The organism is Paenibacillus spongiae, assembly GCF_024734895.1.
In the GTDB taxonomy this organism is placed as follows: Bacteria; Bacillota; Bacilli; order Paenibacillales; family Paenibacillaceae; genus Paenibacillus_Z; species Paenibacillus_Z spongiae.
This window is the reverse complement of record NZ_CP091430.1, coordinates 2,348,109-2,461,774: the sequence shown is the minus strand read 5'-3', so window position 1 is coordinate 2,461,774 and position 113,666 is coordinate 2,348,109. Positions and strand designations below refer to the sequence as shown.

Genomic DNA, 113,666 nt, shown 5'->3' with positions numbered 1-113,666 from the left:
TGACGCGATGCTAACCTCCATGCTCGACACCTTGGATAAGCATAAGGCAAAGGCGATCTTCTTCGTGAATGGGTACCGCGTCAAGAAGAATCCGGAGCTGCTCACTAAAATTGCCGATCGCGGGCAAACGATCGGCAATCACTCGTGGGACCATATTGATTTGAAGAAAGAAACATCCGCATCCGTTATGAAGCAAGTCGGCGACGTTCAGAAGATCGTCAAGGACACGGTCGGAAAAGCGCCGGTCTTCTTCCGGCCTCCATTCGGCTCAGGCGGCGATGAGGTCAAGAAAATCGTGAAGAATCACGGCATGCTGTTCATGACCTGGTCCAACGGGTCGCTGGATTGGGATAAAAGCACGAAAGACAAGCCGGACAAGGTGATCGAGAATGTGCTGGAGCAGCTTCATCCAGGCGCTAATATTCTGATGCATGAATTGCCTTGGACAGCCGAAGCGCTCGATTCGCTGCTTACGAAGCTCGAGCAGAAGGGATACGGATTCATCGACCCCGCTGCTATTGACCTTGAGCTGCAGCCGGGCGGCGCAAAGTAAAAAGATGGTATTCGGCCGGAGCCCCTAAGCGAAGAGGCATTCTGGAGGTGCCGAAGCCGCAGCTAACGAACAACCGGGAGGCCAGGGCCGACCCGGTTGTCGCATGATGGTCCACCGTATACCAGCCTCTGCAGTATGGCGACCGCAAGACCGCTCCGACGATAGGCAGCGAAATCTGCCCGCCGTGCGTATGACCTGAGAAGACCAGGTCGATACGGTCCGACGGCTGCAGCTTATCTACAATGATCGGATCATGCGCAAGCAGTATCGTGAAGTCAGCTTCAGCTTCTCCCTCCATATCTTGAACGGCCATCTTCAGCCGGTCTCTGCCTGTTCGGGGATCATCAACGCCGATCAAGCGTATCAGGCTGCCATCCCCCTGCTCGAGTACAACGGACTCGTTCACGAGAACCCGTACTCCTTCATCTCTTAACATCACATCGAAGGCCCGAATATCCTCATCGTAATCATGATTGCCGTACACCATATAAACCGGGGCGATGGCTCGAAGCTTACGGACATTGTCCCGGCTGCGCTCGAGCGGCACGCCCTTCTCGCGAAGATCCCCGCCTATTAATACAAGGTCAACGCCGCCAGTATCCTGGCACCGCTTCATGATCGCATCGGGTATGGCGCGGCGATGGACATCCGACAGGAAGAGGATCCGAGTCCCGTCGAATGAAGCCGGAAGCCGGCCGACATGGATGCTTTGCCGGTCCAGCCGGTACCGGTAGGATATGCCGATCATGAACAAGACAGCAGCAGCGGCGAGGACGGCGACTCCCGTCAAGCCGATCCCGATTTCATAGCCCATACATTCTCTTCCCCCACATCAGAAGTCCGATAACGAGCAATAAATAGATAAAGATCTGCACCCGATATAACCATTGCGTCATCTGTTTCTTATTTGAAGGATGTATTATACGCCTGGACGGCAGCCCGCCTTCGGCCAAGCCATCGCGGACATCTGATTGTCTGCTATTTTTCGCCGCCGATGCGTCTGCTTGACGGCGTCGTCCGAATTTCTCGATCCTGCTCATGTTTCCCTCCGGTAACGAATAACAAAGCCCATTATCATATCGACCAGAAAATGCGCGATGATCGGCGCCCAGAGCGTACCGGTATGCTCATATATCCATCCTAAGCCGTAACTGATCGAGAATACGAGGCCTGTTGGTATCCAATGCTTAAGGTAACGGACATGAATGACTGCAAAAATGATACTCGTCCAATAAGGGCCGAAGGAATGCTGAATGCCGCCCCGAAATAATGTTTCTTCACATACGGAGACGATGAACGATAACAGAATGATGTGCCACCAGGGCCTGTTTTTGAAAATACGGTCATTAATGCCTCCGTCGTCTCCTACTTCCTCCGGCACGAACCGCGAAATAAGCAAATCAACCGCGATGACAAGGATCCCAAGACCTATTCCCCATAGGAGAAATGTCGAATTTTGCGGTAAGGCAAATAATAAAAATGGATTCCTGTGCTGAAATAATATCCATACGAAACCGATAATAAGTGTAATGGCTTGTGTCGCATACAAATTAATAAGCAGCATGCGGTCATCCAGCTCATCAATCGTAACTTTGCGAAGCTTGAATTTGCTCATGTCGAATTTTTTCATACTTTACCGCCATTCGAGAAGGTTAATATTTTCTTTTATGCTAATATAACCTATACTTATAGGACAATTGGTTCAGTTTTTGACGATATTTGGAATGAAGGAGATCATTATGGAGAAACGACTGTCACGTACCGAAATGCTCTTTACTCTTGGCTTCCTCTTTATGCTCGTATTGGCAGTGGGCGCATTCTTCTACGGAGTCAAGATCGGCTCGGACAAGACCGAAGCCAAATTTATTGAGCAGACCAAACATCTGAGCAGTGGCAATGTAAAGAACGCAACTGCTTACCAGCAGCAAGATCTCGTCTCTTTCTATCATACCGTATTTTTACCTTATCGTGAATTTCAAGCTGAATGGTTTCAAACCATGAACAAAATGTCGACGGGCCAGTTGTCCGATTCCGCTTCTGCGCTAAAGGAATTAACCAGCCTGGCCGACCAGAAATATTCCGAGGCAGGCCGCAGCAGCTTTCCTGCGTCGTCCCCGCTTCTCGAGCAATCCCAGATCCAGTATATGAAGAGCCTGAAGTTGTTCAGCAAAGCCGCCTCCCGCGGTGCCGGATCTACCAAGAGCATGAAGACGGAAGAGCTGATTGAAGCGCTCATGCAGGACGCTTATTATGTTGAAGGGGTCAAACAGGCGATGGCCGGCCAGCTTAACTATTACACCGCAATGTTAAAGTGGAGCAGTTCCATCGATCCGAATATACCGTATCAATACGATTCGCCGCCAGTCCTGCAAATTAATACGTGGAAGTCGCTCTCGCTTACCGTAAAAAACAAGCTGATGGCCGATCAATTGAACGTCCGCAAGCAGTTCGCCGCTTATTACCCGCAGGATTTGTCGGCTCGCGTGGATGAATTTATCCATTCCGGACAAGCTTCCAAAATGAAAATGAAAACCGTCGACTCCATCGTTGATCTGCTGATCAGCACGGAAGCCATCCGCTCAGGCGATTTTACAAGCAGCAAGGCGCGACTTTACGCCAATGAAATTCTGCCGCAGCTGCCATTCTTCTATACGGAGCAATAATAACCGTCATACATAATGGATTTCAATCGTATTGAAATCCATAAATCGAGGCTATGGCAGCCATACCGCCGGATACATTGCGGAGGTTTCCATAGCCTTTGTCATTGAGATAGCGGCAAACGGCAACGCTGCGGACCCCATGGGCGCATAGGACATAGACCGTCTTGTCTGCCGGCAGCTCTCCAGCCCGGTTTGGAATGGTTTGCATCGGTATAAGTGTTGATTGTTCCAAGTGGTAATAGTCCCATTCTTCCTGTTCGCGCACATCGATAATCTGAGAAGCCTCCAGCTCGCCGTTATCCAGCATGCGGACGAATGATCCCGGATCGATATCGCTCCATCGCTCCATTGAAAACACCCCGGTTTTTGCGTATTCTTGCCCTTGATCATAACGAAATTTTCACATTTGGGCAAGTTTTAAGCATTGCATTCCTCCGCAATCTTGCTATAAAATAGGATAGATTAACATCGGTCGCCTCATCGGCTTCGGATCAGAACCGTTTTGATTAAGAATCGACTCTCGTCCCGCTGCTTTTAAAAACTGAGCGGTAGGCGAGGGTTTTTCGCTTCTACATAAACGATATCCATTTTCGTTCATGATCTATGCTTCCAAAGCGTATTTTGATGCGACGATACTCCAGGTAGCATGGCTGCCCATAACAGCCTATGCTTCGCAGCGAGTTTTGTTTCGACGATGCTTCAGGAAGCATAGCTACACAAAACTCGGCTTATGCTTACGATGCAAGTTTTGTTTCGACGATACTTCAGGAAGCATAGCTACACAAAACTCGGCTTATGCTTACGATGCAAGTTTTGTTTCGACGATACTTCAGGAAGCATAGCTACACAAAACTTTTAGGAGGCACTACCATCATGTTTAAAGTATTGGTCTCAGACCCGATCAGTGATCTCGGTATCCAACAGCTGGTTGACGCAGCAGACGTTACCGTTGACAAAAAGCCAGGTCTCAGCGAGGACGAGCTTGTTGCCATCATCGGCGAGTATGACGCTCTTCTCGTGCGCAGCCAAACGCGTGTAACGGCTCGCATCATGGATGCCGGAAAGCAGCTTAAAGTCGTCGGACGCGCAGGCGTCGGCGTAGATAATATCGATCTGGAAGCCGCAACACAACGAGGTATTATCGTTATCAATGCACCAGACGGCAACACGATCACGACCTGTGAGCACACCTTCGCGATGATGATGGCGCTCGCCCGCCACATTCCGCAAGCCTACCAAAAAACCGTCAGCGGCGAATGGGACCGCAAGTCGTTTCTTGGCGTTGAGCTGCGCAACAAAATTCTCGGCGTTCTCGGAACCGGCCGCATTGGCAGCGAGGTAGCCAAGCGTGCCAAAGCTTTCGGTATGGAAGTGTGGGGCTATGACCCGTTCCTGACCGAAGAGCGGGCAGAGAAAAGCGGCATCCGCTTCTCTACGATCGACGAGATCGTGCGCAATGCGGATTTCATGACCGTTCATACGCCATTGAATCCGGAGACGCGCCATATGATTTCGCGTCCGCAATTCGAAGTGATGAAGAAGGGTATGCGGATCGTCAACTGCGCGCGCGGCGGTCTGATCGACGAGCAGGCTCTCGTTGAAGCGATCGATCAAGGCATCGTCGCAGGAGCCGCATTTGACGTATTCGAGGTTGAACCTCCAGCTGCGGATCATCCGTTCCTGACGCACCCGAAAATTATCGTCACCCCTCACCTCGGCGCTTCCACCGTAGAAGCGCAGGAGAACGTTGCCATAGACGTATCGGAGCAAGTATTGAACATTCTGCGCGACAAGCCGTTCTCGAACGCGATGAATATGCCGCCGATTCCGCCAAACGTGTTGAACAAGCTGCAGCCATACTTCCGCCTGGGCGAGAAGCTCGGCAGCTTCGCGGCACAGCTTACCGATTCCGCTGTCGAGGAAATTACCGTCAGCTATTCCGGCGAGCTGGCAGAAGTCGACACACAGCCGCTCACACGCTATATCGTTCGCGGCGTTCTAGCTCATCATCTCGGTCTTGAGCAGGTCAATGTCGTCAACTCGATGCACCTGGCCAAAGAACGGAGCGTCAAGATCGTCAGCCAGACATCTCACGAGTCGAAAGACTTTACGAACCTTGTAACGGTTACGCTTCGTACGAAGAAAGAGCAGCGTCAAGTCGCAGGTACGCTGCTGACAGGCTACGGCCCAAGAATCGTACAGATCGATAAGTTCCCTGTCGATGTGACGCCTGAAGGCAATATCATCCTGATCTCGCATAACGATAAGCCTGGCATTATCGGCCGCGTCGGCACCTTGCTCGGCAGCAACGATGTCAACATCGCTACGATGCAGGTTGGACGTCATCTTGTTGGCGGATCAGCTATTATGGTGCTTACGGTCGACAAAGTCGTTCCAAAAGAAACGTTGGCCGAAATTGTGAAGGTCGCGGATCTGAACAGCGCCAAAGAGATTATCCTCCTGTAACTTTTTAGCACCGTCCGAATCGGACGGTGCTTATTTATTTCACGCGCGCACTGCGCTGAGCAGCTCAATTGTTTCACGAACAACAAGATTTGTCGGCTTCCTTCAACAAAAACAGCGTCCCCATGGGGAACGCTGTTTCAGAATCTATTGTGCTTCGACAGGAAGCAGCATCGTGAATGTTGTACCTTTGCCAACGACGCTCATCACATCAATCCGGCCGCGATGGGCCTCGATAATATTCTTGACGATAGCAAGTCCAAGACCGGTTCCGCCCGAAGAGGCCCCTCGCGTGCGCGCCTTATCGGCCTTGTAGAAGCGTTCGAAGATGTACGGCAGATCTTCCTGGGGAATCCCCTGGCCTTCGTCTTGAATTTTGAGCTCGGCGAAGGTCTTGCCCCCTACGCTGCCATATTGGGCTGCAATCTTGATTGCGGCTCCGCTCCGCGTGTGGCGAAGCGCGTTATCCAGCAGATTGGTCAGCACTTGCTCCAGACGATCCTCGTCTCCGGCTTGTAAATACAAGTCCGACTCCGGCAGGTTAATGATTAGTTCAATGCCGCGCTCCTTGGCGTAAACCAAAAATTTGCGGTGCACCCGCTTCATTAGCGCTGTCAGGTTGACCTGGTCATACCTAAGCTCAATATGGCCTGCTTCCATCCGGGCCAAATCCAGCAAATCCTTCACGAGGCGCCCCATCCGGAGCGACTCATCATGAATGACTTGGACCAGTTCCTTGCGTTCCTCCGGCGATGCTGCAATATCGTCCAGCAGCGCTTCGCTGTAGCCCTGCAGCATCGAGAGCGGCGTCCGAATCTCATGGGACACATTCGCGACAAAGTCGCTCCTCAGCTTCTCCAGCTTCGATTCTTCCGTTACATTGCGCATAACCGCAACGGCGCCCCGAATAGTATCATCCGATTTGAGCGGAGCCATGACGACCGACCAGACGGCGCTTTGCACATGCACCTTGTCGGTCATATCGCGGCCATCCTGCAGAATCGTGCGATAGAGCTCGTACAGCGGCTCAGGCACCTGCGAAGCATCCCGGGACGGCTGCTCCATACTATCCTCCGTCCACTCCAGCTCGTTCCAGCGCTTGAGCAGCTGCTGCCCGGGCGGATTGGCCAGGATGACTTGACCGTTCGCGTCCAAGGTTATTACGGCATCCGCCATACTCCGCAATACGCTGGACAGATGATCCTTCTCATGATTCAAATCCTTGATCAGCGTATCGAGCTCGGATGCCATATGGTTGAAGGTGTTCGCCAAGTCTCCGATTTCGTCCGTGGACCGAATCGGAACACGTGTCCGGTACTCTCCTTGAGCGATCAGATCGGCCGCCGTCTTCATCTGAATAAGCGGCTGCGTTATTTTCGTAGATAGGAAGAACGCAAAGAAAGTTGAGAGCAGAAATCCGATGATCCCGGTATAGACGAACAGCACTTTCACTTGATGGGAGTTGGTAAACGCGATATCAATATATTGCAGCAGGAACATCCCCAGCATGATTAGCACAACGGCTACGAGCAAAATAATGGTAATCCACAGCTTGCCGACTACACTGCGCCATATCATTGGTTATTTCTGCACTTCGAGTTTATACCCGACGCCCCAAACGGTTGTGATCATCGCTGCCGCATCCGGCGAAACTTTGTTCAGCTTCTCGCGAAGCCGCTTCACATGCGTGTCGACCGTTCGCAAATCGCCGAAAAATTCATAGTTCCATACATCCTTCAGCAGTTCCTCGCGAGAGAACACTTTATCCGGCGATATTGCCAGATAGTGAAGAAGCTCATACTCCTTGGGCGTCAGGCTGACCTCTTGACCCCCGGCCATAACCCGGTGAGCGTCATGCTCGATAATGAGATGCGGGAACACGATATTGTTGCTCGTCAACGCTTCCTTCGTCAGGAATGCCGTTGCCGAAGAACGGCGCAGAATCGCCTTGACGCGGTAGATGACTTCGCGCGGGCTGAACGGCTTCACGACATAATCGTCGGCGCCCACCTCGAAGCCCTGCACCCGGTTCATCTCTTCGCCCTTTGCCGTCAGCATGATGACCGGTGTCGCTTTGACCTGTCTAAGCCGTGAGCAGACCTCGATGCCGTCAATGCCCGGAAGCATGACGTCAAGCAGAATAAGATCGAAATCGCTGTTAGAGGCCAATCGCAGGGCGGATTCCCCGTCCTCGGCTTCCTCGATCATATAGCCCTCTTTTTCCAAATACATCTTAAGCAACCTGCGAATCCGTTCTTCATCGTCAACGATGAGTATGCGGTGTATCTGTTCGGTCATACGAGAGACGCTCCTTTCAATGGCGGATCATAAATCTATTATACACCTGCGTAAGAATGCAGACCAACGAGTACGAGGTTAACCCCGATCAGCGTAAACATCACGACGACGAACCCGATCACCGCAATCCATGCCGATTTCTTGCCGTGCCAGCCGCGTGACAAACGCAAATGCAGGTATGCCGTATAATACAGCCATGTAATAAGGGCCCATACTTCCTTCGGATCCCAGCCCCAGAAGCGCGACCAAGCAATGTAAGCCCATATCATGGCGAAGATCAACGCGCCGAGCGTGAAGATCGGATAGCCGATCGCGATCGCACGGTAGCTGATTTCATCCAAGTCTTCCGGGTCTACGCCATCCATGACGGAATGGATAGCCGCTCCGATCCGTCTGCGAAGGACGAGGCGGATCAGGCCGTACAAGATCGTCCCGTTAATGATCGACCAGACGATGGTGTTCAGCTTCCGTGCCGCATCGACGCCCTTCATCCATGAAGGCGTTTCGAACAGCGGCTCTTTCATGCCTAGGAAACTATCCATGGACTGGACTTGGCTGTTGTAAGGCTTCACAATAGGCGGCATGGAATATTTCACGTCATCCGTCGTCGTCGATTCCACCCCTTGACTGGAGATTTCGACGGTTTCCTGTATAAAGTGCGCTTCATATCCCATTCCCCGGAAAGCGAACACGGAACCGATGAAGGCGATGATGATCACGACCACGTAGAGCGTAAACTCAACCCAGCGCTGCTGGATTCGCATCGATTTCTCCTTGGAGTTAAAATCGACGACACGCAGCAGGTACATGAGACCCGCCGCGAATCCGACCGCGAAGAACGCTTCGCCGAGCGCCGCCGTCGTAACGTGAACCTTCAGCCAGATCGATTGCAGCGGCGGAATGAGCGGCTGCACCTCCTGCGGAAACACGGCCGCGAACGCCACGATAATGACGGTAAGCGGCAGTGTGAAGAAGCCAAGCATCGGCTTCCGGTAGATCGCATAGACAACGATGAAGGCCAGCATGACCATCATCGCCAGAAATGTCATAAATTCATACATGTTGCTGGTCGGAATATGCCCCCCGCCCGCCCATCTCGTGAAGAAGAAGGTCAGGTGGGCGATGAAGCCCAGGACGGACGTAATGAATGCGATCCGCCCCCATTTGTGCATATGCTCATCCGGGTTGCGGTTGCTGAACTTGCGGCCGATGATCGCAACGCCGTAGAAGAGAAATCCAAAGCAATATAGAAAGAATGCGACGATAAACGCGTCGCTGCTGAAATCAACTAAACTCACGATTTGTTCCCCCCGTTATCGAGCGACTTCGGCTCTACATCGATGCCTGTCTTGCCCAGTACGGCAGCGACCTCGGCACGCATGCCGTAATTGTTTTTATTCGTATGTGCCCCAAGCGCAACCCGGCCATTATCCACCCGAAGCCAAATTCTGCGATGCTGCCAGTAGGAACCGAGCAGCAGGCCAAGCATGGAAATACCCGCTCCGACCCAGATGTATGGCATCGCTTTATCGACACGCACGTTCAATGTCGTAACGACAGGCGCGAAGGTTATGTCTTCCATCTTCGGGACTTTAATTTCGAATCGCTTGCCGATGTCGCCGTTAATGGCATCCTGACTGAAGCGGATCTTGTCGTTCTGTTTCGGGAAGTACATGTACGGCACGCCTTCCTTGGGCAGGTCCGGCCCCGTGAGCAGAAAGACGAAGGCTGGGGCGTTAGGCTCCCTCGATTGCGTCGCAGGCTCCCCGGCGGAGTTAATGACGAAATCCATATACTTTTTCTTCAATTCGAGCGTGTACGGTCCTAGCTTGTAGGTAAGCTCCGGATCGAGCATCGGCAAATCGAACGGCCCGTAGGTTTGTCCGGTTTCCTTGTCGATCAGCACCGGCTTGACCGCTTTTAGCTTCGGTCTGTCGTCGTAGCCGAATTGATAGATCTTCAATCCTTTGTAAGATAGCGGATGATTGACCTTAATGTCGTGCTGAGTGACCTCCGTAAGCTTCGGTTCAAGCAAAGGGTCGTCACAATTCTCGCTGCACGTATACAAGACTGCCTTCGTCTCGTAGAGCTTCGCTCGGCTTGTTCCCTTCAACTCCTCAGGCAATTCTTCATCCTTATAGTAATCGACCGTAAAATCCTCGTTCTTAATGAAATAATTCGTGTGCGGAATCGAGACCGTATCTCCTTCGGGAATGGATACGTAGTTATCCATGGACCAGCTTGGGATCGTTCTCAGAAGAACGGCAAGCAGGAATACAATCAGGCCGATATGGTTGATATACGGTCCCCAACGGCTGAAGCGCGCCTTCTCCGCGAGCAGCGCCGACCCATCCCGGTGAACGCGGTAGCGCTTCCGCTTAAGCTGCTCCTCCATCTGATCGACCCATGCTTCCGAATCGCTGCCCAGATCGGCGGAGTATACCGTTTTTTGGCGGTTGATGAACTGCGGATGCTTGCGGATTTGCTGCTTGCTGAGCGCCCGGTAAAGCGGCAGCACACGGTCAAGGCTGCAGATGACGAGCGAGGTGCCGATCATGACCAGGAGACCGATAAACCACCATGATTCATACGTGTTGGATAGGCCGAGCTTATAATACCACTTGCCAATCCATCCGTACTTATCTTCGTAGTAGGTCGAAGGATCGAAGGAGACGAATGCGTTCTCTTGGGTGAAGATGGTGCCGACGATAGCAGCGAGGAGCGTGATGATAATAATCCGAACCGCAATTTTGACCGATGAGAAAAAGTTCCATACCCGATCGATAATCGAAGGATTGCTCTTCTGCGAGCGTCTTGCGACCCCGTCATATCTCATCTCAAGAGGAGCGTCGGAAGCCGCCTCGTTTGCATCCAGCGGCTTCCCGCAGCTCTCGCAGAGTACGGTTCCGACCGGGTTCTGATGGCCGCACTCGCATTTCGTATTTTCAAATGACAACAAAGGATTGACCTCCCTGGCTTAGGACTGAAGCAGTTTCTTGACGCGCTCATCAATGTCCTTCTCCGTCATCCCGCCCACGTAGATGTCCATGATCGTTCCGTCGGGCTTGATGAAGAAGGTCGTCGGATAGGATCTCACTCCGTACAGCGTCTCGACTTTATTGCGCTGGTCGCGCAAGATATCGTACGTCAAGCCGTACTCCTTCACGAAGCTTGAGACCGTCAAGTCGTCCTCGCTCAGATTAATGCCGACAATTTCGAAGGGCTTGCCTTGGCCATTCCACTTCTCGTATTGCCGTTGAAATTCCGGTGTTTCAATGACGCAGGGCGGACAGAATGTACCCCAAAAGTTAATGACAAGCGCTTTGCCTTTATAGTCGGCAAGCCGATGGACTTGTCCGTCCGTCCCAAGCAGCGCGAAGTCAGGCGGCGCTTCACCCGCTTTCGGCAGACCTTCATCGCTCACAAAAAGTGTCTTGCCGATCGCATAACCTCCGAGCAGCAAGACGCCGAGCAAAATGACAATTTGTATCGTTCTGCGGTTTTTTCCCAACTGTACATGTCACCGCCCAACATTGTTTATTAAACTCACAATTGTCATTATAACGAAAATCGAACGGCAATTAGATTGCCGCCGTTCGTTATTTTTGAATTTTATGTGTCTTATGAGCCATGTCGCGCAGCTCCTGAACTTCCTTCTCCGTTAAATGCCGGTATGTACCCCGTGCCAGATTCTGCAGCAGCAGATCGCCGAATTTGATCCGTTTCAAGCGGGTTACGGGATGCGAGATCGCATCGAACATCCGGCGCACCTGCCTGTTCCGCCCCTCATAGATCGTGATCGTGATCGTCGCTTGCTTCTTATCGGTGTCGACATCATGGTATTCTACCTCGGCCGGAGCCGTCATGCCGTCCTCCAGCTGAATCCCGTTCTGGAGCTTCTCCAGCGAGGTGCCGTGAGGAACCCCCTTCACCGTAGCCATATACGTCTTCGGCACGTGATGGCTCGGATGTGTCAGAAGGTTGGCGAATTCGCCGTCATTCGTCAGCAGCAGCAAGCCTTCCGTATCGTAATCCAGACGCCCGACCGGATATACCCGTTCCTTAATACCGGGAAGATAATCCGATACGATCTTGCGTCCCTGCGGATCTTTGGCGCTCGTGATAACCCCTTTAGGTTTGTTTAGCATGAGATACAGCTTTTTCTCGTTTCGAATCGCCCTGCCGTTAACCGTTATGACGTCTACCGCAGGGTCGGCCTTGACCCCCAGCGTCGTCACCGGTTCTCCGTTCACCTGGACTTGTCCGGCAAGGATGAGCTCCTCGCACTTGCGCCGCGAAGCGACACCGGCCTGAGCTAATATTTTTTGTAATCGTTCCAATGATTTCACCTCACTCTTCATCATACCCCAAAATCGGAAAATAAGGAAACTTGTCAAAAAATAAGTCTACCGGGCTTCAGCGTCTCGACGTAATCGACACTGAAATCCGATAGACTTAAAAGCGGTGAATAGATGAGTTCATCCGAATACAAACAAACAAATGATAATGGCGGCGACAAATCCGACGAGATCGGAGAATAAACCGACCTTCAGGGCGTAGCGGCTGCGGCGGATGCCGACCGCTCCGAAGTAAACCGTCAATACGTACAGCGTGGTATCCGTACTTCCCTGTATAGTAGAAGCGATGCGTCCTATCATAGAATCGGGCCCGTAGGTCTTGATGAGCTCCGTTGTGAACGCAAGCGAACCCGCTCCGGTTAACGGACGCAGCATTCCAAGCGGAAGCACCTCGCTGGGCACGCCGAAATAATCGAACAAAGGCCGGATAAGCCCCGAGAGCATGTCCATCGCGCCGGAAGCGCGGAACATGCTGATCGCCACCATCATCCCGACTAAATGCGGAATGATGTTTATGGCGGTATCGAAGCCGCCTTTCGCGCCCTCCAGAAATGTTTCATAAACCGGAACCTTCCTAAACGCCGCGTATAGCGGGATAAAGACAATCATGAACGGAATGGTCCACGCGGATATTAAGGTTATCCATTCATACAACAGCCTCACCCTTTCCGCCGCCTGCAGTCAGTCCTCCATCAACGCTTGCCGCAGGACCGGCCCTGCCGCCGGTCAAGGTCAGAGATGTTTCCGGACGTTCCGTCGTCGAACGGTTCCCTTTGCCGCTATGATCCTTCCAGTTCGGCGGACCCGACCGTGACCGGTACCAGCGGTCCGCCAGAATGGCCGCCGCCGTCGCAATCAGCGTCGCTGCCAGCGTCGTCCCAACAATCTCCGCAGGATGAGCGGAGCTGTACGTCATCCGTATCGCAATGAGCGTAGTCGGAACCAGCGTTATGCTGGACGTGTTAAGCGCAAGCAGCGTGCACATGGCAGGCGTTGCGGTCGATTTGTCGGGGTTTAAACTCTGCAGCTCCTGCATCGCCTTGATTCCCATCGGCGTAGCCGCATTGCCCAGACCCAGTATATTCGCGCTCATGTTGCTCATGATATAGCCCAGAGCCGGATGTCCCTTGGGCACATCCGGGAACAGAAACCGGACGACCGGCTGAAGCAGGGATGCCAGCTTGCTGAGAAGACCGCCATCCTCCGCGATGCGCATGAGGCCGAGCCAGAAGACCATGACGCTGATCAGTCCCAGACTGACCGTGACTCCGCTCTTCGCCCCTTCGAAGGCCGCTTCGGTGAGCGCCTCCATTCTTCCCGTCAGAGCCGCTGCGATAAAGCTGGCCACGATAAAAAACAACCAGATCCAGTTGACCATTACGCCCCCTCCATCCCTCCGAATAATGCCGACAGCACCCGTTTCAACGCGCCGCCAAACGTATGGGCCCATGGTTGAAACGAGTCCGCGGCGGACGCGTCCGACCATGTTGCCGTGTCGCGTTCCGGCACCGACATACGGACACCTGCCGGCTCGTACACCATTGTCGAACCGATCTTGTTATCTCCGACATACCATTCGATCGTTCCGCGTTCTCCCAGTGTATAATAGGCCGAGTTTTGCGGGATTAAGATCAGCTTGGAACGAAGCTCCTCCTTCTCGCCGGCCGCGAACGGATAGCGAACCGTCCGCCCTACGGCAAGCGGATAACCGTTGATGGGCTGGCCTTTATGGGCAATTTCCACAAGCGGATAGTTCGCGAAGCCCCAATCCAGCATTTTGGAGTGATCCACCCAATCGTTGCGGTCGTTGATCGTGACGGCTGCCAGCTGCTGGCCGTTGCGGGTTGCGGAGCTGACCAGACAGCGCAGCGCCATTTTGGTATACCCCGTCTTGACTCCGTCCGCCCCTTCGTACATATGCAGCATTTTATTTTTATTGTTCCACTTGTACTCCCATTCGTCGTTCGGATTCGGCGCTGTTTTCACCGGTGTTTTCACGATGGCTTTGAACGTCGGATTATGTAAGGCATAGGCCGTCAGCTTCGCAAGGTCGTTGGCGGATGAGTAATGCCCCTCTTGGTCAAGCCCGTGGGGATTCATGAACTGGCTGTTCGTCAAGCCCAGCATGCGCGCCTTCTCATTCATCAGATGAACGAACCCTTCCTCCGATCCGCCGACATGCTCGGCGATTGCCGTTGCCGCATCGTTGCCCGATCTCAGCATCAAGCCGTACAGCATATTTTGCAGGCTCATCTCCTCGCCCAGCTTCAAATAGATGGAGGACCCTTCTTTGGCGAAAGCCCGCTTGCTCGTCTTCACCTTGTCGGACAGCTTGCCATGTTCGATGGCAACGATCGCCGTCATTATTTTTGTCAAGCTGGCGATCCGCATAGGGGTATCGCCCGCTTTGCTGTACAGCAGACGGCCGGATTCCACGTCAATCAATGCAGCTGCCTTGGCATCGGTGCCGATCCGTGGAGTACCCTTGTCGACAACCGCCTCGGCACCAAGGGGAATAGCCCAAGCAATCCATCCCATGATGAGCGCTCCTAAGAGCCGCATCCATTTACGATCGAGCCTCATTTCGCACGTTTCCTCCTCGTAATCGGGGCGCAACAATGGCCCGGGTCTTGTACCATTATATGAACGGAGCCCGCGGATATGTCCGAGCCCTGACGAGCGGGCATGCAAAAAAAAGAAAACTGCCCTCTGATGAGCAGTTTTCCCTCTTGCTTGGCCGGTTATCATAACCCGGCTTATTTTTGTGCAGCATTTTTTTTAGATCAAATGGCCATCGGGCGTTTCAATGAGCACTTCGTCGACGGACCGTCCGCCGCGGTTGAACATTTCCTGAATCTTATCGAACACCTGGGGCGCCGAGTCGATGACCCGCTCCATCAGATGTGTCTGGTTGTCAAGCGGCACGACGCGAACGCCATGAGTGCCTACGACCAGGAAGGCGATCGGTGTAATCGATACGCCGCCGCCGCTGCCGCCGCCGAACGGAAGGGAGACCGCTGCATTGTGCGCGTCGTTCGACGATATGGAGCTCTGATTGCCGCTTCCGTCAAACCGGATGTCGCTGCCCCCGGCAACAAATCCGAAACCAACCTTTGAAATGGGCATAATGACACTGCCATCCGGCGTTTGCACCGGATCGCCCACGATGGTGTTCACATCAACCATGCCCTTGATGTTTTCCATTGCGGTTTGCATAAGACCTTGTATCGGATGTTCTGCCATTGTTTATTCCTCCTGAACCGTGTTGTGAAGCGACGCTCATACTACCGTCATCGCAGCAAAATTGAACTTCGCAAGGCATATGCCCGGGTAGCGATATAGATAAGGACTTACCTACGCTTTCTGTATTGTGCTCACAATGAGGGTTGAGTATGTATCGATCCTTGCGGTACGGCTGGTCTTAGCTCTTCAGTAAAATCCGCCCCCAGAGGAATAAATCTTTTTTCAATCCTTTTAAATTCGAGCTGCTCCGCAGCAGGAAAAATCCGGCGATTATCGCATAGCCCAGCCTGATCTTCGCCTTTACCCGCCATTCCGTATTGAAGCATGGCTGCTGGTACACCGGTACGACCGACAGTTTCGGATTCGCCTGCAAGCGCACCAGCTGGGACAAGACGCCGATTGCGGTTGTTTTGACAGACCAAGCCGTACCGGTCAGCATCGCCGTCCACATCGCATCGCCGGCGCCTATTGCGGTATGCCAGCTCCATTCCGTCAGACGCACATGGCCAAGCGTTGTTTTAACCCATCCGAGCAGCCCTTTCGTTTCCTTGAGCAGCTTCTGGGATTGCTCCAGCGCCTTGAGGATCGTATCCTTATTCACATTCTTCTTGGAGGAATCGGTATTGCGGTCGCCGATGTTCTCTTCCGTCGTTTCGCTCTTCATTTCCATCATGAAGCCCTTCAAGCGGATATCGGGCAGTTCCCGATGATATTGAAGAAGACCAAACAAGCCGCGCACGCGAAGCTCGGCATGATCGTTGTCCCCGATTCGTTTCACATGGGCGCTAAATACAAGTGAAGACAGGAGTGCGGTAACAACGAGCAAAAAAAAGAGACCTGTCCCGATCAACCACCCGTACGGATAACCAAGCATGGGCCTCATTCCCCCATTTCCCTGTTTATGGTCGGATATAGTATGACCTTAGGTACAGATCTCATGCATTGACGCATGCATTCGCGCTTACCGGCTTTCGCTGCCAGGCGCCTCTTCAATGACACGTTCATCGATGATTACGTCGCCGTCGTCCTCCGCCTCGACGGGCATCTCGTCCATCGTAATTTGACGGTTCTCCAGCTTCTCGAACAGCATCTGCGTCTGTTCATCGAGCGAATCGTCGTCTACCGCCGTCGGCTCCGGCAGCGCGTCAAGCCCGGCAAGGCCGAAATAATCCAGAAACGACTTCGTCGTGCCGTATAGAATCGGCCTGCCGATCGCTTCCGCGCGGCCCACCTCTTCGATTAGATCTTTAATCACAAGCGAATGAATGGCGCGGTCGCTCTTGACTCCGCGAATTTCTTCGATATCGACTCGCGTAATGGGCTGCCGGTATGCTACGATGGACAGCGTCTCTAATGCCGCCTGGGATAAGCTCGACCGGGTTGGCGTATAGGCCATCCGTTCGAAATAAGGCGAATGCTCCGGGTTCGTCGTCAATCGGAATGAGCCTGCCACCAGCGCCACCTGAATGCCGCGATTCTTCCGTTTCAGCTCCCGCATCAAATCTTTGGCGATATCCGCGGCGACAGCGGCATCCAGCTGTAGAATATCGGCCAGCTGCTTGGCGTTCAAGCCTTCATCACCTGCCATGAACAGCAAGCCTTCAATAACTGTCTTCAACTTCGAGAATTCCACTTTCCGCCGCTTCCCCTCTCCAATGAATTACGATATCGTCGAATAATTGATGCTGAAAACAGCGAATATGCTTCATCTTCATCAGCTCCAGCAGCGCGAGGAACGTGACCACGACCTCATGCCGGCTCATCTCGGTGCGGATTAGCTTCGAGAAGCGGACCGTTTCAAACTCGCGCAGCACCCCGACGATATCCCGAATCCGATCCTTCACCGATATTTCGTCTCGATGCACGGTCGCCACGATATTACGACGCGAAGCTTTGCGCATCGCTTTCTGAAACGCCCGGATGAGATCGTCCACATGCAGCCCCTTGACCGGATTTTCTTGAATGACGCCCATGTAAGGGGTCAGATCCTCCGCTTCCTTCGTAAACACGAGGCTGCGCTCGAATTCTTTATCCCGAAGCTGCTCGGCGATCTGCTTGTACTTCCGGTATTCGATCAGCTTGGCGATCAGCTCGTCGCGCGGGTCGAGACCGTCGTCTTCCCACATATCGTCGTATTCGTCCTCGATGACCGGCATCTTCGGCAGCAGCTGCTTGCTCTTTATGGACAGCAGTGTGGCCGCCATGACGAGAAACTCGCTGGTCACTTCGAGCTCCAGCTCCTGCATCGCATTCAAGTAGTCCATGTACTGGTCGGTAATCTCGCTGATGGACACTTCGTGAATGTCAATCTCCGCCTTATCGATCAGGTGAAGAAGCAGGTCAAGCGGACCTTCGAACGATTCCAGTTTGTACGTCACCGTCATGGTGCGGTCCTCCTATGCTTGTTTAATCATAACTTGCCAAGGCTGCGATCTATTCTTGCAGCGCCTTGGTCAAGTTAACCATTTCAATTGCCGTTACAGCCGCTTCCCAGCCCTTATTGCCCGCTTTCGTACCGGCGCGTTCAACAGCCTGCTCGATCGAATCGGTCGTCAGCACGCCGAAGATGGTTGGAATGCCCGTCTTCAGATTAACCGCCGCAACCCCCTTGGCTGCTTCGCTGCAGACGTAATCGAAATGAGGCGTTGATCCGCGAATGACGGCTCCGAGCGTAATGACTGCGTCGTATTTGCCGCTCTCCGCCATCTTTTGCGCGATTAGCGGAATTTCGAAAGCGCCCGGAACCCAGGCAACGTGAACATCGGAGTCGGCGGCGCCGTGACGCTTCAGGGCGTCCAGCGCACCGCCGAGCAGCTTGCTCGAAATAAACTCATTGAAACGTCCGACTACGATTCCGTAACGCTGCCCTTGCGAAATTAAGTGTCCTTCATATACATGCGGCATATTTATATTCCTCCATAAGTTGTTTTTATAGGTCAAGCATATTGTACATGATTATGGAATGAACGAAAGAAAGGTACAACGAGCGGACAGGGAGAATGATTCTGGAGCGATCGAAAGTACATTCTGCCTGCGAAGTGTTATGTGCTCTATTCCTTCGTTCACTAGTCTTAGTTACTGCCGAGTTTCATTAATAACATAATTAAATCTCGAATTCAAGCATATGGCCGAGTTTTGCCTTCTTCGTGCGCAAATAATTGGTATTACTCTCATTCGCTTCCATCTGAATCGGCACGCGTTCGACAACCTCGATGCCGTACCCTTCCAGCCCGCGGATTTTGCGCGGATTGTTGGTCATTAGCTTCATCTTGCGTACGCCAAGGTCCTTCAAGATTTGGGCGCCGATGCCGTAATCGCGCAAATCGGGCGCAAAGCCTAATTTAATATTCGCGTCGACCGTGTCGAATCCCTGCTCCTGCAGCTCATATGCCTTCAGCTTGTTGATCAGTCCGATCCCCCGTCCTTCCTGCCTCATATACAGCAGTACCCCGCTGCCCGCCTCTTCGATCTGCTTGAGAGCCGCAGCCAGCTGCGGTCCGCAGTCGCAGCGGTTGGAATGAAACACGTCGCCTGTCAGACATTCAGAGTGAACGCGGACGAGAACGGGCTGATCGGGATTGATCTCTCCCTTGACAAGGGCGACATGCTCCTTGTTGTCCACCTCGTTCGTATAGGCGACGGCCCGGAACATGCCGAAGTCGGTCGGCATCTTCACATCCACCGCGCGTTCGACGAGCTGTTCCTTCTCATTGCGGTAATGGATCATATCGCGGATGGAGATCAGCTTCAGCCCATGACGCTTCTTGAATTGGATCAGATCCGGCAGACGCGCCATCGAGCCGTCCTCTTTAATAATTTCGCAGATGACCGCAGCCGGCTTGGAGCCGCACATGCGCGCCAGGTCAATAGCAGCCTCCGTATGGCCCGCCCGACGGAGCACGCCGCCTTTCTTCGCGACCAGCGGGAAGATATGTCCGGGACGGCGGAAGTCTTCCGCCTTGGTCGTCGGATCGATCAGCGCCTTCACCGTCTGGGAGCGCTCGTATGCGCTGATGCCGGTCGTCGTCGAGATATGGTCCACCGAGATGGTAAAGGCTGTTCCATGATAGTCCGTATTGCGCGCGACCATCTGCGGCAGATCGAGCTCCTCCGCTCTCTCCTTCGTAATCGGAACGCACACCAGACCTCTGGCTTCCGTAATCATGAAATTGATGACATCCGGTGTTGCTTTATCGGCTAATGCGATCAAATCGCCTTCATTTTCTCGATCTTCATCATCGACCACGATAACCGGCTTGCCAAGCATCAGATCGTAGATGGCGTCCTCGATCGCGTCGAATTCGCGTCCAAGCTGGTTAACTGATTCGTCTTCCTGTCCTTGGTGGTTCATGATATCCCCTCCTTATCGTACAACCTGGTTGACTTGCTTATAGAAAACCGTTCTCTGCCAAGAATTCGGCTGTCAGCCCTTTGCCCGTGCTGCTGACGCCGCCTGCACCCGCGGCGCCGGCGGAATCTCCGCCGCTGCTGCGCGGACCTGCACCCTTATAATGCAGCAGATGGTCAACATACTTGCCGAGCAGGTCGCACTCGATATTAACGACGCTCCCCGTCTGCTTCTCTTGCAGCACAGTCTCGCGCAGCGTATGCGGAATGATCGAGATCGAGAAGCCCGTTTCATGGCATTCCGTAACGGTCAAGCTAATTCCATCAATCGTAACGGAGCCCTGTGAAATGATATATCGCATGAGCCCCGAATCTTGCGGGCGAATGGTGAATACGACCGCATTGGCATCCGCCGTCCGCGATTCGACAATTCCCGTTCCGTCGACATGCCCCTGCACGATATGGCCGCCAAACCTTCCGCCCGCCTTCATCGCCCGCTCCAGATTGACCTTCTCGCCGGATCGGATATCTTTCAAATTCGTATGCCGGAACGTCTGCGGCATAACGTCGACGGTGAATGAGGCCGCATTATATTCCGTGACGGTTAGGCAGACCCCGTTAACCGAGATGCTGTCCCCGATCATCACATCGGACAGAATGCGGGATGCCCCGATTGTCAGCATCATCGCCTCGCCTTGTTTATAAACGCGCTTCAACGTTCCGATTTCCTCGATTAAACCTGTGAACAACGATGATTCCCTCCTTACTGCCTGTATCTTGCCGCAGGACTAGCCGCCGGTTTGCTCCGTCTGCACGGTCGCATAAACGGGATAGCCGCTTACGCATAGGTCATCGCCGATTTGCTCGGTCGTCATATGCCTAAGCGGCACCGCATCAGCCATCCGATCGAATCCGCCGAATGTGAACGCTTCGGGAGATTGACCGCCAATGAGCTTCGGCGCAATGAACAGCACAATCTTGTCGACCAACCCGAGCTCCAGCATGGACCCGTTAAGCCTTCCGCCGCCTTCAAGCAATACCGAGCCGAGTTCGCGCTCGCCGAGCTTCTTCATTCCGTAGGCCAAGTCTACCCGTGGACCCGGCCCGCATGCAATGACGCTTGCGCCCTTGGCTTCCAGAGCGGCGCGCTTGTCTTGGGAAGCTCCTTCTGTCGTCAGCAGTATAACCGGCGCGGATGCGTCCAGCAGCAAGCGCGAATCCGGAGGAAGACGAAGCTGGGAGTCGACGACAATGCGTACGGGATGCAGGCCGGGCACCGATAATCTTGTCGTCAGCTCCGGGTTATCCGCGAGCGCCGTTTCGACGCCGATCATAATGCCGCTATGCTGGTGACGCATCGTATGGACCCGCTCCCTTGCTTCAGAACCGCTGACATAGCGGCTGTCTCCGGTCTTGGCGGCGATCTTCCCGTCCAGCGTCATGGCCGTCTTCAGCGTTATGAACGGCAGGCCTGTCGTAATATATTTGTTGAACGCTTCATTCATCGCCAGCGATTCCTTCTCCAGGAGCCCTACGCCAACCTCAATGCCGGACTCCCGCAGACGCGCAACCCCGCGGCCGGCGACCTTCGGATTCGGATCGAGACAGGCCACCACGACACGCGAAGCCTTGGCCTCGATGATTCGCTCGCAGCACGGGGGCGTGCGCCCGTAATGGCTGCAGGGCTCAAGCGTGACATAAACCGTCGCGCCCTCCGCTTCGCGTCCGGCCATCTGCAGCGCATGGACCTCCGCATGCCCTTCACCGCGCTTCAGATGGGCGCCCAGCCCGACGATTCGCCCTTCCTTGACGACTACGCATCCGACAACCGGATTAATCTCGGTCTGTCCCTTTGCTTTGGATGCCATATCTAAGGCTAAACGCATATAATAAGCGTCGTTCATCACTTCCAAGGAAATAAAAAATCACCCCTTGCCGCAAAATGCCGACGGGGTGATGATGTCAGGGAATGACTAAAGACGCATTCAAACAAACCGCCCAAGCTTTGTGAAAAAATGAACAAAGCGAGCAGAACGTAAAAATGATGTACAATAGCCGTCTCCTTCTCCCATCCAGACTATACTGTCGGTCCCGGATTTTCACCAGGTCCACCGTTCCGCACGAACCAATGCCTTTATGGCGAATGGCTGATGCGGCCCGGGTCACGGACTGACAAATGCGAAGGCTGCGCATGTCTGTCGACATGCAGCGGACCGTCGCCCTTGATCACCGCCGGTTGGGAATTTCACCCGACCCCGAAGGAAAGCTGCTGATACTTTGAAAAAATGTTACCACTCTGCCATGAAAATTGCAACTTATTTTCAAAACCATCGAAATAAGAAGCATGCCCGGCTCGCCAGACATGCATTACAACGAACCCATTCCGGTTAAAACACAAATAGCCCGCGCCGGATCTTCGCCAGCGCGGGCTATCTCTATGAGCGGTTAACCTTCTACGGTCTAAACCTCGACAACTTCGACTTTCTCCATCTTGTCGCGTCCTTGTACCGCATCAATATGCTCCATGCCTTTGGTCACTTTGCCGAACACCGTATGCTGTCCGTCAAGATGCGGCTGCGGCTGGTAGCAGATATAGAACTGGCTGCCCCCGGTGTTGCGGCCGGCGTGCGCCATGGCCAAGGTGCCGCGCTCATGCTTGTTCGGGTTGATCTCGCAATTGATCGTGTAGCCTGGACCGCCCGTGCCTGTACCTTGCGGGCAGCCTCCTTGTGCGACAAAGCCCGGAATAACGCGGTGGAAAGTCAAACCGTTATAGAAGCCTTCATTCGCCAGCTTCTCGAAATTCGCTACCGTGTTTGGCGCATCTTTCTCGAACAGCTCGATCGTCACTTCGGCTCCGTTCGCCAATTTAATATTCGCTTGTTTTGCCATTGTAATCCATCCTCTCAGCTCTTGATTAACGTTCCGCCCTGCATTTCTTCAAGCCCCTTAAGGCAAACACGGTCATTATACCATGAACGTTTCCCATAATAAAAGCTTGTCCCCTGGATAACCGCGACCTGCCGTCGCGATCCAGGGGACCTCATGACTGGGGACGTGCGTCCTCCAATTGGATATTCGTATTTTTTATTTTGCCGTCGAGGCTTGCTTCATGCGGGCGGGGATCACATCATTGCCGACAATGTCGTCCAGCGATTCGCGCTTGACAGCCACATCGGACTGTCCGTCCTTCACGAAGACGACGGCCGGGCGGCGGATCCGGTTGTAGTTGCTCGCCATTGCATAGTTATACGCGCCCGTGCAGAATACAGCCAACAGATCGCCGATCTCGGCTTTCGGCAGCTCGCAGTCGATGATGAGCTTGTCGCCGCTCTCGCAGCATTTGCCCGCAACCGTAACCGTTTCTTCGATTGGCGCATTCGCGCGGTTTGCAATGACCGCCTCGTATTTGGACTCATATAGCGCCGGACGCGGGTTGTCCGTCATACCGCCATCGACGGCGATGTACTTGCGGACGCCCGGAATATCTTTGCTTGTGCCGATCGTGTACAAGGTCGTACCGGCATCGCCGACCATACTGCGGCCCGGCTCAACCCAAATTTCCGGAAGCGGATAATTGGCTTCGGAGAAGTTGGTTTTGATCGCATCCGTGATCGCTTTAATATATTGCGCAACCGGAAGCGGCTTATCTTCCGCCGTGTAACGGATGCCGAAACCTCCGCCCAAGTTGATGACGCGGAACGTCACATCCAGCTCGCTGCGAATTTGTACGGCGAACTCCGCCACTTTGGCCGCGGCCATCTGGAATCCTTCCACCTCGAAAATTTGCGAACCGATGTGGGAATGAACGCCCAGCAGCTCCAGGTTCGTAAGCGCGTCCGTCTCCTGGATCGCGCGATAGGCCGAGCCGTTCGCCAGGTCGAAGCCAAACTTCGAATCCTGCTGGCCTGTCGAGATATAGTCGTGCGTATGCGCTTCGACGCCCGGCGTCACGCGCAGCAGCACGTTCGCCTTCTTGCCCTTATCGCCGGCCAGCGCGTTCAGCAGCTGCAGCTCGACGAAATTATCCACGACGAAGCAGCCAATGTTGGCATCGAGCGCCATATTGATTTCGTCCGGCGTCTTGTTATTGCCGTGGAAGTGAATGCGCTGCACCGGAAAACCGGCTTTGAGCGCCGTGTACAGCTCGCCGTCGGACACGACGTCCAGCGACAGATCTTCTTGCTCGGCAATGGCGCACATAGCCATGACGCTGAATGCCTTGCTTGCATAAGCAACCTGGAATTTCAGGCCGGATGCCCGGAACGACTCTACATATTCGCGCGCGCGCTGGCGGACGAGCGCCTCGTCCACAATATATAGCGGCGTTCCGTATTGTTTAGCCAAATCGGTCGTATCGCAGCCGCCGATTTCCAGATGCCCTTGCGCGTTAATTTTGCTGGTACCGTGTAAATACATCGTATTCCCTCCGTCGTTCTCCATGTTATCCACTGATTAGTTTGCACCATTGAACATCAGTATACAACAGGATGACCGCCCGGATAAATGGATAAATTCGCATTTCATTTGCATTATTTGTGTCAGGCGATCAGCGCCCCTTGGTCTTCGGCATCTTATCCCGCTGCTGCGGCTTCAGCAGGTTCGGGCGCGTTCTGTTATACAGCACCGGCATGCGGATCATGACGCCCATCATCCCCTTTAGGTCGAAAGGGATAAAGGGCCACATATACGGACGATTAAAGGAACGCCCCGTCGCAAGCCTAATCATAATCAGCGTCGTGACCAGCATAAAGCCAGGAACCTTGAACAGGGCGACGGCCACGATAAGACTAAGCCTAACGATCCGATTGGCTAGTCCCAGCTCATAGCTTGGCGTTGCGAACATGCCGATGGCCGCAATCGCCATATACAGGATGACCTCGTTGATGAACAGACCTGTCTTGACTGCGATATCCCCGATCAGGATTGCCGCGATGAGCGACATTGCGGTTGAAAGCGGCGCAGGCGTGTGCACGGCCGCCATGCGCATCAGATCGACTCCGACCTCGGCAAGCAGAAACTGCGCAACCATCGGTATCTTTCCCGCTTTCTCCGCGCCTATGAAAGACAGCATAGGCGGCTTGAGCTCCGGTTGAAGCGTAAACAGAAACCAGAGCGGCAGCAGGAACAGCGACGACAATATCCCAAAATACCTGACCCACCGCAAATAGGTGCCGATGAACGGCGTTTGCCTGTTTTCTTCCGCATGCTGGACATGATCGAAGTACGTCGTCGGCAAAATCATGACGCTGGGCGACGTATCGACGAAGACGGCCACATTCCCTTCCAACAGCTGGACGGCCACCACATCCGGCCGCTCGGAATAACGCACGAGCGGGAATGCGCTCCACCCCCGTTGTACCGTCGCCTCTTCAAGCTGTTTGTCCGCAAGCGGCAAGCCGTCCAGCTTCACTTGCGAGATCTTGTCGCGAATCGACTCCACCAGCTGTTTATCCACGATATCATCGATATAAGCGATGCAGACGTCGGTCTGCGTTCGTTCGCCGACTCGCATGATTTCATATCGAAGCTGCTTGTCCCGCAGTCTGCGTCTGACGAGCGTTACGTTGATCATGAGCGTCTCGACGAAACCGTCGCGGCTGCCGCGCACGACGCGTTCCAGCGACGGTTCTTCCGGCCCCCGGCTCGGGAATATCTTGGCATCGATAATAAGAACGGCCGGCTCCCCGTCAATATAGAGCGCGGATGAACCGGCCATCACTTCCGTCATCATTTCGTTCCAATCATGCTCCTGCATCACCTGTACGGCAGGCACGTACAGTTCCAGGAACGAGCGGAAGGCGTCCCCCGACAAGTCGTCCGGCTGCAAATAAGTGAGGCGCGTCAAGACTTCGGTTAGAACCACATCCTTGGCGAAGCCGTTCATGAAGAACAGCGCCGTCCGCTTCTCGCCGAATGTCATCTCGCGAACGATGACGTCGAAGCTCACTTTATACCCGGCTTCTTTTTCCAGCTTCTCGATATAATCTTCGATCCGGTCAGGGATCGGCACCGGCTCCGGCTTGTCCGTTCTCTGATCTTTGCCCTTCCTGCCGTCTTTCTTGACATGAGCGATAATCGGGATCTCCTCAATTTCGATGAACGTGCCATGCTTCTCCGCTTCTTCGCCGAATTCATGCTGCGCCTGGCTTTCTTCGGCGGTTTCGGCCTCCACCTTATCCTTGCCGGTCTCTTCGTTTGCAGCTTCTACCGGATCCGCCTCTTGCGCCTCATGAGTGAAGATCTGAATCGGCTTCTTGAATTTCGTTCCTTCCCTCTCGCCCGTTTCGTTGTCGCTACCGCCCATGTTCTACCCTCTCCTTTCGATATGCATCCCTTCCGAATACCCGGTCTACCATTGAAACACCAGCCAGTCGAATAAAGAGCCGACGACCTTGCCGAGCACCATCGCCATGACGAACGAGGTGAGAAAAGCCTGCAGCCTCAGCCGTTTAGCCATGATCGGAAGCACATTCATCACCTCGGTCAGCGCGGCAGCCAGCATACCGACGAATATGCCGTCAAGCAAACCGATGATGAGAAGCGTCGCGATCCGCGGCAGCGTAATGTTCCAGTCCATAAAATCAGCCAGCGACCAATAAACCGCGCCCAAGACGACCGCCGTTTCGAACCAGGCCGACTTCCGGAAGGCTTGCCCCAGCTGTGCCAGCCGGGGAATCAAGTCCAGGACGATCAGAAGCGATACCAGGCCGCTCCCAACCGCGATGCCGCCGGCTAATCCGAGCACGATAATAAACAGGTAACCCGCCCAGCTTATCATTGGTTCTTCCTTTCGCCGCGCGCATTCTTCATGCGCATTTCCTCCGCAATGACGTAAGCGTTCAGGTTCTCTTCATACATGAAGAGCTCCACCTCCAGCGGGTTCGGCTCTTCGTTCAGCCGCTTGCGGAACAGATGATTGAAGAACACCAGCATGCCGATCCCGATGCCCAGCGAATACGGAATTTGGAACCATAACGGGTGCTCTGCCTTCTTTCCCGTCACGAGCTCCGTTATCCGCTGATGCACCTCCTTCATGCTGACGTCCGTATGGAAGTTCATAATGGCTAGGCCAGCCCCGAAGAACAGCAGCAGCCATGATGCAATGAGCACGGCAATGCGGGGCTTGGGCGGCGTATCCGCGACAATGACGAGCATCTGCGGATCGCCGAACGTCTCCACCTCAACATCGGGTGCAGCGTCGTGTATGGCCTTGACGATTTGCAGCATGTCGATCACGACGCGATTGCCGTCCTCCGGGCGGTGCCGGTGAAGCACGAGCGAATGAAGCCGCTGCTCCAGCTCCGGATCGGCTGCAAACAGCCTCGCAGCCGCTCCTAACGTGACTATTTGATTAGGCTTGATGCCGATCCGTTTGCGCAAACGCAAATAGAGGGTCGAAGACTTCGCTTCCGTCAACGCGAATCCCTCCTTCGATGAATTTATTTCTCCTGCTGTATCCTCCGTTAGTATGAGATAAGAAGGGCTAGGATAATCATGCAAAAAGACCAAATCGCCCTATTGGGCAATTTGGTCTCGGATCAACTGCAATATTTTCTTCTCCAGCCTTGACACCTGCACTTGGGAAATGCCGAGCCTGGCCGCCACTTCCGACTGTGTCTGGTCGCGGTAATAACGGAGAAACACGATCAGCCGCTCCCGTTCCGACAAGCCGCCGATCGCCTCGTTAAGCGCCAGCTTATCGAACCAGCGCTCCTGGGAATCGTCGGAGATCTGGTCCATCAGCGTAATCGGATCGCCGTCATTCTCGAACACCGTCTCGTGAATCGAGGTCGGCGGTTTATTCGCTTCCTGTGCGAATACGACGTCCTCCGGGCTGATGCCAAGCTGCTCCGCCACTTCTTTAATGGTGGGCAGCCGGCCCAGCACCTTCGACAGCTCATCCTTCGTCTTGCGCACCTTATTGGCTGTTTCCTTCAGTGACCGGCTTACCTTTAACGTTCCGTCATCCCGGAGAAACCGTTGAATTTCGCCGATAATCATCGGCACCGCATAGGTGGAGAATTTCACGTCATACGACAGATCGAACTTGTCCACCGACTTCAGCAGACCAATGCATCCGATCTGGAATAAATCTTCCGGCTCGTAACCGCGGCCCATAAACCGCTGCACGACCGACCAGACCAATCGTATGTTGCAGTGCACGAGCGTATCGCGGGCTACGGAATCGCCGGATTGACTGAGCGCAATGAGCCGTTTCACTTCGGAATCGTCCAAAAAAGGCTGCGCCGTTTTTTTCATATCGACTTCCATGAGGTCCAACCCCTACGCGCTTAATTAAACAGCGCTTTTTTCGATTCGATACGCTTGGTCATTGCAATGGATGTTCCTTTACCCGGTTCGCTCGACACGTCGAATCCGTCCATGAAATTTTCCATGATCGTAAAACCCATGCCGGAGCGTTCCATCTCCGGCTTGGAGGTGAACAGCGGCTGCCGCGCCAACTCCAAATCCTCGATCCCGCTGCCGTTGTCTTTAACGATAAGGGTGATCGTGTCGCCCTCAATCATCGCTTCGATCGTGACCATGCCGCCCGGATCACTTTCATAGCCATGAATGATGGCATTGGTCACCGCTTCGGAGACGACCGTCTTCAAATCGTTCAGCTCCTCCATTGTCGGATCGAGCTGGGAGACGAAAGCGGCGACTGCGACGCGTGCGAACGCCTCATTCTCCGAACGTGCGGAGAACGTAAGCCTCATCTCATTCGTTCCGTTCATGAAACGACCTCCAGACTAGTGAGCGCGAGCCGCTCATTCTCGTGAATCGGCAATATTTTGAACAGCCCGGAAAGCTCGAACAGCCGGTAGACGCCGGGATTGACGTCGCAGACGACCATCTTGCCATCCTTCGCCTTCAGCTGCTTGTACCGGCCGAGAATGACGCCCAGACCCGAGCTGTCCATAAACAGGAGCTCCTTCAAACTAAGAATGACATGATCGCTGCCTCCGCGCAGTATAGCCTCTTCCATCTTGAAGCGGACAGCGTCAGCCGTATGGTGGTCCAGTTCCCCGCGCAGCCTTACGATAAGCACATTGCGGTAATGCTCCAGTTCTACCTGCAAACTCATAGCTTGTTCACTCCTAAACGTTTTTGCGTAGCTCTGCAACCACTGGCTTCGAAAACGTCGGCCGTTTTAAGCGGCTCTGAACAAGCATTTCTACGAGCCTTGAACCATTTCCTGCCTCCCGACAAAACTAGAAGCAGGACGCTAAGAGCTGACAAAAAAGCGCAAACGACGCGGTTTTTACCGTTTCACCCTACGTCCCTACTGCCTAATTAAGAGAAGAGACTGCTGCAGGAGCGCTTAAATAGCGTCCACCAGCCGGCCTTGTCCACCGATGCCGGGGCGTCGACGGCGAATTCCGTGAGCACCTGGTCGCCTTGATAGACGATGAGCTTCCCGATCGGCTCGTTGACTTTAACCGGCGCTTTGAGCGGCGCCAGCTGAAGCTCGTGCCGGATGTCCTTCACCGTGCTTCCCTTCTTCAGCAGCACGCTGTAATTATGCTTCGCCGTCAAGGAAACCTCCGGCACATTCCCCTTCTCCACCTTCACGGTTCCCATGAGGTCGCCTTTCTTGAAGATGGAATGGTTCATGTACTGCGCGAACGTATAATCAAGCATCTGGGACACTTCCGCATTGCGCGTCTTCGTATTCGGTTCGCCCATGACGACGGCAATGACGCGCAGTCCGTCACGGTTCGCGGTAGCTGTCAAGCAAAATTTCGCTTCGCTCGTAAAGCCCGTCTTCAAGCCGTCGGCGCCGGAATAGAAACGGACCAGCTTATTCGTATTTACCAGCCAAAAGGGCTTCTCCGACGACTTCCGGAGATAATCCTGATAGAGTCCGGTGTACTTCGTAATTTCCGCATGCTTCAGAAGCTCCTTGGACATGACGGCGATATCATGCGCGGATGTGTAATGGTTCTCCGCAGGAAGCCCGTTGCAATTGGCAAAATGAGTGTTCTTCAGCCCAAGCTCCTTGGCGCGCTTGTTCATCATGTTGACGAACTCGGCTTCTGTCCCGGCAATTTTCTCGGCCATCGCCACGGAAGCATCGTTGCCCGAGGCCAGCGCGATTCCCTTCAGCATTTCCTCGACGGACATTTCCTCGCCGGGCTCCAGAAAGATCTGCGAGCCGCCCATCGATGCCGCGTATTCGCTTGTCGTCACTTTGTCGGTCATCTTAATGACGCCTTCATCGAGAGCTTCCATAATAAGGAGCATCGTCATCACCTTGGTAATGCTGGCAGGCGGCAGCCGGTCATGGCTGTTCTTCTCATAGATGATCGTCCCGCTTCCCTGGTCCATCAAGATGGCGGAACGCGCAGACGGGGCCAATTCCGCCTGGCTGACCGGGGCCTTCTTGGACGGCGATTCCTCCAAAGCTCCTGCAGCGGCGGGAGCAAGTGTTACCATTAGAGCGGCACACATGAACACAATTAGTCGTTTACAGTGTCGATTCATTGTCATCGGTAAAGTTCCCCTCCTGAATCCGGCCCGCATTATAGCAAGTCCGAAGTACGGCTAAAATCTCCTTCCTAGTGTCGACCGACACGCGTTAAATTATTCCACTTTAGACAAAGACTGCCCGTGAAATTATAGATGGCGGGAAAAAAGCACAAAAACAGGCCACCCGGAAACATCCGTATGACCTGTCGTACGCAAAAAAAAACCTCAGGCGGCTCATACCCAGCCGCATCTGAGGTTATCGATGACGTTAACTTCCGCTCAAGCGCTGCACTCCTGCCGCGGTAACGACCGACAGCAGAAGCGGCTGCATAGCCGGGGCTTCCTCCCCAATGACGAAGGCGTCCCGCGTCCGCTCTGCGACCTGGCGGGCGGTCCCGTCATCCGCGCGCGCATGCAGCAAGGCGACGGGATCTCCCGCTTCTACCCGCTCTCCGACCTTACGGCTTATCGTCAGTCCTACGGCATAATCGATCACCGCATCCTTCGTTTCGCGGCCGGCCCCCAGCAGCATCGCCGCCAGTCCAAGCTCTTCGGCGTCGATTCGCTGGACATACCCGCTGCGCCTTGCCGTCACTTCGATGATCGCAGCCGCCTGCGGGAGCCGGTCCGGATCGTCGGCGACGGAAGAATCTCCGCCCTGAGCGGCTACGAAAGCCCGAAACTTATCCAGCGCCGCCCCCGACGCGAGCCGCTCGCGAAGCATCGCTTCCGCCGCCGCGAGGTCCGGCGCCTGTCCGCCGAGCACGACCATGTGCGCGCTGAGCGCAAGACACAGCTCGGTCAGATCAGACGGCCCTTCGCCCCGCAATGTCGCGATCGCTTCCCGCACTTCAAGGGCATTGCCGATGGCAAAGCCGAGCGGCTGATCCATATCGCTAATGATAGCCGAGGTTTGTCGGCCCACCTCCGTGCCGATATCGACCATCGCTTTGGCCAGCGCTTCGGCATCGGCGGCGGTTTTCATGAATGCACCGCCGCCGGTCTTCACATCCAGCACGATCGCATCGGCGCCGGCCGCGATTTTCTTGCTCATGACCGAGCTTGCAATCAGCGGGATCGACTCCACGGTTGCGGTTACGTCCCGCAGCCCGTACAGCTTCTTATCCGCCGGCGTAATATTGCCGCTCTGGCCGATCACGGCAAGTCCGATCCCGTTCACCTGTGCGAAGAACTGCTCCTGCGACAGCTCGGTGCGGAACCCGGGGATCGATTCAAGCTTATCGATCGTCCCGCCGGTATGCCCGAGTCCCCGGCCGGACATCTTCGCGACCGGTATTCCCAGGGAAGCGACGAGCGGCCCGATAATGAGCGTTGTCTTATCCCCGACGCCGCCGGTGCTGTGCTTGTCCACTTTGATCCCATGAATGGGGGATAAATCGACCTGATCGCCCGAGCGCGCCATCGCCAGCGTCAGCTCGGCCGTTTCCCGGGCGCTCATGCCCTGAAAGTAAACCGCCATCGCCCATGCGGACATCTGGTAATCCGGGATGTCTCCACGGCTGTATCCATCCACGAGGAACGAGAGCTCGCGGGAAGTCAGCTCGCCACCATTTCGCTTCTTCTGTATCAGATCGACCGTACGCATCGATGGAACCTCCTCAAGCTGCCGGCGCAAACGGGCGCACAGGTCACTTTACACGTTCAAGCGATCTGCGTTTCTCCGTCTGCACCTCTACTATTAATCGGTCGAGCGACTGGCTTAATACAAGCACGTCATGATGCAGCAAATCATCTTTGCGAATCGCTTCGTTTACGAGCTCGCCGCGCAGCCACTCCAACCGGCGATTGGTTTGGTTGTCCATGTAAATCCCCTTTTTCCGTCATTTATCACGGACATTATACGACGACCGCCGAACAAAGAATGTCACAATCGGTCGAGCTAATTGTTACAATTTTGTTACAACGAAGGAGTAAAACGTTTTTAGAGCAGCGGAACGACACCGTTTATAAGCCCAAGGAACCGGGACTTAACTCGTTCCGTCGTTTCCATTACCTCGGCATGGGACAATGGTTGGTCCAGAATACCCGATGCCATGTTGCTGATGCAGGAAATGCCAAGCACTTCGAGGCCGGAATGGCGCGCCGCAATGACCTCCGCTACCGTCGACATGCCGACGGCATCCGCTCCCATCGTGCGCATCATGCGGATTTCTGCGGGTGTTTCATACGAAGGTCCCAGAACGCCGATGTATACCCCTTCACGAAGGGAAAATCCTTGCTTCTCCGCCGTTTGGCGGGCGATCCCGCGCAGCCGGCGGCTGTACGCCTCTGACATGTCGGGGAAGCGGGGGCCAAGCTCGTCGTCATTGGGCCCGATCAGCGGGTTGCGCGACGTCAAGTTAATATGGTCGCTGATGAGCATTAAATCGCCAGGCTCGTAGCCGGTATTAATACCGCCGGCCGCATTCGTCACAACAAGCGTCTTGACGCCGATCGCCTTCATGACGCGCACCGGGAAGGAGGTCAGCTCGGGACCGTAGCCCTCGTACATGTGAAATCTTCCGCGCATCAGCACGACGGGCCGGCCGGACAGCAGTCCGATCATGAGCTCGCCCGCATGGCCTTCTACCGTGGATATCGGAAAATGCGGGATATCCTGATACGGGATCGTCACAGGATTCTCGATATAATCGCCCAAGATGCCAAGCCCCGACCCCATAATAAGCCCGATCTCCGGCTGGATGGCAGCCTTGACCATGATGTGGTCAGCCGCCTCTTTAATTTGCGCCGCCGTTAATGTATTCATCGTCCAATTCCTCCTCCAGCGGCCGGTTCCGGCAGGTTCCAGCCGCTTACTTCGATATAATGAACTTCTTAAATCAATTCGTTCAGAAACGACGTTCCGTTCCTCGGAAGCAAGACGCCGAAATTATCGGCAATCGTCGCAGCAATGTCCGCAAACGTCGCCCGGGTGCCCAGAGACCCGTGTGACCGAAGCGAAGGCCCGTACACGAGCAGAGGCACATATTCCCGCGTATGATCCGTTCCCGTGTAGGTCGGGTCATTGCCGTGGTCGGCCGTCAGGATGAGCAGATCGCTTGGGCCAAGCCGCCCTGCCAGCTCCGGAACCGCAAGGTCGAAGGCTTCCAGCGCTTCCCCGTAGCCGAGCGGATCGCGCCTATGTCCGTAGAGCGCGTCGAAATCGACCAGATTCGTAAACAGAAGCCCTTGGAACGGGCGCTCCAGCATCGCTAACGTCTGGCGGACGCCATCATCGTTGCTCTTGGTCGACACGGCTTCCGTAATGCCTTCCCCGCTAAAAATATCGTTAATTTTGCCGATGGCGATAACATCGCGTCCGGCTTCCTTCAGCGCGTTCAGCACGGTAGGCTCGGGCGGCTTAACCGCGTAATCATGGCGATTCGGCGTACGCCGAAAATCTCCCGGCGTTCCGACGTAAGGCCTGGCAATCACCCTGCCGACGGCATACGGGTCCTTCAGCGTCAGCTCCCGCGCAATTTTGCAGCCTTCGTAAAGCTCTTCGAGCGGAATGATATCTTCGTGCGCGGCAATCTGAAACACGCTGTCCGCGGACGTATATACGATCCACTTGCCCGTTCTCATCTGTTCTTCGCCCAGTTCATCTAGGATTTCCGTCCCGCTGGCCGGCTTGTTGCCGAGCACGCCGCGGCCGGTCCGCGCTTCGAATTCATCTAACAGCTCGCGCGGGAATCCATCCGGAAACGTGCGGAATGGAACGGTGACCCGAAGCCCCGCAAGCTCCCAATGGCCGGTCATCGTATCCTTGCCGACAGAGACCTCCGCCATCTTCCCGTGATAGGCCTTCGCATCTCCCTCCGGCTTCCAGTCTCCCAGCGGCGCGATCCGGTCGAGCCCCCAGCTGCGCATATGGGGCAAAGCCAGCGCAGGCATCCGTTCCAGAATATGTCCGATCGTATGAGAGCCCGTATCTCCGAAGGAAGCGGCATCCGGCAGTTCGCCTATGCCGACACTATCGAGTACAATCAACGTTATTCGTTCGAATCGCATCCTCCATCACTCCTGTCTGCATGCGGCCGAGAACCCCCGCTACTTCACCTTGGCTCTCGGATGCGCCTGGTTGTATACGTCCTTGATGCGCGCTTTGGTCACCTGCATGTAAATTTGCGTCGTGGAAATGTCGGCATGGCCGAGCATTTCCTGCACCGAGCGCAAATCCGCCCCGTTCTCCAGCAAGTGCGCGGCGAAGGAATGCCGAAGCGTATGCGGCGTAATGTCATGAACGACGCCGGCTTCCTGCGCATACTTTTTCAAGATTTTCCAAAAACCTTGACGCGACATTCCCGTTCCCAGCTGGTTCAGAAACAAGGCCTGCTCATCCGCTCTGTCCTTCAGCAGCTTGTCCCGCATTCCGCCCAAGTAAGCCGCGATCGCATCGCAAGCGATCCGGCCAAGCGGAATGATGCGTTCCTTCTCTCCGGAGCCTACGCAGCGGATAAATCCAAGCGGCAGATTCAGATGGCGGGCCTCCAGCGAAATCAATTCCGTTACGCGGATGCCTGTCGCATACAGCACCTCAAGCATCGCTTTATCGCGTGCGCCCGCGGCAGTGGACGTATCCGGCGCCTCCATCAGCCGCTCCACCTGGTCAATCGTCAGCACAAGCGGCAGCCGCTTCTCCTGCTTCAGCGTCTCCAGCTCCGCGGATGGATCCCCGGGAATGTGGCGCTCTCTCGTCAAATATTGAAAGAAGGAGCGGATCGATACGGTATGGCGGGACACGGTCGCAACCGCCCGTCCCTGCTGCTTCAGCTCCAGCAAATAGCGCGCGATATGGTGCTTATGCACGTCCTGGGGCGCAGTCAAGCCCTGCTGCCCGCCATAATCGAGAAAAGCCGTCAAATCCCGTTCGTATGATTCCAATGTATTCCGGGAGAGTCTCCTGACGGTAGACAAGTATTGGATAAAAGGTTGAAGATAAGATTTCATGGAATTTTCCCTCCCGGTAATGGTGCCAAGATGCCTATATTCCACAACGCCCCCCTTTTTTCCTGCCAAACCGTCCGAATTGCTGTCGAATCCTCCGACATTATTGCCAGAAACGCATCGCAAGTCTCATTCCCCGTACCAGTAGAATAGCCGCAGCCGCTCGGCGAACGTAGCGTCATCCGCCGTTCCTTCCGCCATGCCGGACACCTTGAGCGCCTGTCCTTGCGGTACCCGGTACGGGTCCGCCGGTGTCAGCCATGCCGCAAGCCATTGACAACCGTCATAAACGATCGTCGTGCAGAGCACTACCAGTATGATGAATAACGTCCTTCGAAGCCATTTGCGAGCCGATAGCACCACAGCCACCGCCCTCCTCCATGTGCAGCTTGAAGAAACCGCCGCAGGCGGTTTGTCCTTACAACACCTTATGAGAACGGCGGCTGATTCATGTCAGTCCAGTACATGCCCCTGCTCATCGATCGGCAAGCGCTCCAGAAGCTGCTGAAGCGGTCTGTACGGCTTCGCCAGCGCCGCGGCTACCTGCGGATGCGTAATATGCCCGTTGTACGTATTCACGCCCTTGCCGAGCGGCTCGTTACGTCTCACAGCCTCCTCCAGCCCTCTGTCCGCCAGCTCGAGCGCGTAAGGCAGCGTTACGTTCGTCAGCGCATAGGTCGAGGTCCTCGGCACGGCGCCCGGCATGTTGGCGACGGCGTAATGCAGCACGCCGTGCTTCTCATAGACCGGATTGCTGTGCGTTGTGACGCGGTCGATTGTCGCGATCGTCCCGCCCTGATCGACGGCAACATCCACGATGACCGAGCCCTTCTTCATCGTCTGCACCATCTCTTCGGTGACCAAATGGGGAGCACGGGCACCTGGAATAAGCACGGCTCCGATGAGCAGATCCGCCTTCCGGACCGCGTTCGCGATATTATAAGGATTGGACATCAGCGTACGGATCCGCCCGCCATACACCTCGTCGATGTAACGCATCCGTTCTGCGCTCCGTTCAAGAATGACGACGCTTGCCCCCATTCCGAGTGCAAGCTTCGCGGCATTCAGCCCGACGATGCCGCCGCCGAGTATAATGACTTCCGCCGGCGGAACGCCTGGAACGCCGCCAAGCAGAATACCCTTCCCGCCGTAGAAAGCCTCCAGAAACTGAGCGCCAACCTGAACGGCCATGCGGCCGGCCACCTCGCTCATCGGAGTCAGCAGGGGGAGACTGCCGCCCGGAAGCTGTATCGTCTCGTACGCGACGCCGGTTACCCCTTTGTCCATCAGCGCCTGCGTCAGCTCAGGCGCCGCTGCGAGATGCAAATAGGTGAACAGCAGCAGCCCTTCGCGGAAGAAGCCGAACTCCTCCGGCAGCGGCTCCTTCACCTTCATAATCATATCTGCCCTCGCCCATACATCGCCTGCCTCCGGAGCGATCTTGGCCCCTTCGGCTTCATATAAGTCGTCGGTAAACCCGCTTCCTTCGCCTGCACCCGATTGGACGATCACCTCGTGACCTGCCGCAGCAAGCTGGCTTGCACCCGCCGGCGTGAGCGCGACACGGTATTCGCTTGATTTGATTTCTTTCGGCACGCCGATTATCATACGCAATTACCTCCTCGTACCTACATATGCAATGAAGGACGAACTTGACAGTCCTTACGCGATACGGTTTCCTCCAGAACCGTAAAATATGTGTAGGAACGGCACTTACCCATGCCTGATCAAGTTCGCGCTCATACACTGAATTACACGCATGAACAGCCTTTGAGACGCCCATAAGGAGGACATGGAATTGCAGAAGGTGGAACAACTGGTTCGGCGCTGTCAGGTCAGCGGCATATCCAGCCGTACAATCCGGCAAATGATCAGGTTCAAATACCGCCGCCATTATACGCGCTGTTTGAGGGAGCTTCGGAAGCACGGCATACGGCCGCTCAAGAGCATTAAAGGGGAACGGATCATCTGCTTCAATATCGACAGCCGGCAATTGCGGCGGTTCCGCTCGCTTATGGCACATCCGCATGTGAAATATGTAGAACCGGATTTCATTATCAATGCGCATATGCTTCCGGCTCCGCGCCCCGTCCTCTATCCCGGCAATAAAGCAGGCGCAGCTAGACGGAATATCCCCCTTCGCGGGAAGCCGTCGGTAAGCGGTACGCGCTCAAGCCCGGGGAAATCCAGACCATGGGTCTTCAAGAAGCTTACACGCTGTCCGGCGAAGGGGAAAGCGATTGCCGCCGCATCCTGCCCCGACGGCGTCACCTGGAACGTCTGCCGTGTGCAGGCTCCGGAAGCGTGGTCCAGAACGCGCGGGGAGAGCATTCCCGTCGCCATCATCGATACCGGCATCGCGAATCATCCGGACTTGAAGATCGCGGGCGGAGTGAACACGATTAACGGGTCCTCATATCGCGACGATAACGGGCATGGCACCCATGTAGCGGGTATCGCCGCCGCCCTCGGGACCCGCGGCCGCATACCCGGCGTCGCTCCGCGTGTCAAATTGTATGCCGTGAAGGCGCTCAACGCCCGCGGAGAAGGATTTATATCGGATATTGTGGAAGGCATCGACTGGTGCATCAGAAAAGGCGTCCGTATTATTAATCTAAGCATGGGCCTGCAGGGCGCATCCAGCTCCGCGCTTCGCGATGCGGTGAAGCGGGCGCGCAGCAAAGGAATCCTCGTCGTTTCCTCCGCGGGGAACGGCGGACCGGGCAGCGGCGGGATCGACGAGCCGGCCAGCTACCCGGAGACGATTGCCGTCGCAGCCTCCACGCGGGATAACCGTATCGCCTCGTTCAGCAGCCGGGGCTCGGGCATCGATGTGACCGCGCCCGGTGCCGGCATACGATCAACCGCGCCCGGCGGCGGTTATCAGACGATGGACGGAACGAGCATGGCCTGTCCGCATGTAAGCGGCGGAGCCGCGCTGCTGCTGAGCCAGGATCCGGACCTGTCGCCTTCGCAAGTTTTGCGCAGGCTCCGTTCCTCTGCGCTCAGGCTGTCCGGCTATTCCTCTTCCGCGCAAGGATCGGGTCTGCTGCAGGTGGCGGATGCGCTCTACCTAAGCAGAAGCAGAGCCAAGGCGCGCAGGAGCTCCCGAATCAGCTGCCGCTGCCCGCAGCCCAAGCGCCGCGGGAAGCGCATGCGCATCTAGCGCTTCCTTTCGGGCACACGAAAAAACTCCCACCGTGCGGGCGCAGTCATCACAAGGATGACTCACGCTGCACGCGGGAGTTATTGTTGATCGTTCTTTTGGCGGCATCGTCTGCAGATGCCTTGAAAATCGAGACGATGGTCGATGACCGTAAAGCCATATTCCTTCTCAAGCCGCTCTTCCAGCGGTCCGAGCCAATCTTCCAAAATCTCATCCATCGTTCCGCATTGTACGCAGATCAAGTGATGATGGTGGTGCTTATTATTGTCCGTACGCAGATCGTACCGGGCCACGCCGTCACCGAAATTCAACTTCTCCACGACATGAAGCTCACTGAGTAGCTCAAGGGTCCGATATACGGTAGCCAGGCCGATCTCCGGCGCTTTATCCTTCACGAGCATAAACACATCTTCGGCGCTCAGATGGTCTTCCTCGTTCTCCAGTAACACCCGTACCGTCGCCTCGCGCTGCGGGGTGAGCTTGTACCCTTGCGACTGCAGCTGCTGCTTAATTTTATCAATCCGCGATTCCATGGTTTCCCCCCTCGCACGTGGCTCATGCCCATCGCCGGAAACACTTGTTTTTATTATAGAGTCACATTGCGAGGAAAGTCAAACTTTTTAGAATGATTACAATCCGCCGGCAGCCCCGTCCAGCAGCGGCGCCGCCCACTTCAACAGGCCTGGGGAAACGAACGCTTCTAGTAAAGCGGCACCAGCGATCACGAGAAGCAACGTAACGAGCGTTGAGGTGTGGGACAGGAACGGCGCTCCCAGCGTGCCGTACCTTCCCATAATCCGGTTCCGCACCATGTAGAGAGAGAACGATACGGCGGAGACGCTTGCGATCAGCAGAGCGGGAACGACAATCAGGTTAGGCGGCGCCACCGAAACCAGCGAGAACAGCAGCCCGTTCCATTCATGCTGGCTGACCAGCGTGCCGACGGCAAACCCGACAAGCACCCCTTTCAGGAAATCAAGCGCAAGCACGAGCGGCATCCCGACCACCGTCAGCCCGAGCACATAGATGAGTACGAGCCATTTGCCATGAAAAAAAACGCGGTCCCAGAACGACTCCGCCCCATCCGCACCGATTCCGGCCTGGATGCGGGCAACGAGCTGCTGCACGTCCCCTGCCAAATTCTGCTGCTGATCAAGCGTCAGAGCGCTGACGAGCAGCGCCCCGAAGACAACGCCTACGACAAACAAAACCGAGACGAACACATAAAGCGTCAGCTGATCCTTCATCAGCGATTGATGCAGCGGCGACGAACGCATGGCATACCTCCACTATTGCGTTTGCGAAAGCAAAAGCCCCATCGATGAGAAGCTGCTTCCATGGTAGAGTGTATGTCCAAGCCTGCACCGCTATGACGATCATGCTCGTCCGCACTTTATTCCATCCGCGCTACGGTGCCATATCGCCCGCCGCCGCCGGCTTGCAGCGGCAGCTCCCCCTTCCGGGCTGCCGCAATGGCCTCCGCCGCCGCTTCGCCGGCGGTCTCGGCTATCGCTTCCCGCGAGGCGGCATGCAGCACCGCCATCTCGGTTCCGAACCGGGCAAGCAGCTTATTGAGCGTCACTTTCCCGATGCCCGGCACGAACTCCAGCGGCACCTGATAAATATATGGGGGCCGATTGTCCTGCGCCGGCGGCCGGATCCGCCCGAACTTTGCGCCCAGCTCCTCGATGCGGTCCATCACGCCCTTCACAAGCTTCGTGCTGCCGCATGACGGGCACCGTTCGGCAGCGGCTTCGGCGCCCGCAAGCGACGCGCAGCTCAAGCAATATGTGCGGTGATACTTGCCCAGCAGCGGGTTCAGGCCATAATTGGCTGCAATGGCCCGACCGTCCACACCCTTGAGCGCAAGAGCGAGCTCGGTGAACGACGGCTCCTTCAGCAGGATCGCATTGTACTCCCTGCCAATCTTGGCCAGCGAATGTGCATCGGAATTCGTCAGAAACGGCAGCTCGTCAAGTTCCGGAATCCATCCCGCCATCGCCGTGTCCGAGCTGAGTCCCAGCTCAACCGCATCGACGCTTGCGGGATCCAGCGTATCACCGATCCGGTCCGAGCAGCTGCCGAATAAGCTCTTATGCGGGGTGAAAATATGCGCCGGTATGAACAATCCGCCCCTGCCCTTCGCTTCCTCCTGAAGCACGCGCGAGGGCACGTAGATGCGCTGTGAGCTGAGATTCACATTGCGCATATGGCGCGACATCCAGATGGTAAAATCACGCATCGCCGCAAAGGTCGGCAAGTAGACGAGATGATGCGCAGGGCCGAAGCCCGCGTCCCTCACTTCGATTTCGGCTCCGAGCACGATCGTCGTCTCCCGGTAACGGATACCGCCGCCTTCGATTTCCTCCATCTCGCCGGTATCGAGCAGGCGCGCGATATCCGTTTGAACGCCCGGCGAATGACAGTCAATGACGCCCAGAAGGCCGATTCCCTTCCGATGCGCCGCTTCATGCGCGATGCTGCGGAACGTCAGGCTTCGGCTGGCGCTGATCTTGACCGGGTCGCCGCTCTCCGTGCTGCCGATATGCAGATGCAGATCGGCGAAAACCCGGTCAAGCTCCCTGCTTCCCATCGTTAAATTTCTCCCGTCAGTCTGTAGATCTGCCACGCGTATACGGCCAATATCGTTTTGGCGTCGCTAATCCGCTCTTCCCGGATGTACTGCTGCGCCTGCTCGAGGGTGATCGCTTCCACATTCAGAAACTCATCCTCGTCGGGACGGCTTTCTCCCTTCACCAGATCCTCCGCCAAATATAGGAACAGCTTCTCGTCGGCAAATCCCGGTGAAGTATAGAATGCGGTGAGCGGTTTCAGCCGCCCTGCTTTATAGCCTGTTTCTTCTTCCAGCTCGCGGCCTGCCGCTATGCCGGGATCCTCCCCCGCATCCAGCTTCCCTGCGGGGATTTCCACTTGAAACTTCTCCATCGGCTTGCGGTACTGCTCCACGACCAGCATCTTGCCGTCGATGATCGCCAGCACTGCAGCCGCGCCGGGATGTCTGACGATTTCGCGCGTCGCCGTTCCCCCGTGCGGAAGCTCAACCGTATCCACCTGCAGCGAAATAATTTTCCCTTGAAAGACCGGTTCCGTGTGGACGGTCCGTTCCCGGTATTCATCCGTTTTCTTCAACATAAGGCGCCTCTCCTCGTCATATATCGTTCTGTAACAGCTCCCTGGAAGACGCGGCATAACTTGTCCGGCTTCCGCATATGCTTCATTATATCAAACCGGCGCTTTCAAAAAATGAATTTACGATGAATACCAACTAAAGGGGGAATATGCCATGAAGCAGTACTCCGTTTCCACCCGGCTCACGCTTGTCGGCAAAGCGTGGGAAATCCGCCACCAGCTCCGGCTCATGGCCAGAGAGGCTTCGTCCCGCAAGAAGAATGCAAGCCGAACGCTGGGCGAATATCTCGAGCATCGACGCCCTTTAAACCGTTAGCAGTCCACTCATCCGCCAGGCTGATCGCGCCTGTAAGGCCGAAAAAGGGATTTACAGACCGGCCACGCACTAGAATGCGGCTGTAAGACCGAATAACAGACTTACAGCAAGTGGCGGGTGCACATAGATCAAGAAGAACCGGCCGTCTTCAAGCAGCGTAATGATAAGACCGTCATATCCCCTGAGGAATCATCCTCTCCTGAAGAAAACCGTCATTGCATGCTAAAACCGTATGGATTCGATCGAACCATGGATACGAGGAAACCCGCCAGGCTTGACGCCTGACGGGTTTCTTTGTGCCGGGTCCGATTCGCAGGTCCGCTGCCGGCTATGCCTGCTTATTCGCCGCATGCTTGATCAGCTCGACGACAAGCTCGCATGTTTTGACGAGATCTTTCACCTTGATCTGTTCCTTCGTCGTATGAATATGCTCGTAGCCGATCGCCAGATTAACCGTCGGAACGCCCAGACCGTTAAAAATGTTGGCGTCGCTGCCGCCGCCGGAATGGAATGTCCTTGGCGTGCAGCCAATGCTTGCAATGGCGGCCTTCGCGAGCTCTACGACCGGGTCTTCGTCTTCGTACGCGTACGCCGGATAAACAATCTGGCTCTCGAAATCCGCCTCAGCGCCATATTCCGCCGCAACGGCCTCCACCGCTTGGCGCATCGCCGCAATTTGGCGGTCCAGCTTATCCCCTGCGATGCTGCGCGCTTCCGCGTCCAATTTGACGAAATCGCATACGATATTCGTTGCGCCGCCGCCCTCGAACCTGCCGATATTGGCGGTCGTCTCGTGATCAATGCGGCCGAGCGGCATCCGCGCGATCGCTTTGGCGGCTACCTGGATGGCGCTTATGCCCTTCTCCGGATTGACGCCGGCATGTGCCGATTTGCCATGGATCTTGATCGTTATCTTCGCTTGGGACGGCGCCGCGACGGCAATATCGCCGACCTCGCCGTTGGAGTCGAGCGCATACCCGAACTTGGCCTCCAGCCTTGCCGGATCGAGCGCCCTTGCGCCGACTAGCCCCGATTCCTCGCCTGCGGTAATGACGAACTGCACGGGGCCGTGCGGAATGCCCTGCTCCTTAAGGATCCGGATCGCTTCCAGCATCGCGGCGAGCCCGGCTTTGTCGTCGCTGCCGAGAATTGTCGTCCCGTCGCTCCGGATATAGCCGTCCTCATCCAGCTGCGGCTTAATGCCGTTGCCCGGCGTCACCGTATCCATATGGGACGTGAAGAAGATCGTCTCCGCCTCTTCCGCGCCGTTAGCATTCAGCTTCACAATCAGATTGCCGGCACCATGTCCGGTTATCCGGGCCGAATCGTCCTCTTCGACGGACAACCCCAGCGCCGTAAACTCTTTTGTCAGCACATCGCACATTTGCCGTTCATTCTTCGTCTCGCTGTCCACCCGGACAAGCGACATAAATTGCTCGATCAACCGCTGCTGTTGAACCATGGACTTTCCTCCGTCCCTCTCTATCGTTTACAATAGTCTAGTATATCCATTAAATATTATCCGGAAGGAGCCTGTTTCCATGCGCATGAACCGCATCATGAGAATTGTCGTTTGGCTGCTTATCATATCCCTGCTTCTGTCCACCCTGCTCATCGGTATCGGCTGGGTGTTCGAATAGATTCGTCTGATCAAGTCAGATCGGCATTCTCGAATCCGAAGCTTCTGCAGAAGAACGGGACCAGCTCTTCGGCTGCCTGCCGGACGCTCAGGTGTATGCCCGTCAAATCCGCGAAGGAGGTGACGTCATACTCCTGAATGCCGCAAGGCACAATGCCCCGGAAGCCTTCCTCGCCAATCCCGGCCTTCAGGTTGAGCGCAAAGCCATGACTCGTCACGAATCCCCGGCGGGTCCGGCATTTGTTAAACTTCACTCCGATTGCCGCTATCTTCGCATTGCCTACCCATACTCCCGTATACTCCGCCTTGCGTCCGCCTTCGATGCCATAGCCCTCCAGCCAGTCGATAATAACCTGCTCCAGCTGTCTCAAGTAGCCATGTAAATCCAAGCCTGCCGCATCGAGATACAGGAGCGGATAGCCGACCAGCTGTCCGGGACCGTGGTATGTAATATCCCCGCCCCGGTCAATATTGAACACCTGAATTCCCTGCTCGGCCAGCTGCTCCTCCGAATACAGCAGATGCTCCGGATGACGCTGGGAGCCGACCGTATAGGTTGGCGGATGCTGAAGCAGGAGCAGCGTCTCGCGCCGCTCCTCCTTGTCAATTTCCTTCACGTAGGCTTTCTGCAAATCCCAGGCTTCGGCATAGCCGATCATTGGCGTGTAACTTGCATCAAGCTGCTTTAAATGGTTCTTCGTCATCGCAAGTCATGCCCCGTTTCAATACAGTTTCATGTCCTGATCGAAGCCTTCGAGCGTATCCTTGACGCGCTGCAGGAACCGGCCGCAGATGACGCCGTCGAGAATACGATGGTCGAGCGACAAGCATACATTGGCCATCGAGCGTACCGCCAGCATATCGTTAATGACGACAGGGCGCTTCACGATGGATTCGAATGTCACGATCGCCGCCTGCGGGTAGTTGATGATCGGCTGAGTCAGAATCGAGCCGAACGATCCGGTATTGTTCACGGTGAAGGTTCCGCCTTGAATGTCGTCCAGCTTCAGCTTGCCTTCGCGCGTCTTGCGCGCCAATACGTCGATTTCACGCGCGATGCCTGCAATATTCTTCTGGTCGGCATTCTTGATTACCGGCGTGATAACCGAGTCTTCGGTACCGACCGACAATGAAATATTAATGTCCCGCTTCACGATGATTTTATCCACGGCCCATACCGAGTTAATGATCGGATATTCCTTGATCGCATTGACGACTGCCTTAATGAAGAAGGCAAGATAGGTGAGATTGACGCCTTCGCGCGCTCTAAACTCATCCTTCAGCTTGTTGCGCAGAATGACGAGATTCGTGACGTCCACCTCGATCATCATCCAGCCATGCGGAATTTCGGTCACGCTCTGGCGCATCTTCTGGGCTATCGTGTTGCGGATCGGCGTAATGTCCACGAACGTCTCGCCGCTGCCCGGAATCGACTGGCCTTCGACCTCAACCTGCGGAATCCGCGGCGTCTCCGACAGATGGATTCCGGTTGAGCGAACCGGCATCCTCGAATCCATGTTAAGCTGATCGGACGAAGCAGCCGACGGAACAGGCGCCGTCTTAGGCGCAGCCTGCTTCGGAGCTCCGGAAGCGACATAAGCCAGCACATCTTTGCGCGTAATCCGGCCGCCCAATCCCGTACCCGGCACCAGAGTCAGGTTGACGCCGTGCTCGGCGGCAATTTGCTGTACGGCGGGCGAGTAGCGGTGGCGCATGCTCGTGTCGCTCTCGCCGGCTGCTGCGGAACCGGCCGCCTCGGCGGAGACCGCCGAGGCACCTTGGCCGGCGCCGCCTTGCTGATGGCCGCCGGCCTGAACCGGATCGCCGGAGGCGGCATCCTCCTCCGTCTCCACCAGGCAGATCGGCGTTCCGACGGGAATCGTCTCGCCGGCGCGGACCAATATTTTGACCAGCGTTCCCTTCAACGTAGAAGGCAGCTCGGCATTGACTTTGTCGGTAATGATTTCCGCGATTGGCTCATAGACGTCGACCGGGTCGCCGGGCTGCTTCAGCCATTTCTCGATCGTAGCCGATACGAGCGATTCCGCTAACTGCGGCATGATGACTTCCACTACGGTTTTCATGATTATCAACTCCATTTTTCCAGGCAGAAAATGCCGCTTGGATATTAGTAGAGCGCGAGATGGCGCATCGATTCTTTCACTTTGTCTTTATTAAGCATAAAAAATTTCTCGCCGGGCGGGTTGATCGGCATGGCCGGAACGTCCGGGCCGCACAGCCGCATAATCGGGGCGTCCAGCTCATAAAGCATCTCTTCCGCGATAATAGCGGATACTTCGCCGCCTACGCCGCCAAATTTATTATCCTCGTGGATAATCAGTACCTTGCCGGTACGGCGCGCCGCTTCGAGAATCGCTTCCGTGTCCAGCGGCTGCAGCGTACGCAGATCGAGGATATGCGCGGAGATTCCTTCTTGCGCCAGCTCCTCGGCCGCTTCCATTGCAAAGTGGAGCGGCAGGCTGTAGCTGATAACCGTTATGTCGTCGCCTTGACGCAGCACGTTTGCTTTACCGATCGGTACGGTATAATCGGTTTCCGGCACGTCGCCGGTCACGAGCTTGTAGCATTTTTTATTCTCGAAAAAGAGAACCGGGTCCGGGTCGCGGACAGCCGCCTTCAGCAGCCCCTTCGCATCGTATGCCGTATACGGCGCGATGATCTTCAGCCCCGGCGTTCCGAAGAAAACCGACTCCGGGCATTGCGAATGATACAATCCGCCGAATATGCCGCCGCCGATCGGCGCGCGAATGACAAGCGGACAGTTCCAGTCGTTGTTCGAGCGGTAACGGATTTTGGCGGCCTCGCTAATAATCTGATTCGTCGCCGGAAACATGAAGTCCGAATACTGCATCTCCGCGATCGGCTTCATGCCGTACATCGCCGCTCCGATCGCAACGCCGGCAATCGCCGATTCCGCCAGCGGCGCATCGAGCGCGCGCTGTTCGCCGAATTGCTCCTGCAGCCCTCTGGTCGTCGTGAATACGCCGCCCTTAAGGCCGACATCCTCGCCGAGAACGAAGACATCCTCGTCGCGCTCCATCTCTTCCTTCATCGCCAGACGTATAGCGTCGATATATTCCATAATGGCCATCTTAACGTCCTCCTTCCGCAGTATCGTCGCCCGCGTAAACGTGAAGGAGAATGTCCTCCGGTGCAGGAAAAGGCGCTTTATCGCCATATTCCGTCGCATCGTCGATTATCGCCCGAATCTCTTTGTTCAGCCCCGCATCCCGCTCTTCATCCCAAATGCCGCAGTCGACCAAATATTGCTTGAATCTCGGTACGCCGTCCTTGCCGCGGTGCTCCTCCACTTCTTCCTTCGTCCGGTAAACGAGATCGTTATCGGAGGTGGAGTGCTGCGACAGGCGGTACATCATGGCTTCAATCAGCGTCGGGCCTTCTCCGGCAGCGGCGCGCTCGCGCGCTTCCTTCACGACGCGGTATACTTCCAGCGGATCGTTCCCGTCGACCCGGACACCCGGAAACCCGTAGCCGATCGCACGCTCGTACACATTGCCGCCCAGCTGCTTGTGTACCGGCGTCGAAATGGCGTATTGATTGTTCTCGCACATGAAGATGACGGGCAGCTTATGTACGCCCGCGAAGTTCAAGCCCTCATGAAAATCGCCTTGATTGCTGGAGCCTTCTCCGAAGGTGACGAACGATACGAAGTCCTTCTTCTTCATCTTCGCCGCCAGCGCAAACCCGACGGCATGCGGAACCTGGGTCGTAACCGGGCTTGAGCCCGTTACGATGCGAAGCCGCTTGCTGCCGAAGTGGCCCGGCATCTGGCGGCCGCCGCTGTTGGGGTCCTCCGCCTTGGCGAATACGGACAGCATCAGCTCGCGAGGCGTCATGCCGACGGTCAAGACGAACGCATAATCCCGATAATAGGGAAGAAAATAATCGATTTCCCGGTTCATTGCATAGGCAGCCGCTACCTGAGCCGGCTCCTGGCCGATACCGGACACATGAAAGATGATTTTACCCGCCCGCTGCAGAAGAAGATTTCTTTCGTCGAAACGCCTTGCCGTCAGCATCTTGGCATACATATCGATAACCTGTTCATCGGTCAGCCCGAGCTCCTCGTGTCTGGACAATTGCCGAACAGATCCGGATTGCTTCATAGGGTTTCCCTCCTTGTTTAGCTGCTCTTATAACCTGGTACTAAGACTTGATTCTATTATAACTGAGATTTCTTTAAAAAGAAATGAGAAGAAAGCGCAGCGACCGCAATCTCCCCATTCCTTCGCATGAATTAATAAACGATCGCTTTGCCGTCAACCGCCAGCATCGCCTCTCCCATGGCCTCGGATAAGGTCGGATGCGGGTGAATCACGTGGCCGACCTCCCATGGAGCGGCTTCCATCAGCAGCGCCAGCGCAGCTTCCGATATTAGATCGGTCGCATGCGCGCCGATCAGATGAACGCCAAGCACATCGTTCGTTGCGGCGTCCGCAACAACCTTCGCAAACCCTTCGGGCTCGCCCAGCACCAAAGCCTTGCCGATGGCCTGGAAGGGGATCTTGCCGATCTTCACGTCATGGCCGCGCTCGCGGGCCGCGGCTTCGGTCAGCCCGACGGAAGCGACCTCCGGCCGGGAATAGATGCACCGCGGCACGCGCGATTCGTCTGCAGCCTGCTCCTTGCCGCCCAGAATATGGGCGACAGCCGTCAGTCCCTCATGCGCCGCAGCATGGGCAAGCTGAAGCCCGCCGTTCACATCGCCGATGGCATAAATATGAGGCTCGGTCGTCTGATAATAACCGTTGACGCGGATGGCGCCATTGTGGAGACGGATATCCGTATTCTCGATCCCTATTCCTTCGACGTTCGCCTGACGGCCCACGGACACAAGCAGCTTCTCCGCCGTCAGAACGACACTGCCTTCCGCCGTTTCCGCCGTAATCGCCGCAGCTTGTCCATCCGTATGCGCATACGTGTCCGTCAGCAGCGTAGCGCCCGTCAGGATGCGTACTTTGCGCCGGCGCAGCTCTTTGGCCAGCTCCTCCGATATCTCGGCATCCTCGCCCGGAAGAAGCCGCTTGGCCGTCTCCACGATCGTGACCTCCACACCGAAGTCGGCCAGCATGGACGCCCATTCAACGCCGATGACGCCGCCGCCGACAATCAGCACTGAGCTTGGCAGCCGCTCCATCAAGAGCGCATCGTCGCTTGTCATAATCGTCGTTCCATCCGCCTCCAGCCCGGGCAGCATCCGCGGACGGGAGCCGGTGGCGATCAGAAGATTCGTCGGGACTACCGTCTCCATCTCCCCGTCGGCCAGCTCAACGGCCACACTACCGCTGCGCGGCGAGAAGATGGATGGTCCTATGACCCGGCCGCTCCCATTGATAATCGTAATTCCGTTCTTCCGCATCAAATGCTGCAGCCCGCGATGGAGCTGTTCGACGGTTTGCTCCTTGCGCCGCTGCACGCCGTCAAAATCGACCGACACCGCACCGTCCACTTGGATGCCGTAGGACCCGGCTTTAAGCAGCGTGGCATAGACCTCCGCACTGCGCAGAAGCGCCTTGCTCGGAATACAGCCCCGGTGCAGGCAGGTTCCCCCCAGCTTATCCCGTTCAATGATAACAACGCTCTTGCCCGCTTGCGCCGCCCGAATGGCGGCCGTATAACCAGCTATTCCGCCCCCGAGAACGGCAATATCGCATGGAATCGTCATAATTTCTAGTCGCTCCTCAACGGCCGATTTTACCTTCACCCTCCTATTGTACCTGTTTTCGCCTCCCGGGAAAACCGCGCAAGTCCGCAAATGGACAGGTCCTCCGGAAAAGAGTATGATTATGAGCGTATCCGTGCTTTTTCTTACAGGAGGATTTCGCGTTCATGAAACTGATTATCGCCCGCTTCATCGCCATCATGCTGCTTGTTATTCCCGGGCTCGGCGCCACCTACGGGTTCTTGCTCATGAAGGATGCTGTTTTTCACTATTTCGCTTCGTTCGGTAACGATAACCTTACACCTAATTTCGAATGGCTGCCATTCCTTCTGGGACTTCTGCTCTTCGCGGTCGGGATCGCCTTTATCGCCGGCTGGATTTTTTTTCGGGACCGCAAGAAGAATTATTTGTCTCCGCGCTTTCGCGGCAAGCGCCCCAGCTCGCCGGGTCCCGAATCGTCCTCCAAATCCTGATGCCGCGTGCGCATCAAGGGGCTGCGAGCCTTCGTTCCAATCGGGAATAACAAAAGAAGGAAGACCCCCCAAACGGGTCTTCCTTCTTTGCTGCCTGCTTCATTCATACATGCTCGATAATCGCATCCACCAAGCCGTAAGCCTTGGCATCGGCCGCGCTCATGAAGTAATCGCGATCCGAGTCGCGTTCAATCGTTTCCGGAGACTGGCCGGTATGATGGGCCAGCACGCTGTTGACCTTCTCGCGCGTCTTCAGAATCCACTTCGCATGAATCTGAATATCAGCCGCTTGACCGCGTGCCCCTCCGAGCGGCTGGTGAATCATCACCTCGCTGTTGGGCAGCGAAAACCGTTTGCCCTTCGCTCCCCCGGCCAGCAGCACCGCCCCGAAGCTTGCCGCCATCCCCATGCAGATCGTCGAGACGTCGGCCTTAATATACTGCATCGTGTCGTAGATGGAGAATCCAGCCGTGACCGAGCCTCCCGGGCTGTTAATGAACATTTGGATCTCCTTATCCGGATCGTCCGCCGTCAAGTACAGCAGCTGCGCAACGATGGCGTTCGCCATCCCGTCTTCAATTTCGCCGTTGACCATGACGATCCGGTCCTTGAGCAGCCGCGAATAAATATCGTAGCTGCGCTCCCCGCGGTTCGTCTGCTCCACGACATAAGGGACAAGAGTCATGCACCTTCACATCCTAAAAGTTTTGTGGAGCATTGCTCCCTTGAATTGGCTTCGCAACAAAACTTGCTTCGGAAGCGTTACCTCGTTTTGTGGAGCATTGCTCCCTTGATTTGGCTTCGCAACAAAACTTGCTTCGCTCCGCTAAGCGGCGTACATCGCAATCGGCGAGGTGAAGGCGGACGTGCTTGATTTGGCGGATTGAACGGCTCCCGTCAATTGTCCGACCGCTTGAACCGGCTCGATCAAGCGATCCTGAACGAGCGCCAAGTAAATCAGAGCTTCCGGATCCGAACATTGGAATGCCGATAAATACGCCTGGAACCATTCGCTGTCCACGCAGCCGGCGGGGGCCGTGCCCGCCTCGGGATCGAGGTGCTGCCTCAGTGAGGCAATGCTCTTTCTTGCACGGTGCAGGGCGGCCTTGACCGCTCCTTCCGTCATCTGTAATCGCGCGGCTGCCTCGGCAGCTTTATATTGGAATACATCCCGCAGCAGAAAAACGGTTAACTGAAGCGGCGAGAGCCTGTGAACCAGCGCGCTCAAAATATGCTCGACCTCGAAGCTGTGTTCATCCACATAAGCCTCGCGGCCTGCCAGCTGCTGCATCAACCGGTCGCCGAGCTGCTGGCGGCGCACCTGATCGATCCATATGTTCTTGGCTGTCCGCTTCAGCAGGGCGGCGGGATTGGCATGCGGATGCTTTCCCTTAAGAAGCGGCAGCGCTCTTAGACACGCTTCCTGAACAATATCCTCCGCTTCCCACGCCGAATGGGTGAGCGTCAGGCAATAACGATACAGAACCGTCATATTCTGCTCGATTTCCACGAGCTGGTCGCTTTTCGACATCGTCCTGAACCTCCTTCCTCGCTTCATATATGGTAAACGAATGAACGCGCTCCAAGGATACGGGGCACTTCCACGAAACTTCGCCTGCGCTTTCGCGCACGGGCGGTTTGAACCTGCGTCATTATTTATTTTTGGAATAATACTGCTATATATTTTGTAATTCGAACGCTCGCTTCCGCCCGAATAATATCCCGGATCATCGTGAACTGGTCTTCATAGCCGCGGCAGCTGAACCGGAACTGGATCGTATTGTCGATCCGCTCCTCTTCGTACACTTTAATATTCCGCTGCTTCAAGGTCTTCCGTACGCGTGCGAGGTCCGCATGAATGAGATCGAGCAGCGCATTCGCCGCGCAGACATACAGCTTACGCAGCGTGTAGGTGGAGTCCTCGATGGACCGGCGGTTACTCTCGACGATCGACAGAATGATCGGAAGAATCGCATAATCGCGAACGAGGTTGATTTCCTCCGGCGTAGGCACGTTTTTCCTGATGATGGGCTGCGGCGTCTCCGCGGTTTCCCTCCGGTGCTTCAGCAATTGCTCGCGGTGCTCGGGCAGCATCATACGACTCGATTCCCATAGTCCGTTTCCTTCGAGTTTCTTGCTCATTTGTAATGACCCCCGATTTTGGCGGCGCGGTCATGCGCCTGCCCCGCTTCTTTCAACGACGCAGCCCGCAATATCGAAGATACACCATATCTCCGCTTGATGCCATCGACCGTCCGGTCCAGGTCGCGCTGCCGTTCGCGGTTTCCAATTGTCAGCTGATACTCGCTGTCGTCGGTTAACGACGATAGCGTAACCCCCAGCTTGCGGACCGGCAGGCCATCCCAATGCCGATAAAACAATACTTTAGCCGCTTCGTACACTTCGCTTCCGATATTCGTCGGATCGGCAAGCTTCATCTGGCGGAAAAATCCGGTTGGGCGGTCAAAATCCGCCCCCTGCGCACCTGTCGCGATCACGCTGCCCATATACCGCTTCGCACGGCAGCGGCGGCACACCTCGTCGCTCAATTCCAGCAGCACCGTATCGATCTCATCGGGCCGGCTGTAATCGCGCGGCAGCGTCATGCCATGACCGATTGATTTCTGCAGATTGTGCGTGCTTGGCGTAACCGGGGAAGGATCGATTCCGTTAGCGGTACGCCAGAACACTTCCGCATTGATGTCGCTATTCTTGCCGAAGCGTGCACGCATCTTATTCTTCAATTGGGGCAGCGGCGTTCGCGCCACATCCCCGATCGTCTGCATCCCCATGCGGTTAAAATGCGCCGTCATCCGGCCGCCTACGCCGAACATCTCGCTAACCCCCAGCGGCCACAGCACGTTCTCGAGCTGGTCCGTCGGCAGCGTGAAGATACCGGATGCATTCTTCTTCGCGAACAGATCGCAGGCCATCTTGGCGAGAATCTTGTTGGAGCTTATGCCCACCCGCGCCCAGACGCCGGTCTGCAGAAGAATTCGCGTTTGAATCTGAAATGCGATTTCGTCAGGAGAGCCGAACAGCTCCGACGATGCCGTTACATCCAGAAACTGCTCGTCGATGCTGAACGGTTCGACTAAATCGGTAAACTGCTCGAATGTTTTGGTAATTAACAAGGATATGTCAATATACGTTTGCATCCGCGGGCGGATGACGACGAGTTCGGGGCATTTGGCAAGCGCTTGGCCCAACGTTTCCGCTGTCCGGACGCCTTGCTTCTTGGCAATCGGGCATGCGGCGAGAATGATTCCGCTGCGCCGCTCCGGATCGCCGGCGACGACGACGGGCTGGTCGTGATATTCCGGATGTGCCGCTTTCTCCACACTGGCATAGAAAGACTGGCAATCGGCCAGCATAATAACCCGGTCAGACGGCATAATGACGCACCACTTCATAAGCCAGCACGTTATGGACATGAAATACGCGCGGGCCTCCGGTCGTCATGCAATACGCCTTGATCTGGCCGTCGCGCACCGCTTTTATTTGAATGATCCGCTCACTGATTCGGCTATGGCGGTCCATGTACACGATTCTAACGATACGGCCGACATACTTCTCGACTGACATAAGCAACCCCTCCGATACGAACGTATGATCCTATTATATACCGAATGTATGTTCGCTATGCAAGAGGAAATAATTGTATCGCCGCAAATTAGGCGCTCGCCCATCCATACAATCGCTAAGGATAGGCCTTGCCCGTCACCTTGATAATCGTGTATGGCCCTTCCAACGACCGGAATCGGAAGCCACCTTCCAATCAACTCCACCGCAGCGGTTTTACGTCAGCCCGCGACTGGTTATTTGCCTGAATGAGTTTTTGAAAACCAGCGAGTAAATGAAAGCGATCATGGTCATATTTGATTCACTTAACAGACATATGCTGCCGCCGTATGGCTGCGAATGGGTAAAGGCTGATAATTTCAAGCGGTTGGCAGCAAAATGCGTCACTTTAGAAATGACCGTATAACCAAAGCGATGCCATTTGTACGATAAGAGCAACCGAATTAGCTACAGCCTATCAGGTCAAGGCATACTCCTTAACCAATAGGCTGTTAGCGGCAGCCGTCGTATTACCTATCGAACTCGCAATGAACAGAGCCATACTTAAACTAGAAGCAGCCGCAATTTTAATTTCAAGCTCGTTCTCCTTTGCCTAATGATGTAACCTCTATTATACTAAATAGTATAATAAAGGTTACGAAACGGTGCTTTTCGTTAACAAGACTTAGCCATTCTATCCGAGGTGAATAACGACGGAAGCCTTCCCAATCAATAAAAGCTTAGAAAGCGAGCGCCTGCTATTACGAAAATTAGCGGTAGGCGATGCGGCTGATATTTTCAATTATGCGATGGACGAACAGGTTTCTCGGTTCACCACTTGGGAAAATCACAAGCGCATTGAAGATACAATGACCTTCTTGAACATGGTTACGCAGAAATATGAAAACAATCAGCCTAGCGATTGGGGCATTGTTTATAAAGAAACGAATATGCTGATCGGTACATGTGGATGGGTCTACCTCAATGAAACTCACCGCCGGGCGGAGATCGGGTATGCTCTTGCCCGAAAGCATTGGAATCGAGGGATCATAACCGAAGCGGTGAAGCAAGTTCTCCATTTGGGGTTCCATGAGTTGAATTTAAATCGGATTGAAGCGAGATGCATAGCTGAAAATATTGGCTCGGAGCGTGTCATGGAGAAGGTCGGGATGCAATACGAAGGACTTTTGCGGGAGCAAATGTTTGTTAAAGGAAGATACGTGAATGTTAAGCTGTACTCCATTCTAAAGAATGAATGGAATCATTGAGCGGTTCCCGGCTCTTGATTGAATCCGTTCAAAAACCAGCGATACAACTCGCCAATGGCAATGTCTTTTTGGAGAAGTTGCCGAGATACATGGACGGGCAGCGAAGAATGTTAGCTAAACCTGGATGAATATAATGCTGAACACAGCGCAAAGCGCACTCCCGGAGTGCGCTTTTCATTTCCGCATTTGAAGGAAAACCATCGATCTACCCTTTCAGCCGTTCCTGCCGCTCCAGATGCTTGCGGAGCCGGATCAAATAATCCGGGGCATCCAGCGGGTCGGTAACGATCAGCTCAATGATGCAAAGCCGGCTCGTTTGCGCTTGCTCTGCCGCGGCAATTGCCTCATCCAACTCCCGGTTGGTGCGTGCCTGAGCCGTGAACGCCTGTCCGCCAAAGACTTCAGCCAGCTGCGTATAATGCCAGGCGGGAATCTGGTTGTACGGCTGATTGGACGTCTTGACGTTCAAATATTTCTCGATGGTGTAGCCGCTATTGTTCAGAATAAACAGAATCGGACGGCAGCCGCCCGTGAGCATGGTGCTGATTTCTTGAACCGTCAGCTGCAGCGACCCATCCCCCGTAAACAGCAGCACACGCCTGTCCGGCGCCGCCATGCAAGCCCCGAACGCAGCGGGCGTTGCATAGCCGATGCTCTGCCAGCCCTGCTGGCCAATATAATCGGCTCCCGCCGGAAGCCGTACCTGCGACATGCCGTAAGCAAAGGTTCCTGTCTCAACGACAACAATATCTTTATCCTTCAGCATCCGCTGGAAGCGCGGATAGTACGATGCCGCGCGGATCGGCTCATCCGGCTCGCCGGATATCATATCGTAAGGAAAGGTAACCGGAGGCACAGCTCCGCTTCGGGTCCAACCGGTTCCGATCAAGGCTGCGATGAGATCCGCCGCCATCACCTGCTCGTACTTCGCTTCCCCGACTCGTACAAATTCCGGCTGAATGTCGACGAGGCGAAGACGGTCGAGCTTCGCGGTATCTTTCGCCGAATTGATGTCGGTCCAGATCATACCGACCGCAATGACGCACTCTGCGCTTTCGACGATGTTCCTGACCTGATCGCTGCCGAACGCTCCGCCGTATACGCCGATATAATTCGGATGCCGTTCGTCGAAGCTGCTCTTGCCAAGCATGAGCGAAGCGGCCGGCATGTTGAAGCGCAGCGCCAGCTGCTGAACGGCATCTCGAAGTCCAAAGCGGAGCGTTAGCACATCCGACAGCAGCACTACATTGCTTGTTCCATTCAACAGTCCGCTTATATGCTGAACCGCCGCTTCAAGGGCAGGCTTGCTTGTCGCGCCTTGCTTCTTCTCCGGAACAGCGCGTCTGACGATAGGCTTGGCGACCAGGTCGATGGCGACCATCAGATAGACCGGCTTGCGCGTTTGCTTCGCTATGCGTATAGCTGCCGGAATCTCCTGTTCGGCGTTCTCTGGCGTCAATATCACCGCATAGGCGCACAGGTGTCCATACATCTGCCGGAATACATCGAAATCGCCGTTCAGCAGCGTATGGTGCACCAGCTTATGCGCCTGCTGATCCATCGATTTCGGGGCTCCGACGATATGCACAATCGGCACATGTTCGCTGCTTGCTCCCGCGATCGCATTGCAAGCGCTCATCTCTCCGACGCCGAAAGTCGTTATTAGCGCCGACAAGCCCCGTAATCGGCCGTAACCGTCAGAAGCGTAACCCGCTCCCAGCTCGTTGCGTCCATTAATGAAACGGATTCCATCATATCGCTCCAACGTATCCAGCAGACTGAAATTGTAATCGCCGGGAATGCCGAAAATTTCGGTAATGCCTTCCGCTTTCAGACAGTCGAACAGATACTGCCCGAGTGTGGGCGAAGATTCCGGCATGGGCGGCTGTTTATCATCCATTTTTGCAAGCAAAGTCAATGTATATATTCCTCCTCAGAGCTTTCCGCAGGAATACTGATTTCGTAAAGCATGATTGGTTCGGCAGCTCCCGCTCTAAATTGCCCCATTCGCCCCTGAAGCATCCTCAATTCCTCAGCAAAAAAACACCAAAGCAAGCGCTCTAGTGTTTCTTTGTATGAAAATATGCAAAATTGCTTCTCGTCACGTTATGTCAAACCTTGCTGCATCTCATTCCTTCTAGCTCACCTTATGCTCGATCCGCAGCTTGTCCGCAACCATCGCGATGAATTCCGAGTTCGTCGGTTTCGACTTGCTGATGTTGATCGTGTAGCCGAACAGGTGCGAAATGCTGTCGATGTTGCCGCGCGTCCAGGCGACCTCGATCGCGTGGCGGATCGCACGTTCGACGCGGGACGGCGTCGTTTTGAACTTTTCGGCAATTGCCGGATAAAGCGTTTTCGTGATGGCACCCAATATTTCGATATTGTTGTAGACCATCGTGATGGCCTCGCGCAAGTATTGATAACCCTTGATATGCGCAGGAACGCCGATTTCATGAATGATGCTTGTAATGTTGGCATCCAGATTTTTACCTTTGCCCATTGGCACCACGTTTGATTTGGAAATGGCGGAGCTGCTCGTAAAATTAGCGGATGCGGAGCTGGAAACGACCGTCGTATTGCCCACCAGTTGGCGGATCCGATTAGCCAGAATCTCCATATCGAATGGTTTAAGTATGTAGTATGAAGCTCCCAGCTGAACCGCTTTCTGCGTAATATTCTCTTGCCCGAAGGCAGTGAGCATAATAATCTTCGGCATAGGAGTTATGTTCAATTCGCGCAGACGTTCCAACACGCCAAGACCGTCTAAATGCGGCATAATAATGTCCAGAATTAACACATCTGGCGGTTTCCTTGTTTCTTCAAGCAATCGGAGAACTTCTTCACCGTTATAGGCAATTCCCGTGATCGTCATATCGCTTTGTTCCGAGATATACTCCGATAACAGATTCGTAAACTCACGGTTGTCGTCAGCTAACAATACTTCAATTCTTTGCAAAGTAATATCCTCCTTAGACTCATCCGAGAATGAATGCATCATTTATATCGCCGAGCGTCTGCCCTTCTTGTCTAAGTTAACATTTTCGACACAAGAAAGGAAATTCCTTCTGTCGAATAATCTTTTTCTTTATTTTTTTAATCGGTTGATTTATAATTAAAAATTTACTACAACAACCATCACCGTTCGAACATTTTCGACAAAGCGTAAAAAAGAAAATCCTAAGGGGGCGTTAAGCCGCCTTAAGATTTGAGCTTGCTGTTTTGAGAAGGATACCGGCATCCTGCAGCATCCATTCGATGAAGCATCCATAACCGGATGTCGGATCATTGACGAATACATGCGTCACGGCTCCAATTAGTTTTCCGTCCTGAATGATCGGACTCCCGGACATGCCTTGAACGATGCCGCCTGTTCGTTCCACTAATCGGGGGTCTGTAATCTTAATGACCATCCCTTTCGTGGCAGGGGATGACTGATTGGTTACATGCACAATCTCCACATTGAAACGCTCGACCTTCTGTCCGTTGACAACAGTAAGAATTTGTGCGGGTCCTTCCTTTACTTCTTCAGCGAAAGCAACAGGCAATGCCTCTTGGTTATAGCTATGCGACGGCAATTCCGTCATCTTCCCGAATATTCCAAACGGTGTATTACGTTCGATATTGCCGAGTACTTTGCTTTCCTTAACGAATTGGGCTCGTTTCTCGCCCGGTTCCCCATTCTGGCTCTTATTGATGGACGTGACGTGGGATTGAAGAATTTGCCCTTCACCGACTTCGATTGGCGTTTGGGTATCCATGTCGGTAATAACATGTCCCAGTGCGCCATAGACGCCTTGGTCAGGAGCATAGAATGTTAATGTGCCCACACCTGCAGCAGAATCGCGGATGTACAACCCAAGCCGCCAAGCATGATCTTCTTGATCGTACACCGGGGCCAGCTTCGTTTGAAACAACCGTTCGCCCCGTTTTACCGTTAGCTGTAGCGGTCGTTTATCCGTTCCCGCTTGTTCTGCAAGCTGGGCGACTTTCTGGACCTCGTTAATATGCTTCCCGTTAATTTGGACAATTAGATCGCCTAACTGCAGGTTAGCGGCTTCCCCAGGGGAAACCTTCGTTCCCTTCGATGTGACAACCTGATGATGGCCTACAACCATAATGCCGGCGGATTTCACTTTAACGCCAATTGTCTGTCCGCCTGGAATGACCTTAAGATCAGGGACAACATTTACTTTAACGGTTTTGAACGGGATCTTGCCGAAGAGCTTCAATTTCATGGTCGTCTCGCCGCTCTGCTGCGATTGAATCGAAAGCGGCTTGTTCAAATCGACGGACAACGACCGGTCGCTCGAGCCGTTAACTTGAATCATAGTTGGATCAACGGTTACTTGTGCATGAACAGGCATGCCATAGTCTAACTGCTTCAACTGGCCGGTGAACAAACGAAGTTCGTTCGGAAATGCGGCGTAATGTTGAATAGGGGAGGAAAGACCAAGCACGCAAACGAAGAAAACGAGAACAAGACCGAGCCAACGCTTACGCCGATTGGCATTCAATGACTTCACGCTCCCTGAGCTTACTCCGCTTGACGAGAAAGGTGTTCGCCATTTGCGTACCTATAAGGTATCCCTGCCCCTTATGTTTTATGTCGCCAAAAACATTCCCTGACTGCCTTACATTACGCCCCCTTTTGGCGATACGCCAAGTCAAGCATTTCTTGTGCATGATGCCTTGTTTTTTCCGTAACTTCAACGCCGCCAAGCATGCGAGCAAGCTCTTCGATACGCGTTCCCAGCTCCAATTCCGCGACATTCGTGGAGGTGCGTTCTGCTATAACCGCTTTTCGGATTTCATAATGATGGTCCGCCATGCAGGCAACCTGCGGTAAATGAGTAATGGAGAATACCTGGCATTGATTAGACAAACGGGACATCTTCTCCGCAATCGCCTGGGCCGCTCTTCCGCTGACGCCCGTATCGACCTCGTCGAATACGAGTGTAGGGACTTGATCGATCGACGCGAATATCGTCTTGAGCGCAAGCATAATCCGCGACATCTCGCCGCCGGAAGCGATCTTGCTAATCGGCTTGAGCGGCTCACCGGGATTCGGGGCAATAAGGAACACGGCCTCATCGATCCCGTTAGCAAGCAGACGGTATGACTCACCCTCCTGATGCTGCCTCAGCTCGACACGGAAGGTGGTACGCTCCATCTGAAGCTGCCTCAGCTCCGCCTCGATAGCGGATGCGAGCCGGTCTGCAGCAGCGCGCCGCATATCGGATAACGACTTGCCGATAAGAAGCGCTTCCGAGTATAGATGTTGTTGTTCTCTGCGCAGCTTCTCCAGATGCTCGTCGCGGTTCTCGATCTTGTCCGCTTCCGACTGAATATTGTCCAAATAGGCTAAAATATCAGGAATGGTCTCCCCGTACTTACGTTTTAAGCTATTAATCAGATCAATGCGGTCATCGATATACGCCAATCGTTCCGGGTCGGATTCGACACCGTCGCGATAGTCGCGAATTTGAAATGAAGCATCCTCCAATTGATAAAAAGCCGATTGCAGCTGCTCCAGCAAAGGCCCAAGGACCGCCGGATCGTAATCGCGGATGTCTTCCAGCCGGGAGATGGACCTGCTGAAGGCATCAAGGCCTTTGCTGCTGCTCATCCACGCATAGGCCTCTGCCGCCGAATCGCGTCTTTTGACCGCATGCATTAGTTTTTGCTTCTCTTCCTGCAATGATTCATCTTCACCCGGGATAAGCTTGGCTGCAGCAATCTCTTCGATCTGGAAGCGGTATAAATCAAGCAGCTGTATATTCTGTCTGGAGGAGTCTTCCAGCTCCTTCTGCTGCTGCCGTACCTGCTCGAAATTGCGGTACGTAAATTTATACCGTTCCAGAAGCTTCGTGACACGCTCGCCGGCATACAAATCGAGCCAATCGATATGCTTCTCGGTTTTGAACAAGGATTGATGCTCATGCTGGCCATGAATGTTGACGAGGTACTCGCCTGCTTCACGAAGCATAGTCATATTGACGATGTGCCCGTTAATACGGCTGACGCTCTTCCCCTGGGAGGACAGCTCGCGCCGAACAATAAGCGCTTCTTCCGGCGAGGCGTCGATTCCGAAGGAAGACAGCGTCTTCCATACCGGATGTCCCTGCGGAAGCTCGAACATCGCTTCGATTTCCGCTTTGTCGCAGCCGTAACGGACCATATCCGAAGAACCGCGTCCACCTACGATCAGACTGAGCGCATCAATCAAAATGGACTTCCCAGCACCGGTCTCGCCTGTAAGCACCAGAAATCCGTCGTGGAAACGTACCGTAACCGATTCAATGACAGCCAAGTTGCGTATGGACAGTTCGCGAAGCATAGCTTGTTCTCCTCCTTATAACTGGGGCGCAGTCAGCGCAAGTCGCCTTAATTCATGTAACCGAGCAGCCGGTCGATAATTTCGCTGCTCTGTACTTTCGTGCGGCATATAATAAGAATCGTATCGTCGCCGCAAATCGTTCCCATTACTTCATTCCACTCCATGTTATCGATCAAAGAGCCGATGGCATTAGCTGTTCCCGGCAGGCATTTCATCACGACCAGGTTATCCGTATGATCGATATGGACGAAATTGTCGGCCAGCGCCCGCTTTAATTTATGGATCGGATTCATTCGCTGCTCCAGCGGCAGCGAGTATTTATACCGGCCGTCTTCCGCCGGCACTTTAATGAGCTGAAGCTCCTTAATATCTCTGGAGACCGTTGCTTGCGTGACCTGCATGCCTCCATTGCTTAATGCCTCGACCAGCTCTTCCTGAGTCTCTATAATCTGGCCGGTTATTAATTCCCTGATTTTCATATGCCTGACGCTCTTCATTCCATCAGCCTCCTAGGCAGCCTTGGCCTTATTGGTTAGTATCTGAAAAGTGAAACGTAATCGTCTTTATGATCCGTTCCCTCTGGTCGACGAACAAGACGCCTTCGCATTCCGGAAACAGCAGCGCATAGACCAGCAGCCTGTCTCTCACCCCGCTGCCCGTCCAATCGATCGGCATCCGGTCCCGCGCGGTCTTGACGACATAATGTTTGCCATCTCTCTCGGCAATCATATCGATGAACAGCCTGCTGTACAATTCCTCTCCGTCCAGGTCGATCGTGATCGGCACCCTGTACTTGCCGTGCGTAACATCATACCCGTTTGCTTCCAGGTAACGCACATTATCATCTTCATCATTGACATCTTCGGCTTCGCTTAGAAGCAGCTTGGAATTGACTCCGGGCGGTTCGTGCAGCCAGCGGTAAAACACGCGGTACAGCCAGTAGATAATAATACTGCCGGCAATCAGCATGATAAGCCAGTCCCCGTATTTCCCCATCCCGATCCCTCCACTAACGCAGACGTTATCCATATCATTCGCGGTAGAGAAGAAATTTCCTTGTTCGGCAGCTATATTTATAAGCGAACGCTTGTTTGGTTTTTCTAGTTTAACAAATATTTCTGAATCTGAAAAGGGGGACAAGCATCTTTCCGGCAAAAAAAGCCTTTCATTCCGGTCATAACCGCAATGAAAGGCTTCTTCGTTCTGGACGCATCCATCTCATTATAACAGTCGCTTTAGTCCGTTCTCAAGCCTGCGCAAAGGTCTGGCCCGCCTCCTCGACAAGCTTGGCGAGGAAGTCGTCTCCCGGCGCCGCGGCCGCCGCTTCGGGCTCCAGCACCCAATACGCAAGGAATTCGATATTCCCTTCCCCTCCTGTAATCGGGGAGAATGTAACCTGCCGCAGAGACAAGCCCTGCTCGGCCGCGAAGGCCAGGATCGTCCGGAGGACTGCTCTGTGAACAGCCGGGTCGCGCACGACGCCGGATTTGCCCACCTTATCGCGCCCCGCTTCGAATTGCGGTTTAATCAGCGCTACGACACCGGATCCTTCGTGCAGCAGCTGCACCAGCGTCGCCAAAATAATTTTTAGCGAAATGAAGGAAACATCGATCGTCGCAAATGTAGGCTGCGGTCCTTGAAGGTCGGCCGGCTGCATATACCTGAAGTTCGTGCGTTCCATGACATTTACCCGCTCATCCTGACGGAGCGACCAATCCAGCTGATTGTAACCGACATCGATGGCATAAACGTAGGAGGCGCCGTTCTGAAGCGCGCAATCCGTAAAGCCGCCGGTTGAAGCGCCGATATCCAGCATAACGGCTCCGGTCAGATCCAGCTCGAAGGCGCGGATCGCTTTCTCCAGCTTCAAGCCGCCGCGGCTGACATAAGGATGAAGCGCTCCTTTTACCGTGATGGATGCGGATCGCGGCACTTTCGTGCCGCTCTTCTCGATCCGTTCCCCGTCGACGATAATGAGACCCGCCATCAGAGCGGCTTTCGCCTTTTCTCTGCTCTCGTAATACCCTTGCTCCACTAACAAAATATCGATTCGTTCTTTCTCGATCTTCATCGTTTCTCCCGTTTCTTAAGCAGGACCGTTAACACGCTTGCGGGCTCGCGGCATCATCGCTTTTAATTCGCCGGCTACGCGATCGGCAGTCAAGCCCGCTTCCTGGCGTTGTTCTTCGATCGACCCATGCTCCACAAATACATCGGGCACGCCGATAATGCGAAGGGATACATTCTTCACATTCTGAAGCGAATAGAATTCAAGCATGGCGCTTCCCAATCCGCCTAGCTCCGAACTCTCTTCCAGAACGATCATGTTCATTCCTTCCTGAGCCAGCTGAAGCAGCATCGATTCGTCCAATGGTTTGATGAACCGCGCATTGATCACCCTGACATTCAGTCCTTCGCGCTTCAACTGCTCGGCTGCCTCTTTGGCGACCTGCAGCATCGGGCCAATCGCCAGAATGGCGGCCGAATCGCCCTCCCGGACCGTTTCCCACGTTCCGATCGGGATCGGCAGCGGTTCCTGGTCGATCTCTACCCCAAGCCCGTTAATGCGCGGATAGCGAATCGCTATCGGTCCGTCATTGTATTCAAAAGCCGTTCTCATCATCCGGCGCATCTCGTTCTCATCCTTCGGCATCATCAGCACCATATTCGGAATATGGCGGAGGAACGGAATATCGTATACGCCTTGGTGGGTTTCTCCGTCCGGTCCGACAAAGCCGGCCCGGTCGATCGCGAACACGACGTTCAAATTCTGACGGCATATATCATGAACAACTTGATCGTAAGCCCGCTGCAGGAAGGTAGAATACACGGCAAATACCGGTTTCATTCCTTCCATGGCGAGTGCCGCGCACATCGTGGCCGCATGCTGCTCCGCAATGCCGACGTCGATCATCCGATTCGGAAACCGGGCAGCGAAATCAAGCAGTCCGGAGCCGCCCGGCATGGCCGGCGTGACGGCAACTATACGGTCGTTCTTCGCAGCGAATTCGATAAGCGTATCGCCGAATACTTGCGTATACATCGGGGGCCCGACCGCTTTAAGAACCTGCCCGGACTCGATCTTGTACGGCGAGATGCCGTGCCACTTGAAGGAGTCCGCCTCTGCAGGCGAATAACCTTTGCCCTTGACCGTTATGACATGCACAAGCACGGGACCGTTAACGTTCCGTGCCTGCTCCATAACATCAAGCAGCTGTTCCATATCATGGCCGTCCACAGGACCGAAATAAGTCAGCCCGAACTGCTCGAACAGAATGCCGCTGACGAGCAAGTATTTCACGCTGTCCTTGAAGCGCTCCGCCGTTTTGGCAAGCTTCCCGCCAATGGCCGGAATTTTATTTAAAAGCTGATTAAGCTCTTCTTTAGCTTTTTGATAATGGCGATCCGTCCGAATCTTGCCCAAGTAATGGTGCAGCGCACCGACATTCGGCGCGATGGACATCTCATTGTCATTCAGAATGACCATCAGCTTCTTCTTCTCGTGGCCGATATGGTTCAACGCTTCGAGCGCCATGCCCCCCGTAAGCGCACCGTCCCCGATCACGGCGACGACTTCGTTATTCTCGCCCTTGAGATCCCTTGCGAGCGCCATGCCCATGGCAGCGGACAACGACGTGCTGCTGTGCCCGGCTTCCCAAACATCATGCTCGCTTTCGGAGCGCTTCACGAAGCCGCAGAGACCCTTATACTGGCGAAGCGTATCGAATTGTCCCATACGTCCTGTCAATATCTTATGAACGTAGGATTGATGTCCCACGTCGAATATAAACTTGTCAGTCGGGCTGTCGAACAAATAATGCATCGCCAGCGTCAATTCCACAACGCCGAGATTTGGAGCCAGATGTCCGCCCGTAGCAGAAAGTTTCTCAATTAGAAATCTGCGGATTTCCTCAGCAAGCTCTTCAAGTTGGGGAATCGATAATGCTTTCAATTCCTTCGGCCCGTTAATTTGTTCGAGCAACACGTGATTTCCTCGCTTTCACGGACGAACGGATAGCCGTTGTCCAATAAACGTATAACGTTTTGAACAATTATAACATAGAACCTATACGTTGCCCAAAACAGTTGTCCGATTAGTGATCCCTGCTTACCAAATAGTCAGCGATGGCCAGCAGCCGTTCAGGGCGTGTCAAGTCAGCCTTCTCCAGCGCCTGTTTGGCTTCAGCCGTAAGCCTCTGCACCAGCGCCCGGCTTTCTTCGAGCCCTAGCAGATAAGGGTACGTCACCTTGCTTTGCTGCACATCGCTCTGTACCGGCTTGCCCAGCTTAACCTCGTCCCCGGTCAAATCCAGAATGTCGTCCTGCACCTGGAAAGCAAGCCCCAGCTTGCGCGCGAACTCGCCCAATGCTTCCAGTTGAGCGGGATTAGCGCCTCCGACCCTGGCCCCTGCCGTCACGGAAAAGACGATAAGATCGCTCGTCTTGCGCAAATGAATGTATTCAAGCTGCTCGATCGTCGTCAGCCCCTGCTCTCCGAGCAGATCGGCCGCCTGGCCGCCAACCATGCCGGAAATACCGGCAAGAAGCGCCAAATCGGACGTAATGGCAAGCGCCGTCTCGGGAGGCACGCCGAGCCGGGCCGTTTGCGTAATGGCATAGAACGCATGCGTCAGCAAGCCGTCACCCGCAAGAATAGCCATCCCTTCGCCGAACACTTTATGGTTCGTCGGTTTGCCGCGGCGAAAATCGTCATTGTCCATGGCCGGCAAATCGTCATGAATAAGCGAATACGTGTGGATCATTTCGACTGCGCAGGCTACGGGCATAGCGGCGTTCCAAGCGCGGCGGTCATCCCTTACGGCTTCCGCTGCCGTCAGCACGAGTGTCGGCCGAAGCCGTTTCCCGCCCGCTTCAAGCGAATACATCATCGCTTCGCGTAAGTTGCCCGGTATATTCCAGCCGGCCGGCAGCGACTCGCGCAGGGCGGCTTCGACTTCCGCCGCCGAACTGGAAATAAATTCTTTTATGGATGTTGAAGCGTTCAAAGGTCTTATTCTCCTCTATCTTCGTTTGACGGCGCAAACGGTTTTTTCTGAAAGCCATTCTCCGTTTCGATGAGCACTTCTATCTTACGCTCTACCTGTTCCAGCTTGGTTCCGCAAAGCTGCGACAGTTTCATGCCTTCTTGAAATAGCTCAATCGCGGTTTCAAGCGGAACATCGCCGTTCTCAAGCCGGCTGACGATCGCTTCCAGACGCTCCATGGCCTCTTCGAAGCTCAACTGCTGCTCTTCCATCTGTTACGTCTCCCCTTTCATCGCCCACACCTGACAGTCAAGCTGGCCGTCTGTCAGTTTGACTGTCACCAAATCGCCGGGTTGCACGTCCTCGATCGATTTAATGAGCCGGTTTTCCTTCTCATCGTATACAAGACTATAGCCGCGCGACATGACCTTCAGCGGACTCAATGCATCCAGCTGCCGGATGGCGGAAGCCACCCGCATGCGGTGTTCCTTCATCAGGCCACCCATTGCGGATTCAAGACGGCCGGTCGCGCCCTGCAGCTGTTTCGCCGCGAATGCAGCCTTCTCGCCCGGATGAGCCGCTGCCAAAGCGCCTTGGAGCCGAAGCAGCTTATCCCGGCTGCGTTCTGCCTGGCGTACAGTCCGCTGCTCCAGCCGATCCTTCAACCGGTCCAGCCGTTCAGCCTGCTGCAGCATGTATTTTCTTGGATTCATAAAGATGGGCGAACGACTGACGCGATGGAGCCGTTCCTTCCGTCTTGTCACCGATGTCCGGAGGGATTGATACAGCCTCGTCCGCAGCTGGGACAATCTGCCCTTAAGCTCCTCGATATTAGGAACGGCGAGCTCGGCAGCCGCCGTTGGCGTTGCGGCACGGAGGTCGGCGACGAAATCCGCTATGGTGAAATCCGTCTCATGGCCGACCGCAGAGATAACGGGTATAGCCGATGCGACGATGCTGCGGGCAACCGCTTCTTCGTTAAAGGCCCACAGCTCTTCCAGCGATCCGCCCCCGCGCCCTACAATTAATACGTCGACTTCAGCCATTCGGTTCATATTTTCAATCGCTTTCACGATTGCCGGAGCGGCTCCCTTGCCCTGTACAAGAACAGGAAAAAGCAGCACCGGCACGGAAGGATGGCGGCGCTGCAGCGTAATGATGATATCTCGAACGGCCGCGCCCGTCGGGGAAGTAATCACCCCGATCGCCTTAGGGAAGCGGGGAATGGGTCGTTTGCGGCCTTCTGCAAACAACCCCTCGCTATCGAGCTTCCGTTTGAGCTGCTCGAAGGCCATGTACAGGCTGCCGATGCCGTCCGGCTGCATCTGCGTCACATAGAACTGATAATTCCCGTCGCGTTCATAGACGGAAAAATTGCCTCTTGCCAGCACCTTCGTGCCTTCCTTCGGCATAAAGGGCAGCCTCTGGTTATGCGAAGCGAACATAATGCATTTCAAGCGGCTGTCGGCATCCTTCAGCGTAAAATACATATGCCCGCTCGAATGATGCGTGAAATTCGAAATCTCGCCGCGAAGCCAGACATCTCCCAGAAGATTGTCGGACTCCAGCTTCATTCGTATATAACGGTTAATTTCCTTGATCGAATATATACGTGACTCTAACGCCATCTTCGAGTCACTCCCCGATACGGTTTACTTGTTTGGCAGCCTTCAGCGTATTCAGCATCAGCATCGTGATCGTCATCGGTCCTACCCCGCCCGGTACGGGAGTTATGTATCCTGCTGTGTCCAGCACATCGTCATAATCCACATCTCCGGCTAGCTTGCCGCTTGGCAGACGGTTAATGCCGACGTCAATTACAACGGCGCCAGGCTTCACGAAGCTCGCTCCGATCGCTTTGGGCTTGCCGATTGCGACAACGAGAATGTCGGCCGTCTTAGCGATTTCTTCCATGTTCGCCGTTTTGGAATGGCAGATCGTAACGGTGGCATGCTCGCGCAGCAGCAGCATGGCAACCGGTTTGCCGACAATATTGCTGCGGCCGATCACGACGGCGTGCTTGCCGGCGATTTCGATTCCAGTGCGCTTGATCATTTCGATGACGCCGGCCGGCGTGCATGGAAGCAGGCTGTCGTCGCCGATTACGAGATTACCCACGCTCACGGGATGGAAGCCATCGACATCCTTATGCACGCTAATGGCATCGATAACCGCCTTTTCCTCAATATGCTTCGGCAGCGGAAGCTGAACCAGAATGCCATGAATATTCGATTGTTTGTTCAGCTGATCGATAAGCGACAATAAGTCTTCCTGCGAGGATTGTTCTTCTAGCCGGTGAACCTCAGAGTAGAAGCCGAGCTGTTCGCACGCTTTGGCCTTGCTGCCTACATAGACGCTCGATGCCGGATCATTCCCTACGAGCACGACCGCCAATCCGGGAATAATGCCCTGTTCGGCCAGCTTCGCCGTCTCGATCGCGATCTCCGCGCGAATCGCGTCTGAAATTTGTTTGCCTTCAATTCGTTGTGCGCTCACGTGCAAGCCTCCTAAAAGTTTTGTTGAGGGTAACTTACAGAATCTGCTTCGAAACAAAACTCGCTTCGGAAGCATCGGCTAATTATGTTCACCCGGCGTTATGCCTTTAGGCTTAATCTCATCCAATGCTTGGAGCAGCTTGCCCAAGACACCGTTAACGAATTTCCCTGATTCTTCGGTGCCAAAATGCTTGGCGATTTCGATCGCTTCGTTAATGGCCGCTTTAGGCGGGACGTCATCGCGAAAAACCAGCTCATAACAGGATAGCCGCAGAATCTGCCGGTCAACGCGCGACAGCCTGTCCACCTGCCAACCGGTCAAATACTGCTGCAGCATATCGTCTATGGCTGCTTTGTGCTCGGTTACCCCGTATACAAGATCGCGGACATGCTGGTCTACACGGTTAACATCCGACGCGCTGGCGCCCATTTCGTTCTCCTCGTTGCGGGCCTCATCCATCAGCATGTCTACGGCATCCGAGGCCGTAACCTCGTTCATTTCCATTTGGTACAAGCTCTGTACCGCTATTTCACGTGCTAGCCTTCGTTTCATGGGTCCTCCTATAGATGTAAATCGAATCGTGCCGGAGCAAATCAGCAAACCCGGCTGTTAAACAGTTGGTATCGTGGCAAAAATATGATCTCCTCCCTGCCCCGAAAGAAACGCATTCGTCCGGGGTACGGAGGAGATCACAGTGCTATTTGAAGGGCCGCCAGCGCTGCATCAGCCATTCCGTCAGGCGATTCCACGGAATGATCGGTCCGCTGCCGCTGTCCTTGAAGCCGCCTATGGTATAGCCGATCCACAATAAAAGTCCGAAAAACAGCATGTCCCAAAATCCTACGATAAAATAGAGAATTCCGAGCACGATGCCTGTCGTTACACCGGCGATCCGTCCTCCATAGGTTACCCAAATTTCTCTCCACATCGGCAACGCCCCTATTCCACGCGACTTTTATAGTTTGCCGTCTGGATAATATTCGCCACAAAAACCGTTACGACCGAGACCGGTATCCCTGTAATTTCTTCCACATGAGATTTGACCGACTTCTGAATGTCTTCCGTAATGACCGGAATGGATGTCTCGCCGTCCACGATGGCGCGAATCGTGATATCGATTCCCGCTTCGCCCAGATGAATTCTCGCCCGCAAATCCTTGACGCCCCGTTGGCGTCCGGCCGCTTTCAAGGCCAGGTTCTCAACTGTTTCCAGAGAGATGCGAATGTCCCCAAACTCTGTCCGTTGATCGATGGATGGCGCGGATGCATGACTCCGGCGCAGCGAGACATAGAAGAAACGCACGCTTAGCAGGAACAGCGCCGCCGAAACGGCAATGACCGTCACCTGGAGCCACTTGACATTGCCATATAAATCACGGGTCATATCGTTAATCCATTTCTCGGGCAGCCAATGAAAAGCCGCGCTAAAGGCAAGAACGGATACGACCCCGATTGCCAGGCTATATATAAACAACAGAAGCTTGTCCAACACTCTGATCAACGTGAGATTCCTCCTTGGGGCGGACTGAATAAAACCCCCTAGCGCCGAGCGGCAAGCCCATTGACAAGGGGGTATCGCAATTATTCGCAGTCCTCGCGTTCAATTACTTCACACGATTCTGCGTTTCATCTTCTTCTACTTTCTCCGTCGTCTTGAAATGAACGTCGTGGATATGAACGTTGACCTCGACGACATGAAGTCCAGTCATCGTTTCAATCGAACGCTTAACATTACGCTGAATATCAGCCGCAATCTCTGGAATGCGATTGCCGTATTCGACAATAATCGATACGTCAACTGCCGCTTCCCGCTGTCCCACTTCGACTTTGACGCCCTTGGACAGGTTCTTGCGGCCCAGCAGCTCGGCGATACCGCCTGCGAATCCGCCGCTCATTCCTGCGACGCCCTGTACCTCGATCGTAGCCAGCCCTGCAATGACTTCGATGACCTCGGGTGCGATTTGAATGGTACCCATGTCCGTTTTCTCATAATCCGCTGCGAGCGTGCTCATGGTTATTCTAACACCTCCCGTAAAGTAGCGTAGCTCCGGCCTTTCGCCTGGGGCTCATCCGCTTCTTATTCTTATACTATAGCATTCAGAGAGAAATATGACAAACCTTAAGGGCTTAATTTGGACGTCCTGTCAGGAGCCGTTAGCCCGTGTTTGTTACCCTTCGATGAAGGCTTCGCTATCATCGGGATCCGGATTGTTCACATCATTCTCTTCCAGGAACTTGATATCGAAATGGCCCTTCACGAACTTCGGATGATTGAGAAGCTTCATATGGAAAGGAATCGTCGTCTTGATGCCGTCGATGGCAAATTCGGCAAGCGCCCGCTTCATACGGGCGATCGCATCCTCCCGCGTTTCTCCCCATACGATCAGCTTGGCGATCATCGAATCGTAATGCGGCGATATCGTGTAGCCCGGATAAGCGGCGCTATCCACGCGGACGCCCAGTCCGCCCGGCGGCAGGTAGAATTGAATCTGGCCCGGGGACGGCATGAAGTTCCGATCCGAATCCTCCGCATTAATGCGGCATTCGATGGCCCAGCCGTTAATCTTGACGTCCGCTTGCGTGAAGGACAACGGATTGCCTTCCGCGACGTGAATCATCTCTTTAATGAGATCGACGCCGGTAATCATCTCTGTAACCGGATGCTCGACCTGAATGCGCGTGTTCATCTCCATGAAGTAGAAGCTGCCGTCCGGGCCGAGCAGGAATTCCAGCGTACCTGCGCCGGCGTATTGAACGGCCTTGGCGGCACGCACCGAAGCCTGACCCATCCGTTCCCGCAAGGCGGGACTGAGAACCGGGCAAGGCGCTTCCTCCACCAGCTTCTGGCGGCGGCGCTGAACGGAGCAGTCTCTCTCGAAGAGATGCACGGCATTGCCGTGCTTGTCGGCGATAATTTGAATCTCGACGTGCTTCATGCCCGTCAAATATTTCTCCAGATAGACGCCGGCGTTGCCGAACGCTTTCTGGGCTTCCTGCTGAGCGGTTGTAATTTGGGCGATGAGCGTCGCTTCGTCCTCCGCAATCCGGATTCCCTTCCCGCCGCCGCCTGCCGTCGCTTTGATAATGACAGGGTACCCGATTTCCCGGGCTACGCGGATGGCTTCGTCCAAGTCCTCGACAAGTCCTTCCGAACCGGGAATAACCGGCACGTCGGCTTCCTTCATCGTTTGCTTGGCGACCGCCTTGTCACCCATCTTGCTGATCGCCAGCGGAGACGGTCCGATGAACGTCACGTTGCATGATTCGCAAATCTCCGCGAAATCGGCGTTCTCCGCCAAGAAGCCGTAACCCGGGTGAATCGCGTCGCACTCGGTCAGCGTGGCCACGCTCATGATGTTCGTCAGATTCAAATAGCTGTCCTTCGAGGCGACAGGACCGATGCAGTAAGCCTCGTCCGCCAGACGAACATGCAGCGAATCCCGGTCCGCCTCGGAATATACGGCCACCGTTTGGATTCCGAGCTCGCGGCAGGCGCGAATGATCCGTACGGCGATTTCTCCCCGGTTGGCAATCAATATTTTGTTGAATTTCACGCTTAAAGCCCCTTTCGTGCGCACTGTTCTTGAACTTGCTACGCGTTAGCCGGATTATTCCGGCTTGACCAGGAACAAGGGTTGTCCGAACTCGATGAGCTGCCCGTTCTCGACGAGCACCTCGACGATTTCGCCGCGCACTTCCGCTTCAAGCTCGTTCATCAGCTTCATCGCTTCGAGAATGCACACGACCGTCTTCTCGCTCACGCGATCGCCAACGCTTACAAACGGTTGGGCGTCAGGTGAAGATGCGCGATAGAACGTACCGACCATCGGCGATACGATTTGGTGCAGGTTGTCCGCTTTGGGAGCGGATTGAACCGCAGGGACGGGAGCGACAGTCGTTTGTTGGCCGGGGTCGGGAGTGGCCTGGGTATATGTAGGGACGATTGACGCCGGTTGCACATGGACCACTTCCGTTTTGCCTGGCTTGCGGATCGACAAGCGTGCGCCTTCGTTTTCGATTTCCAGCTCGTGGACGGATGTTTGGTCGACCAGCTTGATCAATTCTTTGATTTCACTCAGCTTGAACATGGTTTCACTCCTAAAAGGTTTCTGTGCTGCTTCATATCGGCTTTGCCGAATATATCGGGAATGCCAAAACTTGCACATAACAGAACTATTATAGCACAAACGCAGCTGAACACGAACCCATTTTTTATGCAAGCCTAATTGGAAATAGCTGCTGCTCCTGCAGCAGGAAGCCGGCATCTTCTCATAGCTTTAAAACGCACTGCCCCTCGGACGCCGAGACGGCGTACAAGGGGCAGTATAATTGCAGCATTATGGCCGGATTAAGGAATGAACTGAACGGAAACCTGGTTCGCGGACAAGCCGAGTTCTTTCATGGCGAGCATGACGATGCTGTCGGCCTGGCTTTTCTCCAGCTTCTCGCTTTGTACGACAACTTTGTATTTATCATTCGGCTCCGGCGAGACGATCGCTATGCTGAACTGCTTGCCGAGCTCTTGTTCAAGCCCGGTGATCTTCGCGCTCTTCTCCTCCAGCTGATCGAGCTGGTCAATCGCTTTCGTCGCCTCCTCCGGGTTCTGCTTCGTATCGGAGATAACGCTGTACAGACGATTGTTCTCTTCATAGAATTTCTGGTCGCGCTTGTACTGAAGCTCGTCGAATACGCTGCTGCTTGCGATTCCCTCCGCCTCTACTTTGCGAAGCACTTCCTGATCCTCCTTGGAGAGCTGGTCCGCATTCGTTTCGGCCTTCGTTCCCGCCGAGGCTGTTTCCTTCGTTTCCTGACCGCCCCCGGTCTCCACCTTGTCAACGACGATGCCGTTCTCCTGCGAGCTGCCGCCGGCCGCCGCTTCTGTCGCATTAGGGAGAATCATCTGCTCCTGCTGCGTACCGTCGGTCAGCATATCAGAGGGGGTGTCGACATCTTCGGTAAACAAGTAGTACGCGGATAAAATGACCATCAAGCTGAGCATCGATACGAGCCAAACCGTTTGTCTTTTCGTGTTCATAAAGTGAAAGCCTCCCTTTTCCATTTTCGTTTTGATTTAGGATGCATGCTTACTCGGTACGACGGAAATGCGATTGACCGGCACGTTAAGCCCCTTCTCTACCGCATCGAGTATGAGACGCCGGACGGTTCCGTTCTCGGAGCCCTTGGCGACGATCAGAACCCCCCGAACCTTCGGCTTGATGCGCTTGGTCACCAGCGGCGACTGGCCGCCGGCCGATTCATACAAGACCACTTGCCCATCCTTTGTTATGGATGTGATATGGCGTTTGCCGCCGTTCTTGTCGTTCTCGTCGGTTATCTGCTGGGTTTCCTTATCGTTGCGGCCGACGACAACCTCCTCTGTTGAATCGACGCTGACCAGCACGTCAACGGATCCAACCCCTACGATTTTCTCCAATATTTCCTTCAGCCGGTTTTCCAGCGGGTGCTCGATCGATTCGAACGCAGAGCCTTCCGCGTCTTTCCCGCCGAGAAAGGTTGTCTGATCGGACGGGACGGAGGCCGGCTGCTCCGGATCAGGCTCGACGGTTTGAAGGGTCAGCAAGGAATTCAGCAGCATCAACGCGATTCCAAGCGCTCCTACGAGCAGCAGCCACCGCAGCGTCTTCACCCGCTTCGGCCCCGACGGACCTCCGCCTACGAGCTTTTCCAATCCTTCCAGCCACTTGGCCACGGTTCTCTCCCCTTTCCTAATCCGGGGCCGCCCCGGCTCCGGCTCCATCGCTTGATGCCATGCGAACACTGACGACGCCTGGCGGAACCGACCAGCCTTCGCTGAGCACCCGCCTTACCGCTTCGGCGGCTCTTCCTTCAACAGGCGCATATCCCTCGCTGACCGGCTGTCCGGAATCGGAACCGTTCACGCGATTTGTGTCCACCTGGACAAATACGGACACCGAATCGACAGACTCGACGGGTTGTATTTCGCCGGCGTCAGCGCCGCCTTCAAGCCCTGATGCCTTCCCTTCATCGCCTTCGCCCCCTGATGCCGTCCCAGCTTCGCCTTCGCCCCCCGAAGCAGCTCCGGGGGACTCGTCCGGTGCGCCCCCCATGCTGTCCAGCGTAACTTCAACCGTCTGCACAGACGCCGCATCCGTCTTGGATGTTCCGGCGAGCCGCACCGACACGGATGATACCTTCAGGCCGGTTCCCCGCTCCAGCGCTTCCTTCATTGCGGAGGCCAGCTGTTTCTCTGTCAGTGCCGCGGCCGCCAATTCCTGCTTCCGCTTCAGCGCCTCCGCATCGCGCTGTATATCTTCCAGCGTGGGCATCCTGTACTCCTTTGGGGGCGAGGCTTTGAGCCAGTTGTCGAAGCTGGCGTTCAGCTGCGTATCGTAATCGCCCTGCAGCAGACGGATGATCGGAGACAACAGCGTCAGCAGAATGATCAGGCCCGCGATCAGCCGCACATAGCGCTGCATCGTCTGGTTCGGCAGCAGCAGATCAATAAGACCGGCCAGCAGCACGACCGCTATTATTTGTTTCAGCCACGCGGCGAGCCATGCCAGCATTTTGCCCACTCCCTCCTAAGGCTCAACGTATCATCACGGCAGCGTTCCCTGCCGTCAATATGATCGTGACTGCGAGGAAGAACATTAAGCTGACGGCAGCCAGCGCAGCGAACACATAGATGAGCGTCTTGCCTATCGTCCGCAGGCAGTCGACGATCGGGCTGTCGCCAAGCGGCTGCATAATGGCCGCCGATACGTTATATATCAAGGCCAGAGTTAATATTTTGATGGCCGGAAAGGCACATAAGAAGATGAGGATAATGACCCCGGCAAGCCCGATCGCATTCTTCACGAGCATGGAGGCCGACATGACCGTGTCCGCCGCGTCGGAGAACGTCCGGCCGATAACCGGCACGAAGTTTCCGGTGATGAACTTTGCCGTCCGCATGGTGACGCCGTCCGTAACCGAGCTTGTCGCCCCCTGAACGGATATAACGCCCAGAAATATCGTGAGCATGATCCCCATCACGCCAACCCCGAAATTGCGCAGGACGTTCGCAAGCTGCGTCACCTTGAACTTGTCCGTCAGCGCGCTGGCGATATGCAGGACGGCCGAGAAGAACAGAAGCGGAAAGACGATAGTAAAGATGACCGACCCTACCGCATGGATCATAAACACAATCAAAGGGTGCAGAACCGTGACCGTCACCACATTCCCCATCGTTGCCAGCAGCGTAAGGAGCAGCGGTATCATCGCCATCATGAATTGGATCATGCCGCTGATGGCGTCCTTCGCATATCCGATCGCGACATTGAAGCTGTTCACCACGAGGACGATCATCACCATGTATGTGATGCTGTAGGCGACCTTGCTGACGGCATTGCGCTCGAACGCCGTTTGCAGCGTCTGGAGAATCATGCTGAACACCGTGAGCATGACGATCGTAATGAGCAGCTTGCCGTTATATAGAACCTCATACATGACGTAACGCAGAAGTCCGGTCAAGACGGTCGTCAGCTTTAGCCCTTCGCCGCCGGGAACGATCATCTCCATAAAGCTGGGCACTTTACTGTCGGGAAACAGGCCGCCATATTCCTTCATGAGCTTGTTCCAGTAGCTTTCTACCGCTGTCGTATCGATCTCGCGCAGCTGCCCTTCGGCCAGGTTGTCCGTTACGGATCCGGCCCGCTGGACAGACTGCGCTCCGCCGGCAGGCTGCTGCTCCCGCTCCGGCATATCGGCTAGCGCTGAGACGGATCCGGGAAGAAACGCGAGAATGGCGATCCAGAGCGCCGCTTGCAGCGCCAGGGCCCGGATTAGACGCTGCAGCATGCCTTCAACTCCCCGCCGGCAGCAGGCCGATCACGGTTTCGACGATAACGCCGATAATCGGAACCGCCATGACAAGAATAAGCACTTTGCCGGCAAATTCAATTTTTGAAGCGACACTTTCCTGACCTGCGTCCCGCACAATCTGCGCTCCGAATTCGGCGATATAAGCAATACCGATTATTTTCAGAATCGTCTTCAAGTAAATCGACGGTATGCCTGATCGGTCTGCCAGCTGCTCGAGCACGGTGATCACCGTTTCGATTTTGCCGATCATGTACAGAAAGATGAATAATCCGGTAAATGCGGCAAGCAGAAAAGCGAACATCGGCTTTTGTTCCCGAACGACGAGAATGAGGATGGTTGTGATCAATCCGAGACCGACGATTTGAATGATTTCCATTCGGGATTCACCTGCCTTGACTGGACGGGACTTCTCACTGAAACAGAAAAATGGACTTTATCTCTTGAAACAAGTCGCTGAGCAGCCGGACGACCATGAACAGAACGACGACAAATCCGATTAACGTGACCCAGTGCGACATATCTTCCTTGCCCATCTGTTTCAAGACGGTATGAATCATTGCGATAATGATGCCGATTCCCGCAATTTGAAATATGGCGCTAACATCAATGTTGTTCATTTAACCGGCACCCCACTAAACGATCAAAATGACGACTAGCGCGGCGACGAGGACACCCAAGCTCTTGCACATCTTCTCGTAGCGTGACTGATCGTCCCTGGCCGCATCTTCTTCCGCCTTCAGCTGCTGTACGGCAAGCCGCAAATGCTTGACTTGATCATCGCGGTCGCTTATTCCGAGCGCCGAACCCAGCCGGATCAGCGCCGACTGCTCGGCGTTCTTCATCGCCGTGCCCGGCCAGTGCATCGTCAGCGCCTCCTCCCAGCACTCCCGGAAGGTCTTCCCCTCACGCTCGCCCTCGGCCAGCAGCCGGCTTACGCTTTGCAGCAGTCCGGCGACCGGTTCCGGCAGATGAGCGGCGGAGCTCGTCACCGCTTCAGGCAGCGGCGTATATCCGTATCCGATCTCGGTTTCCAGCCTCTGCAGCGCTTGAATAAGCTGGCGGATTTGACGCGGCCTGGCGGCAAATCTCGACGCTTGATGAAAACCGATCATCGTTCCGGCGAACAAGATGAGCACGGCCCCGATTAGCTTAACCATAGGCGCCGCCCCCGCTGGAAGTCGGTTCTCTTGCCGTGGGCAACCGCCCGCCCGGCCGCGCCGCCGCAATCCGGCTTGTCAGCCCAGCCGGGCCCCGCTGCAGCTCGACACATACCGCGAATGCGCCTGCTTCGAGCAATCGCTTAAGCACGGGGCGCCCTTTCGCCTCATCGGCATCCTTGGCATGCGCAGTGGCGATGACCGTAATTCCCGCATGGCAAGCGTCAAGTATCGCATCGGCATCCTCCGGCCGGCCGATCTCGTCCACGATAAGCACATCCGGCGACATCGAGCGAAGCATCATCATCATCCCTTCCGCCTTGGGGCATGCATCCAATACATCGGTTCGGGGACCGACGTCGAAGGTCGGCACTCCTCGGACGCACGCGGCAATTTCGGATCGTTCATCTACGATCCCGACTTTGCGGCCGATCCATCCTGCAGCTGCCGGATGGCCCCAATCACCGGCGCTGACCGATCGGGCCAAATCGCGCGCAACGGTTGTCTTCCCCTGCTGCGGCGGACCGACGATAAGCGCAGGCAGCACCGACCTCCGTCCGAAATCAAGCAGTCTGGGCAATATTTTGGCCGAGGCTCCCGGCACTTCGCGGGCGATCCGGACATTGAAGGCGGCCACATCGCGAATGCCCCGGACACTGCCGCCCTCCAGCACCGTTCTTCCGGCAATGCCGATCCGATGCCCGCCGGCTACGGTTATGAAGCCGCGGCGAAGCTCTTCTTCCATTGCGTAGATAGAATGGTTCGTCACCCTTTCCAGCAGCTTGCGGCATATATCGCCTGCCGGCTTGTACGCTTCTTCTGGACGTTTATGGAGACCGCCGTCTTGTCCGACGAAGGAAAAGCCGCCTTCATAGCCAATTTCAAGCGGGCGTCCTTCCCGTATGCGAATCTCTTCGACCGTATCCTTCACCCGATCAGGCATGCGCTCGAGTATGGATGCGAGCTCAGACGGCAGCAGGTGAACGACGCGCACTAGCATAAGAAAACCCTCCCGGAATTCGACTTTGCCGCTTATTTGCAAGTTTCATAGACCAATACTCGCAATACGGCCTATCCGCTACCAATTCTATGCGGACAACCCGTTCAATATGACTCCGCCGGCTTCTCTTACTAGAAACTCTCCCTACTCTTTGAGAATGCCGATTAACAAGCATGCGACCCCGCCCACGATCCAGGCCAGCTTCTCGAACGACAGCTTATCCGACATCCCGACAAGCCCGATGGTCGTCGTCGTAATCAGAATGAGCGGGCCGACCAAGGCGAGCGAGGCATTGACCGCCAGCGCTTTATCGATTTGGTTCATGCGCAGCATGAGCAGTGCCGCGCATATTTCGATGGTTCCGGATAAGACGCGAAGCGAGGCCATAGTAAGCACGATTTTATTAAGCATCTCCCTCTCTCCTTTCATCAAAGTTTCACTAGTACAGCCTATGCGGGCTTGTCTGCGGTTCATGCCCATTGCCGATAATCGTTTGAAGATGACCGCGACCCGGGCACACGCCCTGCTTCATCTGCATATATTGCTCTAGTCATTCCGATGACAATCCACGAATGAATCGATAAGCGAGGAGATCAACATGAAATTCTTCCCCCGAGCTACGTGGCCGGCAGCGCTGAATGATCCAAGCGGAAGGCGCGTAATGCCTCACGTCTCCAACTACGAGAACGACGCGGACCGGTCCGCCGGACGCGGGCAAACGATGATTATCGATAAGGGTCTGGGCAGGCATGCATTCGCCGACCTGATTGAAACGGCAGGCAGCTATACGGACTGCATTAAATTCGGGTTCGGCACTGCCCCTCTCTATCCGACCGAGCTGCTGCTGACCAAGATCGAGCTGGCGAAGCGGCACGGCATTATCGTCATGCCCGGAGGCACTCTGCTGGAAACGGCCGTACAGCAGGGCGTGACGTCCGAATTCTTCGAAACCGTCTGCCGGCTTGGCTTCAATGGCATCGAAGTATCGGACGGAACAATCGAGCTATCGCGTAAAATGCGGACGGAATTGATTCGGGAGGGCGTGAAGTGCGGTCTCCGGGTCGTTACAGAATATGGAAAGAAGATTTCGGGAACCATCGTCGATGCAACCGCCCTCGCGTTAACCGCTGAAGCAGACCTGATTGCCGGCGCCAAGCTGGTGACGGTCGAAGCGCGGGAATCCGGCGTCGGCGTCGGTCTCTTCGACGAACAAGGCGGATGCCGGGAGGACGTACTCGAAAGGTTATGCCGAGTGCTTCCGAATGTCGAACTGATTATGTGGGAAGCGCCTCTCAAGCATCAGCAGGTGCTGCTGCTTCAGACGTTCGGGGCAGAAGCTCATCTGGGGAATATCCCGCCTTCAGAGGCTCTGGCTCTGGAGACGATGCGGCGCGGCCTGCGCTCGGATACGTTCGAATTCGGCTTGCGGAAAGAGGAAGGGCTGCACTACATGATCTAAGAGGCTGGGCTCGCCCCCGCAACGATGAAAGAGGAAGGCGGATCAGAGCAAACATGCGTATTGAAGTCATCTCGAACGTAAATGAGGCGAGGGCTGACCGGATCACGCACCGGACGGCCATCGTCATCGATGTCCTGCGCGCCACGAGTACGATTGTCGCGGCATTGGAAGCCGGGTCGGCAGGCATTCTGCCGGTCGAAACGGTCCTGGAAGCCCGCACGCTGCAGCGGCCGTCCGACTTGCTCGCCGGCGAGCGCTTCTGCCGCAAAATCGCAGGCTTCGACCTCGGGAACTCACCTCCGGACTTCATACCGGAAACGGTCAAGAACCGGCGTATTATTTTGACGACGACGAACGGAACCCGAGCGATGCAGAAAGCGCTTCGCGCCGACACCGTCCTGGCCGGGTCGCTGACGAACGGTTCGGCATGCGCCAAGGCAGCCATCGATTTCAGGCGCGATATTGTGCTGATCTGCTCCGGCAGCCACGACGAATTCGCGCTGGAGGACGGATTATGCGCCGGGTTCATTATCGACCGTCTGCTGGCGTTCGCATCAACCAATGTCGAGATCGATGACTTTGGCACCGCCATGCTCGGTTATTATCGAAACACGGCAGGCCGCATAACGGATGCGCTGCTGGGAAGCACGACAGGCAGGCGGCTCGTGAAAATGGGATATGCCCGCGACATCGATCATTGCGCCAAATCGGATTGCTGCGCTGTAGTCCCCAAACTTCAAGGCGATACACTTGTGCTCGGATGACATATCGGGGGAGCTTGTTCCATACAATGGAGTATGGACGCCGCATCGGATAAGCGCGGCGATGCTGAACAGTTCGGGGGAGCAGACAAGCATGAATGGGCAAATCGTATTGGTTGTTCTCATTATCATTGGATTAATTGGCCGCTCGCCGATCATCTCGACGGCGGCATGCGTACTCCTTGTCGTCCAGCTCGTCCATCTGGAGCGGTATTTGCCGACGATCGAAAGACGGGGACTGGAGCTCGGACTGCTGTTTCTTACCTTTAGCGTGCTCGTTCCTTTCGCATCCGGGCGGATTCAATCGAAGGAAATCGTAAGCGCACTGACCTCTTGGCCGGGGATCCTTGCGTTGACTGGCGGCGCCCTTGCCACGTATGTGAACGGCAAAGGATTGGAGATGCTCAAGTTCGATCCCCAGCTTATTGTCGGTCTCGTGGTGGGCTCCATTATCGGCATCGTGTTTTTTCGCGGCATACCTGTCGGTCCTCTGATGGCCGCAGGCATTACGGCGATTCTATTCAAGCTGTTCAGCTTCATTGCAAGCCGGTTCTAGGCCGCGTGATAATCGACAGGGCTGGCGGATCGTTCGGGAGCAAATCGGAAGCGGTAAACGGCCTGACCGTGAATAGGTTTGCTAGATCGTATTAAGAATGAAGAAAAGGGAAGGCTCGGAGAGCAGAATCATCTGCTTCCCCAAGCCTTCCCTTTTCTCTTCCGTGCCGATCTTCGATTAACGGCGATCCTGCGGACCACCTACGAAAACCTGCTCCGCGGTATCCAAACCGTAAGCGGTATGGAGTGCGCGGACAACTTCTTGTACCTGCTCGGCGGCAATGACGCACGAAACGCGAATTTCCGATGTGCTCACCAATTTGATGCTGATGCCAAGACCCGAGATAACGTCGAACATCTTCGCCGCAACGCCCGGATTGCTGACCATTCCGGCGCCCACGATCGATACCTTGACCAGGTTCTCTTCGGAATTCACTTCGCGGAAAGGCACTTCGCCGCGGATGCTCTCCACCACGGAGATCGCCTTCTCCTTGTCGCTCAGAGAGACGGTGAATGAGAAGTCGGCTTTGCCGTCCTGGACTCCGCTTTGCACGATAATGTCCACATTGATTTCACTCGCTGCCAGCGCGCCGAATACTTTGGCGAGAACTCCGGGAATATCCTCTACGCCCAGAATGCTGATTCTTGCTACGTTCTTGTCATAAGCGATACCGCGAACGGCGACCCCTTGCTCCATGACCGTTTCCTCCTTCACACTCGTCCCTTCGTTCTGCGTAAAGCTTGAACGTACGACTAGACGTACATTATAGTGTTTCGCATATTCCACCGCGCGTGGATGCAGAACGGCCGCGCCCAAATTGGCGAGCTCCAGCATCTCGTCGTACGAAATCTCATCCAGCTTGCGTGCGCATTTCACAATCCGCGGGTCCGTCGAATAAACGCCGTCCACATCGGTATAAATTTCGCAAACGTCGGCGTTAATCGCCGCAGCCAGCGCTACGGCAGTCGTATCCGAGCCGCCGCGTCCGAGCGTCGTAATTTCGCCGTCGTCCGACATCCCTTGGAATCCGGCGACAATGACCGCATGGCCTTCTTCGAAAGCTTTGAATATCCGGCTTGGCTCGATATCCGTTATGCGAGCTTTACCGTGTACGGCTTCCGTACGAATTCCCGCTTGCCAGCCGGTTAAGGACATGGCGGTGTGGCCAATTTGATGAATGGCCATGGATAATAGGGCAACCGATATTTGTTCACCCGTCGTGAGCAGCATATCCATCTCGCGTGCCGGCGGGTTAGAATTAAGCAGCTTTGACTGATCGATCAGATCGTCTGTCGTATCCCCCATCGCCGAAACGACGACCGCGACTCGATGACCGGCTTCTTTATAATCGGCAATCCGTCTGGCGACACGCTGCATCCGCTCGGTCGAGCCTACGGAGCTGCCGCCGAACTTCATTACAATCAACGACAACGCAGATCCACTCCCCAATGATTCTATTCCATCACAAAATAAGATTATAGCACATTTTTACCGGTTTGAATATGAAAAAACCGCCCGGGCAGCCGCCCGGACGGTTCATCAGAAGCGCACCAATCCTAGGCGCGCGAGATATATTTGCCTTCGCGGGTATCAATCAGCAGCACGTCGCCTTCATTAATGAAGAGCGGCACTTGAAGCGTATGCCCTGTTTCGACCGTAGCGCTCTTCGTTGCGCCTTGAGCCGTATTGCCTTTAACGCCGGGCTCGGTCTCGGTGACCTTCAGGTCCACGCTGTTCGGCATCGTAATTCCGATGATTTCGCCCTGGTAGCTGGCAATGTTCACCGTCATGTTTTCTTTCAGGAAGTTCAGCTCCCACTCGAGCTGATCGCGATCCAGATTGAACTGATCGAACGTTTCATTATCCATGAACGTATATTCGTTGCCGGAGTTGTACAGGTATTGAACGGCGCGGTTCTCTACGTGAGCGCGGCCGATGTTTTCGCCGGCGCGGAACGTTTTTTCCACCGTATTGCCGTTGCGCAGGTTTTTCAGCTTGGAGCGGACGAACGCTGCACCTTTACCTGGCTTAACATGCTGGAATTCTAGAACGGTAAAGATGTCGCCATCCACTTCAACGGTAAGGCCTGTTTTAAAATCATTGACTGAAATCACTAAGATTCCTCCTAAAAGTTTTGAGTAGCATTGCTTCACTGGACATCTTCACAACAAAACTGCTTCGGAAGCATAAGCTGAAGTAGTGGCGCATGTGTGGCGTCCAACCAAAATTTTGACTAAATTCGTTGCAGTTCCTTCGATGATGCGGTTAGCAGCGAGATGCCGCTCTCCGTAATGACAATGTCGTCCTCGATCCGTACGCCGCCGAATCCGGGCAAGTAAATGCCGGGTTCAACCGTAACCGTCATTCCCGGCTGGAGGACGATGTCTCCGGTCTTGGACAGCCGCGGCGCTTCATGAATTTCCATTCCGAGCCCATGGCCCGTCCCGTGACCGAACCGGTCGCCGTATCCGTACCGGGTGATAACGTCGCGCGCCAGCGCATCCGCTTCCCTGCCCGTCATGCCGGGTTTGATACCGCTTAACGTGGTTAGCTGCGCTTCCAGCACAATGTCATAAATTTCGCGGTGGCGGTCCGACGGGCTGCCGACCACGACCGTACGCGTCAGATCGGAGCAGTATCCGTTCATATACGCACCGAAATCCAGCTTGACGAATTCGTCGCTGCCGATGATCCGGTCGCTTGCAACGCCATGCGGCAGCGCGGACCGTTCGCCCGAAGCAACGATCGTCTCGAAGGAAGAGGATGTCGCCCCTCTGCTTCTCATGAACATTTCCATCTCTAGCGCGATATCGCGTTCGCGGACACCGGGCTTAATGTACGCCAGAATATGCGAGAATGTTTCATCGGCGAGGGCGGCTGCTTCGCGCATGACGGCAAGCTCGTCTTCGTCCTTGAACATGCGGATCTGCTCCACGATGGAGGAGGTCGGCACAAGCTCAAGCCCGCTTAAGCTCTGCTGCCAATTGGCGTACTCGCCGAAAACGACATGATCCTGTTCGAATCCAAGGCGCTTGATACCGGCTGCTGCAGCCAGCTCCGCGATCGTATCGATCGCCCGGATACCGTGCTCAATGACGGTGAAGCCGCGCGCCTGCTGAGCGGCCTGGGTGCCATAACGAAAATCCGTTACGAGCCAGCCGTCCGCTGCGGTCAGCAAGACCATGCCTGCCGAGCCTGTAAACCCGCTTACATACCGCCTGTTCACCGCGCTTCCGATCAACAGCCCGTCCAAATTTAACTCCATCAGCTTGTTTCTGATCGCTGACACACGTTTATTCGACATACAACCACCCTTTCGGCATACCGCGGCTAGAGGAAGAGCTGCTTACCCTTCGCTCTGCTGCGACTGAAGATGCTGCACAAGTGCCGACAGTCCAAGCACATAGCTATGTGCGCCGAAGCCCGCAATTTGTCCGACTGCAACGGGTGCGATTACGGATAAGTGCCGGAACGGTTCCCGCTTGTGAATGTTGGACATATGCACTTCGACGACGGGAATGGCAACCGTGCTGAGGGCATCGCGCAAAGCGTAACTGTAATGCGTCAATGCGCCGGGATTAATCAGAATCCCTGACACGCTGCCGTAAGCTTCATGAATACGGTCAATCAGGAAGCCTTCGTGGTTGGATTGAAAGAACGACGTTTCGACGCCAAGGGATGCGGCCGATTCCCTCACAGCCGCTTCAATATCCGCGAGCGTCGCCGTACCGTAAACACCAGGCTCGCGTACGCCGAGCATGTTCAAGTTCGGTCCGTTCAAGACGAGTATGGAATGCATAATTACCTCCCGGCGCATAAGTCAATTGACATTTTACCACAAAGACCCACGCTTTGAGAAGTAGCAGCGCAAGGGGGCGTCCCGTACCGTCAGTACGCTCCGGCCGCCTCCTTGGGCTCCCTCGTCGCCTCGTCATGGAACTCGAATGCGATCGTATATCCGATGAACAGCCCCCACAGCAAATAGATCGACAGCTCCGTCGCAAGCGTATCGTATCCGATCTTGTAGTACGGCTCTGTAATACCGATTAGCGGACCAAGCCAGATGAAGATAACCAGCCACCATACGCCCCCATATAAAATTCCCCAACGCGGCCCTCTTAAACGTCCGAGTATCAGCATATACAAGTAGGTCGCTGCGATGGAAAAGATGACAAAGCTGCCTAATCCGGCCAGCTGACCCCAGCCTGTCTTCAAAAAGGCATGGCGAAAAAAAGGCTCGATAAGAAAACCCGGGATCACTTTCGTAAAATGGATGGCGTACAGCAGCCAATGGGTCGCCCCCCAGATCAGTCCCCCGAAAAATCCCAGCTTAAGCCCGTAAAGCACCCGGTTCGTCCGGTGCTTCCGCTTATGCCGGATGCGTTTGCTCGTTAGCTGCATCGCGAATATCCTCCATATGTATGCGGCATGAAAGTGCCTATCCGTCCTAGTATGCGCAAAATCTGCCGTCATAATCGCCTCCGGGCTGATGATGCCGCGCGAACGAAGCCACTCGCATTCAGGCCGCGAATCAAGTACAATGATTGTAGATTGCCTCATGCAATTTTTAATTTTACTAAAGGATGGTGATTCGCCCTTGTCGCAGGACGCACGAAATATTTATGGGGGACAAGCGGTCATCGAAGGCGTCATGTTTGCCGGCAAACATGTAAACGTTACGGCGGTTCGCCGCAAGAACGACGAGATCGTCTTCTATGAAGTACCACGCACTACGAAACCTTGGATTCAAAAGCTGAAGAAAATACCGCTGCTTCGCGGAATCGTCGGTATCCTAGAATCGAGCGCCAAAGGCTCGCAGCATTTGAATTTCTCGATGGAAGCCTACGCGGAGGACGAATATCCGGACGAAAATGCCAAAGAAGAAGAGGCCGAAAAGAAGAAAGAGGAGAAGAGCGGCTGGAGCCTGAGCATGATCGTAGGCGTTGCGGTCGCGGGCGTGCTTTCTTTTATTTTCGGGAAGCTTGTGTTTACCGTCGTGCCGGCAGCTATTACAGAGTTGATCTTTGGACATGACAAAGTGAATATAGTAGTTAACAACCTCATTGAAGGCCTTATCAAAATCACATTCCTGCTTTCGTATCTGTACATCATCTCCTTGACGCCGCTTATCAAACGGCTGTTCCAGTATCACGGTGCCGAGCATAAAGTGATTAGTGCCTATGAAGGCGGGGTCGATTTGACCGTTAAGAACGTTCAACGTTTCACGCGCCTTCATTACCGGTGCGGAAGCAGCTTTATCGTATTCTCGGTCATCGTCGGCGTCGTGATCTATTCGCTCCCTATCTTTACTTGGGACTCGATGTGGGAACGCATTTATTTGAGAGTTCTGCTGCTGCCTGTTGTACTGGGCGTTTCCTATGAAACGCTGCGCTTCACGAATGCGATGCGCGACATGCCGCTCTTACGTTCACTCGGCTACCCTGGCCTGTGGCTGCAGAAGCTCACGACGAAAGAACCGACCGACGAGCAAGTAGCCGTATCCATCGCTTCTTTCAAAAGGATGCTCGAGATCGACCGTCAGATGGGCATGGGCAAGTCAGCTTAAGACCTGGTCAAGTATCGGAAAGAAAGGATGAGGGTCATGCCTCGAAAATGGAGTCCATTGTCTATCTTCATTCTCACGCTAGCCGGTTTGGGTCTTGTGTATCAACTGATCTACTATCCTGGCAGGCTTCTAATTCCCGTCGTCGTGCTCGGCGTCATCTTCATGGCCTATGTTCTTCAGCGGAGGGGACCGCATGTGAAACATCGGACGAAATCCGCCTCACGCCGCGAGCAGCCCCAAAGCAAGCCCAAGTCGCGAAAGACGGTACCGTTCCGCGTCATTGAGGGCGGCAAGGATGACGACAATCTGCCGAAGTATCACTGATTGGATTTGAACGCAATGCAGTCAGGCGCGTCGAAGAATTCGCGAGCTGCCTCATAGCCGGAACAATACAGCGCGTCGCTCTCCTCTTTGGAGAGTTGGAAATCCGTCGTACGAACGCCAAGGGTCGGAATTTTCACCGTGCGGTACCTGTTCTGCTTCTCGATATAGCGTTCATCATGCGCCTGAAGCATCGTTTCGAACATCGCTTGAAACATCGAAACCGGACCTCGTATAATGCGGGGTTCGGTTTCGTTTTTTCCTACCATCTGATACCCGACGGTCGGGATCTGCTGATTCGCGCCGCGCTGCTCGGTATCGAACATCCATAGCGGAAAGTTGCTTAATAATCCGCCGTCGACAATATACGCCCATACATTCTTTTTCCCGTTATCCAGCATGCTTCGTTCATTCATCCGGATCCGGACAGGATCGAAAAAATAAGGGATGCTCGTGCTCATGCGGACCGCGGCCGCCACCGACATGCGCATGGGGTCAAGCCCGTAATTCCGCATATCATTGGGCAGAACGAGCAGCTTGCCGTTCGTAATATCGGATGCCACGATGCGTAGCTTATCCTTTGGCAAATCGGCAAAAGTACGCACCCCTTTCTCTTCGAGCAGGCGCGTAATCCAGAGCGTCAACGCCTCTCCGCTGTACAAGCCCCGCTTGACGAACACGCGGATCGCCGGGCCGATCACATTGATGCGATAGAGCCCTCCGCGCTTAAGGAAAGCACGGAAGGGAGTCGATTCGATGATTTCCTTCATCTCCATCGCGCTGTATCCAGCGGCAAGCAAAGCTGCAATAATCGAGCCGGAAGACGTGCCTGCAAGCCGGTGAAACGAAACTCCCCTCTCTTCTGTCGCGCAAACTGCGCCTACCAGCGATATGCCTTTCACTCCTCCGCCCTCAAACACCGCATTTATACTCGTCATGGCGTCATTGCACCCCTCCTGTGCGGTTGACAGCCTCTGTACCGGCCGCTTTCGCTTGCTGATGTATATGCGGCACCTGCTTGACTAAGCCCTCCGGCTTCGGATTCCCAAGGATCGGCTGGAAAATGAAAAACCGCCCCCCTTGATCAGGTGGCGGTTCGCCATGCGCTGTTATTCGTTATCCAATTCCGCGCGAATGGCCTTCAACTCATCCATTCGGCTCTCATCCTTCTGGAAGTAGGCCACGAGCGTCTCGATGCAGGTGATCGAGTCCCAGCTCAAGTGATGCTCAATGCCCTCGACATCCTTATAAATATTCTCATCCTGCACACCGATGATCGTCAAGAACGATTCGAGAAGCTGATGCCGGTCAACAAGCCGCTTGCCCATCTTCTTCCCTTTGTTTGTCAGGACGAGTCCACGATATTTCTCATATATCAAATAGTTGTCCTTATCCAATTTCTGGATCATCTTGGTCACGGATGAAGGATGAACTTCAAGTCCTTCCGCAATGTCGGATACACGCGCATATCCTTTTTCGTCAATAAGTTTATAGATTCGTTCCAAGTAGTCTTCCATGCTAGGCGTCGGCATCGAAAGAACCTCCATTCCACCTTACAACATTCGAGATGCTGCTGATTATTCTTCTGCTTCAGCCCGATCTTAAGTTCAACCGCGTGTTGCTCTTTAGTATCATACACTGATGGGCCGTACTGCCGCAACCTGTACACGGAACTTTCCATGATTGATTGATGAAGGCCGGGTACAAACTAGGTTAAGAAAAAACGGTAGTATCCTCATAAGGAGGCACCAATAATGAGCACGACCTTGAATGCGCCGCCTGGCAGCCGAAGCGTCCATGCATCCTTTGTCCCGGAGCTCGTCTACTTTGATCCGGCCGCATTCGACTATCCGAAGGGACAGCGTATCCTGGAATGGGTCAAGGAAAGGAATATTCCGTACCGGATGACGACCTCCCATAACCGGATAACGGACTTGCCGGGGAATACGGAGCAGGAAAAGTATAAGATCGCCAAACGGACGCTCGTAGTCGGTATCCGCAAAACGTTGAAGTTCGATACGTCCAAGCCCTCTGCCGAATACGCCATTCCGATCGCAACCGGCTGCATGGGCCACTGCCATTATTGCTATTTACAAACCACTTTGGGCGCAAAGCCATACATCCGGGTTTATGTGAATATGGATGATATTCTGGACGCGGCCAAGGCCTATATCGATGAGCGCATTCCGGAAATAACGCGCTTCGAAGCAGCCTGCACCTCCGATCCTGTCGGGTTAGAGCCGATCACCGGAAGCCTGCGCGAGCTGATCGAATTTATGGCCGGTCAGGAATACGGCCGCCTCCGCTTCGTCACGAAATTCCATGATGTAGATTCGCTGCTGGATGCGCGTCACAACGGGCATACGCGAATCCGCTTCAGCTTGAACAACAAATATATCATCCGGCACTTCGAGCCTTCAACATCCCGCTTCGAGCAGCGGATCGAGGCCGCGGCCAAAGTCGCACGCGCCGGCTACCCCCTTGGCTTCATCATTGCTCCCATCATCTGGCATGATGGCTGGGAGGCGGGCTATACCGAGCTGTTCGAATCGCTCCACAAAGCACTTCCGAAGGATGCGTCAAGCGGACTGACGTTCGAGCTTATTCAGCACCGGTTCACGAAGACGGCCAAAGGCGTCATCGAGAAGCGCTATCCGAGAACGAAGCTGGAGATGGATATCGAGAAGCGGAAATACAAGTGGGGCCGCTGGGGTCAAGGCAAATACGTATACCCCGACGAGCAAGCAAAAGCGCTCCGCATGTTTATCTCGGAGCGCATCTTCGAGTATTTTCCCGATTCCACTATTGATTATTTCACTTAGAATTTCAGCCAATCCGGCGTTATGGAATTGAGCCAAACGGTAATTCTGGTCATCTGATCGGTGAAGAGCAGAACGCCCATCAGCAGCATTATTGCGCCGCCGATCTTCATCATGATCGACGAATACCGTACAATCCAGCGCGCCGAGCCGATGAAGAAGGCCAGCACGAAGAAAGGAATCGCGAAGCCAAGTGCATAAGCCGTCGTCAGCTGGAACCAAGTCCCCGGCTCCGATGCGGCCAGGGCCAGAATGGAAGCCAGGATCGGGCCGGTACACGGCGACCAGCCGGCGGAGAAGCCGATGCCGAATACGAAGGAAGCCAGATAGCCGGACTTATTCATTTTGAGCGGCAGTTTGCGTTCCTTGAGCAGCATCTTCGGCTGAATCAGACCGATCAGAATCAGACCCATCAGGATGATGAGAACAGCGGAAAGCTGTCGTATTAGATCCTGATAATTGGCGAATAAATCCGCGAAAGCGTTCGTGCCGTAGCCCAGCGTGTAATAGACAACCGAGAAGCCCAGAATAAAGAATAAGGTATGCGTCATGGTACGGATCCTTATTTCTTTGCCGGGCTTCTCGCTCTTCAAATCGGTTACGGATACGCCGGTTATGTAGGACAGGTAAGACGGATACAGAGGCAGGCAGCAGGGCGAAATAAACGAAGCGATACCGGCCCCGAACGCGATCACCACATTCACGTCCGACATGACAACCCTCCTCAAAGTTTTGTGAGCATCATTCGCTGCCGAAGGAGCGAATTCGAGCAAAACTGGCCTCGGAAGCATACGCTAAAAGTTTTGTGAGCACTATTCGCTTCCGAAGGAGCGAATTCGAGCAAAGTTGAACCAGAAAGCACGACGAGCGGAGCAGGAAGAATGATTGGAGAAGCGTTAGCGGTCGACTTAGTTCCAATAAACATTCTGCCTGCGCAGCGGGCTATGCTCCAATCATTGGTTCAACTCATGTGGTTATCCTTCGCCTGAACGTTAGAAGCAGCAGGAGCAAGGCAATCAAGAGCAGCACGATCGAGCCGCCAGGCGCCAGGTTCCATACCCCCGCGATCAGCAAGCCTCCGACTACCGCCAGTTCGGCGATGATGACGACTGTAACGATACTCTGGCGGAAGCTCCGAGCGATGATCAGACTGCAGGCAGTCGGTATGGTTAAGAGTGCCGAAACGAGCAAAGCGCCCACAATTTTGATCGATACGCTAATGACCAGCGCCGTTAGAATACTGATCATCATATTAAAATATTTGGTCGGCAAGCCGCTGACCGAGGCCGCATCTTCATCGAAGGTAAGCAGGAAGAGCTCCTTGGCATGCAGAGCGACAGCCAGCAGCACGATGACCGTCACGATGGCGATCATGATCAGATCAATATCGTCAAGCGTATAAATACTGCCGAACAAATAGCCGTTAACGTTAACATTGAATCCTTTGCCAAGCGTAAACAGCAGCGAGGCGAGCGCGACGCCGCCCGACATGATGATCGCAATCGACAGCTCGGCGTAGGTCTTGTACGCTTTGCGAAGCTTCTCGATCGCGAATGTGGCCGCCAGCGCGAATACCAGCCCGACGCCGATCGGATATACGCCGATAAGGAAGCCGAGCGCAACGCCGGCGATGGATACGTGGGCAAGCGTATCCCCGATCATCGATAGCCGCCGAAGCACAAGAAAGAGTCCCATCAGCGGGGCCGTAATGCCAATCAGCAATCCGCCGATCAATGCCCTTTGAAAAAATTCGCTCGTTATGATTTCCAACCCGCTGCGCCCACTTTCTCATTCTCGATCAACTGACGCAATCCCCATAAGCCGTGCGCCAAATTCGTCTCCACGCAATCCTCCAGATCATGCGAATGCTTCACGAAAAATTTAAGCTTCCCGCATTCGCTCTTCGGCTTCTCGCCGATATAAGAACGGATCATGTCGATATCATGAGAGACCATCAGAAATGTAATATTATGATGCTGGTGCATATGTTTGATCAAATGGAAGAAGCCTTCCTGGGTTTCGACATCGATGCCGACCGTAGGCTCGTCCAGGATGAGCAGCGCAGGGTTATTGATCAATGCCCTCGCCAGAAAAGCGCGCTGCTGCTGGCCGCCGGAGAGCTGTCCGATCCGCTTGCCCGCCAGATCCTCGATATTCATCGCATGGAGCGCTTCTTCGCACTTCTGCTGATCTGCCTTCGAAATCCGGCGGAACAGCTTGCTGCGGCCGTATAGTCCGGACAGCACAACCTCGCGCACCGTCGCCGGAAATAACGGGTTGAACGCATTCTTCTGGGGTACGTAGCCGATCCGGTGCCAGTCGCGGAATTGCCCGATCGGCTCGCCGAACAGCTTGATCATGCCGCTCTCAGGCTTTAGCAGTCCGACGATCATTCGCAGCAGGGTCGTCTTCCCCGCTCCGTTCGAGCCGATCAGACCGACAAAATCCCGTTCCTGGATACTGAAATTGACATGCTCGAGGACTGGTTTCTGCTGGTACGCGAAGGATACGTCGACCAACTCGATAATATTCTGATGACATGCTGACTGATGGTTTGGATTGATTTCGGCTGCCACGCTATCCTTCCTCCCTTCCGGACGATGTTTTCATTCCTTCTATTGTAATGCTTGGAGCAAATTTTGCAAATTAGCGTTCATGAGCGAGAAATAATCGTCGCCGTTCTTCTCCTGGTCAGGCGTCAGCCCTTCTACCGGATTAAGCACAAGCGTCTCCGCATCCGCCTCACGCGCTAATGTACGGGCCAGCTCATCCGATACAAGCTCTTCGAAGAAAATATACTTGACGCCGTTTTCTTTCACGAACTTGGCGATCTTAAGCAGATCCTGCGCTTTCGGCTCCGCATCGGGAGACAGTCCCATAATGGAAACTTGACGAAGCCCATAATCGCGAGCCAAATAGCCGAAGGCATTATGGGATACCACGATATCCTTCTTTGGAGCCGCGCCAAGCTTAGCCGTATATTCGTCATCCAGCGCAGTCAGCTTCGACTCCAATTGTTTGTAGTTGGCTTCATATTCCGCTTGGTGTTCGGGGTCGACGGAGCTCAAGCCAGCCAGCACATTGGCCGCCATAATCTTCATCGATTTGGGGCTTACCCATGTGTGCGGATCGTGATGCCCCCCGGCATCCTTCCCGTCATGGTCTTCATGCTCATGCTCATCTGTGCCATCGGCTTCGATCAGCTTGATTCCTTCGCTACCCTCTTTCGTCACCAGCTTGCTGTCCTTGCGCAATCCTTCGAGAAAGTCATCCGTCCATCCTTCGAACCCCGCCCCGTTATATAGAAAGAGCTGAGCATTGGAGGCCGTCTCCAAATCCTGGCTCTTCGGACTCCAATCATGCGGCTCTACGCCGGCCGGTATGAGATTAATGACATTCGCCTGATCGCCGCCGATTTGCTGGGCCAGAAAATAAAGCGGATAGAAGCTTGTCACGACATTCGTCTTCCCCTCGACAAGCTTGCTTTGTTTGCCGCTACCGCAGCCGGTCAGCACGGTCGTCATGATGACGAGTGCCATGATCGCCGCTATTCCATATCGTTGATAACGCATGTTGAACCTACTCCTCATTCCTCTTATTCGTAATCGTAACTATTACGTTATAGATTATATCGGCAGCAGGCATGCCTGTCAACGACAAACCGACGGCGCATGACGCGCCGTCGGTTTGTCGTTCAAACAAGCTTATTTCACGATAGCGCCGTTCGGCATGTTCTCGGGAACCGTTGCCAGCGTCAGCTGATCGCCGACGGAGGCGGCTAGAATCATTCCCTGCGACAGCTCGCCGCGCAGCTTGACCGGCTTAAGATTCGTGACGCAGATCACTTTGCGCCCGATCATCTGCTCCGGCGTATAGTACATGGCGATACCGGAGACGACCTGTCGCTGCTCATAGCCCAGGTCCAGCTGGAGCTTCAGCAGCTTGTCGGCCTTCTTGACCGGCTCGGCGGCAATAACCTGCGCCACGACCAGCTGTACCTTAGCGAAATCATCGATGGTGATTTCATCCTTAAGCTCAGGCGCCGCGGTTACTGCCGGTGCGGCAGCACCCTCCTGCTGAGGCTCCTTCGCCTCCTCGGACGGCGAGGTGCCGCCGGTCATGCTAGCCGCGATATAAGCCACCTCCTCGGCAACGTCAAGCCGCGGGAAGATCGGCTCCGCCTTCGAGACTTGCGTCCCGCCCGGCAGAAGTCCGAATGTTCTTGTGCTTTCCCAGGTGGACAATCCGCCTTCAGGTATGCCGAGCTGTCTGCGGATTTCGCCCGGGGCATTCGTCAGGAACGGCTGAAGCAGCACCGATATGATCCGCTGCGATTCGGCCAGATGGTACATCGCGGATGCAAGCTCTTCCTTCTTCGTCTCATCCTTCGCGAGCGCCCAAGGCTGCGTCTCGTCGATATATTTATTCGTACGGCCGATCAGATGCCAAATAGCCGTCAATGCAATCGAGAACTCCATCTTCTCCATGGAAGCTTCAACCTGATCAACCGTTCCGGCTGCAAGCGCGGACAGCGAGGAATCGTATTCCGTTACGCTGCCGTTATAGGCAGGGATTGCTCCATCGAAATATTTGCCGATCATCGCAATCGTACGGTTCAGCAAGTTGCCCAGGTCATTGGCCAAATCAAAGTTGATGCGTTCGACGAAATTCTCCGGCGTAAACATGCCGTCGGCGCCGAACGGAACCTCGCGAAGCAGAAAATAGCGCAGCGCGTCCAGCCCATAACGGTCAATCAATACGACAGGGTCGACGACATTGCCCTTCGACTTCGACATCTTCCCGTCCTTCGCCAGAAACCAACCATGGGCGAAGACTTTCTTCGGAAGCGGGAGCCCCAGCGCCATTAGCATGATCGGCCAATAGATGGTGTGGAAGCGAACGATCTCCTTGCCCACCAGATGCACGTCAGCCGGCCAGAACGTATCGAATTTCTCCGCATTCGCAGAACCGTAGCCAAGCGCTGTTATATAGTTGGACAAGGCGTCGATCCAAACATATACGACATGCTTCGGATCGCCCTTTACCTTGATTCCCCATTCGAACGTCGTCCGGGATACCGCGAGATCTTCGAGTCCTGGCTTGATAAAATTATTGATCATCTCATTCTTGCGGGACTCCGGCTGAATGAACCCGGGATTGTCTTCATAGTATTGAAGCAGCCTGTCCGCATACTTGCTCATCCGGAAGAAGTAGCTCTCTTCCTTCACCAGCTCCACCGGGCGTCCGCAATCCGGACATTTGCCGTCCACAAGCTGACGCTCGAGGAAGAACGATTCGCATGGCGTGCAGTACCAGCCTTCGTACGTGCCCTTGTAGATGTCGCCCTGCTGCAGGAGACGGTCGAAAATCTCCACGACGATGTCCTTATGCCGCTGCTCGGTCGTGCGGATAAAATCATCGTTGGAGATGTCCAGCTTCCTCCACAGCTCCTTGATCGTCACGACGATATCGTCGACGAACTGCTGCGGCGTCTTGCCTTTCTCCTCGGCCTTGCGTTCGATCTTCTGGCCATGCTCGTCCGTTCCGGTCAAGTACCAGACTTTATAGCCAAGCAGGCGCTTATAGCGCGCCATCACGTCGCCCGCTACCGTCGTATACGCATGTCCGATATGGAGCTTGTCGCTCGGATAATAGATTGGCGTTGTAATATAGAACGTTTTATTCGCTTCGCTCATGAGAGAGCCCCCTTCATTAGTGGTAGAACGGCTGAACTGCGCTTGCAAGCATGGACAAAGTCCTTCTTTTGTAAGTAAAACAGAAAAAAGCCTCGTCCACTATGGGACGAAAGCTTCATAGCTCACGCGGTACCACCCAAATTCCCCCCGCCGCGGCAAGCGCGGCGAAAGCTTCATTAAGCGCCGTCCAAGGACGGCAGCAGGCGGATAACGCGGCCGCGCGCCGCCCCCTAAGCCGCAGCGGACAAAAGCTGCCGGTTCGAAAGCGGATTCTCCCGGACCATATTCCAGAAGATGCGCCTTGCCGGTTCTCAGCAATCCCGGCTCTCTGATAAGGGCTACGCTTCTGTACTCATCCGTTCATCGAAGGGTTGATTATGTGTGAATGTGCTCTTGCTCCAAACTATACCGAATCCGGCGCTTCACTGTCAAGGGCAGCCCGCCGCTTCCGGTCAGCGACGGTTGAACAGCCGATTCGAAAGACCATGCTTGCCATTATTAAGGATAGGTTTCGTATAGCGAATCGGGAATCCTCCCGCTTGACTTCTTATGGCTGCGTCTCCCGGTCTTCGGCTTCTTGCGTCCGCTGCGCCTGACGTTCCGCGCGCGTCGGCGGCACGTAGTCGATCCCGCCCGGATGAAACGGGTGGCAGCGGCTGATGCGCCTGACGGCCAGCCAGCTCCCTCGAAGCGGGCCATGCTTCTCGATCGCCTGCAGCGCATACTCGGAGCAGGTCGGATAGAACCGGCAGGTCGGCGGCTTAAGCGGGGATATATAGCGCCGATAGACGTGAATGGGCGCTTGTAAAACTTTTCGCATCGGCGGTCCCTCCTGATCGAATGAATTCGCGCCGGATACTTATCAGCCGCAGGCCTCGCAATAACCGAAAACCTCAAACTTATGCTTCACCACGTTGAAGTTCTCCGGAACCTCCGTTTTTTCCATCGGGCAAAATGTGATCGGATAGGTTTTGCCGCAATTCAAACAGATGAGGTGATGATGATGATGATTCTCCCGGCAGTGAAGCTTGAACTTCACTCCTTCCTCGAACACGACCTGTTCCAGGACGCCCAGCTCTTCCATTACGCGCAGATTGCGGTAGACCGTGTCAAAGCTTAACCCGCTATATGTTTTTTCCATATATTCATAGACGGCTTTAGGAGACAAATATCCGGGCGTGTCCGCAAACAGCTTGGCCAGCGTCTTGCGTTGATCCGTTATTCGCAATCCTTGAGCAGACATCCGTTCGACGATTTCTTCCGTTGTCAACACCTTGAGTACCCTCCGCATGTGCATTCTTTCATTCCATAATGCCCGAAAACGGGGGTCACGTCAATTCAAGAGGCATACTATCGAATCGCGACAGAAATGATGTCGTAATTTTACAGTCGGGTTGTCATGTAAATCGATTAAAGACCATTACCATTTGTGTTACCTTATCGTTGTGTCGCATAATTAGAGTAACATACCCAGGAGGAATATAATCATGATTCGAGTTGCAATGCTGAGTTACTGGCACGTACATGCATGGGATTACACAAATCAGGTTCTGGCGAATAGTGAAACGGAAGTTGCTTGCGTATGGGACGAAATACCTAGCAGAGGCAAGGAAAATGCAGAAAAGCTTGGCGTTCCTTTTGTCGCAGATTTGGATGAAGTGCTCGCACGTACGGACGTTGACGCTGTCGTTGTCGACACGCCGACGAATATCCATCGTGACGTCATGGTGAAGGCCGCTCGCGCTGGCAAACATATTTTCACCGAAAAAGTTGTCGCGCCTACTTTAAAAGAAGCGAATGAAATTTTGACGGCCGTACGCGAAGCCGGCGTCAAGCTGACCGTATCGCTGCCGCGCTTGAATGACGGCTACACGCTTGCCGCTCAAGAAGTGATTGGCAAAGGGCTGCTGGGCAGACTCACCCAAGCACGCGTACGCCTGTCGCATAACGGCGCTACAGCAGGCTGGCTGCCTGAGCACTTCTACAACTTGGAGCAGTGCGGCGGCGGGGCTCTGATCGATCTCGGCTGTCATCCGATGTACCTGAACCGTCTCTTCCTCGGTCTGCCGCAGAGCATTAACGCGTCCTACGGCTTTATTACCGGCAAGGATGTCGAAGACAACGCTGTAGCTACGCTAAAATACGACAACGGCGCCGTCGGGATTGTCGAAGCAGGATTCGTTAACAGCCACTCTCCTTTCTGCGTGGAGCTGCACGGCACGGATGGTTCGCTGCTCTTTGGATTCCCGGATGCAACGATGAAGGTTCGCAGCAGCAAACTGGAATCGAATGAATGGGTAACCTATGAGCTTCCGGCTAACCGCCAGTCCGCATTCGATCAATGGGTTGGCCACATCCTAAGCGGCACGAACGCGGATGAGAACATCGAGCTTGCCGTCGATCTGACCAAACTGATGGAAGCCGCCAACATTTCCGCAGCCGAGAAACGCGACGTCCGCATCTCAGAATTGCAAAACTAATTCCGCCGGCAGGAAGGATCGAAACATTATGGGTAAACCGTTTGCTTACGCGCTTATGACCGAGAAACCGGATGCTATCGACCGTCTCGACATCCGCTTTCGCTGGGGCAGCTACGGATTTCGCGTGCTTCGCTGCCACCTGACGTCCTTTCCGCCAGGCAAAATAATCCGGTTCCATAAACATTCGGAATACGAGTTTCATTTTATTCCGCGCGGCAAAGGCACGATCAGCTTCGAACAAGGCGAATATCCGGTACATGAAGGCCAGTTTTATTTGACCGGCCCCGGAATTCTGCATCAGCAGGAAGCGGACACCAAAGATCCGATGGACGAGCTGTGCCTTCACATCGTGATTACGCCCCTGGACAAGGACGATTCCGAGGCTTGGGGCGAGTCCTGGGAAGAAAGGGAAGCGAAAGCGTGCATTCAGGCGCTCGATGCGCTCCCCCTTCGGCCCTTGGCTGATCAGTACAACGCAATGGCCTGGTTCTTAACCGCCTACCGTGCATGGCATGACGGACAGCCTGGCGCCTATTCGACCATCAAGCAAGCCATCATACAAATATTGCTGCGCGCTTCCCGCATGTCCTTGCTTCCCGGCGTTACCTATGAGCCGCCAGGGCGCAATATCAATGAGCACCGTTTTCAGATGGCGACACAGTTCATTCATGACAACTACGCATCTGCATTGTCTCTGAAAGAAGTCGCCGAGCGGATTCCGATCAGCGGCAGGCAGCTGCAGCGCATCTTTCGCGAGCAAGGCGCAGAATCGTTCAGCACCTATTTGGAGAATTACCGGTTAAACCAAATATGCAATGCGATCGTGGAAGGTCGGGGACCGATCGAGCAGATCGCGCTGGAACACGGATTTGCGAGCGGCAATTACCTTTATTACGTCTTCAAGAAACGCTTCGGCATGACGCCGAAGCAGTACAAAGAGCGTCATTCAGGCGGTACGTTAGCGTCAACATCTGATCCTAAATCTGATCCTAAAGGAGATCGATAAGAGATGACTAAAACCATGCGAATCGGTATTATTGGAAGCGGCGGCATTGCACATGCTCATATCAATCAATATAAGAAGCTGGCCGATGTGGAAATTGTAGGCGTTGCGGACGTTGTGCCCGGCAAGGCGAAACAATTCGTGGAGGCGCAAGGATTGGGCGGCGCACAGCCTTTCGAGGATCACCGCAAGCTGCTCGAGCTGGATCTTGACGGCGTCAGCATCTGTACGCCTAACGTCTCTCACCATCAGACGACGGTCGACGCGCTTCGCGCTGGCAAGAACGTCCTGCTGGAGAAGCCGATGTCCGTTACGTTGGCCGAGGCTATCGACATGGTGGAAACGCAGCGCGAGTCCGGCAAGATGCTGACGATCGGCTTTCAGCCGCGTTACGACCCCAACATGAAGCTCGTCCAAGACATTGTACAGTCCGGCAAGCTCGGCAAGGTGTATTATGTGGAAACCGGCGGCGGCCGCCGCAGAGGCATGCCTGGCGGCACATTCATCCGCAAGGAGCTGGCGGGAGCCGGAGCAATGGCCGACATCGGCTGTTATTCGCTGGACATGGCTTTGAACGCAATGGGATATCCGAAACCGCTTACGGTATCGGCCTATACTTCGAACTATTTTGGCACGAATCCGCTTTACCACCCGCAAGCCAGTCAGTTCGAGGTGGAAGATTTCGGCGTAGCGCTAGTGCGCTTCGAAGGCGATCTGGTGCTTCAGTTCAAAATCTCATGGGCGATGCATATGGATTCCCTTGGCTCGACGATGTTCCTCGGCAGCGAAGGCGGCTTGAAGGTCAATCCGCACGGCACGGGCAACTGGTCCGGCGTATGGGACGGCAAAGTCGGCAACATGACGCTCTTCCATGATTTCATGGGACAGCAGACGTCGACGCCAGTACCGGTCATCGAGCATCAGAAGGATCTCTTCTTCGAGAAGGTGCGCGATTTCGTTGAAGCCGTTCGCGAAGACCGTCCGGCACCGATCCCAGGCGATCAAATTCTGATCCAGCAGGCCATTATCGACGGCGTGCTCCGTTCTGCCGAAAGCAAGCGCGAAGTGGCGATCGAGCTTCCATAAAGCAACCGGTTAGATACTTATAGCTATAGAAAAAGGCTTCCTGCCGGCGACTCAAGTCGCTGATGCAGGAAGCCTTTTTTAACATACGTTCAATGCTTCAATTAGTATTTGAGCGGTGGCATCTGCTGGAACAGCATCGCAATCGGCAGGTTGCTGCCCGATGCGGGCGTAAAGACGATCTCGACCGATTCTTCCGTATCGCCGGTCCGGTAGAGCACGCCCGCTTGCGTATTATCCTGCAGAATGCTGTTATTCGTTACGGTCACCAGCTCGCCATTGACTAGGAACGCCCCTGTATAATGACCGCCCCGCGGGTTTACTGTGATGAGCGTATTCGGCGCCACGTGATTCAGCTTCATCGTGTAGACGACGCCAAAGTTGCCGACATTGATTTCGTTCTTGCCGCTCGTGGCATCGTAGCCGACGAGGTAGGAATCCAATTTCGTGTCGCCCAGCACGATGCGCTTGTCTTCGTAACCAAGCGGTTCGTTAATTTCCATCGACCGGTTCGCGCTGTTGAACGTACCCCTTACGTGAATGTCGTAACGGTCCATAATGGAGAGCGAAGGCAGTTCCTTAATCGGATCTTTGCCTTCAGCTACGACCACGACTCTGAACTGCAGCTCCTGCTCGGCATAGACATCCCCGTAAGCGGAGATCACTTGATTCGGCTTGATCGGAAACTTGGAGAGCTCAGGCATCAGATTAACCGACTGGCCCGGTTTGATCGCGGTCCACTTCGGCGTCGGATTCTCCGCCAATGACTTCAAGTACCGGACGGTAGACAGCTTGCCGGTATTCTCCACGAATGGATCCGGTCCGCCGATGCCGAACGAGCTCGTATTGACGTTGACTGTCGTGTTGCTGTTATTCGTCGCAATCAGGTACATCTTGACCGGGTATCCGATCGAGTTGAAATTGTGGTACAGAAACCGGATCGGTCCCGTCAGCTGATCTTCGTAAGCGATCCCTTCGTTGATGAAGATCTCCGGGCTGTTGCTCCTCACAAACTGTGCCATGTCGGATTGAAGCTTATAGGGGACGGCTGGAATATCGAGGACAGATGCCCCGTTGATCGTAAACTTGTCGCCGACTTTCGTGAACAGCCGGTTATATTGATCCTCCGTATACAGCACTTCACTCGTGACGGTAACCGTCTTGGTCACCATGTGCGTCAGCCCATGGGCGTCCTGCACTTCGAGCGTCACTTGATAGTCTCCCGCTTCGAAGAATACCTTCGGTTGGTTCTTCCATGTCTTGATGACAACGCCGTTTACGATCTGTTCTGCTGACCATGTACGTTTGACGATCGCATTCTCGTCGTCATAGCTCAGATCCGTGAAGAGGACTTCTTCACCGATCCGGTACTGCTCCTTCTCGGTCTTAAAGTCCGCAACCGGCGGCATATTAGGCGCGAGTACTTCCACCGTTACGGAATACGGCTCGCTCCATTCGCCCGATGCATCCTGGACTTGTCTGGTAACCGTATAGGAGCCGGGCTCCGGGAACACATCCATCTTCCCGTCCCAACGCTCGTCGACGAATGGCTGGCCGGTCGGGCTCGTCGCACGGTCGATATAGGTAACCACGGTCTCGCCGGCATAAATTTTTTCCGGTGATACCGCGAAGGTTGCCGTAGGCAGGTTGCTCCATGTCAGCGTCATGGTCTTGCCGGATAGCGTCAGCTTGCTGTCCGTCGCGATCGACCAGGTACGCAGCGGCACCATCAGCGAGCCGTTCATCGCGAAAGGAGCTACAGGCGCTTTAAGCACCTCCTTGCCCCGCTTGATGATCAAGCTGCCCGGTTTCAAGCGGATCTCCTCCGCGCTGCTCGTTGCAACGGATTCTTTCGTCTTCGCGTCATAGGAAATTTTATAACCGAAACGATCCGCAACGGACCGGAACGCGATGAACGTCGATCCGTTCTTCAGCGTCAACGGCTGAACGGATAAATACGAATTTCCGTTATGAATCATCGTCTTGCTGTCAAGCTGCACAGTCAGTTGATTGGCAGCTGCTCCTTCGGCGGAGGCCGTATCGGAGAGTGCGCCGCTCACCGGCACAAAAAATAGCGATAACACTAATAACCATTTCAATGATTTCATGCTCCGTCTCCTTTTCTGCGTCTAAACAGCATCTCCTGGTGCTGTCTGTCATACACCATTGTTAAACGCTGCACCACCCTTAAAAGTTGCGGTTTTTCGCCAAAGCGACAAGAAATAGACACAAAGCTTCCGTTATTAACGGATGCTTGTGCCTGCTTCATTCAGGGCATCTGTAAGCTGCAGTAAATACTGCGCCGCCGTATGCTTTTCGCCTGCTAATCCGGCAGCCGCCTTCAGCCGTTTACACGCATATTGATCAAGAAGCTTGTAATCATGGCAATGAAAGCGACGATCGTGAGAATGCCGACGATCCCCCGCATCCGGGTCGCCGAGCGAAGCCGCTGCACATCCTGTTCCTGACGCGCCATCGTGACCGAGCGGTGGTTAAACATAAACATGATGAGCAGCGCCACGAAGATCATATTCAAGACAAACCATATTTGCTGCCAATACATTGTCACAAACCTCCCAAACACATTTCCGTGAATGAACTATAATCAGTGTAAAGCGTACTTGCGCCCAACGCCTCGACAAACCGATATCGTTCGACTAGACTAGACTGTAAACGATCGCGAGGCGGAATGCAACCGACATCTTTATGAACAAAGGAGAGCGAAATATGAATAAAAGCTTCTCGTATATTCTTCGCAGAGGGCCGATTCTCGCCGCATGTGCGGTTGCACTTGCTGCGGTAATGAGCGGCTGCTCCGGAAACAGCGAGTCTCCATCCTCGAAGGAGGCGAACGCTCAGCAGCATTCAGCCGGTCAGACTGCTGATGCCGTGCATCTGCCCAACGGCGATATGCAGCAGACAACCGGCAATGGGGAGACGCTGCCTGCCTTTCTGGACGGAGCTTCCGAGATGATTGTCGTCTCCTACAAGACAGCTGCAGCGAACCGGGATCTGCTGAAAAGCATTCCATGCTACTGCGGCTGCGGGGAATCCGCCGGTCATCGCAGCAACCTGCAGTGCTTCATTAACGAAACGAAGGAAGACGGCAGCGTCGTATGGGACGATCACGGCACCCGCTGCGGCGTATGCATGGAGACGGCCATCATCTCTGCCGCCATGCACGAAGAAGGCAAGAGCATCAAGGACATTCGCGACGCCATTCATACCCGCTATGACGGACGGGCAGCTGCGCCGACCGATACGCCGATGCCTGAATCGTAATCGTTTGGACGCCGCGCCCACAGAGAGGAACGAATGATGATGACAACCCTACATACACAGCAACCACACCCCGTCTCTACACGGGCATTCCCCGGTTTTACGCAAGAAGATTTCGACGTCTTCGCCGTTCCCGGGCTGGAGCCGAGAATGACACAGCTGATTGACCGCATCCGGCCAAAACTGAATGAATTAGGCGAACGCCTCTCCCCCATGCTGAGCGGACTGTGCGGAGAGACCATCTATCCCCATGTCGCCAAGCATGCGCGCAGAACGATCAATCCGCCGGTGGATACATGGGTTGCCTTCGCGCCGAATAAACGCGGATATAAAGCGCATCCCCATTTTCAGATCGGTTTGTTCGGCTCCCATGTATTCATCCAGTTCGCGATTATTTATGAGTCGACGAATAAATCCGTGTTCGCGGAGCATGCGCTTCATCAGCTGGATGACATTGCCAAGCATATTCCAGCCCACTACATCTGGTCCGGCAATCATATGGTCCCAGGCGGCGATCGGCAGGGCGAGCTCGGCGAGCAAGGATTGCGCAAGCTGCTGGAACGGCTCAAGACGGTCAAAGCGTCCGAAGCGCTATGCGGCATTAATATCGACCGGAATGATCCGCTTCTCCTGGACGGCGAAGCCTTCGTCACCAAGGCCGAAGAAACCTTCCGCACGGTTCTCCCGCTATACAAGATGGCATTCTAAGTGCTGCTCTTGCCTGCAGCGAATGCTAGCATACAAACAAGCACCGTCTCCTTTGTACCGGAGGCGGTGCTTGTTGTTTAACGTATCAATACTGCCGCTGAAACGAATCTATTACGCCGCTTGTTCAAACTTCCCTTCAATGCGCTGCTTCTTAGATTTACGGAAGAAGAACAGCTCATAGATGCACGGAATAATGATCAGCGTCAGCAAGGTCGCGATGGCAAGGCCGCCGATGACGACGATGGCCAGACTTTGCGAGACGATGCTTCCGCTCTCCGATGTGCCGAACACGAGCGGGAGCATGGCGCAGATGGTTGCGATCGCCGTCATCAGAATCGGGCGCATCCGGGTGGATGCCGCTTCGATGAGCGCTTCGCGGATCGGCATCCGCTGCTCGTTCTGCTTCACCCGGTCGATCAGCACGATCGCGTTCGTGACGACAATTCCAATGAGCATAAGCGCCCCGAACATGGCCGTGAAGTCAGGCGATATCCCCGTAACGATCAGACCTCCGATGGCTCCGATTGCCGCAAGCGGCAGCGAGAACATGATCGCCAGCGGAGCGCGGATGGTCTTGAACGTAATGACCATGATGAGGTATACGATCCCGATGGAGATCAATGCCGTTAATCCAAGATCGGCAAAATCGCTGGATTGATCCGCAGACGCCCCGCCGATGACGAACTCGACGCCTTCCGGCGCTTTCAGACCGTTAACTTTCTTCGTAATTTCACTGCCGACAACCGACAGCTGCGAAGGCTCTGCGTCGGCCGTAACGCGGACGTACAGCTTGCCGTCCTTGTGATAGAACACGCTGGACTCCTCGCTCTTGACGAGCTTCGCCACCGATGATACAGGTACAGGACCATTGTCGGTCATGATCGTCAAATTGTTCAGGTCGGACTCCGTCTTCGGATTGACAGACGGCTGCAACATAACCGCTGTCTCTCTGTCCTCTACCTTGATGGAACCGATCGGCACCGGATTAAGCAGGCCCTGCAGCTGCATGGCCACTTCCTGTCCTTTCGCTTTGACCGGATCAAGCTCGAACGTATAGACGGATTTCTTCTGCTCCTGATTCGATTTGACCTTCATGACATCTTTGATCGGCTTGATGGCCGCCATGACTTGATCGGCGCCCTTGGCGATCTCCTCCGGATCGTCGCCCGTCACATCGATCGTAATTTGCGAGGAGCCGCCGCCCGTCATCATATCGGCCGCATCCGCGTTCAATTCCGCTTCCTTATAGGTCGGACGCTGCGCCTTGACCGCTTCGATCAGCTTCTCGGCGTCCGCCCCTTCCTTCATGTCGACCATATACGTGACCAGCGTCGGGGAGGAAACCTCGCCGTACTTGGCGCTGTCGGCATTATTGCCGTTCATCATCAGCACCCAGTCGATATCGCTTCGTTCGTTCAAAAACTTCTCCAGGCTCCGCCCGGCCGCGATAACTTCTTCATGCGGCGTCTCGCTTGGATATTCCAGCGTGACGTTCACGGTAGATGCACTGGAGCTGTCCAGCGCCGCCTTTGGCATGACAGCGTAAGCGCCAATCGAACCTACAAACAGCACGGCCGAAATGAGCAGCGGCACCCATTTATGCTTCAGATTCCAGGACAGGAAGCCGGAGAAGCGCTTGGAGCCTTCATGCTCGACCATCTTCGTCCCGCGAAGAAGAACCGCGCTAAGCAGCGGCACGACCGTCAAAGCGACAATCAGCGAAGCCAGCAGCGAATACGATACGGTTAAGGCGAACGGCAGCAGGAAATCCTGAAGCGAACCGCGCAGCAGCCCCATTGGCAGGAAGACGGCTACCGTTACGAGCGTCGAAGACGTAATTGCCGTCGCCACTTCTTTGGTCGAATCGATGATCAGCTGGGTCGAGAACGGCTCCTTCTGCAGACGGCGGTAGATATTCTCGATGACGACGATGCTGTCGTCGACCAGTCGGCCGACCGCAACGGCGACGCCGCCAAGCGTAATGACGTTCAACGTTACGCCCGACAGATCCAGCAGGTAAAGCGTTATGCCGAGCGAGAGCGGAATCGATACGATCGTAATGATCGTCGCTCTCAAATTGCGCATGAAGAGCAGAATGACAATCGTCGCGAACAGGGCGCCCATCAGAACTTCCTTCAGCATGGAATTGACCGAGCTGACGACCTGCTCGGACGTGCTGAGCAGCACCTTGGCCTGAATGGACGTCATGTCCTTGTTCAAGCGATCAACCGTCTCTTCGACATGCTTGCCGACGGATACCGCATTCGCGTTCCCGGACTTGGAAATGGTCAGCATGAGCACATCGCTTCCATCGATGCTGCTGATGCTTTCCTGCTGCTTATCCAGCTTCACCTCGGCAACGTCGCCCAGTGTGACGCCCGGCAGGACAGGCAGCTTGCGCAGCGTCTCGATATCGTTAATATCCGATCGTACGTTGATATTTCCCGATGCGCCGTCAATCGTCTTCTCTCCTACGGACGAAGTCGTTCCGCGTCCCTGCAGCACGCCCATAAGCGCTTGGAAAGGAATGCCCTTCTCCGCAAGCTTGGCAGTATTCGGAATAACGGAAATGTTCGGCGTCGACTTGCCTGACAGCGTAACTTCGCCGGCGCCGTCGATTTGCTTGAATTCGTTGATGATCTCTTTCTCGGCTTGCTCGCGCTGCGCCTCGCTCATACTGTCGCCGAAGCCGATCGTTACCCAAGAGATCGGAATCATCGATGTATTCAGCTGGACGACGAACGGCTTAGACACCGTTTCCGGCAGCTGAACAGCGCTTACGGAGCGTTCGACTTCCGTCTTCGCGTCTTTCATATTCGTGCCGGATTCGAACGTCATATTAATTTGCGTGTAACCGTTGCCCGAGGTGGAGAACATGCCGCTCTTCCCCTTCGTAAACTGCAGCGCATCCTCAAGCTTGGCGGTGACCTGCGTTTCCATCGATTTGGCATCGTAACCCGGCCCGATTGCCGCGACCGTTACCATCGGATTGTCCGCCTCCGGCAGAAATTCCATCGGCAGCTTCCAATAGCTGATCACCCCCATAACCAGCGCCATTAGCACGACGATTTTCATCGCGGCTTTGTTATTGAACGCCCACTTCGTAAATCCTTGCATGACTCTTTTCTCCCTTCAATATGACTCTCCCTTGAACTCCTTGATAAAGCTTACCTGTTTCTGCCACAGGCCAAAAACGGCTGGAGTCCAGTTTTTGACTACGACTTGAGGAGGAGGCCTCATCAGCCTCAAGGTGAAGGAGCATAGAGGGGGACCCTCAAGCAATTGATTGTTTACAACGGTATAAATACTGCTATCCTAAAATGGAGTACAGTGATCTCACCTATATGAGGAGCGTGATAGTGGATGACGGCTTCTTCTCTCATTGAAACGGCCGGTGTGCGGACACCGCCAGTTATCGACATCGTTGAGATTACGCGAAGATTCGGCAATCATACCGTTCTGGACGGCATATCGCTTAACGTGGAACAAGGCGAGCTGTTCGGCTTGCTCGGGCCGTCCGGCTCCGGCAAGACGACGCTCATCAAGATTATGACCGGCATCGACCGTGCGGATAGCGGAACCGTCCGCATGCTGGGCGAGCCTATGCCGCAGCTCCGCATGCTGCAGCGCTTCGGCTATATGGCCCAATCTGACGCGCTATACAGCGAATTGACCGCCAAGCAGAACCTCCTGTTTTTTGCGTCCCTATATGGACTGAGCGGAGCGCAGCGGAAGAAACGGATTGAAGCCTCGATGTCTGTCGTCGATTTGCTCGATCACCTCGATAAGCCGGTGTCGGCCTATTCGGGCGGCATGAAACGGAGACTGTCGCTTGCTATCGCGCTGCTTCATGAGCCTGCAGTGCTCGTGCTCGACGAGCCGACAGTCGGGATCGACCCGGTGCTTCGGCAATCGATATGGGCGGAGCTGCTCGAAATGCGCAGCCGCGGCACGACGATTATACTAACGACGCATGTGATGGACGAAGCGGACAAATGCGACCGTCTTGGCCTGATCCGCGACGGCAAGCTGACCGCGGTCGATTCGCCTGAAGCTCTCAAGGCGAGAACCGGCCGTTCGACGATCGAGGATGCATTCATCGTGCTTGGGGGAGGTGGGCTCGCATGAGAATACGGGCATTGGCTATCCGGATTATCCGCCAATTCGTACGCGACAAGCGGACGCTGGCTCTGCTGTTTCTGGCGCCGCTGCTTATCCTGACGCTGATGAAGCTTGTCTTTAACGGCCAGACTGTAGAGCCGCAGATTGGCGTGGTGAACGTTCCGGCGCAGATGGCTGACCGGTTAGCGCAATCCGGTGCCGCGCTAACCGACTTCAAGGAAAAGGCCGATGCCGACGCCGCGCTTGCAGATGGCGACCTCGACGCGGTGTTGACGCTAAGCGACGGCAAGCCTTCCATCCAGCTGGAAGGCAGTGACCCTGCGAAGAATAAGTCCGTGCTCATGCTGCTTCAACGGACGATGCAAGCGGCGTCGCCGAATGTGCAGCCCGCCGTTTCCTATCTGCACGGCAGCGAGGAGATGACCTCCTTCGATTCTTTCGGTCCTGTTCTGGTTGGCTTCTTCTCCTTCTTCTTCGTCTTTCTGCTTGCGGGCGTTTCCTTCCTGAGGGAGCGCACCAGCGGCACGCTGGAGCGGCTGCTGGCTACGCCGATCCGCCGCTCTGAAGTTGTCGCCGGCTATCTGTCCGGCTTCGGATTGTTCACGCTGCTGCAAGCGGCTCTCATCGCCTGGTTTGCCATCGATATCCTCGGTCTCTATATGGACGGCTCCATCTGGTTCGTGCTGCTCATCAACCTGCTGTTGTCGCTGACGGCATTGACGCTTGGCACGCTGCTTTCCTCTTATGCCGGCAGCGAGTTTCAAATCATTCAATTCATTCCGCTTGTGATCGTCCCGCAGGTATTCTTCTCAGGGTTATTTTCGCTGGATGCGATGGCGCCCTGGCTGCAGAAGCTAAGCTATGTGATGCCGCTCTATTACGGGGCGGATGCCATGCGGAGTATTATGCTGCGGGGTGAAGGCTGGGGAAGCATACAGACCGACGTCTATGTGCTGCTCGGCTTCTCTGCCGTATTCGCTTTGTTAAACATAGCTGCATTGCGTAAACACCGGGCGATTTGATCCTGCTTGCGTACCGGGCAATAGTCAGGCTGCTTCGAATGGCTTCGAAAAAGCCGATGAAAGTCAAAAGGGAAGCTCTCCTCGAAGAGAGCTTCCCTTTTGACTATTATAATGCGATAACTAAAGCCGCCCGGACAGCTTCTGGTCGCAATCACTACCATTATGAATCGTCATATGTCCCCGTCAATCGGCTAGGACAGCGTATTAAGCGCAACGGAAAGCGCCGCCAGATCTCCGATATTTTCCGAAAGCGCGGCAGGCACGACGCGGCAGACGTCCACTGCAAGCGGCAGCGCTTCTTGCCGCAGTTCGTTCATCGTTATCTCCTCCAGCAGCCCAAGCTGCCGGCTGTAGATGCTTCCGATGACGATGATCTCCGGATTCAAAATATCCACAAGGATGGCCAGCCCGCGTCCTAGCTTGCGCCCCACGATGCCGAACACTTCCAAAGCCAGCTCGTCGCCTGCCGCGGCAGCCTCCGCCACGGCTTTCGTCGTAATTCCATTCAGCGCCTCGGCATTGTGGCAGAACATCGGCTTGTCCCCTGCCAGCAGCCTCGCTTCCGCCATATCCCGGGCCAAGCGGGCGATGCCGCCTCCGCTGCAGAAGCCTTCGAAGGAGCCGGCTTTGCCGTAGCCCACCGGACCCGCCTTTTCCATCCTGACATGTCCCACTTCACCGGCCATATCGTTGGTTCCGCTGTATAATTTGCCGTTCAGCACCAGACCTGCGCCCATTCCGGTGCCAAAGGTAAGAAAGATCATGTTGGCCCTGCCCTTGCCCGCCCCCCACTTCCATTCGGCAAGCGCACATGCATTCGCGTCATTCTGCAAGCCGACCGGCACGCCGTAACGCTCACGCAGCGGAGTAACGACATCGATACGATCCCAGTTCGGTAAATTCGGTGGCGATAGAATCGTTCCGGCCTTGCTGTCCAACGGACCGCCGCAGCTGATGCCAATCGCGCGGGGCAGTCCGGTGCCATGCTCGGCGATCAGCTCGTCCAGCTTGCGAATGAACTCCCCGATCGCCGCCTCGGGCGATGACGGCGTCGGAAACATCCGCTTGCCGATCAATTCCACGCCGTCCCCCGCCTCACGGCCAAGACATACGGCGCATTTGGTCCCTCCAATATCGACTCCGGCCAAGACGCTCATGACGTGAAGAACGCCTCCTCCAGCATCATGCATATCGCATGATAGACCGGCAAATGCCGCTCCTGAATGTCCGGCGTGCTGTCATACGGCACGCGGATTACCGTATCGCACACGCCGTTCATAAGACCGCCGCTGCGGCCAGTCAAGCCGATCGCATGTGCGCCCATGGCTTTGGCCACCTGCAGGGCATGCAGGACATTCTTCGAATTGCCGGACGTGCTGAGCCCGATGACGGCATCTCCTTCGTTGACATAGCCGAACACCTGCTGCGCAAACACCATATCCGGCTCGACATCATTGATGAATGCGGTGGCCAGCGCCGACTGGCTCACAAGCGAGATGGCGGGAAGAGCGCCCTGTAGATGATCCGCCAAGTAATTGCCATTCTCGGGGAACGCTTCGTTCAGCCGGGTGCGGACCGAATCGTTCACCGGACGGCGAAGCATAAAGCCCTTCATCAATTCACCGACAATATGCTCGCTATCCGAGGCGCTCCCGCCATTCCCGCAGACGAGCACCTTGCCTCCGTTGGCATACGTGCGATGCAGCAGCTCGACAGCCATTCCAATATCGGGCAGACAGATTTCCATCTCCGGATACTTGCGAATCATTTGCTCCAAGACAGGTTCCATATCCTCAATCACTCCTTATCCGGTCGCTGGCGGCTTCGGCATTCCCTATTAAGGCTGATTACGATTGAATGAATGAACGAAACGACGAACATTCAGCCTGCACAGCGGTTTGTGTGGGATCAATGAATTAGACATCAGAACAAGATTAACCGAATAATGGATAAATGTCACCGTTTTCTTGCCATTATGAGCAGGCATGGAGAAGGAGCGACTATCGAATGCGCGCTGCACCGATATCATTCATTGGATGACCGGAGAGCATCCCCGGGAGTCAGCTTGAGAGCCGCCCGGGCCGGCCCGATATTGATCAATACGGCAGCCAGCAGCAGTCCGATCAACATGGGAATGATCCAATCGTACGGGTAATGAAACGGAATCGGCTCCTCATGAGGCTTCACATCCTGGGCGACGGTATGAATGAACAGGTTCGACCCCGTCGTACCGATGGCCCAGCCCGCTAACAAACCCACCACCGCCACAACCGTCCCTTCGAGCAAGAACATTCGGGTGATCTGCTTGCCGGATAAGCCGATACAGCGCATCATCGCGATCGCTTTGCTTCTCTCCCGCACCGCACGGAACTGTACGACGGCAAGGCCAAGAAGCCCGATTAGCGCGGATAATGCCGTAAACCCGATAAATCCGCGGAACAATTGGAGATTGACGAGCTGCTCCGCCGCATTGTCCGCATAAGGCGAGGTGAACGTCATGATTCCGTTCACGACGAATCTGTCCTTGAGGTTCTGAGCGGCCTCTACATCCCTGTAATCGAACTGGACCAGAACGAATCCGAGCTCAGGCTGATTCGTCCATTTGAAACCATAGCCCCGCAGCTCCCGGTGAACGGATTCGTTCACATACGTAGCGTCGTATACGTGAAGCTTGGTTTTATCATCTGAATTCTCATCGGCAAATCCGGCAACTACAAACGTCCGTTCCGCTAATGGCGTCCACTCCTCCTGGAGTGTCCTAAGCTTGTTCTCATAGATCGGCAGCGTAATCCGATCGCCGGCGTTAATGCGAATCTCCCGCCTTTCGCCGCTTCCTTCGCCCCCTGGCTCGTACCGATCGGATATGGGCAGGACAATATAGGCCGGATCGTTCATGACCGCCTTCCACACCTCTTCATCGCTGCCGAATCGCTCGTCTCTCTCGATTAGCTTCAACCCGCCGCCGCTAACCAGCTTATCCGTGACCGGAACAATCGCTTGGGCGCTGCCCTGCTTCTCCATTAGCAGCATATAGGGCTCTACCGTTGCTACAGACGCAACCCGTTCCGCGATCTGAGGGTCATTCTCCACGATCGATAGAATGTCCGCTTTCTGTTCGGGGGCGGCGTACCCGACATACCCTCCGAAACCCAGCATCGTCTGGTTGGTCCGGTCCACGTCATTCGCCCTCTGCAGCATGGATGATATACTCGACATAAAGGTTAGCGTCATCATGACGAATGCGAATAAGAGAGCAATCGTCAATGTCCGGCCCCGGTGCACGTTCGGATATCGGACGGCAAGCAGCACGGATACATCCGGGAATCGCAGCTGTCTGGCAATAGCACCGAATATCCCCGCTCCGCCGGATACAAGCCGGAGCGCAAGGACCACCGTTCCAATGCAGCCGGTCAGCCACAAGAATAGAATCCATCCCATGCGGCTGCCGTTTAGTTCCGGGATATCGATGAGCGACTGATACAGATGCGCAAAGACAGCAGCCGCGCATAAACAAACAATAGCAAGCTGACGGATGCCTTTTCCGCCCTTGTATGAGGATACGGATGCGGCCGATGAATCGCGCAGCGCTTCTACGATCCGAATACGGCCGGCTTTCCGCGCAACCAATAGGCCGATAGCGGCCAAGAAGAGCGTTATGACCGCAAATAATTGAACGGAGCCGGCTATGCTCACGTAAGGCGTAACCGGAATGCTCGCCCCGCTGATCCTCGACAGCTCTTCGGAATATACGCCATAGAACAGCTTAACGAGCGCGAACCCGCCCGCCGTGCCAAGCAGCGTTCCCGCCGCAGCGCTGAACAGCGACAGCAGCAGCGCTTCGGCTGCGAACATGCCGCCAATCTGACGTCGGGATATCCCAATGGCGCGCAGCACGCCGTACATCCCCCGTCTCCCTTCGGCGATCATGACCAGCACCTGCCGCATCAGAAGCGCGCTGGATGCGATGGCCACCCCGCTGATCATGGAGACGATGAATGACACACTTAGATTATTGGCTTTGCTCTCGGCATGATATTTCAACATGCGCAGCTGAAACGGCTCCGAATCGGCATTCTCGAAATAGGAAAATCCTTGCACCGGATCGCTTGGATCCATTCGTCCGGCCAGCAGCGAATGATAGCCGTCATGCTCCATGCCGACAAGCTTACGCGCGGCCTCTTCGCTGACGATAACCGTCCCCGCCGCCGCAGCGTTCCCGCCCCGGTAACCGGTCAATCCCGTCTGCCGGGCAACGTGCCGGACTTGAAACAGCCGCTGCTTGCCTTCATGGTCAAGCAATTGAATCCCGTCTCCCTGACGGATGTTCAAATCAGCCGCGGTTTC

At 54.8% G+C, this 113,666-nt stretch carries 120 protein-coding genes, 1 riboswitch and 1 other annotated feature (2 of these 122 cut by a window edge); of the genes, 21 read left to right on the top strand and 99 right to left on the bottom strand.

Features of this window, described 5'->3' with window-relative positions; genetic code table 11:
* Positions 1 to 553: the 3' portion of a polysaccharide deacetylase family protein gene (locus tag L1F29_RS11345; protein ID WP_258388418.1), read on the top strand. The gene continues 392 nt to the left of window position 1, outside the view; only the last 553 of its 945 coding nucleotides appear in the window; its start codon lies off the left edge, out of view; the stop codon is at positions 551 to 553.
* Here the strand turns inward: L1F29_RS11345 and L1F29_RS11340 are convergent.
* The 3 genes from L1F29_RS11340 to L1F29_RS11330 are packed head-to-tail and all read right to left on the bottom strand — an operon-like array spanning position 516 to position 2,183.
* Positions 516 to 1,367 carry a metallophosphoesterase gene (locus tag L1F29_RS11340; RefSeq protein WP_258388417.1) on the bottom strand — a complete coding sequence of 284 codons (852 nt, stop codon included), beginning with the start codon at positions 1,365 to 1,367 and terminating at the stop codon, positions 516 to 518. The genes L1F29_RS11345 and L1F29_RS11340 overlap by 38 nt on opposite strands.
* Positions 1,357 to 1,593 (bottom strand): hypothetical protein, encoded by a 237-nt coding sequence (locus L1F29_RS11335; RefSeq protein ID WP_258388416.1) that lies wholly within the window; start codon positions 1,591 to 1,593, stop codon positions 1,357 to 1,359. The genes L1F29_RS11340 and L1F29_RS11335 overlap by 11 nt, the downstream gene beginning before the upstream one ends.
* A complete protein-coding gene (locus L1F29_RS11330; RefSeq protein WP_258388415.1) occupies positions 1,590 to 2,183 on the bottom strand; it encodes a CPBP family intramembrane glutamic endopeptidase in 594 nt (197 codons plus the stop codon). The genes L1F29_RS11335 and L1F29_RS11330 overlap by 4 nt, the downstream gene beginning before the upstream one ends.
* Before the next feature lie 109 nt (positions 2,184 to 2,292).
* Between L1F29_RS11330 and L1F29_RS11325 the strand changes: the two genes are divergently transcribed.
* Positions 2,293 to 3,216, top strand: a complete 924-nt coding sequence (locus L1F29_RS11325) for a hypothetical protein (protein WP_258388414.1) — start codon at positions 2,293 to 2,295, stop codon at positions 3,214 to 3,216.
* Between the two features lie 22 nt (positions 3,217 to 3,238).
* Here L1F29_RS11325 and L1F29_RS11320 read toward each other — a convergent pair whose 3' ends face one another.
* On the bottom strand, positions 3,239 to 3,565 hold the full coding sequence (locus L1F29_RS11320) for a rhodanese-like domain-containing protein (RefSeq protein WP_258388413.1): 327 nt from the start codon (positions 3,563 to 3,565) through the stop codon (positions 3,239 to 3,241).
* Positions 3,566 to 4,089: 524 nt separating this feature from the next.
* On the opposite strand from L1F29_RS11320, the gene serA reads away from it, so the two are divergent.
* Positions 4,090 to 5,682, top strand: coding sequence for a phosphoglycerate dehydrogenase (gene serA / locus L1F29_RS11315; RefSeq protein WP_258388412.1), 1,593 nt, complete (start codon positions 4,090 to 4,092; stop codon positions 5,680 to 5,682).
* A gap of 144 nt (positions 5,683 to 5,826) precedes the next feature.
* Here the strand turns inward: serA and L1F29_RS11310 are convergent, their stop codons facing one another.
* The 33 genes from L1F29_RS11310 to ald all read right to left on the bottom strand — a co-directional run bounded on the left by L1F29_RS11310 (position 5,827) and on the right by ald (position 36,956).
* Positions 5,827 to 7,257: a HAMP domain-containing sensor histidine kinase gene (locus tag L1F29_RS11310; protein ID WP_258388411.1), complete on the bottom strand. Its 1,431-nt coding sequence runs from the start codon at positions 7,255 to 7,257 to the stop codon at positions 5,827 to 5,829.
* Between the two features lie 3 nt (positions 7,258 to 7,260).
* A complete protein-coding gene (locus L1F29_RS11305) occupies positions 7,261 to 7,977 on the bottom strand; it encodes a response regulator transcription factor (RefSeq protein ID WP_258388410.1) in 717 nt (238 codons plus the stop codon).
* Between the two features lie 38 nt (positions 7,978 to 8,015).
* On the bottom strand, positions 8,016 to 9,275 hold the full coding sequence (gene ccsA / locus L1F29_RS11300; protein ID WP_258388409.1) for a cytochrome c biogenesis protein CcsA: 1,260 nt from the start codon (positions 9,273 to 9,275) through the stop codon (positions 8,016 to 8,018).
* Positions 9,272 to 10,936, bottom strand: a complete 1,665-nt coding sequence (gene resB, locus L1F29_RS11295; RefSeq protein WP_258388408.1) for a cytochrome c biogenesis protein ResB — start codon at positions 10,934 to 10,936, stop codon at positions 9,272 to 9,274. The genes ccsA and resB overlap by 4 nt, the downstream gene beginning before the upstream one ends.
* Positions 10,937 to 10,954: 18 nt before the next feature.
* A complete protein-coding gene (locus L1F29_RS11290; RefSeq protein WP_258388407.1) occupies positions 10,955 to 11,488 on the bottom strand; it encodes a redoxin domain-containing protein in 534 nt (177 codons plus the stop codon).
* Positions 11,489 to 11,576: 88 nt separating this feature from the next.
* Positions 11,577 to 12,317: a pseudouridine synthase gene (locus L1F29_RS11285; protein ID WP_258388406.1), complete on the bottom strand. Its 741-nt coding sequence runs from the start codon at positions 12,315 to 12,317 to the stop codon at positions 11,577 to 11,579.
* Between the two features lie 138 nt (positions 12,318 to 12,455).
* The gene (locus tag L1F29_RS11280; protein ID WP_258389668.1) at positions 12,456 to 12,944 is read right to left on the bottom strand and encodes a spore maturation protein; all 489 of its coding nucleotides are present in this window, start codon (positions 12,942 to 12,944) and stop codon (positions 12,456 to 12,458) included.
* A gap of 37 nt (positions 12,945 to 12,981) precedes the next feature.
* A complete protein-coding gene (locus L1F29_RS11275; RefSeq protein WP_258388405.1) occupies positions 12,982 to 13,713 on the bottom strand; it encodes a nucleoside recognition domain-containing protein in 732 nt (243 codons plus the stop codon).
* Positions 13,713 to 14,918, bottom strand: coding sequence for a D-alanyl-D-alanine carboxypeptidase family protein (locus tag L1F29_RS11270; protein ID WP_373876499.1), 1,206 nt, complete (start codon positions 14,916 to 14,918; stop codon positions 13,713 to 13,715). The genes L1F29_RS11275 and L1F29_RS11270 overlap by 1 nt, the downstream gene beginning before the upstream one ends.
* Positions 14,919 to 15,113: 195 nt before the next feature.
* The gene (gene ytfJ / locus L1F29_RS11265) at positions 15,114 to 15,578 is read right to left on the bottom strand and encodes a GerW family sporulation protein (RefSeq protein WP_258388404.1); all 465 of its coding nucleotides are present in this window, start codon (positions 15,576 to 15,578) and stop codon (positions 15,114 to 15,116) included.
* A gap of 178 nt (positions 15,579 to 15,756) precedes the next feature.
* Complete coding sequence (locus tag L1F29_RS11260) at positions 15,757 to 16,452, bottom strand: DUF2953 domain-containing protein (protein ID WP_258388403.1); 696 nt, start codon at positions 16,450 to 16,452, stop codon at positions 15,757 to 15,759.
* 87 nt (positions 16,453 to 16,539) lie between these two features.
* The gene (gene scpB, locus L1F29_RS11255) at positions 16,540 to 17,211 is read right to left on the bottom strand and encodes an SMC-Scp complex subunit ScpB (RefSeq protein ID WP_258388402.1); all 672 of its coding nucleotides are present in this window, start codon (positions 17,209 to 17,211) and stop codon (positions 16,540 to 16,542) included.
* Positions 17,180 to 17,962, bottom strand: coding sequence for a segregation and condensation protein A (locus L1F29_RS11250; RefSeq protein WP_258388401.1), 783 nt, complete (start codon positions 17,960 to 17,962; stop codon positions 17,180 to 17,182). The genes scpB and L1F29_RS11250 overlap by 32 nt, the downstream gene beginning before the upstream one ends.
* A gap of 49 nt (positions 17,963 to 18,011) precedes the next feature.
* A complete protein-coding gene (gene ribH, locus L1F29_RS11245) occupies positions 18,012 to 18,482 on the bottom strand; it encodes a 6,7-dimethyl-8-ribityllumazine synthase (RefSeq protein ID WP_258388400.1) in 471 nt (156 codons plus the stop codon).
* 199 nt (positions 18,483 to 18,681) lie between these two features.
* Positions 18,682 to 19,929: a bifunctional 3,4-dihydroxy-2-butanone-4-phosphate synthase/GTP cyclohydrolase II gene (locus L1F29_RS11240; protein ID WP_258388399.1), complete on the bottom strand. Its 1,248-nt coding sequence runs from the start codon at positions 19,927 to 19,929 to the stop codon at positions 18,682 to 18,684.
* Between the two features lie 37 nt (positions 19,930 to 19,966).
* Positions 19,967 to 20,674, bottom strand: a complete 708-nt coding sequence (gene ribE / locus L1F29_RS11235) for a riboflavin synthase (protein WP_258388398.1) — start codon at positions 20,672 to 20,674, stop codon at positions 19,967 to 19,969.
* 39 nt (positions 20,675 to 20,713) lie between these two features.
* A complete protein-coding gene (gene ribD / locus L1F29_RS11230) occupies positions 20,714 to 21,811 on the bottom strand; it encodes a bifunctional diaminohydroxyphosphoribosylaminopyrimidine deaminase/5-amino-6-(5-phosphoribosylamino)uracil reductase RibD (protein WP_373876498.1) in 1,098 nt (365 codons plus the stop codon).
* A gap of 170 nt (positions 21,812 to 21,981) precedes the next feature.
* Positions 21,982 to 22,192: riboswitch (FMN riboswitch) on the bottom strand.
* Between the two features lie 193 nt (positions 22,193 to 22,385).
* Positions 22,386 to 22,817, bottom strand: coding sequence for a peptidylprolyl isomerase (locus L1F29_RS11225; protein WP_258388396.1), 432 nt, complete (start codon positions 22,815 to 22,817; stop codon positions 22,386 to 22,388).
* 195 nt (positions 22,818 to 23,012) lie between these two features.
* Entirely contained in the window at positions 23,013 to 24,344 is a 1,332-nt protein-coding gene (gene lysA / locus L1F29_RS11220) for a diaminopimelate decarboxylase (protein WP_258388395.1), read from the bottom strand.
* Between the two features lie 130 nt (positions 24,345 to 24,474).
* A complete protein-coding gene (locus L1F29_RS11215; RefSeq protein WP_258388394.1) occupies positions 24,475 to 26,232 on the bottom strand; it encodes a spore germination protein in 1,758 nt (585 codons plus the stop codon).
* Between the two features lie 45 nt (positions 26,233 to 26,277).
* On the bottom strand, positions 26,278 to 26,706 hold the full coding sequence (locus tag L1F29_RS11210; protein ID WP_258388393.1) for a stage V sporulation protein AB: 429 nt from the start codon (positions 26,704 to 26,706) through the stop codon (positions 26,278 to 26,280).
* Entirely contained in the window at positions 26,703 to 27,344 is a 642-nt protein-coding gene (locus tag L1F29_RS11205) for a stage V sporulation protein AA (protein WP_258388392.1), read from the bottom strand. Before L1F29_RS11205 ends, L1F29_RS11210 begins: the two co-directional genes overlap by 4 nt.
* A gap of 99 nt (positions 27,345 to 27,443) precedes the next feature.
* Entirely contained in the window at positions 27,444 to 28,199 is a 756-nt protein-coding gene (gene sigF / locus L1F29_RS11200) for an RNA polymerase sporulation sigma factor SigF (RefSeq protein ID WP_258388391.1), read from the bottom strand.
* Between the two features lie 20 nt (positions 28,200 to 28,219).
* The gene (spoIIAB, locus tag L1F29_RS11195; RefSeq protein ID WP_258388390.1) at positions 28,220 to 28,666 is read right to left on the bottom strand and encodes an anti-sigma F factor; all 447 of its coding nucleotides are present in this window, start codon (positions 28,664 to 28,666) and stop codon (positions 28,220 to 28,222) included.
* A complete protein-coding gene (gene spoIIAA, locus L1F29_RS11190) occupies positions 28,663 to 29,016 on the bottom strand; it encodes an anti-sigma F factor antagonist (protein WP_258388389.1) in 354 nt (117 codons plus the stop codon). The genes spoIIAB and spoIIAA overlap by 4 nt, the downstream gene beginning before the upstream one ends.
* Before the next feature lie 209 nt (positions 29,017 to 29,225).
* The gene (locus L1F29_RS11185) at positions 29,226 to 30,416 is read right to left on the bottom strand and encodes a D-alanyl-D-alanine carboxypeptidase family protein (RefSeq protein WP_258389666.1); all 1,191 of its coding nucleotides are present in this window, start codon (positions 30,414 to 30,416) and stop codon (positions 29,226 to 29,228) included.
* A gap of 253 nt (positions 30,417 to 30,669) precedes the next feature.
* Positions 30,670 to 32,007, bottom strand: a complete 1,338-nt coding sequence (locus L1F29_RS11180; protein ID WP_258388388.1) for a pyrimidine-nucleoside phosphorylase — start codon at positions 32,005 to 32,007, stop codon at positions 30,670 to 30,672.
* Between the two features lie 43 nt (positions 32,008 to 32,050).
* Complete coding sequence (locus L1F29_RS11175) at positions 32,051 to 32,224, bottom strand: aspartyl-phosphate phosphatase Spo0E family protein (RefSeq protein WP_258388387.1); 174 nt, start codon at positions 32,222 to 32,224, stop codon at positions 32,051 to 32,053.
* Between the two features lie 119 nt (positions 32,225 to 32,343).
* Positions 32,344 to 33,168, bottom strand: coding sequence for a purine-nucleoside phosphorylase (locus L1F29_RS11170; protein ID WP_258388386.1), 825 nt, complete (start codon positions 33,166 to 33,168; stop codon positions 32,344 to 32,346).
* Between the two features lie 68 nt (positions 33,169 to 33,236).
* On the bottom strand, positions 33,237 to 34,412 hold the full coding sequence (locus L1F29_RS11165; protein WP_258388385.1) for a phosphopentomutase: 1,176 nt from the start codon (positions 34,410 to 34,412) through the stop codon (positions 33,237 to 33,239).
* Between the two features lie 39 nt (positions 34,413 to 34,451).
* On the bottom strand, positions 34,452 to 35,351 hold the full coding sequence (gene xerD / locus L1F29_RS11160) for a site-specific tyrosine recombinase XerD (RefSeq protein WP_258388384.1): 900 nt from the start codon (positions 35,349 to 35,351) through the stop codon (positions 34,452 to 34,454).
* 126 nt (positions 35,352 to 35,477) lie between these two features.
* Positions 35,478 to 35,711: a YqzK family protein gene (locus L1F29_RS11155; protein ID WP_258388383.1), complete on the bottom strand. Its 234-nt coding sequence runs from the start codon at positions 35,709 to 35,711 to the stop codon at positions 35,478 to 35,480.
* A 90-nt stretch (positions 35,712 to 35,801) separates the two neighbouring features.
* Positions 35,802 to 36,956, bottom strand: a complete 1,155-nt coding sequence (ald, locus tag L1F29_RS11150) for an alanine dehydrogenase (RefSeq protein WP_258388382.1) — start codon at positions 36,954 to 36,956, stop codon at positions 35,802 to 35,804.
* Positions 36,957 to 37,140: 184 nt separating this feature from the next.
* Between ald and L1F29_RS11145 the strand changes: the two genes are divergently transcribed.
* On the top strand, positions 37,141 to 38,514 hold the full coding sequence (locus L1F29_RS11145) for a S8 family peptidase (RefSeq protein ID WP_258388381.1): 1,374 nt from the start codon (positions 37,141 to 37,143) through the stop codon (positions 38,512 to 38,514).
* 80 nt (positions 38,515 to 38,594) lie between these two features.
* Here the strand turns inward: L1F29_RS11145 and fur are convergent, their stop codons facing one another.
* From fur to L1F29_RS11125, 4 genes are all read right to left on the bottom strand, one after another.
* On the bottom strand, positions 38,595 to 39,047 hold the full coding sequence (gene fur / locus L1F29_RS11140; protein WP_204816359.1) for a ferric iron uptake transcriptional regulator: 453 nt from the start codon (positions 39,045 to 39,047) through the stop codon (positions 38,595 to 38,597).
* Between the two features lie 96 nt (positions 39,048 to 39,143).
* Complete coding sequence (gene spoIIM / locus L1F29_RS11135; RefSeq protein ID WP_258388380.1) at positions 39,144 to 39,791, bottom strand: stage II sporulation protein M; 648 nt, start codon at positions 39,789 to 39,791, stop codon at positions 39,144 to 39,146.
* Positions 39,792 to 39,907: 116 nt separating this feature from the next.
* Positions 39,908 to 41,107: an endonuclease Q family protein gene (locus L1F29_RS11130; protein ID WP_258388379.1), complete on the bottom strand. Its 1,200-nt coding sequence runs from the start codon at positions 41,105 to 41,107 to the stop codon at positions 39,908 to 39,910.
* A gap of 2 nt (positions 41,108 to 41,109) precedes the next feature.
* A complete protein-coding gene (locus L1F29_RS11125) occupies positions 41,110 to 41,667 on the bottom strand; it encodes an NUDIX hydrolase (RefSeq protein WP_258388378.1) in 558 nt (185 codons plus the stop codon).
* Positions 41,668 to 41,818: 151 nt separating this feature from the next.
* Between L1F29_RS11125 and mciZ the strand changes: the two genes are divergently transcribed.
* Complete coding sequence (gene mciZ / locus L1F29_RS11120) at positions 41,819 to 41,980, top strand: Z-ring formation inhibitor MciZ (protein WP_258388377.1); 162 nt, start codon at positions 41,819 to 41,821, stop codon at positions 41,978 to 41,980.
* A gap of 328 nt (positions 41,981 to 42,308) precedes the next feature.
* Here mciZ and L1F29_RS11115 read toward each other — a convergent pair whose 3' ends face one another.
* Complete coding sequence (locus L1F29_RS11115; protein ID WP_258388376.1) at positions 42,309 to 43,442, bottom strand: M20/M25/M40 family metallo-hydrolase; 1,134 nt, start codon at positions 43,440 to 43,442, stop codon at positions 42,309 to 42,311.
* Positions 43,443 to 43,521: 79 nt separating this feature from the next.
* Between L1F29_RS11115 and prli42 the strand changes: the two genes are divergently transcribed.
* Complete coding sequence (prli42, locus tag L1F29_RS11110) at positions 43,522 to 43,620, top strand: stressosome-associated protein Prli42 (protein WP_258388375.1); 99 nt, start codon at positions 43,522 to 43,524, stop codon at positions 43,618 to 43,620.
* Positions 43,621 to 43,630: 10 nt separating this feature from the next.
* On the opposite strand, the gene lipB is transcribed toward prli42, so the two are convergent.
* The 5 genes from lipB to lpdA form a co-directional block, all read right to left on the bottom strand.
* Positions 43,631 to 44,323, bottom strand: a complete 693-nt coding sequence (gene lipB / locus L1F29_RS11105) for a lipoyl(octanoyl) transferase LipB (protein WP_258388374.1) — start codon at positions 44,321 to 44,323, stop codon at positions 43,631 to 43,633.
* 18 nt (positions 44,324 to 44,341) lie between these two features.
* Positions 44,342 to 45,703: a dihydrolipoamide acetyltransferase family protein gene (locus L1F29_RS11100; protein ID WP_258388373.1), complete on the bottom strand. Its 1,362-nt coding sequence runs from the start codon at positions 45,701 to 45,703 to the stop codon at positions 44,342 to 44,344.
* A gap of 44 nt (positions 45,704 to 45,747) precedes the next feature.
* Complete coding sequence (locus tag L1F29_RS11095) at positions 45,748 to 46,731, bottom strand: alpha-ketoacid dehydrogenase subunit beta (protein ID WP_258388372.1); 984 nt, start codon at positions 46,729 to 46,731, stop codon at positions 45,748 to 45,750.
* A gap of 1 nt (position 46,732) precedes the next feature.
* The gene (locus tag L1F29_RS11090; RefSeq protein WP_258388371.1) at positions 46,733 to 47,767 is read right to left on the bottom strand and encodes a thiamine pyrophosphate-dependent dehydrogenase E1 component subunit alpha; all 1,035 of its coding nucleotides are present in this window, start codon (positions 47,765 to 47,767) and stop codon (positions 46,733 to 46,735) included.
* 131 nt (positions 47,768 to 47,898) lie between these two features.
* Entirely contained in the window at positions 47,899 to 49,326 is a 1,428-nt protein-coding gene (gene lpdA, locus L1F29_RS11085) for a dihydrolipoyl dehydrogenase (protein ID WP_258389665.1), read from the bottom strand.
* 164 nt (positions 49,327 to 49,490) lie between these two features.
* Here lpdA and L1F29_RS11080 point away from each other — a divergent pair, with 164 nt between their 5' ends.
* Positions 49,491 to 49,796 (top strand): DUF2627 domain-containing protein, encoded by a 306-nt coding sequence (locus L1F29_RS11080; RefSeq protein WP_258388370.1) that lies wholly within the window; start codon positions 49,491 to 49,493, stop codon positions 49,794 to 49,796.
* A gap of 103 nt (positions 49,797 to 49,899) precedes the next feature.
* On the opposite strand, the gene clpP is transcribed toward L1F29_RS11080, so the two are convergent.
* The 5 genes from clpP to L1F29_RS11055 form a co-directional block, all read right to left on the bottom strand.
* Complete coding sequence (gene clpP, locus L1F29_RS11075) at positions 49,900 to 50,481, bottom strand: ATP-dependent Clp endopeptidase proteolytic subunit ClpP (protein ID WP_258388369.1); 582 nt, start codon at positions 50,479 to 50,481, stop codon at positions 49,900 to 49,902.
* A gap of 141 nt (positions 50,482 to 50,622) precedes the next feature.
* Complete coding sequence (locus L1F29_RS11070; protein ID WP_258388368.1) at positions 50,623 to 51,327, bottom strand: RNA polymerase sigma factor; 705 nt, start codon at positions 51,325 to 51,327, stop codon at positions 50,623 to 50,625.
* Positions 51,328 to 51,452: 125 nt separating this feature from the next.
* Positions 51,453 to 51,938 (bottom strand): YhjD family protein, encoded by a 486-nt coding sequence (locus L1F29_RS11065; RefSeq protein ID WP_258388367.1) that lies wholly within the window; start codon positions 51,936 to 51,938, stop codon positions 51,453 to 51,455.
* A complete protein-coding gene (locus L1F29_RS11060; RefSeq protein ID WP_258388366.1) occupies positions 51,935 to 53,191 on the bottom strand; it encodes a DNA polymerase IV in 1,257 nt (418 codons plus the stop codon). Before L1F29_RS11060 ends, L1F29_RS11065 begins: the two co-directional genes overlap by 4 nt.
* Entirely contained in the window at positions 53,181 to 53,381 is a 201-nt protein-coding gene (locus L1F29_RS11055) for a hypothetical protein (protein ID WP_258388365.1), read from the bottom strand. The genes L1F29_RS11060 and L1F29_RS11055 overlap by 11 nt, the downstream gene beginning before the upstream one ends.
* A 785-nt stretch (positions 53,382 to 54,166) precedes the next feature.
* Here L1F29_RS11055 and L1F29_RS11050 point away from each other — a divergent pair.
* Positions 54,167 to 54,625, top strand: a complete 459-nt coding sequence (locus L1F29_RS11050) for a GNAT family N-acetyltransferase (RefSeq protein ID WP_258388364.1) — start codon at positions 54,167 to 54,169, stop codon at positions 54,623 to 54,625.
* Between the two features lie 205 nt (positions 54,626 to 54,830).
* Here the strand turns inward: L1F29_RS11050 and L1F29_RS11045 are convergent, their stop codons facing one another.
* The 27 genes from L1F29_RS11045 to L1F29_RS10915 form a co-directional block, all read right to left on the bottom strand.
* Entirely contained in the window at positions 54,831 to 56,525 is a 1,695-nt protein-coding gene (locus tag L1F29_RS11045) for an alpha-keto acid decarboxylase family protein (protein ID WP_258389664.1), read from the bottom strand.
* Between the two features lie 237 nt (positions 56,526 to 56,762).
* Positions 56,763 to 57,584, bottom strand: a complete 822-nt coding sequence (gene spo0A, locus L1F29_RS11040; protein ID WP_258388363.1) for a sporulation transcription factor Spo0A — start codon at positions 57,582 to 57,584, stop codon at positions 56,763 to 56,765.
* 232 nt (positions 57,585 to 57,816) lie between these two features.
* Positions 57,817 to 59,142 carry a SpoIVB peptidase gene (gene spoIVB, locus L1F29_RS11035; protein ID WP_258388362.1) on the bottom strand — a complete coding sequence of 442 codons (1,326 nt, stop codon included), beginning with the start codon at positions 59,140 to 59,142 and terminating at the stop codon, positions 57,817 to 57,819.
* Positions 59,143 to 59,264: 122 nt separating this feature from the next.
* On the bottom strand, positions 59,265 to 60,965 hold the full coding sequence (gene recN / locus L1F29_RS11030) for a DNA repair protein RecN (RefSeq protein ID WP_258388361.1): 1,701 nt from the start codon (positions 60,963 to 60,965) through the stop codon (positions 59,265 to 59,267).
* A gap of 47 nt (positions 60,966 to 61,012) precedes the next feature.
* Positions 61,013 to 61,462 carry a transcriptional regulator AhrC/ArgR gene (gene ahrC, locus L1F29_RS11025; protein ID WP_258388360.1) on the bottom strand — a complete coding sequence of 150 codons (450 nt, stop codon included), beginning with the start codon at positions 61,460 to 61,462 and terminating at the stop codon, positions 61,013 to 61,015.
* Positions 61,463 to 61,490: 28 nt separating this feature from the next.
* Positions 61,491 to 61,961 carry a hypothetical protein gene (locus L1F29_RS11020; protein WP_258388359.1) on the bottom strand — a complete coding sequence of 157 codons (471 nt, stop codon included), beginning with the start codon at positions 61,959 to 61,961 and terminating at the stop codon, positions 61,491 to 61,493.
* A 250-nt stretch (positions 61,962 to 62,211) separates the two neighbouring features.
* Complete coding sequence (locus tag L1F29_RS11015) at positions 62,212 to 63,036, bottom strand: TlyA family RNA methyltransferase (protein ID WP_258388358.1); 825 nt, start codon at positions 63,034 to 63,036, stop codon at positions 62,212 to 62,214.
* 15 nt (positions 63,037 to 63,051) lie between these two features.
* The gene (gene dxs, locus L1F29_RS11010) at positions 63,052 to 64,950 is read right to left on the bottom strand and encodes a 1-deoxy-D-xylulose-5-phosphate synthase (RefSeq protein ID WP_258388357.1); all 1,899 of its coding nucleotides are present in this window, start codon (positions 64,948 to 64,950) and stop codon (positions 63,052 to 63,054) included.
* A gap of 109 nt (positions 64,951 to 65,059) precedes the next feature.
* Entirely contained in the window at positions 65,060 to 65,971 is a 912-nt protein-coding gene (locus tag L1F29_RS11005) for a polyprenyl synthetase family protein (RefSeq protein ID WP_258388356.1), read from the bottom strand.
* A gap of 5 nt (positions 65,972 to 65,976) precedes the next feature.
* Positions 65,977 to 66,222, bottom strand: coding sequence for an exodeoxyribonuclease VII small subunit (gene xseB, locus L1F29_RS11000; protein WP_258388355.1), 246 nt, complete (start codon positions 66,220 to 66,222; stop codon positions 65,977 to 65,979).
* 3 nt (positions 66,223 to 66,225) lie between these two features.
* Positions 66,226 to 67,578, bottom strand: coding sequence for an exodeoxyribonuclease VII large subunit (gene xseA, locus L1F29_RS10995; RefSeq protein ID WP_258388354.1), 1,353 nt, complete (start codon positions 67,576 to 67,578; stop codon positions 66,226 to 66,228).
* Between the two features lie 7 nt (positions 67,579 to 67,585).
* Positions 67,586 to 68,446, bottom strand: coding sequence for a bifunctional methylenetetrahydrofolate dehydrogenase/methenyltetrahydrofolate cyclohydrolase FolD (folD, locus tag L1F29_RS10990; protein WP_258388353.1), 861 nt, complete (start codon positions 68,444 to 68,446; stop codon positions 67,586 to 67,588).
* Between the two features lie 78 nt (positions 68,447 to 68,524).
* Complete coding sequence (gene nusB / locus L1F29_RS10985; protein ID WP_258388352.1) at positions 68,525 to 68,998, bottom strand: transcription antitermination factor NusB; 474 nt, start codon at positions 68,996 to 68,998, stop codon at positions 68,525 to 68,527.
* Between the two features lie 145 nt (positions 68,999 to 69,143).
* Entirely contained in the window at positions 69,144 to 69,374 is a 231-nt protein-coding gene (locus L1F29_RS10980; protein WP_258388351.1) for a DUF2273 domain-containing protein, read from the bottom strand.
* Between the two features lie 11 nt (positions 69,375 to 69,385).
* The gene (gene amaP / locus L1F29_RS10975) at positions 69,386 to 69,946 is read right to left on the bottom strand and encodes an alkaline shock response membrane anchor protein AmaP (RefSeq protein WP_258388350.1); all 561 of its coding nucleotides are present in this window, start codon (positions 69,944 to 69,946) and stop codon (positions 69,386 to 69,388) included.
* Between the two features lie 103 nt (positions 69,947 to 70,049).
* On the bottom strand, positions 70,050 to 70,457 hold the full coding sequence (locus L1F29_RS10970; RefSeq protein ID WP_258388349.1) for an Asp23/Gls24 family envelope stress response protein: 408 nt from the start codon (positions 70,455 to 70,457) through the stop codon (positions 70,050 to 70,052).
* A 156-nt stretch (positions 70,458 to 70,613) separates the two neighbouring features.
* The gene (gene accC, locus L1F29_RS10965; protein ID WP_258388348.1) at positions 70,614 to 71,999 is read right to left on the bottom strand and encodes an acetyl-CoA carboxylase biotin carboxylase subunit; all 1,386 of its coding nucleotides are present in this window, start codon (positions 71,997 to 71,999) and stop codon (positions 70,614 to 70,616) included.
* Between the two features lie 54 nt (positions 72,000 to 72,053).
* Positions 72,054 to 72,533, bottom strand: coding sequence for an acetyl-CoA carboxylase biotin carboxyl carrier protein (gene accB, locus L1F29_RS10960; RefSeq protein ID WP_258388347.1), 480 nt, complete (start codon positions 72,531 to 72,533; stop codon positions 72,054 to 72,056).
* A 260-nt stretch (positions 72,534 to 72,793) separates the two neighbouring features.
* On the bottom strand, positions 72,794 to 73,480 hold the full coding sequence (locus tag L1F29_RS10955; RefSeq protein WP_258388346.1) for a SpoIIIAH-like family protein: 687 nt from the start codon (positions 73,478 to 73,480) through the stop codon (positions 72,794 to 72,796).
* A gap of 36 nt (positions 73,481 to 73,516) precedes the next feature.
* Positions 73,517 to 74,155, bottom strand: coding sequence for a stage III sporulation protein AG (spoIIIAG, locus tag L1F29_RS10950; protein ID WP_258388345.1), 639 nt, complete (start codon positions 74,153 to 74,155; stop codon positions 73,517 to 73,519).
* Between the two features lie 16 nt (positions 74,156 to 74,171).
* Entirely contained in the window at positions 74,172 to 74,993 is an 822-nt protein-coding gene (gene spoIIIAF / locus L1F29_RS10945; RefSeq protein WP_258388344.1) for a stage III sporulation protein AF, read from the bottom strand.
* Positions 74,994 to 75,015: 22 nt separating this feature from the next.
* Complete coding sequence (gene spoIIIAE / locus L1F29_RS10940; protein ID WP_258388343.1) at positions 75,016 to 76,266, bottom strand: stage III sporulation protein AE; 1,251 nt, start codon at positions 76,264 to 76,266, stop codon at positions 75,016 to 75,018.
* Between the two features lie 4 nt (positions 76,267 to 76,270).
* The gene (spoIIIAD, locus tag L1F29_RS10935) at positions 76,271 to 76,666 is read right to left on the bottom strand and encodes a stage III sporulation protein AD (protein WP_258388342.1); all 396 of its coding nucleotides are present in this window, start codon (positions 76,664 to 76,666) and stop codon (positions 76,271 to 76,273) included.
* A 34-nt stretch (positions 76,667 to 76,700) separates the two neighbouring features.
* Positions 76,701 to 76,907, bottom strand: a complete 207-nt coding sequence (spoIIIAC, locus tag L1F29_RS10930; protein ID WP_258388341.1) for a stage III sporulation protein AC — start codon at positions 76,905 to 76,907, stop codon at positions 76,701 to 76,703.
* Between the two features lie 15 nt (positions 76,908 to 76,922).
* Complete coding sequence (gene spoIIIAB / locus L1F29_RS10925) at positions 76,923 to 77,447, bottom strand: stage III sporulation protein SpoIIIAB (protein ID WP_258388340.1); 525 nt, start codon at positions 77,445 to 77,447, stop codon at positions 76,923 to 76,925.
* Positions 77,440 to 78,447: a stage III sporulation protein AA gene (spoIIIAA, locus tag L1F29_RS10920; RefSeq protein ID WP_258388339.1), complete on the bottom strand. Its 1,008-nt coding sequence runs from the start codon at positions 78,445 to 78,447 to the stop codon at positions 77,440 to 77,442. Before spoIIIAA ends, spoIIIAB begins: the two co-directional genes overlap by 8 nt.
* 144 nt (positions 78,448 to 78,591) lie before the next feature.
* Positions 78,592 to 78,858: a YqhV family protein gene (locus L1F29_RS10915; protein WP_258388338.1), complete on the bottom strand. Its 267-nt coding sequence runs from the start codon at positions 78,856 to 78,858 to the stop codon at positions 78,592 to 78,594.
* A 187-nt stretch (positions 78,859 to 79,045) separates the two neighbouring features.
* Here L1F29_RS10915 and comA point away from each other — a divergent pair, with 187 nt between their 5' ends.
* From comA to L1F29_RS10900, 3 genes are all read left to right on the top strand, one after another.
* Positions 79,046 to 79,906: a phosphosulfolactate synthase gene (gene comA / locus L1F29_RS10910; protein WP_258388337.1), complete on the top strand. Its 861-nt coding sequence runs from the start codon at positions 79,046 to 79,048 to the stop codon at positions 79,904 to 79,906.
* Between the two features lie 53 nt (positions 79,907 to 79,959).
* The gene (locus L1F29_RS10905; RefSeq protein ID WP_258388336.1) at positions 79,960 to 80,670 is read left to right on the top strand and encodes a 2-phosphosulfolactate phosphatase; all 711 of its coding nucleotides are present in this window, start codon (positions 79,960 to 79,962) and stop codon (positions 80,668 to 80,670) included.
* Positions 80,671 to 80,761: 91 nt separating this feature from the next.
* Complete coding sequence (locus L1F29_RS10900; protein WP_258388335.1) at positions 80,762 to 81,223, top strand: DUF441 domain-containing protein; 462 nt, start codon at positions 80,762 to 80,764, stop codon at positions 81,221 to 81,223.
* A 177-nt stretch (positions 81,224 to 81,400) separates the two neighbouring features.
* Here the strand turns inward: L1F29_RS10900 and L1F29_RS10895 are convergent, their stop codons facing one another.
* The 5 genes from L1F29_RS10895 to L1F29_RS10875 form a co-directional block, all read right to left on the bottom strand.
* A complete protein-coding gene (locus tag L1F29_RS10895; protein ID WP_258388334.1) occupies positions 81,401 to 82,654 on the bottom strand; it encodes an aspartate kinase in 1,254 nt (417 codons plus the stop codon).
* A 125-nt stretch (positions 82,655 to 82,779) separates the two neighbouring features.
* Complete coding sequence (gene efp, locus L1F29_RS10890) at positions 82,780 to 83,337, bottom strand: elongation factor P (RefSeq protein WP_258388333.1); 558 nt, start codon at positions 83,335 to 83,337, stop codon at positions 82,780 to 82,782.
* 119 nt (positions 83,338 to 83,456) lie between these two features.
* Positions 83,457 to 84,527, bottom strand: coding sequence for a M24 family metallopeptidase (locus L1F29_RS10885; protein WP_258388332.1), 1,071 nt, complete (start codon positions 84,525 to 84,527; stop codon positions 83,457 to 83,459).
* A 42-nt stretch (positions 84,528 to 84,569) separates the two neighbouring features.
* Positions 84,570 to 85,022 carry a type II 3-dehydroquinate dehydratase gene (aroQ, locus tag L1F29_RS10880; protein ID WP_258388331.1) on the bottom strand — a complete coding sequence of 151 codons (453 nt, stop codon included), beginning with the start codon at positions 85,020 to 85,022 and terminating at the stop codon, positions 84,570 to 84,572.
* A gap of 89 nt (positions 85,023 to 85,111) precedes the next feature.
* Entirely contained in the window at positions 85,112 to 85,624 is a 513-nt protein-coding gene (locus L1F29_RS10875; RefSeq protein WP_258388330.1) for a YqhR family membrane protein, read from the bottom strand.
* 157 nt (positions 85,625 to 85,781) lie between these two features.
* Between L1F29_RS10875 and L1F29_RS10870 the strand changes: the two genes are divergently transcribed.
* Together L1F29_RS10870 and L1F29_RS10865 are read left to right on the top strand one after the other, a co-directional pair.
* A complete protein-coding gene (locus L1F29_RS10870) occupies positions 85,782 to 86,789 on the top strand; it encodes a DUF1385 domain-containing protein (protein ID WP_373876497.1) in 1,008 nt (335 codons plus the stop codon).
* A gap of 36 nt (positions 86,790 to 86,825) precedes the next feature.
* Positions 86,826 to 87,113 (top strand): hypothetical protein, encoded by a 288-nt coding sequence (locus tag L1F29_RS10865; RefSeq protein ID WP_258388328.1) that lies wholly within the window; start codon positions 86,826 to 86,828, stop codon positions 87,111 to 87,113.
* Here the strand turns inward: L1F29_RS10865 and L1F29_RS10860 are convergent.
* Positions 87,107 to 88,048 (bottom strand): patatin-like phospholipase family protein, encoded by a 942-nt coding sequence (locus L1F29_RS10860; protein WP_258388327.1) that lies wholly within the window; start codon positions 88,046 to 88,048, stop codon positions 87,107 to 87,109. The two genes, L1F29_RS10865 and L1F29_RS10860, sit on opposite strands and share 7 nt — an antisense overlap.
* 171 nt (positions 88,049 to 88,219) lie before the next feature.
* Positions 88,220 to 88,642, bottom strand: coding sequence for a transcriptional regulator MntR (gene mntR, locus L1F29_RS10855; RefSeq protein WP_258388326.1), 423 nt, complete (start codon positions 88,640 to 88,642; stop codon positions 88,220 to 88,222).
* Between the two features lie 222 nt (positions 88,643 to 88,864).
* Between mntR and splB the strand changes: the two genes are divergently transcribed.
* On the top strand, positions 88,865 to 89,932 hold the full coding sequence (gene splB / locus L1F29_RS10850) for a spore photoproduct lyase (RefSeq protein WP_258388325.1): 1,068 nt from the start codon (positions 88,865 to 88,867) through the stop codon (positions 89,930 to 89,932).
* On the opposite strand, the gene L1F29_RS10845 is transcribed toward splB, so the two are convergent.
* The 7 genes from L1F29_RS10845 to L1F29_RS10815 all read right to left on the bottom strand — a co-directional run bounded on the left by L1F29_RS10845 (position 89,929) and on the right by L1F29_RS10815 (position 96,898).
* A complete protein-coding gene (locus L1F29_RS10845; RefSeq protein ID WP_258388324.1) occupies positions 89,929 to 90,642 on the bottom strand; it encodes a cytochrome c biogenesis CcdA family protein in 714 nt (237 codons plus the stop codon). The two genes, splB and L1F29_RS10845, sit on opposite strands and share 4 nt — an antisense overlap.
* 253 nt (positions 90,643 to 90,895) lie before the next feature.
* The gene (locus L1F29_RS10840; protein WP_258388323.1) at positions 90,896 to 91,699 is read right to left on the bottom strand and encodes a metal ABC transporter permease; all 804 of its coding nucleotides are present in this window, start codon (positions 91,697 to 91,699) and stop codon (positions 90,896 to 90,898) included.
* The gene (locus L1F29_RS10835; RefSeq protein WP_373876537.1) at positions 91,687 to 92,493 is read right to left on the bottom strand and encodes a metal ABC transporter ATP-binding protein; all 807 of its coding nucleotides are present in this window, start codon (positions 92,491 to 92,493) and stop codon (positions 91,687 to 91,689) included. The genes L1F29_RS10840 and L1F29_RS10835 overlap by 13 nt, the downstream gene beginning before the upstream one ends.
* Before the next feature lie 51 nt (positions 92,494 to 92,544).
* Positions 92,545 to 93,501, bottom strand: a complete 957-nt coding sequence (locus tag L1F29_RS10830; RefSeq protein WP_258388321.1) for a metal ABC transporter substrate-binding protein — start codon at positions 93,499 to 93,501, stop codon at positions 92,545 to 92,547.
* Positions 93,502 to 93,633: 132 nt separating this feature from the next.
* Positions 93,634 to 95,625: a methionine--tRNA ligase gene (gene metG, locus L1F29_RS10825; RefSeq protein WP_258388320.1), complete on the bottom strand. Its 1,992-nt coding sequence runs from the start codon at positions 95,623 to 95,625 to the stop codon at positions 93,634 to 93,636.
* A 99-nt stretch (positions 95,626 to 95,724) separates the two neighbouring features.
* Positions 95,725 to 95,998 (bottom strand) — a binding site (T-box leader).
* Between the two features lie 174 nt (positions 95,999 to 96,172).
* Positions 96,173 to 96,445: a membrane protein insertion efficiency factor YidD gene (gene yidD, locus L1F29_RS10820; protein ID WP_258388319.1), complete on the bottom strand. Its 273-nt coding sequence runs from the start codon at positions 96,443 to 96,445 to the stop codon at positions 96,173 to 96,175.
* A 42-nt stretch (positions 96,446 to 96,487) separates the two neighbouring features.
* Complete coding sequence (locus L1F29_RS10815) at positions 96,488 to 96,898, bottom strand: Fur family transcriptional regulator (protein ID WP_258388318.1); 411 nt, start codon at positions 96,896 to 96,898, stop codon at positions 96,488 to 96,490.
* A 214-nt stretch (positions 96,899 to 97,112) separates the two neighbouring features.
* On the opposite strand from L1F29_RS10815, the gene L1F29_RS10810 reads away from it, so the two are divergent.
* The 3 genes from L1F29_RS10810 to L1F29_RS10800 are packed head-to-tail and all read left to right on the top strand — an operon-like array spanning position 97,113 to position 100,194.
* Positions 97,113 to 98,105 carry a Gfo/Idh/MocA family protein gene (locus L1F29_RS10810; RefSeq protein WP_258388317.1) on the top strand — a complete coding sequence of 331 codons (993 nt, stop codon included), beginning with the start codon at positions 97,113 to 97,115 and terminating at the stop codon, positions 98,103 to 98,105.
* A gap of 28 nt (positions 98,106 to 98,133) precedes the next feature.
* Positions 98,134 to 99,111 carry an AraC family transcriptional regulator gene (locus L1F29_RS10805; protein ID WP_258388316.1) on the top strand — a complete coding sequence of 326 codons (978 nt, stop codon included), beginning with the start codon at positions 98,134 to 98,136 and terminating at the stop codon, positions 99,109 to 99,111.
* 3 nt (positions 99,112 to 99,114) lie between these two features.
* Complete coding sequence (locus L1F29_RS10800; protein ID WP_258388315.1) at positions 99,115 to 100,194, top strand: Gfo/Idh/MocA family protein; 1,080 nt, start codon at positions 99,115 to 99,117, stop codon at positions 100,192 to 100,194.
* A 101-nt stretch (positions 100,195 to 100,295) separates the two neighbouring features.
* Here L1F29_RS10800 and L1F29_RS10795 read toward each other — a convergent pair whose 3' ends face one another.
* Complete coding sequence (locus L1F29_RS10795) at positions 100,296 to 102,299, bottom strand: stalk domain-containing protein (RefSeq protein WP_258388314.1); 2,004 nt, start codon at positions 102,297 to 102,299, stop codon at positions 100,296 to 100,298.
* Between the two features lie 233 nt (positions 102,300 to 102,532).
* Positions 102,533 to 102,754, bottom strand: a complete 222-nt coding sequence (locus L1F29_RS10790; RefSeq protein WP_258388313.1) for a hypothetical protein — start codon at positions 102,752 to 102,754, stop codon at positions 102,533 to 102,535.
* A 164-nt stretch (positions 102,755 to 102,918) separates the two neighbouring features.
* On the opposite strand from L1F29_RS10790, the gene L1F29_RS10785 reads away from it, so the two are divergent.
* Both L1F29_RS10785 and L1F29_RS10780 read left to right on the top strand, forming a co-directional pair.
* Positions 102,919 to 103,473: a PCYCGC motif-containing (lipo)protein gene (locus L1F29_RS10785; RefSeq protein WP_258388312.1), complete on the top strand. Its 555-nt coding sequence runs from the start codon at positions 102,919 to 102,921 to the stop codon at positions 103,471 to 103,473.
* A gap of 147 nt (positions 103,474 to 103,620) precedes the next feature.
* Positions 103,621 to 104,178 carry a YktB family protein gene (locus L1F29_RS10780; RefSeq protein WP_258388311.1) on the top strand — a complete coding sequence of 186 codons (558 nt, stop codon included), beginning with the start codon at positions 103,621 to 103,623 and terminating at the stop codon, positions 104,176 to 104,178.
* A 111-nt stretch (positions 104,179 to 104,289) separates the two neighbouring features.
* Here L1F29_RS10780 and L1F29_RS10775 read toward each other — a convergent pair whose 3' ends face one another.
* Positions 104,290 to 107,295: an efflux RND transporter permease subunit gene (locus L1F29_RS10775; RefSeq protein ID WP_258388310.1), complete on the bottom strand. Its 3,006-nt coding sequence runs from the start codon at positions 107,293 to 107,295 to the stop codon at positions 104,290 to 104,292.
* Positions 107,296 to 107,574: 279 nt separating this feature from the next.
* Between L1F29_RS10775 and L1F29_RS10770 the strand changes: the two genes are divergently transcribed.
* A complete protein-coding gene (locus tag L1F29_RS10770; protein ID WP_373876536.1) occupies positions 107,575 to 108,306 on the top strand; it encodes an ABC transporter ATP-binding protein in 732 nt (243 codons plus the stop codon).
* The gene (locus tag L1F29_RS10765) at positions 108,303 to 109,322 is read left to right on the top strand and encodes an ABC transporter permease (protein WP_258388308.1); all 1,020 of its coding nucleotides are present in this window, start codon (positions 108,303 to 108,305) and stop codon (positions 109,320 to 109,322) included. The genes L1F29_RS10770 and L1F29_RS10765 overlap by 4 nt, the downstream gene beginning before the upstream one ends.
* A gap of 191 nt (positions 109,323 to 109,513) precedes the next feature.
* On the opposite strand, the gene L1F29_RS10760 is transcribed toward L1F29_RS10765, so the two are convergent.
* The 3 genes from L1F29_RS10760 to L1F29_RS10750 all read right to left on the bottom strand — a co-directional run.
* Positions 109,514 to 110,479 carry an ROK family protein gene (locus L1F29_RS10760; RefSeq protein WP_258388307.1) on the bottom strand — a complete coding sequence of 322 codons (966 nt, stop codon included), beginning with the start codon at positions 110,477 to 110,479 and terminating at the stop codon, positions 109,514 to 109,516.
* A complete protein-coding gene (locus L1F29_RS10755) occupies positions 110,476 to 111,111 on the bottom strand; it encodes a D-sedoheptulose-7-phosphate isomerase (RefSeq protein ID WP_258388306.1) in 636 nt (211 codons plus the stop codon). The genes L1F29_RS10760 and L1F29_RS10755 overlap by 4 nt, the downstream gene beginning before the upstream one ends.
* Before the next feature lie 236 nt (positions 111,112 to 111,347).
* A protein-coding gene (locus tag L1F29_RS10750; RefSeq protein ID WP_258388305.1) for an FtsX-like permease family protein crosses the window boundary here: on the bottom strand, positions 111,348 to 113,666 show its 3' portion. 462 nt of this gene lie beyond the right edge of the window; 2,319 of the gene's 2,781 nt are visible here — the last part of the coding sequence; its start codon lies off the right edge, out of view; the stop codon is at positions 111,348 to 111,350.

Coding starts and splice junctions, on each gene's coding strand:
- L1F29_RS11320 (WP_258388413.1), bottom strand. CDS start 3,565: ATGGAGCGATGGAGCGATATCGATCCGGGATCATTCGTCCGCATGCTG.
- metG (WP_258388320.1), bottom strand. CDS start 95,625: ATGAGCGAAGCGAATAAAACGTTCTATATTACAACGCCAATCTATTAT.
- L1F29_RS11060 (WP_258388366.1), bottom strand. CDS start 53,191: ATGCCGTCTGACCGGGTTATTATGCTGGCCGATTGCCAGTCTTTCTAT.
- L1F29_RS11275 (WP_258388405.1), bottom strand. CDS start 13,713: ATGGTCAACTGGATCTGGTTGTTTTTTATCGTGGCCAGCTTTATCGCA.
- L1F29_RS11080 (WP_258388370.1), top strand. CDS start 49,491: ATGAAACTGATTATCGCCCGCTTCATCGCCATCATGCTGCTTGTTATT.
- L1F29_RS11015 (WP_258388358.1), bottom strand. CDS start 63,036: ATGAAGATCGAGAAAGAACGAATCGATATTTTGTTAGTGGAGCAAGGG.
- spoIIM (WP_258388380.1), bottom strand. CDS start 39,791: ATGCGTTCGTCGCCGCTGCATCAATCGCTGATGAAGGATCAGCTGACG.
- L1F29_RS11065 (WP_258388367.1), bottom strand. CDS start 51,938: ATGAGCAAGAAACTCGAAGGAAACGGACTATGGGAATCGAGTCGTATG.
- L1F29_RS10955 (WP_258388346.1), bottom strand. CDS start 73,480: ATGAACACGAAAAGACAAACGGTTTGGCTCGTATCGATGCTCAGCTTG.
- L1F29_RS11165 (WP_258388385.1), bottom strand. CDS start 34,412: ATGCGATTCGAACGAATAACGTTGATTGTACTCGATAGTGTCGGCATA.
- serA (WP_258388412.1), top strand. CDS start 4,090: ATGTTTAAAGTATTGGTCTCAGACCCGATCAGTGATCTCGGTATCCAA.
- ahrC (WP_258388360.1), bottom strand. CDS start 61,462: ATGAAGAGCGTCAGGCATATGAAAATCAGGGAATTAATAACCGGCCAG.
- accB (WP_258388347.1), bottom strand. CDS start 72,533: ATGTTCAAGCTGAGTGAAATCAAAGAATTGATCAAGCTGGTCGACCAA.
- mntR (WP_258388326.1), bottom strand. CDS start 88,642: ATGCCGACGCCTAGCATGGAAGACTACTTGGAACGAATCTATAAACTT.
- spoIIIAA (WP_258388339.1), bottom strand. CDS start 78,447: ATGCTAGTGCGCGTCGTTCACCTGCTGCCGTCTGAGCTCGCATCCATA.
- L1F29_RS11125 (WP_258388378.1), bottom strand. CDS start 41,667: ATGTTGAAGAAAACGGATGAATACCGGGAACGGACCGTCCACACGGAA.
- splB (WP_258388325.1), top strand. CDS start 88,865: ATGAGCACGACCTTGAATGCGCCGCCTGGCAGCCGAAGCGTCCATGCA.
- spoIIIAD (WP_258388342.1), bottom strand. CDS start 76,666: ATGGAAATCATTCAAATCGTCGGTCTCGGATTGATCACAACCATCCTC.
- L1F29_RS11095 (WP_258388372.1), bottom strand. CDS start 46,731: ATGGCCATTATGGAATATATCGACGCTATACGTCTGGCGATGAAGGAA.
- L1F29_RS11240 (WP_258388399.1), bottom strand. CDS start 19,929: ATGAACCACCAAGGACAGGAAGACGAATCAGTTAACCAGCTTGGACGC.
- L1F29_RS11305 (WP_258388410.1), bottom strand. CDS start 7,977: ATGACCGAACAGATACACCGCATACTCATCGTTGACGATGAAGAACGG.
- L1F29_RS10810 (WP_258388317.1), top strand. CDS start 97,113: ATGATTCGAGTTGCAATGCTGAGTTACTGGCACGTACATGCATGGGAT.
- L1F29_RS11130 (WP_258388379.1), bottom strand. CDS start 41,107: ATGGGAAGCAGGGAGCTTGACCGGGTTTTCGCCGATCTGCATCTGCAT.
- fur (WP_204816359.1), bottom strand. CDS start 39,047: ATGGAATCGCGGATTGATAAAATTAAGCAGCAGCTGCAGTCGCAAGGG.
- comA (WP_258388337.1), top strand. CDS start 79,046: ATGAAATTCTTCCCCCGAGCTACGTGGCCGGCAGCGCTGAATGATCCA.
- L1F29_RS10760 (WP_258388307.1), bottom strand. CDS start 110,479: ATGAGCGTCTTGGCCGGAGTCGATATTGGAGGGACCAAATGCGCCGTA.
- L1F29_RS11210 (WP_258388393.1), bottom strand. CDS start 26,706: ATGATAAGCTGGGCGGGTTACCTGTTTATTATCGTGCTCGGATTAGCC.
- L1F29_RS11145 (WP_258388381.1), top strand. CDS start 37,141: ATGGAATTGCAGAAGGTGGAACAACTGGTTCGGCGCTGTCAGGTCAGC.
- L1F29_RS10915 (WP_258388338.1), bottom strand. CDS start 78,858: ATGCTTAATAAAATCGTGCTTACTATGGCCTCGCTTCGCGTCTTATCC.
- L1F29_RS11215 (WP_258388394.1), bottom strand. CDS start 26,232: ATGGGCGGTAGCGACAACGAAACGGGCGAGAGGGAAGGAACGAAATTC.
- L1F29_RS11335 (WP_258388416.1), bottom strand. CDS start 1,593: ATGAGCAGGATCGAGAAATTCGGACGACGCCGTCAAGCAGACGCATCG.
- L1F29_RS11260 (WP_258388403.1), bottom strand. CDS start 16,452: ATGCTTGGTTATCCGTACGGGTGGTTGATCGGGACAGGTCTCTTTTTT.
- L1F29_RS10765 (WP_258388308.1), top strand. CDS start 108,303: ATGAGAATACGGGCATTGGCTATCCGGATTATCCGCCAATTCGTACGC.
- nusB (WP_258388352.1), bottom strand. CDS start 68,998: ATGAAACGAAGGCTAGCACGTGAAATAGCGGTACAGAGCTTGTACCAA.
- L1F29_RS10790 (WP_258388313.1), bottom strand. CDS start 102,754: ATGTATTGGCAGCAAATATGGTTTGTCTTGAATATGATCTTCGTGGCG.
- L1F29_RS11045 (WP_258389664.1), bottom strand. CDS start 56,525: ATGGATGATAAACAGCCGCCCATGCCGGAATCTTCGCCCACACTCGGG.
- L1F29_RS11055 (WP_258388365.1), bottom strand. CDS start 53,381: ATGTCAGTCGAGAAGTATGTCGGCCGTATCGTTAGAATCGTGTACATG.
- L1F29_RS10970 (WP_258388349.1), bottom strand. CDS start 70,457: ATGAGCACGCTCGCAGCGGATTATGAGAAAACGGACATGGGTACCATT.
- L1F29_RS11185 (WP_258389666.1), bottom strand. CDS start 30,416: ATGAATCGACACTGTAAACGACTAATTGTGTTCATGTGTGCCGCTCTA.
- spoIIIAB (WP_258388340.1), bottom strand. CDS start 77,447: ATGGTTAAGCTAATCGGGGCCGTGCTCATCTTGTTCGCCGGAACGATG.
- xseB (WP_258388355.1), bottom strand. CDS start 66,222: ATGGAAGAGCAGCAGTTGAGCTTCGAAGAGGCCATGGAGCGTCTGGAA.
- L1F29_RS10885 (WP_258388332.1), bottom strand. CDS start 84,527: ATGTCGAATAAACGTGTGTCAGCGATCAGAAACAAGCTGATGGAGTTA.
- L1F29_RS10875 (WP_258388330.1), bottom strand. CDS start 85,624: ATGCAGCTAACGAGCAAACGCATCCGGCATAAGCGGAAGCACCGGACG.
- L1F29_RS11175 (WP_258388387.1), bottom strand. CDS start 32,224: ATGGACAACCAAACCAATCGCCGGTTGGAGTGGCTGCGCGGCGAGCTC.
- L1F29_RS10795 (WP_258388314.1), bottom strand. CDS start 102,299: ATGAAATCATTGAAATGGTTATTAGTGTTATCGCTATTTTTTGTGCCG.
- sigF (WP_258388391.1), bottom strand. CDS start 28,199: ATGGAAGTCGATATGAAAAAAACGGCGCAGCCTTTTTTGGACGATTCC.
- L1F29_RS10865 (WP_258388328.1), top strand. CDS start 86,826: ATGCCTCGAAAATGGAGTCCATTGTCTATCTTCATTCTCACGCTAGCC.
- L1F29_RS10785 (WP_258388312.1), top strand. CDS start 102,919: ATGAATAAAAGCTTCTCGTATATTCTTCGCAGAGGGCCGATTCTCGCC.
- spoIIIAE (WP_258388343.1), bottom strand. CDS start 76,266: ATGCTGCAGCGTCTAATCCGGGCCCTGGCGCTGCAAGCGGCGCTCTGG.
- L1F29_RS11310 (WP_258388411.1), bottom strand. CDS start 7,257: ATGATATGGCGCAGTGTAGTCGGCAAGCTGTGGATTACCATTATTTTG.
- prli42 (WP_258388375.1), top strand. CDS start 43,522: ATGCGCATGAACCGCATCATGAGAATTGTCGTTTGGCTGCTTATCATA.
- L1F29_RS10980 (WP_258388351.1), bottom strand. CDS start 69,374: ATGTGGAGAGAAATTTGGGTAACCTATGGAGGACGGATCGCCGGTGTA.
- L1F29_RS10900 (WP_258388335.1), top strand. CDS start 80,762: ATGAATGGGCAAATCGTATTGGTTGTTCTCATTATCATTGGATTAATT.
- spoIIAA (WP_258388389.1), bottom strand. CDS start 29,016: ATGAGTTTGCAGGTAGAACTGGAGCATTACCGCAATGTGCTTATCGTA.
- L1F29_RS11100 (WP_258388373.1), bottom strand. CDS start 45,703: ATGAAAACCGTAGTGGAAGTCATCATGCCGCAGTTAGCGGAATCGCTC.
- ribD (WP_373876498.1), bottom strand. CDS start 21,811: ATGCGTTTAGCCTTAGATATGGCATCCAAAGCAAAGGGACAGACCGAG.
- yidD (WP_258388319.1), bottom strand. CDS start 96,445: ATGCGAAAAGTTTTACAAGCGCCCATTCACGTCTATCGGCGCTATATA.
- lpdA (WP_258389665.1), bottom strand. CDS start 49,326: ATGACGATTCCATGCGATATTGCCGTTCTCGGGGGCGGAATAGCTGGT.
- L1F29_RS11090 (WP_258388371.1), bottom strand. CDS start 47,767: ATGAAGCAATCCGGATCTGTTCGGCAATTGTCCAGACACGAGGAGCTC.
- L1F29_RS10805 (WP_258388316.1), top strand. CDS start 98,134: ATGGGTAAACCGTTTGCTTACGCGCTTATGACCGAGAAACCGGATGCT.
- ald (WP_258388382.1), bottom strand. CDS start 36,956: ATGATAATCGGCGTGCCGAAAGAAATCAAATCAAGCGAATACCGTGTC.
- L1F29_RS10905 (WP_258388336.1), top strand. CDS start 79,960: ATGCGTATTGAAGTCATCTCGAACGTAAATGAGGCGAGGGCTGACCGG.
- L1F29_RS11070 (WP_258388368.1), bottom strand. CDS start 51,327: ATGTCGAAAAGCGACCAGCTCGTGGAAATCGAGCAGAATATGACGGTT.
- L1F29_RS10845 (WP_258388324.1), bottom strand. CDS start 90,642: ATGTCGGACGTGAATGTGGTGATCGCGTTCGGGGCCGGTATCGCTTCG.
- L1F29_RS11115 (WP_258388376.1), bottom strand. CDS start 43,442: ATGGTTCAACAGCAGCGGTTGATCGAGCAATTTATGTCGCTTGTCCGG.
- L1F29_RS11270 (WP_373876499.1), bottom strand. CDS start 14,918: ATGAGGCTCGATCGTAAATGGATGCGGCTCTTAGGAGCGCTCATCATG.
- L1F29_RS11050 (WP_258388364.1), top strand. CDS start 54,167: ATGGACGAACAGGTTTCTCGGTTCACCACTTGGGAAAATCACAAGCGC.
- L1F29_RS10775 (WP_258388310.1), bottom strand. CDS start 107,295: ATGCAAGGATTTACGAAGTGGGCGTTCAATAACAAAGCCGCGATGAAA.
- xseA (WP_258388354.1), bottom strand. CDS start 67,578: ATGGCGTTAGAGTCACGTATATATTCGATCAAGGAAATTAACCGTTAT.
- ytfJ (WP_258388404.1), bottom strand. CDS start 15,578: ATGGCAGAACATCCGATACAAGGTCTTATGCAAACCGCAATGGAAAAC.
- L1F29_RS10780 (WP_258388311.1), top strand. CDS start 103,621: ATGACACAGCTGATTGACCGCATCCGGCCAAAACTGAATGAATTAGGC.
- L1F29_RS11325 (WP_258388414.1), top strand. CDS start 2,293: ATGGAGAAACGACTGTCACGTACCGAAATGCTCTTTACTCTTGGCTTC.
- L1F29_RS11225 (WP_258388396.1), bottom strand. CDS start 22,817: ATGGCAAAACAAGCGAATATTAAATTGGCGAACGGAGCCGAAGTGACG.
- L1F29_RS11340 (WP_258388417.1), bottom strand. CDS start 1,367: ATGGGCTATGAAATCGGGATCGGCTTGACGGGAGTCGCCGTCCTCGCC.
- L1F29_RS11170 (WP_258388386.1), bottom strand. CDS start 33,168: ATGAATACATTAACGGCGGCGCAAATTAAAGAGGCGGCTGACCACATC.
- spoIIAB (WP_258388390.1), bottom strand. CDS start 28,666: ATGAACGGAACGAATGAGATGAGGCTTACGTTCTCCGCACGTTCGGAG.
- lysA (WP_258388395.1), bottom strand. CDS start 24,344: ATGTATTTACACGGTACCAGCAAAATTAACGCGCAAGGGCATCTGGAA.
- L1F29_RS11330 (WP_258388415.1), bottom strand. CDS start 2,183: ATGAAAAAATTCGACATGAGCAAATTCAAGCTTCGCAAAGTTACGATT.
- L1F29_RS11280 (WP_258389668.1), bottom strand. CDS start 12,944: ATGATTGTCTTTATCCCGCTATACGCGGCGTTTAGGAAGGTTCCGGTT.
- ribH (WP_258388400.1), bottom strand. CDS start 18,482: ATGCCGCATGTATATGAAGGACACTTAATTTCGCAAGGGCAGCGTTAC.
- spoIIIAF (WP_258388344.1), bottom strand. CDS start 74,993: ATGCTGGCATGGCTCGCCGCGTGGCTGAAACAAATAATAGCGGTCGTG.
- aroQ (WP_258388331.1), bottom strand. CDS start 85,022: ATGCATTCCATACTCGTCTTGAACGGACCGAACTTGAACATGCTCGGC.
- L1F29_RS11180 (WP_258388388.1), bottom strand. CDS start 32,007: ATGCGTACGGTCGATCTGATACAGAAGAAGCGAAATGGTGGCGAGCTG.
- lipB (WP_258388374.1), bottom strand. CDS start 44,323: ATGACGAAGAACCATTTAAAGCAGCTTGATGCAAGTTACACGCCAATG.
- L1F29_RS10800 (WP_258388315.1), top strand. CDS start 99,115: ATGACTAAAACCATGCGAATCGGTATTATTGGAAGCGGCGGCATTGCA.
- spoIIIAC (WP_258388341.1), bottom strand. CDS start 76,907: ATGAACAACATTGATGTTAGCGCCATATTTCAAATTGCGGGAATCGGC.
- L1F29_RS10830 (WP_258388321.1), bottom strand. CDS start 93,501: ATGCGTTATCAACGATATGGAATAGCGGCGATCATGGCACTCGTCATC.
- L1F29_RS10755 (WP_258388306.1), bottom strand. CDS start 111,111: ATGGAACCTGTCTTGGAGCAAATGATTCGCAAGTATCCGGAGATGGAA.
- L1F29_RS10870 (WP_373876497.1), top strand. CDS start 85,782: ATGCAATTTTTAATTTTACTAAAGGATGGTGATTCGCCCTTGTCGCAG.
- L1F29_RS11020 (WP_258388359.1), bottom strand. CDS start 61,961: ATGGGGAAATACGGGGACTGGCTTATCATGCTGATTGCCGGCAGTATT.
- xerD (WP_258388384.1), bottom strand. CDS start 35,351: ATGAAATCTTATCTTCAACCTTTTATCCAATACTTGTCTACCGTCAGG.
- clpP (WP_258388369.1), bottom strand. CDS start 50,481: ATGACTCTTGTCCCTTATGTCGTGGAGCAGACGAACCGCGGGGAGCGC.
- mciZ (WP_258388377.1), top strand. CDS start 41,819: ATGAAGCAGTACTCCGTTTCCACCCGGCTCACGCTTGTCGGCAAAGCG.
- L1F29_RS11250 (WP_258388401.1), bottom strand. CDS start 17,962: ATGACGGTGACGTACAAACTGGAATCGTTCGAAGGTCCGCTTGACCTG.
- L1F29_RS10860 (WP_258388327.1), bottom strand. CDS start 88,048: ATGACGAGTATAAATGCGGTGTTTGAGGGCGGAGGAGTGAAAGGCATA.
- recN (WP_258388361.1), bottom strand. CDS start 60,965: ATGCTTCGCGAACTGTCCATACGCAACTTGGCTGTCATTGAATCGGTT.